This window comes from Paenibacillus donghaensis (genome assembly GCF_002192415.1).
In the GTDB taxonomy this organism is placed as follows: domain Bacteria; phylum Bacillota; class Bacilli; order Paenibacillales; family Paenibacillaceae; genus Paenibacillus_AQ; species Paenibacillus_AQ donghaensis.
Genome location: NZ_CP021780.1, coordinates 2,306,859 through 2,420,243, shown reverse-complemented (window position 1 = coordinate 2,420,243; position 113,385 = coordinate 2,306,859). Strand labels below are relative to the sequence as shown.

The window sequence follows — 113,385 nt, the reverse complement described above, 5'->3', positions numbered from 1 at the left end:
TACCTCAAAGGGTTCAGCCAGCTGCATGATGGGATGAATCGCGTTCATGGCCGGAATAATTAGCGAATCGGACAGGATATTGGGGATGAAACCAAATACCAACGAGAGCACTGCCAGCAGCAATGGAGGCAGCAGCAGGCCAAAGGGTGCTTCATGCGGCTTTTTGTCCAGCTTCTCGGGCTGATATTTGCCGAAGAAGGTATTGAATACCAGAATCATGCTATAAGCAAAGGTGAATATGCTGGCAATCCAGGCGATTAGCGGGAAGAGCGTAAATAACGCAGGAATACTGAAGATATCCAGCTGTCTGATATTCAGCACAGCCGTGAAGAACATCTCCTTGCTGAGGAAGCCGGCAAAAGGCGGCAAGCCTGCCATCGAGAAGCTGCCGATCATCGCCAGCGTAAAGGTAACCGGCATCAGGGAGATCAGACCGCCCAGCTTGCGCAGGTCACGTGTGTTCGTCTCATGGTCGACAATCCCGACCACCATAAATAGCGAACCTTTAAAGATTGCATGGTTAATAAGGTGGAACAGCGCCGCCGTTGTTGCAGCGGTATAGAATACAGACTCTTCTCCCGTATAAAATGCGGCGGCCGAGCCCATTCCAAGCAATCCCATAATCAATCCCAGTTGACTGATCGTAGAATAGGCTAACAGAGCCTTCAGGTCCGTCTGCTTCATCGCCTGGATCGAACCATAGATCAAGGTGATCAAACCGACGCCTGACACAATCCAGAACCACTCATGTTGCCCTGCAAAAATCGGGCTGAAACGTGCGACCAAATACAAACCTGCTTTGACCATGGTTGCGGAGTGCAGATACGCACTGACCGGAGTCGGTGCCTCCATGGCGTCCGGCAACCAAATATGGAACGGAAACTGGGCTGATTTGGTGAAAGCTCCCAGCAGAATCAGCAGCATGGCCGGAATAAACAGCATATGTCCGCTAATATCGCCGACCTCACTCCAAATCTCGCGGATGCTGAAGGTGCCGGTCATCACATACAGCATCAGGAAACCGGCAAACATCGCCAGACCGCCGAAGACGGTAATCAGCATGGACTTCTGCGCACCATATCGCGACTTCTGTCTCCGATGCCAGAACGCAATCAACAGAAAGGACGATACGCTCGTCAATTCCCAGAAGCCGTACAGCACCATCAGATTATCGGAGAGCACCACTCCTAGCATCGCTCCCATAAACAACAGGAGGTAGATATAGAACGGCGTCAATTCTTCTTTGCGCCTGTCTAAGTAATAAATCGAATAAATGACGACAAGCGTTCCCATTCCGGTAATTAACAGGGTAAACAGCAAGCTCAACCCATCCAGATGGAAGACCAAGTCAATTCCCAATGAAGGAATCCATGAGATCGTGTCATACCCGGCATCCCCACCTCTAACAACGGGAATACGGGTCAAGAAATAGATGAATAATGCGAGTGGACCAGGGATAACTAGCCATCCCCTATGAAGCGTGGGTGCCCTTCTGGTCATAAGTGCGATCAATAGAGCCAGTAGAAACGGAACGAGTACGGTTACATGAAGCAAAGGCAAACCTCCTTTTCCACTTGAATATATCAAGTTGTGAACATTGGTACTTACTTTTTCACCAAAAGCACAAGATCATACATTAAATTGAGAGGGCCCGAAGTAGCAGCCCTCTTCTGGATATGCCGCAGGTTAAGCTATAATGGATCTGTTAATCTTCCTTCGCAAATATGCAAGTACCTAGCCTTGCCGTCCTGCTCAATTCTGAACAAGCCATTCTCAAATTCGGTATGCAGCTCGTGAAAAAACTTGCCCTTCAGCGGAGTGTCGCCATTAGGTTCGTCGCTAAGATAATAATCGTTGCCTTCCTTAACCAGGTAGGAGATCACGCCTTCTTCATGCGTTTCTTCCAGCCCGGCACGCATGCGCTGTACGGCTACGACATGCAGATCAATCATATTCATTTTGCCAATAAGTTCATTAATGAAATTGCGTTTCGTAAGCTCTTGCCACCGCGTCTGTGCGGATTGTCCGACTATAATCTGAGTAACTTCCTTCTCCATAGCTGCTTCAACAATCACATCCGTGGTTTTGCGTCCCTGGCGCTTCCGGATCATAAATTCAGCACCAGCTTCCTCGGCTAGACGCTTCCAGACCGTCATAAACATTTCTTTGCTCTGATTATATTCATCGCAGTCCGAACTATCCACGTTCAATACGAACAATGGCGCTCCAATCATCTCAGACAGCTGGACCCCGCGACGGATCAAACGTTCCCCGTGTGGACCATAATGAACACACACCATAATTTTTTCCCTGTGAATGACCTTCACCCTCCTGTAACATAGTTCATGAAATACAAAAAGAGCCTAATGGCGTTAGGCCCTTCTGTATGACTATAAACCCAATAAGTTATATCTAATTATATCTATTCCGATACTGTTTGTAAAGTTTGCAGCTGGCTATAGTGCATAAAATATAAGCTTTAACAAAAACATACGTTCCCATAATTATCCAAAGGGTGATATAATTAAACCTCTAACATTTTACCCGGGAGGTGCTTTATGTCCGTACAAATTTACCGCAATATCGCTAAGCTGAACAACGTTGAACTTTTTTATCTGGATACCCAAACGGAAGGTCCAGTCATCCTCTGTCTGCATGGCAGATGGGGACGAGCGGAAACCTGGGTCGATTTCATGAAGCATTATGGTGATCACTACAGAGTCATAGCGCCTGATCAACGGGGCATGGCTTAAGCAGCAAACCTGTCTCCAAATATACGGCAGAAGAAATGGCGCAGGATATGGTCGAGCTTCTGGACTTTCTGCATATCGATTCGGTTATACTCGCCGGCCATTCCATGGGCGCGCAAGTAGCCGGTTATGTGGCGGCGCAGTTTCCACAGTACATACGGGGCTTGGCTCTGCTTGATAAATCTGCGTCCGGTCCGGTCACACGAAGTGAAATGCCGCTGCAACAGATCCCGGCGCTTGATCCGGTGACTCAGGATTGGCCGTTGCCTTTTGCGAGCTTAAGCGATGCCCAGAGATATATCCGGGAAGCACTGGATTCCGAGTTAAGCTCCCAGTATTTCCTGAGCAGCCTGACCGAAACGTCCGCGGGGTATCAGATGATGTTCAGCTCCCAGGCCATGGCGGCCAATATGGCTTACAATGTGGACTGGTACTCCTTATTGCCGGAGATCGTTTGTCCGGTATTGCTGGTCAGAGCCAAACATAATGAAGCCGTTCCGGATAAGGATTATTACAGAATGCAGGAGCTGATCCCAAACTGTATAGCCTTTGAAATGTCGCACCCGCACCATAACGTGTATCTGGGGAATCCGGAAGAATTCTATAGCTGTTTCGACCAGCTGTTGCAACAAGTGAGGGGATAAATCCGGTTATCTGAACTGTTCAGCTCTGAGCCTCCTGTGACTACATCACCGGCCAGAATTGCTGCGGCTGCTCCACTTGCCTGGTTGTCATAGAGGCAGCAGGAGCGTTAACTGCATTTCGTGCAGCTATATTAGCGATTTGAGGGCTTGGAGGCGGTTTAGCTGTATTCCGTGCAGTTGCAACGGCCCCTTTTGAGAAAAAAGCGAGTTTTGGCCAGGAATAGCTGCAGCGAATACAGTTAAAATGAAGTTTTGGCCGATTTCCGCCTTGAATAGCTGCACTAAATGCAGTTGCGAGGAATTTCACTCGAAGCTCACAGCAAAAAAGCCCACTCCAATTTAGCGAGATGGGCTTGCGCGCACTTGAGGTGGGCTTACAGCAGGCCAACCATTCGCAGCCCATGCCAGATTCCGTCTTCATGAACCGGCTTCGTGATATATTTGGCGGCCGCTTTGGCTTCGGGCATCCCGTTGCCCATAGCCACGCTGTTGACGATAGTGCTAAGCATCTCGACATCGTTTAACGCATCGCCAAAAGCATATTGATGCTCCGGCGCGATGCCCAGCAGTTCTGTGATTTTGGCAATGCCCTTGGCCTTGGAGCCACCGGTAGGCACAACATCCACGGCATTAGCATGCCAGCGGACGAAGTGGAGCGAGGGGAAGACCTCTTCATAATAGGACTCTTCTAATTCCTGACAGAGAAGCAGGGACTGATAAATCTCTCTGTCCTTATAATAGTTCGCATCATGGGCAGGCAGCAGATTGGTCTTGAACGTGCCAAAACTGCTGGCAATAAATTCATTGTTTGGAACATTGGCTTTCATATCCATGTGATCCATATACACAATTGCATGATTATGTAATAACGCCACATCGGTCAAGACCTGCAGCGACAGCGGGTCCAGAGGGTGCTTATGGATCACCTCTCCCCGCAGCACGGCATATTGGCCGTTGTAGCAGACAAATGTATCAATGTCCAGTTCCTGGCGAAGCTCCTCAAACATAAAAGGGGCCCGCCCGGTAGCGATGGCCACATCATGGCCACAAGCCTTCAGCTCAAGGATCGCTTGTTTGGTTGTGGGTGGAAGTTTCTTCTCCTCATCCAGCAGCGTACCGTCAATATCAAAAAAAATAATACTTTTGTCCGTCATTCTGTTCACCTGGCTTCCGATAATTGTGGGCAGACCCAGCCTGTCCACTTGATTGCGTCTATTGCTACTATTTATATTCTAACTGTTATAGTGTGTTTTAGGCCAGCTTAGAATATCTTTAGGTCCAGCGGATTGTCAATCACCCTTCCTTCACCAGCAACGCAAGCTGTTTCCTGAGCGGGCCTTCTGCCTTCTTCAGCAGGTCAGCGAGCTTCTTCTCCCCGCCAAACAGCCGATAAATCACCTGTTCCCGCTCATAATCCTCCTTGGCTTCCGCCTCCACCAGCCAAGTGAACTCCTCCATCGCAAGCTCAGCATAGTCCGCAGATATAGTCTATCGCTTCACGATACGCCGTTTCCTCTTCAGAGACGATCCTTTACCTGAGTCCAGCAGACGGTTATTTATTCACATGACATCCGATCTTCTTGTTGGAAGCCTCTTCCGGGTTGACTTGATAATGACTGCCTTCCCAGCCTTTCTCGAGGGCAACCGTATAGTAGTGCTCCGCGCGGGATGGTCTTCACACAAGCTTGCCACCGCTTCCTCAATATAAGGCTGGATGGCTTCAACGACGGCGGGAGTGTAGGATTCAGAAATGCCCTGCTCTGTGGACACAGCGGTCAGCTGCCCGACTTCGCCAAGGCTGCCGAATTCAAGCAGCCCCTCTCTTCTGCCGCTTGCCCCACTGGCCTGCGGGCACGATCATTTGTATAATAAAACCGAGTATGGACAAGACAAACCACAGGAAATGTAGGGATAAAGATGATCTATATTGCTTTATTACGGGGCATTAACGTAGGCGGGAACAATCCGGTCAACATGAAGGTGCTGAAGACAACCTTTGAACAAGCAGGCATGAACCATGTGAAGACCTATATCAATTCGGGCAATATTGTTTTTTCGAATCAGGAGATGTCCGCTCTGGAGCTGCCGCTGAAGCTGGAGGAGGCGATCGCTGCCGAGTTCGGGCTGCAGATCCGCGTGATTGTCCGTACAATCGAAGAAATCCGCACAGTCATTGAAGCACTGCCGGATTCCTGGACCAATGATGATCAGATGAAAAGCGATGTGATGTTCCTGTGGAAGGAAGTCGATGAGGTCTCCATCCTGGAGTTGCTTCCTTTGAAGCCGGGTGTAGGCACCGTGCTGTATATTCCCGGAGCCGTGCTTTATTCCGTCAGCAGGGAGGATGTAACCCGCAGCGGGATGAACAAGCTTATCGGCACCAAGCTGTACATGCAAATGACAATCCGAAATGTCAATACAACACGGCAGATCTATAAGCTCATGCAGGCTGTCGAGGAATAACAGCGGCGGTGCCGGTAAAACAGCTTCAGAGCTCCTTCCGCCAGCCAGCCGAGAAAGCCGGAATAGGCCAGTTCGGCAGACTCCCATTCCAGCGTATCCGGCGCATAATACCACGATTCAATAGTGGTTTAAATCTTCCTGCCGTTCGGTTAGGTATTAGTCTCGTTTGCCCCGGAACAACAGAAACATAAAAAACGGAGCCCCTACTCCTGCCGTGAATACCCCTGCCGGAATGTCAAGCGGCTGAAACAGCATACGTCCGGCCAGATCCGCCAGCAGCAGAATAATCGCCCCCAGACAGGCGGACACCGGTATAAGCAGCGTGTAGGAATGTCCGGCAATCCTCCTGCCGATATGCGGGGCCAGCAGGCCGATGAAAGACAGCGTACCAGCTACTCCCACGGCCGCACCTGCCAGTGCAACGCTGAAGAACAGCACGACCGCCCTGCTGATCTGCAGCCTGCTGCCAAGTCCGATAGCGGTCCCTTCACCCAAAGCCTGAATGTTCAACTCTCTGGCGTAGAACATCGATAAAGGAATGATCCCGACCATCCATGGCCAGAGCGCCTGAATATAAGTCCAGTTGGTTCCATATACACTGCCCGTCATCCAGTTCAGCACCTGGGCAGCCAGATAAGCCGGTCCGCTGATCAACAAGAACATGGTCAATGCGCCGGTAGCGGTGGATATTCCCAGCCCAATCAGCACCAGGCGATAAGGAGAGACTCCATGTTTCCAAGCCAGTGTGTAATTAATCAATGCGGTTATACAAGCTCCGCCAATCGCAATGACCGGAACCCAGTGGACACTGGAGCCGGTCACCAACATCATAAAAGCAACCACCGCCACCGAAGCGCCGCCGGAGACGCCGAGCAGGTCCGGTGAAGCGAGCGGGTTGCGGATAACGCCCTGCAGTAAGGTGCCTGCAACGGCCAGAGCCGCGCCGACCAGCAGGGCAGCCAGCACCCGCGGCAGCCGCAGCTGCATTACAATCAACTCACTGCTCTGCGGATGGAGTCCGAGTAAAGCAGATATAACTTCCTTCACGGGTACGCTCACCGACCCAACGGACAAACATACTAGGCTTAAACCTATCGTTAGCGCTGCGAGTGTCAGCAGCAGTATTACAGGTCGCCCTCTTCGCTGCTTATTCATATCTGCCCCTCCTTGCGATATAGATCAGGAAGGGCACACCGATTAAGGCTGTTGCCACACCAACCGGAATTTCCTTCGGCATGAGAACAAACCGGGAAGCCAAGTCGGCGCTGACCAGCAGCAATGCGCCGGTCAGCGCGCAATAAGGCAGCAGCCAGCGGTGATTATTGCCGACGAGCGACCTGCACAGATGGGGAATGACCAGCCCGACAAAAGCAATTGGTCCTGCCGCAGCTACAGCACTCCCGGCCAGCAGGACCACTGCCAGAGCAGTCCATGCCCGCAGCAGCAGCATTCGCTGCCCCAATCCACGCGCACTTTCTTCACCCAGCGCCATTACGTTCAGCGCGCCGGAGAGCAGCAGCGACAACAGCAGTCCGGCTGCCATGTAGGGAGCCACAATCAGCAGGTGCTCCAGCTTCCTGCCCGAGACAGAGCCAATCATCCAGAAGAGTGCAGATTCCAGGGACTGCTTGTTGATCAGAATCAGGCCTGAGGTAACAGAGGAGGCAAATGCGGCGACAGCTGCCCCGGCCAAGGTGAGTCTTACCGGTTCAAATCCCCTCCGCCCACCTGCGCCTAGCGCATATACGAGCATAGAGGTCATTGCCGCTCCGGCAAAGGCAATCCAGATCATGCTGCCAAGCGTAAGCGATGGGCCAAAAGCAACAATGCCGATCACAATAAACAGGGAAGCGCCGGAGTTCACGCCAAACAGGGAGGGCGATGCCAGCGGATTCCGGGTTAACGCCTGCATCAGCGTTCCCGCCACGGCCAGCGAAGCTCCGACAGCGGCGGCAATCAAAGTCCTCGGCACTCGGGTAGTCGTCAGAATCAGATGTTCGTTCGAGCCGTCAAAGGCAGCATAGGCCTGCCACAACTCTTGTATTCCAAACTGCTGGAGGCCAAACAGGATGCTTGACAGCATCATTACAGCCAGCAGTATCATGCCAGCAGCCAAACCCGCAAGCTTGCGGCTGCGGCTGCGAATCATTACGTTCATCGGCCTTAATCCCTTCCATAGCAAGGAGCAAGCTGAAGCCGCCGGGTAGCGGTGCTCAGCTTGCTCCTTGTCCTCATAAGTTACTCCACTTCGAAATAGGCTACCAGCTCATCCAGCAGCAGATTGGCCGCTTCATAACCACCGGCTGTGTTCCAGATGGCCTCGTTCACTTGAATGACCTTGTCATTCTTGGAGACATTCAGATTCTTGAACAGCGGATCATTCTTCCACTCCTCAACTACCGCTGCCGCTTCTGTGCTGCCTGCCGCTTCCGTAACGAAATAGAAGAGCACATCGCCATCCATACTTGGAATCGTTTCTTTGGACATGACCTCCATGAAGCTGTCCTTATCCTGAGAGGCCGGACGGGCTATCCCCAGTTGCTCCAGCAGCACGCCGGAGAACGATTGCTTCTGATAAATCCGTACCTGCGCTGCCGAGAAACGTACAATGGATACCTTCGTTTCCGCTTTGCTGCCCAGCTTGGCGCTGACATCGGCAACGCGCTTGTCGAAGGCGGCCATAGCCTGCTCACCTTCGGCCTGCTTGTTCACAGCTTCGGAATACAGCTTGAAGTTAATCTTCCAATCACCGGCCAAATCGTCCGAGAAAATGGTAGGCGCAATCTGCTTCAGCTGCTCGTAGATTTTCTCCTGTCTGACCTTGTTGCCAATGATCAGATCCGGCTTCAGGCTGGCAATCAGCTCAATATTGGGCTGTAGCTCATCCCCCACCACCGTTACATCCTGCATTTCATCCTTGATATGGTCATACCACGGATCGCCCACCCAGGATTGCACCGCGCCAATGGGCTTGATGCCGAGAGTCAGCAGCGCTTCGGTTCCTTCGTTCGTCAGAATAACAACCCGTGCCGGGGTGCCTGTCAGTTCCTCTTCTCCCATCGCATGCTTCACCATCCGAGGTGTTTCGCCGTCGCTTGCTGCAGCAGGTGTTGCTGATGCTGCCACTGCCGCCGAATTGCTGCCTGCTGCCGGATTCCCGTTCGAGGCTGTTTTATTGTTAGCCGTTCCGGCTGTACAAGCGCTCATCAACAAGATTAAAACGATCATTACGGTAACTGTCATAGGTGTGCGTTGCTTTTTGAACACTCGTAAATCTCCCCTTTTATATTGATAATGATTATCATATTCACTATCAATATACCGTTGCAGCTTTTGATCAACAATAGAGGATATCGACACATCGAATGGATTATCCCGACGGCCGGGTGCGCTATGAACAGTATCCTTGAATCGGGAGGGAGACAAGCCTACCACCTTTTTGAACAATCTGCTGAAATAATAGCTGTCTGCGTACCCTACCCGCTGGGCAATTTCCTGGAGTGTAGCGTCGGTGCCGAGCAGCAGTTCCTGAGCTTTGTTCATGCGGAATCGGATCAGATAATCAATGGGGCTGGTATTCTCCCTACTCTTAAACATCCTCAGTAGCTGTCTAGAACTGCAGTCAAGGATCTCTGTCAAATTAGCAAGCGTAATCTGTTCATCGTAATGCTCATGTATGTAACGGATGGCCTGCGCGGCCAGATCCGGCTTCTGTGGATGTATGCGCTCCTCTGACAGCTGGCCCATCACCTCTACCACAAACTGATAGAACATAATTTTGACATGCAGTTTCTCCAGGGAATTAGACCGGTGCCAGACCTTGTTCATCATGGTTATGGTATCGAATAGAACCAGCGGGTGCTGGGGATGGAATGCATATTGCATCTGAAAAGGATTGCTGGCCTCCAGCATTCGAAGCAGTTCCCGGCGGCCCGGAAGCGGTAAATGGGCTCTATAGAGGATCAGAACATATTCGAAAAGACTTTCGGCGACAATATCAAGAACCCCACCCTTGCCTCCATGCAGCACATGAAAGCCGCTGACGGCATGCTCCGACCCATCCAGCTTCAGGCGGGCATTGCCCTTGATCGTATAGAGGAACACGCTAGTAGGCAAACGGTAGGAGAATTGCTCTCCAATCTCCATCATCGCATGACGCACATCCTTAACCAAGATAGAGGCATGATTCCATAACATTAAATGGTCTGTTAATTGTACCGTTTCCCTCACCTTCTTCTATATCAGACATGACTTTTATTATAGGTGATAATAATTCTCAGTGGCAACAAATATTTAAAAAGTGTATATTTATAACACATTATGTTAGATTCATAGATTTTTTTGATGGCCGTGCCAAAAAGAATTGATTGGTAAATTGATGTCAGGTTTTATAAAATTCTTTTAAATTAAACAAATCCGCTATTCAGACAGGAGTGTTACCCCAGATGTCTATTTTCACTTCACCCTCTTCAACCACTTCAACAACTACAGCAACCCCAGATTCGGCAGCCGGCTACGTCCAGCGCATATATTCCGAGGTTCAGCAACGCGATCCGCAGGAGCACGAGTTCCATCAAGCAGTTAAGGAAATCCTGGATTGTCTTGTTCCGGTTCTGGAGCGGCATTCCAAATACATGCAGCAGGGTATTCTGGAACGGCTGGTTGAACCGGAGCGTACAATCAGCTTCCGTGTTCCCTGGGTAGACGATTCCGGCACAACCCGCGTGAACCGTGGCTTCCGCGTCCAGTTCAACAGTGCCATCGGCCCTTATAAAGGCGGTCTGCGCTTCCATCCCTCGGTCTATCTGGGTATTATTAAATTTCTTGGCTTCGAGCAGATTTTCAAAAACTCGCTCACCGGCCTGCCCCTGGGCGGCGGCAAAGGCGGCAGCGACTTCGATCCCAAGGATAAATCCGATCAGGAAATCATGCGTTTTACCCAGAGCTTCATGACTGAGCTGTACCGCCACATTGGAACAGATACCGATGTGCCGGCCGGCGATATCGGGGTTGGCGCCCGTGAAATCGGTTATATGTTCGGCCAATACAAACGGATTCACGGTGGCCATGCGGCAGGTATTCTTACCGGAAAGGGCCTGCTCTACGGCGGCAGCCTGGCCCGCAAGGAAGCTACCGGCTACGGTTGTGTATATTTCGTGCAGGAGATGCTGGGGGCACAAGGAATGAGCTTCAAGGACAGCCGGGTCGTTGTCTCCGGCTCCGGCAATGTGTCCATCTATGCCATAGAGAAGGCTCAACAGTTAGGCGCCTTGGTGGTGGCCTGCAGTGATTCGGGCGGATACATTCATGATCCTCAGGGCATTAATCTGGACACAGTCAAAAGGCTGAAGGAAGTCGAGCGGCTGCGGATCAGCGAATACGTCAAGGAGCATCCTCATGCAGAATATATCGAAGGGTGCGACGGAATCTGGAGCCTGCCTTGCGATATTGCCCTGCCTTGTGCTACCCAGAATGAACTGGATCTGGCTTCCGCGCAGACCTTGATCCTGAACGGAGTCAAAGCGATTGGCGAAGGGGCCAACATGCCTTCCACGCTGGAAGCGATTGGGCTGTTTCTGGAGAATGATGTACTGTTCGCACCGGCCAAAGCGGCCAATGCCGGCGGGGTTGCCGTCTCGGGTCTGGAAATGACCCAGAACAGCATGCGTCTGGCTTGGAGCTTTGATGAGGTCGACCAGAAGCTGCATCAGATTATGAGTTCTATCTACCGCAGTGCCGTAGATGCCGCGGACGAATATGGTGTGCCCGGCAACCTGGTTGCCGGTGCCAATATTGCCGGCTTCCTGAAGGTTGCCGATGCGATGCTGGCCCAGGGAATCGTTTAGGCGTTAGCGCCCCTCTAGATACAGCAAGACCCGCTAGGAGATCTGCCTGATTATTGGCAAGGTCTTCAGCGGGTCTTTTGGGTGTCTTCCATGCCATTCATAAATAGTAAACTCATTTTTAAGACTGCCAGCCCGCATTAAAAATGTTACTCTGGAACGTTCGGAGCAAATAGCTGCAAATGTGGTTACTACTTAGGGCCCTGCGAGGATGTAGAAGGTTACTCGAGAAGGTTAGGGTATCGCGGTACCTTAACCCATCCCCCCCACCCGAACTTCAGGTAACCCACGTCCTAGCGGACCGTATAGCTCCAATTTCCTCATTTCTGCGCTGGTTTGGAATCTAACGGACCGCATAGCCGCTATGTCGGAAAAACAGGCCTTAACTAGTGGGGTTCGGCTTGAATAGGGGCGCCTGAGTCCGTTAGTAGTATGAAAGTTAAGCGGGGTTACTGGCGACGGCCTTCATTTGTTATTCTTAGCCTCCTTGTCGCGCAGTGTTGTATGACAGGCTCGGACGAGGAACACATGGAACACAAGGGGGCTCTAAGTAGTAACAATGCAGTTACTATTTAGTCCCAGTCAACTTTAAAAAAGTTGCTCTGGAACGTTCGGCGTAAATAACTGCAAAAGTGCATCTATTTCCAGCCGATCACGGGCCAGATGGCGAATAAGTGCAAATCTGCAACTAATTCTGAGTAAATCAAGCCTTTTACGCTCATTTACTCAAATTAGATGCCTTTTCACACTTATTTCCTCCAAAACGGAAGAAATCCACAATTTAGTTGCGCTTACGCAACTAAATCACTAGTTTGCGGTTTGTACTTAGGAAACCACCATAGTGCTGTCATCGATAGCCTCCTCATTCCAAGGCCGAAGTAGTAAAAGCTTGTGCAGCAAAATCACAGAAGCAGGCGATGTCCTAAGCTGGACACCGATTGCAAGCAGAAGCGGGTGCCTTCCCCCAGAGGATGGCACCCGCTTCTGCTTGCTATTTCAGCTTGTCCTTACAGCAATTCCCGGCGCAGTTCCTCGGCAGACCGGGGAGACAGGTAGCCGAGCGGAATATCAAACACCGTCTTGGCACCTGCGGCCCCTTCACGGCTAAAGCGCACAGCGGCTCTGGCGTAGGCTGCCAGCACGCTGGCTGTAAATTCTGGATTGCTGTCCAGCTTCAGCCCAAACTCGGCAATCTGCTTGCTTCCAGTCCCTGTGACACCGCTGCGGATAACGAATCCGCCATGCGGCATGCCTGCATGCTCCTTCGCCAGCTGCTCCTCAGTTATGAAACTGACGGTTGTATCATAATCTGCGAAGTAATTCGGCATGTTCACGATGGTGTTGGTGATCTCTCCGCGATCTGCACCCTCTTCCGCTACCACGTAACATTCCCGGCGGTGTTTCTCGCGGGTAGTCAGCTGTGGGGTTTCACCGGCACGGATGCCATCGATTACCGCTTGTACCGGAACGGTATATTGGACCCCTGCCCTCACGCCAGGCACACGGCGGATCGCATCGGAATGTCCCTGGCTCACACCAGTGCCCCAGAAGGTATATTCTTCACCCTCCGGCAGGATCGACTGCAGCAGCAGCCGGTTCATCGAGAACAACCCTGGGTCCCAGCCTGTAGAAATAACACTGACATTTCCTCCGTTGAGGGCAGCCTGATTCACCTCGCTGAAGAACTCGGGAATTCTGGCATGCGTATCGAAGCTGTCCACTGTGTTGAACATCGCGGCAAGTTGCGGCGTCTGCTCCGGCAAATCCGTAGCCGAACCGCCGCACAGAATCATCACATCGATTTGGCCTATGTATCGTTCGGCTGCAGAAATATGCTCCGTAACTACGCCGGTCAACTCAGCAAGCTGCTGCGGATCTCTGCGCGTAAAAATCGCCACCAACTCCATATCCGGATTCTGCGCAATAGCCTGCTGTACACCTTTGCCCAAATTACCGTAACCTACAATCCCTACTTTAATGAATGAACTCATCTTATCCCCCTCTGCCGGTTTCCCGGATATGAAACTCTTTAAATTATAAGTATATATATATTACACGAAATGTAAACAAATTAGGCCAAGAAGATATGGCTTCGCCGTACTTTGAAAGAGGCGGCATCCGTTTCTGCAGAAATAGGATGAAATTAAGGGGACTGACTTACAAACCTAGCTAATCCGTCCAGATCTTCAACCGTAAATAGGATTTCGGCCGTTTGATTGCCAATGGGAAGATAAAACTCCAGATTCATTCGGCCCTCCAGATTGACAATCAATACCTTACCGGAATTGACATTTTTGCTCTTTAGAAATTCAACAATTTTATTAGAATTATCAACGTTCTCAACGTCTTTGCTTATTTCGTAAACTAATAAGTTACCATTGTTATACTCCGATATATTATCGTTAAGGATAGATAACTCTTCATTTACCTGCTTGCGCGCATATTGAGCTTTCAAGCCGTAACTCGACATAATTTCAGACTCATCCGGTTCTCCATCCATAATTGAATAGAAATAGTAACGATCATGAACAGCCTCCTTCTTCGAATTAAGTGCCTTTTTGGTTACTACTTAGGTCCCCTAGCCCTCTTCGCTCGTAACCCTCGCTTCGATTTCAGATGGTTGCGGACTCAGGAGCCTCTATTTGCTGTACATAGGCCGTTTTGCAGGATTAACGGACCCAGGAGCCTCTATATCACAGAAAACCCTCGCTTTAGAGCCTGTTTTGACGACTTAGGGGCTATACGGTCCGTAAGACGTCAAAAGATCGCAGATAGGAGGAAATAGGGGCTATACGGTCCGCTAGAATGCAGGTTACCTAGTTCAAGGGCTTGGAGTCTCGCGGGGGCCTAAGTAGTAACCCTTTTTGCAACTATTTGCTCCAAAACGTGAAAAATCAGGTGATTAGATGCAGTTTTGGTTACTACTTAGGTCCAGTGAGGAATGATAGGGAAATTCTACCGCTAGTTGGACGAAGGTTGGGCGTTCTGGTGACTTATAGGGAATTTTTACCACTAATGAGGTCCTAAACGCTCCGAAAAACCCTAAATGGACGATGTAGTGGTAACTTTTCCCTACAAGCCACGACAATCGAGCATGAGCCAGGTATTAACGGTAGTTTTTCCCCATAGCCACTTCTGTTGTACTACTCCGAAGGCGCAAACCTACTTGGGGATGGCTGGGGTCCTAAGTAGTAACCAGTTTTGCAACTAATTTATGGGTCTGGACTTAGGAAACCACTGCGAAGTTAAATCTTCTAAATTCAAATCAAATGGAGGCATAAGTAGTAACGAAATGGGCGTTTTAGCCATATATTCAAACTACAAACAGCAACCGGAATCGGCTGCTGTTTGTAATAAATGTAATAAAATAACATTTAGATATACTTCTTCACCCTTCAGCTCTCTTTCATATATCGCGCCTTGCGGATCGCCACCAAGGCCCGTGTGGCTGCAGGTGCAGCATTGGGTATGCCGCTCAAGGACAGCTCCTGCAAGGGAGCTTCCGCTTCCTGCAGTCCGTATAAGCCCATCAGCTCAGCAGTCCACTCCTGCACAAACATATCCTCATCGTTCAGATACTTGAGCAGCTCAGCAGCATTCGCACGGGGCATCACAGCGAGAATACTATTAATCCATTGACACCGCACATCATCATCCGGCTGCTTAACCTCCAGCTGATGTTCCAATTCCCGGACCGCCGCCAAATCGGCTTCTTCCACTGCTGTTTCTGCCGGTGTCAACGCCGGATAATCCTTAGAGAGTTCCTCCCATTCGGCTTCCGGATGCTGCTCCAGCTCCGCTATCAAGGACTCTACGTTCCGGTAAGCAGGCGCAACATCCGTTTCCTCGTGTGAGATGTGGCAGACACGGCAGGCCAACGGTCCACGCCCATATATCCCAATGTAATTGGATTGATCATCCGTCCAGAATGGCACAATATCCTGATAGACCTCCATGGCCGCAAACAGCCCCAGCATCTCCGCCACCTCGCCGTCAGTCATGCAGCGAAAACACTCATTCACTTCATTTGTATCATCATCCACTTGATCTAATCCCTGCCGGCTTGCTCTATGCAGCTCCAGCATATGTATAAGTTCCTGTGATAGCGACATGGAATGATCGATTAGTAACTGCTGTAAAGACATCTGCTTCTTGCCTCCTCCTGCTATATTGAGTTTGTGAGAATCATTACACCTATTGGGAGAAACTGAATCTACTTCAATGGTGGTTTCGAAGTTTGATCCTACCGCTGCTTTCTGAAGCCTGGGTCTAGGCCAGCCTATAACTCAAACCTGAAGGGCCGCCGGCCACTTCTCATTCTCCTGCTGCAGCACAAAACCGCGCTCCGCCTGCTGCATGGTCTGGTAACCTCCTGCACCCTGCAGCGCTTCTGCCAGCTGCCCGATCAGCTGGGGGATCTCGGCTGTCTCCGTAACGATAACTCCATATTCCCAGCCCATGGGCTAACCTCCTTGTAACTTACCCTTGACCACTCAGACGTCCAAGCTGCGGACGCAGCAGATAATCAGTAAATCCAACCACATTGCCCCAAGGGTCTGCGGCCTCTACTACCCATCCTGTTCCAATCTGAAAAGGTGGACCGTTCAGCGTAATACCACGCTGCTCCAGTTCATTGGCAGCTTCAGCTGCATCGGAGACCTCCACCCAGAAACTCGCAGCGGCGGTGCTTCCCGCATTACCTGCGGCTGGATTCACTCTTATGATCAATCCCGGTGTCTCCTCACCGATCTTCAGAATGGCCATCCCCTTGTCTTCCATCTTCCATTTTAGTTCAAATCCTAAACCATCGACGTAATGAGCCAGCGCAAGCGCAAGATCTCCCACCTGCAGAAAAATATTATCCACACCCAGCATATTCATGCTAATCCTCTCCCTCATAAGGTTACTTGTCTACTCGCATTTCTTGCACATCTGGCCTGCTCACTTGCTCCACGGCTCTAACCCAAACAACTCCACCAGCTCATTCAGCGCATGCTCCAAGCGCTCGTATTTCTCGGCATCCTCCGGCGCATAACGGATACGGACCGGACCCGCCAGCGGAGCGGCGGCGATTAACTCCTTCCCCGAAGCGGTAACGGCTACTACTCTGCCTCTGGCATCCTGCGGATCAGCATAACGCTCCAGCAGCTCTTTCTTCACAAGACTGTCCACAGCCTGTCCAAGTGTTGCCGGATGAAGCGACAGCTGTGACCGCAGTTCCCGGAGGCGCAAGGGCGCATGCTCGGCAACCATTCGCAGAATGGCAAGCTGCAGGCCGGAGATTTGAAACTGCCTGCGCAGCAGCTGGTTATAGGCATTCATCGCTTCATCATAACGGACCCATGCCCGAATCAGTGATATTGAATTTTTTCCCATAAAAATATTATGGAGCCATAACATTTGTCTGTCAAGACAGAATCATCTCCCCCTGCGTCAAATGAAGCCCCTGATCTGAGGTTACTGTCATTACAGGATTAACCGGAGCATATCCATCTAACAGACGCCCGCGGCAGCGCCGCCGCTCTGGAGGTGGAAAGTATGAGGAACAGCGCGAAATACATGAAACTTACAGCCCTGGTCGCCGTGACGGTGATCGTCAATATTGTTGTGCTTTCCCCTGGCCTCATAGGCCTACAGCTTGGAGGTTCAAGCGCTCTCGAAACCGCTTCAGGCTTGACTGTACTGTTCATCAGCCTGCTGGTTATGCTCTATGGGAGTTACTCTCTGCTGCTGAGGCCTGTCCCCCTAATTCCTGTTCAGAACCCGGCCACCCCTGAGGAATATACTGCCGCACTCACCCGCTTCCGCAGAATTAAACTACTGAAATCGGATGTATCGCTTGCTATAAGCCAGCTGGAACGGATGCAAAAGAAAGTACATCTCCTCACAGAGCTGCTGCGCGGGCGGTTTGAGCCGATGGAGCTAAGCTACAAAAAGTTTATGGCCGTGATTGGCGAGGTCGAGAAGCTGTTCTATGCGAATATCCGTGGGATTGTAAATAAGCTAAGCGTGGTTGAAGCGTCACAGTTCTCAGATTTCACCAATCAAGAGACACAGCCGCAGCTGCCGGCCACGCTTATTCAAGCGAGAACACAGCTCTACAACGAGTATATTGGTCACATTTCAGGTTATCTGCGGATCAATGAAGAGATCCTGCTGAAGCTGGATCAATTGCTGCTGGAGCTTTCGCTGCTGGGCAGTGCGGAGGTGCAAGCGGCGGCGGATATGCCCGGTATGAAGGAAATCGAAGCTTTGATAAGGCAGACCAAAGCCTACAAGTCCTGAGAGGAAGATGAATATGCTTAGGAAAGGAAAAGCCTTGGCCCTGCTGGGGGTGATTGCGCTCGCTGTTTTTGCGCTGATCTACTTCGGCATCCGCTTCACCTCCAATTGGGGCAAAAGCAGCACACAGATCACAGCAGAGGATGCCGCGAAACAGCTGGATAAGCTCTACCGCAATATTAACGTTACTGTAGCAGACCCCGTCAAGGGTCAGATTGACCTTGATCCGGTAGATGTGGCCGAATCCTTGCCGGATATCTCCAAGTTTGCGGTTTCCGTACCCAATGCATCGGAGCATTTCGTAGAAATCTTCTCCTCTACCGAGAAATCCGGGACCGGCAATGACGGCTGGCTGAATGAGGTCGCGGCAGCCTTCAACTCGGGCAGCCCGCAGGTGAACGGGAACACCGTGTCCGTCCGTATCCGCAATATCGCCTCAGGCACAGCCGCCGATTATATCCGCTCCGGCAAATACGTGCCTGACGCCTTCACCCCTTCCAATGAGCTGTGGGGTGAAATGGTCGCAGCAGCGGGCATAAACGTCCAGCAGATCTCCAAACGACTGGCGGGAAATGTAGCCGGAGTGGTCACCAATGAGGCCAAATACAACAAGTTGGTTGAGAAATACGGCTCGCTTAACGTCAAAACAATCACGGAGGCGATTGCCGACAATGAGCTGGCGATGGGCTACACCGACCCTTTTGCCAGTTCAACAGGCTTAAATTTCCTGGTGTCTGCGCTGGGCACGTTCGACAGCAGCAATCTGCTGAGTGCGCAGGCTGTGGCAGGCTTCGAGAAATTCCAGGCCAATGTGCCTTTTATTGCCTCAACGACGCTCCAGATGAGGGATGCAGCCACAACCGGGATGCTGGATGCTTTTGTGCTGGAATACCAGACCTATGCCAATACGCCAGACCTGAAGAGCGGTTATGTCTTCACTCCGTTTGGGGTGCGTCATGACAGTCCGTTGTATGCCTTGGGTGAGCTGCCGCAGGAGAAGCTGGATATCCTCACTACCTTCGCCGCATTTGCAGAGCAGGAGAAGTATCAGAAGCTGGCGGCAGACAAAGGATTCAACGGACTGGACGATTATGTCTCCGAGCTGGCGCCGGTGGACGGCGCGACTCTGACGGCTGCCCAGAAGGTATGGAAGGAGAAGAAAAATGCGCAGCAGCCCATTGCCGCCGTGTTCGTAGCTGATGTATCCGGGAGTATGAGCGGGGAGCCGCTGCAGCGATTGAAAGAATCGCTATTGAAAGGCCAGAAGTTTCTCGGCCGGGACAACAGCATCGGCTTCGTATCCTATTCGGACAACGTTTCAATCCAGCTGCCTATCGGCGTATATGATACCAATCAACAGTCGATGTTTGTGGGCGCGATCAACAGTCTGCAGGCGAACGGGGGAACGGCTACTTTTGACGGCATTGCGGTGGCCATCCATATGCTGCAAGCAGAGCTGGCGCAGCATCCGGGGCTGAAGCCTGTGATCTTTGTGCTGAGCGACGGAGAAACCAATCAGGGACATTCGCTCAATGAGATCCGGGAGTTGATCGAGACTTACCGCATCCCGATCTATACGATTGGTTACAATGCCAATATTCAGGCGCTGGAAAGCATCTCAAGCATCAATGAAGCGAATAGCATCAATGCGGATACGGATGATGTAGTCTACAAAATCGGCAATCTGCTTAATGTGCAAATGTAATTCACAGGGATACAAGGAGGATTAGTCATGTCTTTTACGATGGAAGTCATCAGTACGGAGCAGCTTAAATCGGCGATCGAAGTGGAGGTTACACCCGAGCCGGAGGAAATATCTGAGCTGAAGCAGTTGGCTGCAAGCAATGTTGCCACGATCCTGGAGCTGGATATCGAGTCTCTGGAGAAACGTAAAAATGTGCTGCAAGCCATCGACAGCTTCGGGATGAACACCATGCGATCCTCCTCGGATAAAAACGCGCTGTTGCAGGTGTCCGTAGGTCATCTATCCAAAACAGGCGATGAAGGCGGCCAGGTCGCCAAAGGGTTGACGGAACTTCAGCTGCAGTTGAAGGATCTGGACCCGAGCGTTGTTGATTTTGCCAAAAGTGGTTTCCTGGGCAAATTCTTCAATCCCCTGCGCGCCTACTTCGCCAAATACCAGAAAGCTGATGCTGTGATCTCGGACATCATCACTTCGCTGGATAAAGGCAAGGCCGTCCTGAGAAATGACAACACCACCCTGGAATTCGAGCAGCAGTCCCTGCGGGAGCTGACCAAACGGCTGAAGAAGGAAATACAGCTGGGCATGCTGATGGATGAACAGATCGAGACACAGATTGAGGCGGCTAAAGCTCGCAGTGAATCGGAGGATAAGGTCCGCTTTATTACGGAGGAGGTGCTGTTTCCGCTGCGCCAGCGGGTGATGGATCTGCAGCAGATGCTGGTCGTGAACCAGCAGGGCATTATGGCGATTGAGGTGGTCATCCGCAACAATAAAGAACTGATCCGCGGTGTGGACCGGGCGCGCAATGTTACGGTTTCCGCGCTCAAAATATCGGTCACCGTAGCCAGCGCCCTATATAACCAGAAGATTGTACTGCGCAAGATCGAGCTGCTCAATCAAACCACGGACCAGCTGATCAGCGGCACCTCCAAAATGTTAAAGGATCAGGGTGCCGCCATTCACAACCAATCGCTGGAAAGCAGTATTTCCGTTGACACATTAAAACAAGCCTTCACCGACGTCCTCTCTGCGCTCGATTCCATTAGCAGCTACAAGCAGGAGGCGCTCCCTGCCATGCGTGAGACCATTGAACAGTTCAGAGCGCTGGCCGATCAAGGGGAGCAGCATATTGTCCGGCTGGAGAAAGGCCAGCGACTGGGTTTATAACCACAGCTCTATGTACGGACGTTCCTCATATAAACGTATCCAGTATGGTTCGAACGCTCTCCTTGCCTACCCCAGCAGCATCGGTGTAGGCAAGGAGTTCTTGCTGCAGCTGAGGATTCTCCTGGATCTCCTCCTCTGCTTGCTCTGCATCCGTGCTCCACCACGGGAGTCCTCCTGCTCTGGCCTTGAGGACAATGTCTTCCCTTGCTGCGATAGTGAATAACCTGATGTCTGGGAGGACCTTGGGTGCGAGGGAAATGATACGTTCATTCCACAACCTCCAATTCTCCTAAAATAAGTAAACTCTCTTATGTTATCGGATCATTGTACCCGAAATTTAGCCCTTCTCAGCTCCTCCTGCACCCAGCCACAATCTTCTGTCAATCGGTTGAGCTCTGCAGAGAGCTGGACTGCCTGTTCCAGCAGCACCTTCGGCCCATCGGTCCCCTCCAGGAAGCGGCTGACAAAATGCAGAAACACATCGACCTTGCGCAGCTTCATCAACAGAGGCAGGGCATTGATCTCATCAGCGCTTAAAGAGATATGACGGGTGAATCCCCGGCAGAAGTCCCTTACCGCTGCAGGCTGCTCCAGCAGTGCCGACAGAATGACTGCCGGCTCCATGGCGCGCACATCGAAGGTGCAGAACTCGAAATCGAGCAGCGCAGCCACCTGGCTAACATCGTTCTGCTGGAGAAGCAGATTGGAGGCATTCAAGTCTCCGTGCACCAGCTGATGGGGCAGCTGCTCCAGCCCCTGGAGCGAATCTGCGATTTCCAGATAGGCCTCATACAGAATCTGCAGCTCGGCCTGCACCTCTTTCAGAGGTTCTGGGGGAGTTAAGCACAGCTGCTCAATGACTTCTCGGGTACACAGCGGGTAAGCCTGTGCAAGTGCGTAGTAAGGGCGGTAAACAGGAGTCCTGCCGATCTGAACCTCAGCTAGTGCTGACGACAGGATCCCCGCCGCATCTCCAAAGGAATACATATAGTCCACAGCCTGCGCCGCAGGTGAATCACCCTCCATGTAGACGAATAGGCAGGCATATTTACCGCTACCATCCTGCAGCTGCGCTACGGTATCCCCCGCAACCGTACGGATAACCACAGGCACGTTGAACGGCAGCTGCAGCGGGGCCAGCGCTTGAAGCACCGCGTGCTCGAATTCGATTTTGGTTCGATCCTTATGCGTATCATAGATGCGCAGTACAGCCCTCCGCCCGCCTTGCTCCACGAAATAAGTCGTATTATTCCAGCCGCCCTCCCGTTTGAGCACCTGTCCTTCCCAGTCCGGCCAATGCCGGTGAAGTATAGCTTGCATCTTTCATTGCTCCCTTCTAGTGGTCCCCGGTCTGCTCGCATTCCGGTTGCTGCCTAAACTCAGCGTAGCTGTATTGCTTCTTACGGTCCTTGTAGCTGTTGTCCGGGCGTAAGCATCTGCTTATCCCGTCACCTTCTTTGGTCTCTATATAAATGCTGTCTATGCGCACAGGCAGACTCTTTTGCCGCTCATAGAGAGTTTCGAGGGTCTGTTCTACGGCAATCTTACTGCCGCCCTCCTTCTTCATTACCCTCTTTCTCGTCAAACGGCAGATGCAATTTCAGAAGGGTGTCCAGCATATCATCTCGCTGCAGTTTATCGCTGACATCTAAACTCAGGTACCTCATGAAATCCGTTGACCGATAGAATGCCAGCTGACAAAAGGATATCAGTTGATAGGCAATGATTCTGCATTCCGTTTCGCTGCGGGATTCTCTATAATGCTCCCGGATAAAGGGCAGAATGTAATGGGGAAGATCGATGTCACCCTGCAGCAAGACATAGGGAATCGATGCCTTGGTCAGCTTGGTATATTTGAGCGTTAGATCTGATAACTGCGTAAGGAAATTCTTCAGTTTATCCCGAGCCGAAGCATCCGGCGGATCGGCCTGCTTCAACTCCTGTGCGCGTTCATTAATAATTGTATCGACAGCCGAATGTATCAAGGCATCCTTGGAGCCAAAGTAGTAGTTAATCATAGCCAGATTCACATGGGCCTCTGCCGCAATCTTGCGGGCTGTGATATTACTTGTGTTCCCTTCTTGATTTAAAAGATGGATTGTAGCGCCTAGTATTTGTTCCTTGGCATGTTCAGCTGGCATTGTGCATCCTCCAGATTCTATATTTCTTTCAAAGCGCAAACTTATAGCAGCCGCCGAACCATTTCTTGCTGCTCAAACAAAACACAACCTCCCGTATGGTGCTGCAGCAGTTCCCCGCTGCTCAGCTTGGCAAACAGCGGGGAATGCAGGGCGTCCCTTAATGTTCCCTCGCGTAGCGAAGTATCCGAATAAGGCGAGAATGGGCACGGCTCAACTCCGCCATGCGCGTTAATGTGGAAGAATCCGCGGCCTGCGGCAAGGCAGCCTCCTGAGGCCAACTCATCCCCAGGGAAGGATATCATAACCATCCCCGCGTCTCCGCTGCGCAGCGCCGTAAGCCGCTGTGCAAGATATGCGCGTTCCGCATGGGTAGGCGCGAGATCCTGGGTTCCTGGATCTACGGGCACATACTCTACATAAATCACAACCCTGCAGCCGCTCTGCTGTAATTGGGTTAGAAACTGATCTCCGGTGACATAGGCAAGATTTTCTACTGTGACCGTAACAGAGACCCCGTACAGAATGCTTTTACTCTGCAATGCCTCCATCACTTCTGTCAGCCTTTGATAGACGCCGCTGCCTCTGCGTGCATCAGTCATACTGCGATCGCCTTCAATACTTAGAACGGGTACCAGATTGCGGGCCGAATCAAATAAGGAAAGGTATGTGCCGTCAAGCATCGTGGCGTTTGTAAATACAGGAAACAGGATATCCCGGTGAGCCGAGGCCTGCTCCAGTACATCCCTTCGTATCAGCGGCTCTCCGCCTGCAAGCAGGATGAAGCTGACCCCAAGCTCGGAAGCCTCCGTAAAAATACGCTCCCATTCAGTTTCATGAAGCTCGCCGCGCGCAGGAGCATCGGCACAGGCATGCTCATGGTGGGCATAGCAGCCCGCACACCACAGATTGCAGCGGCTAGTAATGCTGGCAATCAGAAATGGCGGAATATGCTCGTTTTGCGCTGCCAGCTCTGCTCTCCGTTTTTTTGCCTTCGCTGCTGCTACGGCATATCGAACCAGAAAAACGCTTTCTCTTGGCGCTTTTAGCGTTGCTTTCAATGCGTCTCTAATAATTCTTTCCACGCCGTTGTTGAGGTACTGCGCTAAGTCCAATTTCGGAGTCATCTTAATCATCCTTTCTTGGTCTTTATAAATCCGATTATCAGTTTAAATTTAAACGCGTTTAATACACGTTTTATTGTATCGCGGTAAGTTATTATTGTCAAAACTGCTAATTGCCGTTATCCCCTACTCGCGACAAAAAAAGACGTGAAGCCCGTCAGGGACTCCACGTCGATATAAAGCAGGCTATTTAAGCAAACTGGAATTAATGAATGATGGCCTTGCTGTTGCCCCATTTCACCTTGTGCAGTTCAGGAAGCACTACCCCCAGCAGTACCAGCCCTACGCCGACCCACTGCAGCATGCTCACCTGCTCATGCAGCACGAAGGAAGACAGGAGTACGGCAACCGGCAGCTCGGCCGCGCCCAGAATTCCGGCCATCCCCCCGCCGATATGCGGTACGCCAATGGCGAACAGCACAGGCGGAATGAAGGCACCAAACAATCCCAGCAGGAAGCCGTAGAAAAGCAGCTGGCTCCACAGCAATCCGCTGAAAATAAAGGTTGGCGGGAACAAAATGCATAGCAGAAGGAAGCCGCCTGTAATCATCCAGGCACTGCGGTATGCCGGATGCACAGAAGGCACCGCTTTGCCGCTGAAGATGATGAACATGGAATAACTTACTGCCGAGAGCAAGCCCAGAGTAATTCCGAGCGGATTGAAATGTGCTGCGCCCTGATCGAAGATTCCGGCAGCAAGCAAGGTTCCTCCGAACAGTACCAGCAAGGTCAGCAAGGTCACCTTATTGGGACGCTGACGTCTGCTGACGGACTGAATCAGCACGCTGATCCAGGTAAACTGGAATAATAGGATAATGGCCAGCGAAGCCGGAATATAACGCAAGGACTGATAGTAGACAAGGCCTGTCACCACTGTCGGCGCACCGGCCAGCATCAGCAAAATTCTTTGCTTCCAGGTTATAGGAGTTGAAGCTTTGGCGTAAGCGGCAGAACCTGCGCCCCCCTTAGCGTGTTTGCGGTTTTCTTTAAGCTTGGTATAGAGCGCCAGCAGCCAGGCGAGGATAAATCCGGTCAGCAGCTGTGTGCCGACAACTTCCCCCAGCGAATATCCTTTTCCATAAGCAAGTACTACAATCGTTGATAGAATGCCGTAACTCATCGCTCCGACCAGCACGGATATTAGGTATTTCATATCTTTCATGGTTTAATCCTCCCGAATCAATTCATTCGGCCGCAACACACAAATAAACCTAACTCCGGGATAAGGTGTAGTGAGGCTGACCTTATCATCGTAGTTAGGAAGAGTAGGCTTCCTGTAGAAACCCTCGCCCTTGTCGGGACCAGCCCGCTGCGAGGTTATACGAGAAAATTATGCAAATGTTGTGTTGACGACTGTTCATATGTTACACGGGAAGTAAGCTGCTGTCAACCATATTCCTTAAATTTAAATTGTATGGACCTCTGCTCACCCTGTAACATCCTCCGCCTCTCCTATCGCAACACATCTGGTGAAATAAAATAACTCTTAGGGACTAAACGAATTAATAGAGGCTATTCACTAGCCGCCCTGTGTTAAACTATGCAAATTCAGGTATGGCTTTGGAACTCACGGAATAAATGGATGCAATAGTGGTTTCATAAGTCCGAGCCAATGAATTAGTTGCAAAAGCGGTTACTACTTAGGCCCCTGCGAGGATATAGAAGGTTTACTTGCGAAGGTTAGGGGATCGCACTACCGTAATCCAAACCCTCCCCCTTCAGGTAACCCACGTCCTAGCGGACCTTATAGCTCCTATTTCCGCATTCCTGCGATGGTTTGGAGTCTAGCGGACCGCATAACCTCTATATTGGAAAAACAGGCCCTAACTAGTGGGTTTTTGCCTGAATAGAGGCTCCTGAGTCCGTTAGACCTGCAAAACAGCCTTTTTACAGCAAATAGAGGCTCCTGAGTCCGTTAGTAGTCTGAAAGTTAAGCGCTGGTTACTGGCGACAGCCTTCCTTTGTTATGCTTAGCCTCCTTGTCGTGCGGTGTGGTATGACAGGCTCGGACGAGTAACACAAGGAACACAAGGGGGCTCTAAGTAGTAACCAATATCGCACTTAATCGCCTTCTGAGAGAGGTTTCAGCTGAAATTAGATGCACAATGCAATTCAATAAAACACCTATTTTAAACTGCCTCGCCAACCCGTGAGCATCCAGCTGCGAGGGTTCAATTTCATATAAAAGTGAGAAATTAGCAGAGCTTGCAGCGTCTTATACATAAATAGAAAGGCTTGGAGGGTGTACATGGAGGATCAGTCAAATGAGAAATGGATCATACAGCAAGTATTGAATGGAGATCCTGAAGCCTTCGCAGGGCTGGTGGACAAATACAAGTCCGCCTTATACGGCCTGCTGCTGGGAATGGGTGCGTCGCATCAGGACGCGCAGGATCTGGCCCAGGAGACGTTCATCAAGGCCTACCGGAAGCTGCGGGATCACAGGGAGCAATCCAGCTTCGCCTCCTGGCTGTATACGATTGCGATCAATCTGTTCCGGTCCCAGAAGCGGCGCCGCACGTTCGGATTCGTCGAGCAATCACTGCTGCAGAAGAAAGAAGATGCCTTAAATCCGGAAGAGCAGTATATGCGTAAGGAAGCACAGCTTGACATGCAGCAGAAGCTGGCGAAGCTGCCGGAACGTTACCGGATTGTACTGCTGCTGCGCTATACCAATGAGCTGTCTTATGAGGAAATTGCTGCGGTAACGGGTCTGACGATTCATCAGGTCAAGAATCGCCTTCACCGCGCCAGGTTGAAGCTGAGAAAACAATGGTCACATTCCAAGGAGGATTCCCATGAAACCATCGGATTACGGCAAACCCCTTAATACCACAGAAGACAATTGGAACGCCGCTCTGCAATTCAGCGGAGAGCAACCCCTGCCGGATGATTTCACTGCCCGAGTCATGGAGCAGGTGCGGGGCGCAGAGATACTCCCTGCTCATCGTATCCAAGTACCATGGTTAAGACATAAACAGATAAGCCAATCGGCCAGACGAGCCTGGACTTGGGGTATGGCTGTGACGCTCGGCACTGTTATTGCCGCTTCGGCTATCCTGTACAGCCCTTCTCTTCTGAGTCCCGCCAACACCACTCCTTCCCCCGGCTCAAGGGTTATCCTGCCTAAGGAATGGACTGATCTTCACCTAATGAAGGCCAAGGAGCTTGGAATCATTCAGCAGCCTGATATTCAGGTCTACGATCAAGGATATACCCTTTCCTTGCAGGAGGTGGTGGCCGATCCAAACCGTATGGTGATCAACCTGCGAATTACCGACCGTTCAGGTCAACCCGCTAACAATGCCATGTCGATGTTCAGCTCAAGCTGGCTTAAGCTTCGCAATGAAGCAGGACAGATTATCGGGAAAGGAACTATGACTGTTCCTATGGAAAGCAGGTCAGAGAACGGAACATTCAAGCAGGAGTATCTGCTAATGTCTTATATTTTCCCTAATGAGGAGCCTGGAGAGACCGTGGTTATTGAGGCTGAGGTGAATGAACTGACTGTCGATTCCAAGCGGGGAAAAGTTGTTACAGGCGATTGGGGCTTCAGCTACAAGGTCGATATGACCAAGGCGAACGCTCTAACCCAAACCACGAAGCTGGATAACACCTATACCACTCCAGAAGGGTTATCTCTAGAGATGGAGAATATTGTGCGGTCACCTGCCGGAGTTAAACTGGAGTTCACCACGTTGCTTACGGATCAAGCCCAAGCACGGACACCGGCGGAGCTCAGGGACGATTTGGAACTCATGTTTCATTTTGAGAATGCCAAGAATGAGGTGTTGAGTCCAATAGTTAGCAGTCATGGCGCAGTTTACACCAAGCATCAGAGCAATACACCTGACAAATTACGCTGGAGCTATTATGTAAACGACCTGCCTTATGACAGTGACAGCGGTCCTGTTCGTTTCATTCTCGACGGTTACGCCATACCCGTTACATCAGAGGATTCCTTCACGGTTCGGCCACAGATGCTGAAGCAGCAGCCGGCTATTTTCAATGCTCAGGGCGACCTCCTTAAAGTACATGACATCAAGATTACGGAAACCGCTGATGAACCCGGACCTTCGGCCTGGATGGCGATAAGTGGACAGTACTTCAACCGATTAGCTGGAGACCAATGGATAGCTCGCGATGAACTCGGTCAAAAGTATGAGGTGGTACGGCGCGGATCCTACAGTATCGGAGAAGATGTAACCTTTGGCCAAACCGATGATCATACCAATCTCATTTATTTGATCGCCAAGAATGTAAAGACATTGCCCAAGGAGCTCACCTTAACCCGCACCCTTACCGACAAAAAATATACAAATGTTGCCTGGAGCTTCGAGCTGCCGGAGGGTGCTGCCAAGGATTGATATCTGCTCTTCATTTATTCCACATTATGGTCGATAGATATATAAAAGTCTAAACCGAACATTGATGGAGGAACAGATGACCACTAACCGCAGAACCGAGCCCTTTCGTTATGATCTTGTTGAACCGGCTTCCTTTGAGCTTTATATTCTCAGCATTAACGGGAACAATGTTCCCTCCAAGCCTGTCAGCGCCTTGCTGCATGATATCAGCCGCTCCGGCTGCCGCCTGTCGCTTCTGCTGAATATGCAGGCGGAGCAGAACCAGATCCGTGTTGGCATGGAGATGGTGCTGCATGAAGAGCCTATCTATCTGGAGGGAACACTGAAATGGAACTTCGAGAAGGACTCCAGGTTTCATTACGGAGTACAGTTGGATATCCCCGAGCATGACCGTGACCGGCTTCCGCGCGAGCTGCGGCTGCTTGCCGGTGAACGCAAAATCATCGTCCGCTAACGCAGGCTCATCGCCCGACTTAGGAAGAAATGGCTTTGCCGCTACTATAAGAGCGGTATCCGACTCTGCCAAGCAAACAAAAGGCCCGCAGTAATTCGCGGGCCTTTCTTCTATAGAGCAAAGCTTGTGTACAATTACAATCTCCACAGTGTAGCACAGCTGGTAATACCGGCTCCCACGGACCACATGAAGAACAGATCACCGCGAACAAGGGTTCCGGCTTGGATCGCATGGTGCAGCGTGAGGAAGGGGCTGCTAGTGCCGGTATACCCGTAGATATCGCCTACATAAGGGAATTTATCCAGCTCTTCTCCCAGCTTGCCGGCAATATCCTTGATCACACTCAAGTTCAGCTGGCTGAGCATATAGTGCGTGATATCGCTTTTTTCCAGCCCATGCTCCCGCAGCAGCAGCTCGATATTGCTTACCGCTGTCGGGAAAGCCACATTGACATTATACTCGGGGTGAAGATAAATCTTCTTCTCTTCGAGCGTCAGCTGCTCGCTGAACATCTGTGTCATGCCTCCGTACGGAAACAGCATATCCTCGGCTTTTTGAGAATTGGTATAGTAGGCGGAATCAATCAAGCCCTGATCCCCTTCCTCTATACGTTCCAGCAGAACCGCACATGCCGCATCGCCGCAGAGCCCCTTGGAGGCCAGATCTCCCTCTTTATAGAAGCGGGCAATCTGCTCGGAACCTACGATCAGCGCATATTTCATTTTGTTATTGGTGGTCATTGCGCGGGCTGCCTGATCGGCGGCCACAACCATGCCTACACAGTTGGCGTTGCTGTCATAAACAATACAAGTGTCTTTACCTTCGAGAGCCTGATGCACCAGAGCCGCATCGGTAGGCGCGCTGAAATCATGTGTTCCGGAAGAGAACACAATCATATCCAGATCACTGCCGCTTAAGCCATGCGCCTTCAGTACGGCTTTGGCTGCTTCAATGCCCATCATGAGCGTGCTTTCCTCATCATTCGTAGCATAATAACGGTCCTTGCGTCCGAAATATTCCCAGATGCCAATCAGCTTTGCTGCCGATTCGCCGGCGGTCTGAGCCAGCTCCTCATTGCTGATTTTAGTGGCCGGATGGTACACTTCGGTGCCTATTATTTTCACGTTCACCAAGTTTGACCACCCTTTGCAAGTTGATGTATGTTTATGCTTTGATGATAGCCCAAGCTTCTTCAACCGTATCTACGAAATGACCCTTGAAATTGGCATTGGGTGCTACTCTCTGCAGTTGAGATTTGGCAACCACTTTCTTGGGGTTCACAAGCACCGTGTGCTTGAATTCGTTGTACATTACATAGCAACGCTCCAGTACCGGCAGAATGTCCGGTTTGAATGGGGACATATCATGGCAGTCAATGATCAATGACATCTCCTTCAGCGGCAGCGATGGCATTGAAGCTTCAAACTTGTCTACTTCAGCGATGGTTTCCTGCAGTTCGGCGAAACCATGCAAGCTGATAAAAATGGTGTTAAACTCTGGGTACATCTTTGTTTCTGCAATCATTTTCGGGTACATCTCCTGTCCTTTTTTTTGTGTCTCTCTATGCTGCATCTCTGGGAAAATTTGCTTTCCCATGATTTACCTCTTAACTACTATCGACAAATTCTTTGACTCTTTTGAGGTTTTCTTGCACTTTACATCATTTTTCTAGTTTTTTCGCGATAATCACGCTATAAAATGACAAATTACTCGTTTATTGTAATCCACTCTAAACTTCTCAGAAGGAAACATGACCACTGCTCCCGAATACCTAAACATTACATTTCCGGAGGGTTAGACAATGGCAAGCATCCTGGTAGTTGAAGACGAAAAATCAATCAGCGATTTAATTACGATGAACCTGAAGCTGGTGGGCCATCAATTCTATAAAGCCTACAATGGTGTAGAGGCTCTGAACATCCTGGAGAAGGAACAGGTCGATCTGGTTCTGCTGGATGTGATGCTGCCTGAAATGAACGGGTTTGAGCTGATGAAGGAGATTCAGCCTAGGAATATGGCCGTCATCTTTATTACTGCCAAAGATTCATTAGCCGACCGGATTACCGGTTTTGAGCTGGGAGCAGATGACTATATCATCAAGCCGTTTGAGATCCTGGAGCTGCTGGCGAGAATTAATGTGGCACTCCGCCACCAAGACCAGCCAAGCTCCGTCTTCGCGCTGGATCAGGTTGAGGTCCGGCTGCAGGAACGTAAGGTATGGAAGGACGGGCACCCGGTGGAGCTGACGGCAAGGGAATTCGAGCTGCTGGAGGTGCTGATTCAGAACCGGAATATCGCCTTGTCCAGAGAGAAGTTGCTGGAGCTGGCCTGGGGGTTTGATTACGAAGGCGAGACCCGGACGGTGGATGTTCACATCCGCCAGCTGCGCAGGAAGCTGGGCTGGGAGGAACGGATCAAGACGATCTTTAAGCTGGGCTACCGTCTCGAAGTGGAGGGCTGAAGTTATGAAATTCTGGCACAAAACCCTTCTGCTCGTGCTGGTTCTGTTCATTACCGCGCTGGATGTGAGTGTCCTGATTATGATGAACCGCAGTCTGCAGCTGAGCCTGCAGCGGGAAACAGAGCGAGCGGCCAGCGATCAGACGCTGATTGCCAACAATATCTATGAGAACCTGAATTCGATTGAATCCCGTGGAACCCGGGTTACCGAGCAGATGCTGCTGGAGGTTGCCTCCTCCTATGCCGATTATTACAAGCAGCAAGATATTGGCATTCAGCTGTGGGATGGAGACCGGCTGCTGTACCCGGCGGAAACAGAGGTGCAGCGGAAACCCCAACTGCTCTATGAACAGCTGGAGATCGACGGGGTGCGTTATATCCGCAGCTCGAACCTCCTCCCCGCTCCCTACAATAATCTTCTGCTTGTATACCAGCGGAATATCGAGGAGCTATATGACCAGCAGAATGAGCTGAACCGCCTGTTTGTAATTATTAATTTCACAGTGGGTCCCCTACTCGTTCTTGCTCTGTTCCTAATGATCAGACAACTGACCCGGCCGCTGCGCCAGCTGACGGCCACCACCAGGGATATCGCAGGCGGGAATTATGCCGAAAGAGTCCACATCCGCAGCAATGACGAGTTCGGTGAGCTGGCCCGCAGCTTCAACCAGATGACAGAAGCGGTAGAGCAGCATGTGACAGAGCTGTCGGAGATGGCAGTAGAGAAGCAGCGGATCGTCGACAATCTGGCCCATGAGCTGCGGACCCCCTTAACAGGCATGCTGGGTTTCGCCGAATACCTGAATGCGGCAAATATCGGGGAAGAAGACCGCAGAACGGCCAGCCAGTATATTCTGAGTGAGACAGTTAGGCTTAAGAATCTGGCCTTTAAGCTGCTTGAGCTGTCGGCGGTCCGCCATCAGGTGCTGAAGCCAGGCAGCGTTAACATCCAGGCTTTGTTCCAGGCTGTCCGGCAGACCGAAAGCGCACAGCTGAAGAACGCCGATCTTACGCTTGTCCAGGAGCTGTCCATTGAGCGCATATGGGGAGATCCCGACCTGCTGGCCTCCTGGCTGATCAACTGCATAGACAATGCGGTTCATGCTTCTCCGGCTGGAGCAGAAATCCGGCTGCTGGCCTATGAGGAGGATGACGCCGCGGTACTGGAAGTACGGGACTGTGGAACAGGCATGACGCCAGAGCAGGTGGAACGGGCGTTCGAACCCTTCTACCGCGCCGATCAGGCCCGTTCCCGGGAGCATGGCGGAGCCGGACTCGGGTTGTCGTTATGCCGCCAGATCGCCGATGCGCATGGAGCAAGACTTGTGCTCGAATCCGTGAAGCATCAGGGAACGCGCATCCGTATCTTTTTACAACTCCATAACAACTAAGCTCTAACTCTATAACATCTTTAGCTTACATTAGGTGCAGGCCAAGCCTAATCAAGAAGATGGAGGTAACATCAAACTATGAAATCTAAGAGAATCACCGCAGCCATTACCGTATTTGCCATTTCAGGGGGATTGCTGACCCTCAGTGCATTAAGCGTGCCGGGACTGGTGAAACAGCAAGCTGTCGCAGCCGAGCGCATCCCCGCAGTGCAGGAGCAATCCATAACGAAGGTGAAGCTGGACAGCGGCAACATCCCTGTGCTCAAGGTAGAAGCCGCAACTCCGGTCTCTACCGTGGAAGAATACTTGAAAGAGCAGATGACGCCGGCAGAGATCAAGAAAATAACGGATTACTTCAACATTAGAAACAGCGGTCTGGATATGAGCCGTGATATGTCAGAAGCCGAAGTGAAACGCCGCGACATTCTGGATGAGAACTATCAATATGACGGGCTTCGTCCTGCCAGTTCTATACCGTTGCAGAAGGGCAACAACGAGTTCTATATCGATATGCAGCAAGGCTCCTTTATGTTGCCTGCCAGAGCGCTGACAGACGAAGAATTACTGCAATTTGTCGATTGGAACTGGCGGGAAAATTTTGCTCTGTCACAGCAGTGGAAGCCGCAGCAGCCCGACACAAAGGACATCAGCAAGACCGCTGCCCTCTCCGCAGCCAAGGCAAGTGTAGCCAGAATTTTTGATGCAGATGTGTCCAAGCTAGAGACCAAAGCAAGCTTCAACCGCTTTGGACCCGCGCAGAAAGGCAACTGGTGGATTTCTTACCGGCCCTACAAAATGAAGACCTTGCTTGCCAACGGTGTCTCTTTTCTAAGTTATAATGTCATTGTTGATTCACTAACAGGCACTGTGGTGGACACAACGGTTGTTAACTACGATGCTGTGAGAACACCAATATCGGCAGCCGCCAGCAAGAAGATCTCTAAGGACAAGAGCTGGATTGAAGCCGCACGCAGGATTGTAACGGAGAAGCAGGGGGAGACCCGCAAGATTAGCAGTGCCTCCCTGGTCAAGAGTGCGGAGGATGAGAAACGGGGAATGGTGAATGTGAAGATCACGCTGGAGGACGGCAGCACGTATACTGCTGAGATGAGGTATCCGGACCAAACCCTGCGCTGTCTGATCTACAAGGAAGCTGCTCCTGCTAAATAAGCTGCGGGCAATCTTACCCCCGGGCCCTAAACGGCCCGGTTTTTTAGTATACTTATACACAAACACATGTTTCGCATTTTTAGGACAGGAAGGTTGAGCCCATGGTTTTCGAACAGATCCCATTCTACATCTATGGAATAATCTTCGCTATTCTGTTGCTGGTTGTTCTGCTTCGCATGCGCATAAGCCGCCGGCGCAGACGGCTTAGTGATGCCAACCCGCGCAAGATCAGTATCCGTGATATCGACCAGATGACGGACGGCAGCGAATTCGAGCAATATTTGTTCCGCTTCGTTTCAGGCCTGGGGTACAAGGAAGTACATAAAACAACCAGCAGCCGGGATTTCGGTGCAGATCTGGTCTTCACCGACAGCCAGGGCAAACGCACCGTAGTGCAGGCTAAACGCTACAGTCAGAGCCATCCGGTCGGACTTAGCGCAGTTCAGGAGGTCTATAGCTCCATGAGGTATTATGAGGCTGAACGGGCAGTTGTCCTCACCTCGGGACGTTACACGGAAGCCTGCCGGATTCTCGCCGGGGTGAACGGCGTGCTGCTGCTTGACCGCAATGATCTAATCGAACTGATCGAATGCTACAAAAGCAAGCAATGGGAAGACGCAGCCGCCATACTGGAGGATGAACCCGAAGCGCGCACAGAACGCTGGAGCGGTAAACACCGCTGATAATTATAGAGGCCGTTTGCCGCATTTGCATGCCGACATTAGAGGTTTCCTTACCACTCTGATGCCGGCTGTTTCCGCGCTGTCACTCTTAGAGGCAAATACAGATGTTCCAGATAGCAGATCTTGCTGCTCAAGGGATATTGACTGATTTGTCCCAAGCAGTTATTATGTATCTAAAAGATATATTATATATATCTTTTAGATACATAATAAGGAGGTGTACTTCCTATGGCAAAAACCAGCAATACCCTATTTGCCGTCCTTGGTGTTCTGACCAAAGGCCCCTGCTCAGGATACGATATCCGCAAGCATTTCTCCGAATCGCTGCGGCATTTCTGGAGCGAAAGCTACGGTCAGATCTATCCGGCACTTAAGGAAATCGTAGCCCAGGGATATGCGGCTGAGGTCAGTTACCCCAACCATTCACGGAAACAGAAGAAATATGAGATCACGAACGCAGGCCTGGAGCATTTCAGCACTTGGCTGGCCAGCCCTGTGAACCCGCTGAATTACCGGGATGAGCTGCTGCTGCGCGTGTTCTTCGCCCGCCCCAAGGATGCCCCTGCGCTGGCAGCCTTGTTCGAACGGGAACAGACGGACCTTACACAGAGCATCGCCGCTTACAAACAACAGGAAGCAGAACTGCTGCTGCATAAACACCAGGAGCAATATCCGTTCTGGAGCCTGACGCTGCGTTATGGATTACTCTCTTCAGAAACAAGACTTCAGTGGTGCCGGGAAGCGCTCCTGCTGTTAGCCAGGATACCGGATGAGGACAGAAAGGGTGAAACGAAATGAACCAACCACAGCTGCACAATATTAACGGAATCAACTTCAACCTTGATATGCAAGGTGAAGGCGAACCGCTGCTGCTGCTTCATGGAGGCTATTCGAACTTGGAGGTATGGAACAGACATGCTGCGCCATTAGCCGAGGACTTCCGAATGATCCGTTATGACCAGCGGGGATACGGGCGCACCGAACCGCCCGCTGCTCCCTTCTCTTATTATGAAGATATTCGCGCGGTGCTGGATCATCTGGGCATCGCCCGGACGCATATTGCCGCCTCCTCCTTCGGGGGCAGCGCGGCCATTGATTTTGCACTCGCCTACCCTGAACGGGTGAACAAGCTGATCCTTGTAGCTCCTTCTCTCAATGGACGCAAATATCCGCTGCGCCTCAGCTGGGAAGGAGTCAAGGACTTCCTCCGGGTGCAGCGAAGCGGTATAGAGAAGGCGGCGGACCATTTCATGAACAACCGCTTCTGGCGTTATCTTGTTCCACAGGAAGCACAGACCAGGGCGGAATTCAAGCAGCTCTATCTGGGAAATCCGGGCTTCTATCAGAGCAAACCTTCGCTGCAGCGTCCGCTGATGCCCCTGGCCAGCGGACGGCTTGGCGAGCTCCGTATGCCGGTGTTGATCCTGGAGGCCGGACGCGATCTCCCCTTCAATAGACAGACCTGCCGTCTGCTGGAGCAGCAGCTTCCGGCTGCCAGGCTGATTACACTGGAGGATTGCGGGCATTACCCCCACCTGGAGCAGCCGCAGCAATTTATCGCAGAGGTCAAGAGGTTCCTGCAGGTTAAGTAGTAAGCGCCTAGCCGATCACTCTTCTTATGCAGCAGCTGCGGACCCTATAGCCTCTATTTGCAGATTTCGGGTCTTTTCGGGTAAGTTACGGACTGTATGGCCGCTATCGCACTGAATGAGGCTAGAAAACGAAGAGTTTGAAGTATATAAGGGCATCTGAGTCCGCAAGCAGTGCAAATCAGCCATAAATCGGAAAATAAGGTCTTTACGGTCCGCAACTGTTAACCCAATCCGCAATCTGACATAAATAAAGCAGCGACTCTCACTCCATTAACCAGAGAATCGCTGCTTTGTTTTTATACCTTGAATCTCTCAATCAACCCGCTAAAGGCGCCCCGAGCTTTCCTGCGTGCGGTATGGCCTACATTTCCATCCAAGTAAGGGTTAATTCAATTACCTTGTGCTCAGAGGATGCCATTACACCACCAATCAGGGACCAGCTCTGTTTGTTCTGCTCATCCACTCCCTGGATAATCAGGTTCTTGTCATCGATCGTCTGGCCTGCATCACTTAAGTTTTTTGCTTTGAAGTAATCCTTGTACAGCTTGGTGACTGCAGCCATGTCTTGTTCGGTTGTATAAATCAACATGGCGTATTTCTTGTCCTCGGACAATCCTGAGTTCGATGTCTCAATCTTGCTGTCTTCAGGCAGCGGGAAGTCCTCCGGCAAATATTCGGGGCGTTCGGCGGTGCCGCTTGATCCCGGTTCAGCCGAGTTCTCGGCTGCAGTTGACGCTTCCGGTGCTGCCGTAACCTGCGGCGCTGCGGTAGCACCGCCTTCCACCACCGGAGAAGTGGTAGCTTCCGGCGAAGCAGCAGGGGCAGCTGTAACAGCCCCGGCAGCAGGCGGCTCGGTAGCAGCTGTATTGGTTGATGCATTGTTATTATTGCTGCAGGCGCTAAGCGCAAACGTCAAGACTACGGCTGAGATCACCAGGTAACATTTGTTGTGTTTCATCATGTCCACTCCCATTCGTTAATAACTTATGTTGGATTTCAGCAAACCTAACATGAGTTACCCGATTCCAGGGAATTCCAAACAGAATTATTTCTGGTTCAAGTCCACCCGGATCTGTTGCTTCGGCTCTGATCTGATCAGCTCCAGCAGCAGCGCATCCACTGTATCCAATGAATTCCCTTCGAACATGTTTTCGTAGCCTTCATCCGTTCCATTACCTCGATAGGGAACCAGCTCAGTCTTTACGCCGCCCCTAATGTAGGACAGGTTGAAGAGTAAGTCAGATATGATGTTTTGCTTACGTTCCCAATCCGCGTTTACTTCATCAGAGAATTTGAATCTGGTTAAAGTCTGTACTGGTGAGCGCTCAATTTCAGTCAAGGTAACTTTTTCCCCATCTATTACAAATGATTGATTGACAGGCACAATTTCAGTTGGTGTTGCCCAGAATTTTGGGTCGATGGCGAAACTGAGCTTCATCTTCTGTGTGTAGTGCATGTCTTTCATAATCGTACCGGTCTTCGGACCAGCCAGCTTGCCTGGGTCTACGTAGGCGATTTGAAATTCCGCTTCCACTTGATCTAGCGCAGGCTCTGCACGGTTTAGCGGTAAAGTGGTCCGTCCGATGTACAGTTGCTTGTTTTCTTTGACATGCAAACTGCTCGTACTTCTATTTCCATCACCGATATCCCCCCGGTAGACAAGTCCTTTAGCAGGGAGCTGGATACATTATAGATTTCATAGTCAGTAGTCGTGGAAGCCGTATATAACATCGTAAGCACATTCTCGTCGGCGAACACGGCGTTTACATTAATTGTGAACCCTTTGCTTTCGGCTGATTGATCGATTGACTGAATGTAATCATGCTTAAGCACATACGGTAGAACGGCAGAATCATAGAAAAGATTATCTTTAAAAAGCTCCAGCGTGCCCCATTCTACCTTCTCCTCTACGGCAGCAACGGGCGGCTGAAACCATTCAGCCGGGTTAAACAGCAGCAGACCTGCCGCAAGCACAGCCGCGGCAATCAGTCCGCCCGCGCTGCCGGCGAGCAGCCGCCTTCTGCTTTTCTTTTGACCCCGTACAATTCCTGCTCTGATTGCTCTGCTCTGTGCTGCGGCATCGGCAGGCTGCATCTCTAGCGGCCACTGCGCGGCTTCCTCCCACATCTTCACTTCTTCGCGGCTACTCATGATTCCACTCCTCCCGATTCTTCATAATTCCCCTTAACTGATTAAGCCCTTTGTGCTGCCAGGTCTTCACGGTACCCTCAGGTTTCTTCAGTACAGCGGCAATATCGGACAACGTCAGATCATGATAATATTTCAGCAGCAGAACATGACGGTATTTCGGCTTTACCTGGTCAAGCGCCCAGAGCATCTCCATTCTGGAGGAGTCAGGCTTCATGACCAGCCCCTCCAGGTTCTCTGATACGAGCGGAAGCACCCGTTTCCTTCGTCTCTGTTCATCAATGCACACATAGATCAGGATGCGGATCAGCCACGATTTAAAAGCTTTGGGCTCTTTCAATGTTCTCCTCTTGGTCCAAGCTCTGCAAGTCATTTCCTGCATTGCTTCCAGTGCGTCATTGCGGCTGCGCAGATAGCTGTAAGCAATACTATAGAGCTGCTCTCGGTAGAGCATGATCGAATCATAGAATTCTGTCTCGTCGCGGGTATTCACCAGGATCACCCTTTTCATCTGAGTCTCGGACAATGCCATAACCCCTCTCCTCTCCACATTCTATAGATTAAGACGGACAGCCGCCAGAAACAGTTTTTTTCACAAAATATCAGAAAGTATAAGCTTAACCTGATGGTATATCCTTCTATATCTCGCAGAAACGGATACCTGAAAGCGATACGTAGTATCGCTGCTTCGGAGGTATATGATATGGTCCGGTATTCTCTGGACGGCAGGGTATCCGAGCATTTCACAACCATTGCCGGACTCAGCGAATCCTGCAATTCCAAAGGACAAAGCTGCACACTTCATAGGTAATAGATGGATTTGATATAGCGTGCTCCTAAATATTCTAATATTTGAAAAAGCAGCTTGCACCTGAGCTGCATGCCAAAAACCGGCAAGCCTATTTATGGCTTGCCGGTTTCTGGTTCTGCGGCGTTCTGATAGATGCTACAGCAGGGCTTCCGATATCTGGTCCACGATCAGACTCATCGCAACCGGCCCGTAATATGCAATCCACAGTGTTGTGTTTACAGTATGCACCTGCTCTGACTTCACAGCCTCTAGGTTCTGCCAGATGGAGGTTTCCTGAAACTCCCCGGTCAGCTTCATTGTTTTGTCATCAGTAAGCACAAACAGATGGTCAACATTTAACTCCGGCAATATTTCAAGTGACAAAGTCTGGCTTGTTTCGGTGTCGTCCACCGCCATCGGCGGCGGATTCAGACCCAGATCCTGATAGAGGATAGCCGCTGTACGGTGGGCTGTTGTATGCAGCCGGACCTGGCCGTCACGGGGACGGATCATAGCTACCGTGCTGTTGCCCAGCTTCTCTTTCAAAGCCAGGCTTAGGGTGTTCACCTTATCGGTATATTCATCCAGAACCTGCTTCGCTTCCTGCTGCTTGCCCATAATTTGTCCGAAGCTCTGCAGCGTAATCCGCCAATCCTCATTACGTTCAAACATCAGAGTAGGGGCGATTTTCTGCAGTTCTTCATAGATTTCTTCCGAGAATTCAGTGCAGATAATGAGATCGGGACTAAGGCCAACAATGGCTTCAAGGTTAGGCTCTTCCTTGGTGCCCAGCACCGTTACGCCCTGCAATTGATCAGCCAGGAAATCCGGGAACTCCGCAGTATCGCTGGTGACAATCACACTGCCGGTCGGCTGCCCGCCCAGCGTCACCATCTGATCAATAAACTGCGTATCCAGCACTACAATCTTGGCCGGGGTCTGCTTCAGCAGCAGTTCGCTTTTCATATGCTTGATCGTTTGCGGGCTGCTCTTAGCAGCTTCAGCTGTATTGGCCGGCGAAGCCGTTTGTACCACGACGGTATTCCTATTCTCCGAACTGCCATTGCCGGAAGGCCCGCTGCCCGCCGGTGTGCCGGAGCATGCGGCCAGAATAAGAGTAAGACTGAGCAACAGGCTGACAGCCCAGCCTGCTCTTGAATTTCTGAACATAGATGTGGTCCCTCCATTATATCTTTGTAGATGATAATCATTCTCATCATCACTTACACCAATATAACGGGCCCCTCCCTTCGCAGCAATGGCATATGACGACAGCCCGGCTGGATTCTGACGACCGTGTACAATATCCGCCCCTGCAGCTTGCAGCCTGTAGGTGGTGGGCGGAATGCCCACTATTCTTTTGAACATCCGGCTGAAATGATAGCTGTCTGTGTATCCTACAGCCTCCGAAACCGCTTTGATCGGGGCAGCTGTATGAAGCAGCAGTTCCCTCGCTTTATCCATTCTAAGCTGGAGCAGGTAGTCAATGGGGCCGGACCTCAGCTTGGATTTGAACTGTCTTTGCAGCTGTCTGGGGCTGCACAGGAGCCTGTCCGCTATGGCTTCCAGCGTAATCGGTTCCGCATAATGCTCCTCCATATACCGTATTGCTTGAACGGATAGATCAGGAAGTCCAGTGGCCACCTGCTGGGCAGCAAGCTGCTCCAGCAGTTCGCACAGAAATTGATAGAACATGGTTTTGGTACGCAGCTTGTCTATCGCGCCGGGCTTGCTCCATTCCCGCTGCATCTGATCAAGCTTGGGGTAGAGCAAGGCAGGATGCTGAGGCGTAAATCCGTATTGAACTTGGAATGGCTTGCTGCGTTCCAGCATCACCAGCAGCTCTTGACGGCAAGGCTTTGTCAGCACCGCCCGGTAGAAGATCAGATAATATTCAAAGGATTCTGTAATTTCAGAGATTTCCAGATAGGCTCCTTTGCCCGCATGGCAGAGATAACCTTGTACGGCGGAATACTCCACGCCATCCAATCGGATTCTGGCCTTGCCCCGCAGTCCGTACAAGAAAACACTGGATGGGAGCTGGTAGGCAAGCAGACCCTGCCCCGGCGGAATAATCCTATGGCGGATATCAAGCACCTTCAGTGTTGCCTGGTTCCACAATTGGATGTGCTCCTGCAAGTTCATCGCCATACTTCACTCCTACTATAATCTTTGGCTGTTTGTCTACCCAGCACATTACTCTTATTCTATTGATAATCGTTATCAATTGCAACCGATAGTCAATCTAGCCGTTCTTGTTTATTCGAACAGAGTCAGCTTATCTTCAGCAGGCGTCCGCGGTCTGGAAGCGGGAATAACTTCCGGGAAGCCGATGTGCAGCACTCCAACAACCTTCTCCCCCGGACCCACGCCCGCTATATCACGGAAAGATGGAGCATTCTGATAAGCATTGGTCTTCCAGACCACACCAAGTCCCTGCTCCCAGGCAGCCAGCTGGAAGCATTGAATCCAGCTGCAGACTGCCCCGAAGTCCTCCATCCACTGCTTGGGACGCGGATCTTCCTTCATGACTACCAGCAGATGTACGGGGATGGTCATGTAGTCTTTCATACGTTGTTCTTTATATTTCAGTCTGTCCTCTGCTGATAATGCCCCAAGCACCGCCTCCGTAAAAACTTGTCGTGCATCACCCGAGAATTGAATATAACGCCAAGGTTCCCGCAGACCGTGATTCGGTGCCCAATTAGCTGTATTCAGCAAGGACAGCAGCAGCTCCTGCGGTACCGCATCGTCCTTAAATTGTCTGACCGTCCTCCGTTCCCGGATCAGCTGTGCCATCGGCTGAAGCTCCATATTCATCAGTAACCGCCTCCTGTAATGTTATTGGAATACCTGTACAATAGTATATCGGGGAGAGTGAATATTACAATCCTCTGAAGCCAGCACACTCGTAATCTTCCGGCCTGCTATGGTATACTGTCCCCTATTACAGCGCCGAAAGGAACCGGACCTTCATGATATTATTCATTCACCGCAAAGATCTGCGGACCCGTATGCGCGGATACTGAAATCACGCACCACGTAGTTTAGATTGCGAATATGTACCTAATTCAGCCGGGTAGCCAACCAGCATAGGAGTAGACGCGATTGTGGTTGCTACTTACCTTCCCGCGAAGAATTAGAATGCTACTCTGGATCACTCGGAGCAAATAGATGCGAAAGTGGTTACTGCTTAGGTCCCAGCGAGGATACATGGTGCCATGGAGCTTTCAGAAGAATTATTCGGAAGTGGTTACTACTTAGGCCCAACGAAGAATGATAGGGAAAATCTACCGCTAATTACGTGCTATCCGCTTCATAATGCCCTCGAAAGACAATTTAGTGGTAACTTTTCCCTATATGTCATGAAAACCAAACACTATATAAGATGAACTTAAGAATGGAGTAGTGGAGTTGCCAGAAAGCCTGATGCATAGCACTTCCTGGAAACTCCGTATGTCACATTCTTAAGTTCACGTTCTATAGCTGGGAGTTAACGGTAGATTTTCCCCATAGCCACCTACGTGTTTGGACTTAGAACGCTCAAATCTATATGGGTAAAACCAAGGTCCTAAGTGGTAACCGAAAGTGCAACTAATTTCAGCCAAATCACCCGTCAGCGGGCCATTAAGTGCGTTTCTGCAACTAAATCTCGAGTAAATCTGACCTCTAACGCTCAGAACGCCAAATTAGATGCCTTTTTGGTTACTACTTAGAGCCCCCTTGTGTTCCATGTGTTACTCGTCCGAGCCTGTCATACCACACCGCGCGACAAGGAGGCTAAGCATAAAAGGCTGTCGCCGGTAACCAGCGATTAACTTTCAGACTATTAACGGACTCAGGAGCCCCTATTTGCTGTAAAAAGGCTGTTTTGCAGCTCTAACGGACTCAGGAGCCCCTATTCAAGCCGAAACCCACTAGGTAAGGCCTGTTTTTCCGATATAGAGGCTATGCGGTCCGTTACATTCCAAACCAGCGCAGAAATGAGGAAATAGAGGCTATACGGTCCGTTAGGACGTAGGTTACCTGTAGTTCGGGTAGGAGAGGGTTTGGATTACGGTAGTGCGATCCCCTAACCTTCGCAAGTAAACCTTCTATATCTTCGCAGGGTCCTAAGTAGTAACCAAAAGTGCATCTATTTGCTCCAAAACGTAAAAAATCCGCGAATTAGATGCACTTTCGCAATTAAATTCAGCCATTCCTTGTGCCACGTCGAATTCATCGGAGATAGACTCACTCCTACCACACCAAAAAGCGTAATTCCTCCAAGGAATTACGCTTTTTGGTGAAACAAGCAAACTTTACAGCACCCAGTTGCCCTGCCGGAAGACCGGCTCGATCGTTCCGTCCGCCAGCTCACCATCAATATCCAGCTCACCGGAGCCGATCATGAAATCGACATGCGTCAGGCTGACATTCGCGCCTTTCGCCAGCAGCTCTTCGCTGCTCATCTGTGTACCGCCTTCAATATTCACCGGATAGGCGCTGCCCAGAGCGAAGTGGCAAGACGCATTCTCGTCGATTCCTGTGTTATAGAACACACGGCCTAGACGGGAGATTGGTGAATCATGCGGCACGAGCGCCATTTCGCCCAGATAAGAAGCCCCCTCATCCGTTTCCAGCAGGGAGGTCAGATGCTCACGCCCGGAGACGGCATCATAATCGGTTACCTTGCCGTCCTTGAACGTAATTGTAATGCCGTCCACCAGCCTGCCGTTCAAGTTCAGCGGCAGCGTGCTGCGCACGGTACCGTTGACGCCCAAGCGGTGCGGCATAGTGTAGATTTCCTCAGTAGGCATATTGGCTACAAAATACACCCCGCTGGCATTCTCGCCACCGCCGCCGCGCCACAGATGGCCTTCCGGCATCTCCACACGCAGATCCGTACCGGGCGCGCGGTAATGCAGACTCTTGTAGCGCTTGGCATTCATACGGTCCTGGCTCAGCTTCAGCTGGCCGATATGCTCGCGCCAGGCTGCAACCGGATCATCGCTACCGACGCGGTTCATCTGGAATACCGCCTCCCACATCGCATCCACACGCTCCTCCTCTGGAAGGTCGGCGAATACTTTATTGGCCCAGGCACGAGTTGGCGCCTTGACGAGCGACCAGCTGATTTGGTTATTACGGGTGTAATGCTGGTATTTCTTGCGGGCAACGGCAGCGGCTTTCACTGCAGTGGACACCTTGTTACCGTCAATGCCCTGAAACAGCTCAGGATCCGGTACCTTAATATGTAGAACGGCCCCATTGACCGCTGCGAATTGCTCCAGCATATCGGCATGCCACTGCGGATAGAATCCAAACGAATCTTCCGGCGCTTTCTCATAACGGATTCGGGTCACGGCTTCATCATCCCAGTCAACCATTACGTATTTGGCTCCAGCTTCATAGGCTTTGCCCACAATCAGGCGGGTCAGCTCCGCAGTCTCCAAGGGGGCATGTACCATCAGCACCTGTCCTGGCTGTACATTGACGCCAACCTTCACCACCAGATCCGCATATTTCTCCAGCATTAGTTCGAAATCGTTCATCAGTAGTTTTCCTCCGTCTCTATCTTTGCTTCTATAACATCACCTCTTATTTTAACGCAAAAATCAAAATGCTGCACCGATGTTCGGCAAACCGCTCATTTCGCCTCCACCAGCCTGCCTTGGTAAACGCCCATCTGATCCATACTGATCTCGATGTACGCAGAGCCTACGGCTTGACCATCGTCATTAGCGGTGAGGGTTAGTCTAGCGGTTTCCCCGTAGCTGCCGTCCTGTCCGCTTAGAGGCGACCAATAGATCGGCTCCCCCGGCTTAATGGTCAACTCCTGCCCTTGATTGTATACCTTGTAATCCGGCGGATTCCACAGCAGCAGGCCCCCTGTTGAAGCCTGAATCTTAATCTCTTCTGCTCCTTCAGCTGAAATGATGAGCGCATGTCCCGGGGCTCGGCTGTTCGTCACCCGATAATCCCCGAAGGGAAATTCCACATTGGGCTCCACCTGAGGGTGCTGTCCATCCGCTGCAAATACCTTCACACTAAACCTTTCACTCCATAACATCCGGGTTCCGGTTTGTTCAGGTTCTGTGGTATGGTTAAATATAGTAAGGAGACTCGCCGCAAACAGAACAAGGGTCAGTCCGACCACCGTTAGCGCGGTTCTGAAGAGTCTACGTCGCTGGCTTTCTGAGCGCCGTGACTTGCGGTTGCCTTGAAGCACATCTGCAATGATCCTCTGCTCCAGCTCTGCAGAAGCTTTGATTTCGCTCATGCCTTGTACATATCTATGCATTACCGGTCCCTCCCATCGCGGTTCTGAGCAGCTCTCTGGCTCTTCTCAGCTGTGTGCGGACTGTGGCTTCTTTCAGCTGAAGCAGCGCCGCAACCTCAGCTGTGCTGTAATGCTCGAAATAATAGAGATGGATCACCAGCCTGTATTTAGCCGGCAGCTCCAGTACATAAGCAACCACCTCCCGGCCTTGGCTGTCCCGGATAGGCAGATCGACCTCCCGGGTGAGTATATTCTTCCGCTTCCAGGGACTGCGCAACATATCCTTGCAGCGGTTGATTGTCACGCGGATGATCCAGGACCACTCATGCTCATGATCCGTAAACGTCCGGGGCTGCTTGAACAAGCGGATAAAAACATCCTGGCATACATCCTGTGCATCGGCCCTGTTGCGGAGATAGGCGAATGCCAGCCGCAGCACCATATCAGAGTAGTCTCGGACCCGCTGCGTGATATATTGTTCCGAATAAGACATCTGCTCCTTCAAGTGTCTTCGACTCCCTTCAACTGAAACACGCTACAGCCGGGCTAAATGTTTCACAGTGCTAGGATAAATTATGGTGTTAAGCCTATACATTCTTATATTTACAAAAAAACGGCCTCCCCTAAAGGATACCGTTTTCAGCTGACTGCCACTATGCTATTTTTTGTCCACCTGCAGCAGAGTTACCGTCTTCAGTGAATAGGTGTGCCTGATCTGTTCTTCAGAGATTACGTTCAGCTTGGTGAGACTGGCCACCTTGGAAGGGTCGGTTCTGGACAGCAGCCGCCAGACTTCCGGGTCTGTGAGCGTGTCATACAGCTTGCTGTCATCATATTCCTTGCGGTTCTGGGCGATCAGCTTGACTTTATAACTGCCGATCACGGTTTCCGTCTGTCCTTGTTCACTGCAGTAGGCCATAATCTCCCGGCGAAGCTCGGCCACTTCCTGCTCCAGCTCTTTTTGCTTCTGCTTCAGGCGGTAATAGTGCTGCACTTTTTTCTCCATTCTTGTCACGCTCCTTTATGGACTATATGTATGCCGGGAGCGGGCAATAAATAAGTTGAGTTCTACGGGTCAAAAAACTATAATAAGCCGGGAACACCTGTGTCACCGATTCAGGTCTTCCTATCAAAATTAACGATTATGGCAGGTGTCCCATGTTCGAAACGTATCTTTTTCCCATTTCCTATGCCTTCTTAACCTTTCCGGTAGCAGCACTGCTGTTCACCCTGCCGTTTCTGGTGGTCCAGTACCGCCGTCATGGCTACATCAACAAGATCAGAGCACTGATCCTGTATCTGCTGCTGCTGTACCTGATGAACGCATTCTATCTGGTGCTGCTTCCGCTGCCCCCAACGCGGCATAATGCCGCCCCTACCGGTCCGATTATGCAGTATATTCCGCTGCAGTTCATTCAGGATATTTTCAAGGGGGTAGATCTTGACAATGCCCGCCTGGGCAGTTATTTATCGCTGCTGCGTCAGCCTTCACTATTGCTGGCACTCTTTAATGTCGCGTTAACCGTACCGTTCGGGATGTTCCTGCGTTATTACTTCCGGACCCGGTGGGTCATTTGTGTTCTATTGTCGTTCTTATTGTCGTTGTCCTTCGAGATTACTCAGGTGACCGGCATCTTTGGCTTCTATGATCATCCTTACCGGCTGTTTGATGTCGACGATCTGATTACCAATACACTCGGCGGACTGCTCGGATACCGGATAGCCATCTGGATCTCCGGACTGCTGCCGCGCATTGAGAAGCTGGATACGAATGAGGATCTGGCTGCCAAAAGAGTCACCTATACCCGCCGTTTACTGGCTTTTATGATCGACGGTCCCTTATGGTCTTTCTCAACAGGCATCTTATATGTGCTGAACGTTCCGGGTGCCTTCTGGCTCACAACGGGGATCTACTTCATGCTGATTCCTCTGCTGACCAAGGGCCGGACTCTGGGCAAATGGATTGTGCGCATTCATGTCCAGGGCAGCAGTGAGCGTTACCCACTATGGGGGCTAATCATCCGCTATGGATTGCTCTATTGGGTGCTGCTTGGCCTGCATGTGCTGCTGCTGGAGCCTTTTTTCCGCCCGATGCTTGGGACCGGTTGGGGAATGCTGCTGCAGATTGTGCTGATGGTCATGGATATGGCCTTCCTGATCCATCTGGTAGCCGCAGTATTCAAGAAAGAGCTGCTGTTCTACGAGCGGCTGAGCCGGACCGCACACAACATCTCCTGGCCGGATAAGCTTGCTGCGCATGAAGCTGAACCGCTTCCGGCCCCGCCTGCTCAAGACGAAGCCATTACACCGCAATAACACGTAAATACGCACGAACAGGCTGTGCAATCCTCTGGGGACTGCACAGCCTTTTCTTAAAATATAAGAATGTATAACACCATCAATTATCCTTCTATTTCTCGCAGGAACAGCCTATAGATCCGCCAGTTCCAGCACTACCGGGCAATGGTCGCTGCCCATCACATCACATTCAATATAAGCGCCCTTCAGTTGATCCGCAAGTCTGGCCGAGGCCAGAAAATAATCGATCCGCCAGCCAACATTCCGTTCCCGCACCTTGGGCATATAGGACCACCAGGAGTAGGCGCCGGTCTTATCCGGGTAGAAATGACGGAACGTATCGATGAAGCCGGCCGCCAGCAGCGAGCTCATCTTGGCTCTTTCCTCAAGGGTGAAGCCGGAATTGCCGATATTGGGCTTGGCATTCTTCAGATCAATCTCCTCATGCGCCACATTCAGATCCCCGCAGATCAGGACCGGTTTCTGTGCATCCAGCTTCTGAACATAGCTGCGGAAACGGTCCTCCCATTCCATCCGGTAATCCAGCCGGGACAAATCGCGTTTCGCATTGGGCGTGTATACGTTCACCAGATAGAAGTTTTCAAATTCCAGCGTGATCATCCGGCCTTCCGCCTCCGAATCTTCCTCTAACCCGTACCAGACCGAAAGCGGCGGAATCCGGGTGAACACAGCCGTGCCGGAATACCCCTTTTTCACTGCATAGTTCCAATACTGGCGGTACTCCTCCCCATGCTCAAGCGTGATCTGTCCTTCTTGCAGTTTCGTTTCCTGCACACAGAAGATATCCGCATCGCTTGCGGCAAAATATTCATTAAACCCTTTATTCACACAGGCCCGCAGGCCGTTTACATTCCATGATATCAGCTTCATTTATGATCAGGTTCTCCTTGCTGTTGAATTTATACCAGTGTAACATAGTTTGCCGCTCAAAAAATGTAATATATATTTGACATTAGGTATAGTATATATTACATTGGTCATGAGGTGATTTATGAGTAAGAACCTGAAACTGAAAGCCGCCCGAGCGGCCAAAGACCTGTCGCAGAAGCAGCTAGCCGAAGCGGTGGGTGTGACCCGGCAGACGATTATCGCTATCGAGAATGGGGATTACAATCCCACCATAAGGCTCTGCATCGACATTTGTCTGACACTCGGATTGACGCTGGACCAACTTTTTTGGGAGGGTGAGAAGAATGAACAAGTCCCATCTGGATGAACGGCAGCTGCAAAAAAGAAACAAGGTAGGGAATCAAACCTTGCTGCTGGTAGCTTGTCTGTTGCTCGCTGATCTGGGCCTGCAAGATTCGGGAATACAGTGGCTCGACTACCCGCTGAACAATTACTTTATCTTCATGGTAAGCATCGGCTCCTATGTGGTTCGGATCATCTGGATCGGCTCTTTCACCGGTCCCGGCAATAGCAGGAATGCCCTGTTCGGCAAAAAAACACTGGGAGCGGCGGTTGCAATCCTCGTCGCCATCAGCACAGTTGCGTTGTTCCTGGGCAACTCTTCCGGCACCACCGCAGAGAGAATGACAGACATGTGGACGCTGGCCGGAATCTCCGTCCTTGTGGCGGTGGTTATACTGACGGTTGTTGTAATCACGCGCATTCGAAACAACCGGGATTAATCTCGCTGACAGCATAAACAAGGGCGTTACCCTATGGCTTGCCCGGTTTTCTATGAGAATGTGCTAACCTCCACGGGTCATTCGCTAGTGCTGTAATAGAGTTGCCGCATAGTATATCCTATCAAACGAAAAGGAGGTTCTAACTATGGCAATCCTGTTACCGGAACAATTCTTTAATCTGGCTCCGTCAGTTGGCAAATCCTATTATGAGAATCTGGCAGGTGGCATCAACGCCGCAGTGACTGTTAATAACAATTCGGCATTCCCAGTAAATCTGGTACTTTACCGTGTCAACGCTCCAGTGGTCACTTATACGATTCCCGCATTAAACAGCTTGACTATTGCCGTTAATCTGCTGCTAGTAGCTGCTCTGCTCAGTACTGCTGCCGGCGCAGTATTCGGCACGATTGAAGTCGCTACTTCCGATTTCTAATTTCTAAGTACCTACTTTCTAAGTTACAACCGTATCCGCCTCTGATTCCCCCATGATTCTCCCTCCTCACCCTCTCAGGCTGCGTTGTCGGCTTGGGAGGGTTTTGACATTTTCAGAAAAAAACCGGCCCATCGCCACAAATCACGATGAACCGGCTTCATTATCTGCACCATCTTAACGGTCTTTTCTGTCCTATGCGTACACTTTGTCAAAAACGTCTTCAACCTGCGGCAGGATGGTATCCCAGCTGGCATCAGCAGTTTTGCTGATGGTTACGAAATCACGAATGCCGAAGATATTGTCAACGCCTTCAATAGCCAACAGGGCAATGGCCAATGGATGCTCGGTAGCGTCGCCTTGCTTCAGCGATGTGCTCGAAGGGCCTTCGAACAAGGTCTGGTTGGTGTTGATTTTGATCGAATTCGGGTTCGGCGTAGTTTGGACATCAATTTGAATGGACATATTATCACTCCTTTACGAGCTATTGTACCACGCTTGTCTTGTTAAAGTCACAGCTTGGCAGGTCCACAAGTAGAAACGGCTTCGCCGTCTTCTGAAAAGCGTATGCTTCCTTAGCAGCGATACTAAATATCGCTTTCAGGCATCCGTTTCTGCGAGAAATAGAAGGATAAAGAATCAGATGAAACTTGTACTTTCTTCTATTTCAACAAAACGCCAGGCTGCAAGACAGCCTGGCGCTTCTGTAATTATCGTGTCCGGATGAACACAAATTAATACTCGTTATTCTCCACCAATACAGGCTCCGGATAAGCGTTCGGCAGCACGCGGCGTCTCTTCTTAACTACATCCGGCGGCTCTACTGCAGGTGCCATAGGGTGCATCAGCCAGGATTTCACCAGATGTGTATCCGATACCTTGTAGGTAGGAGGTTCTTTTTCCATATCGATCTGCATCGCATAGGTGCTGCGGAGCGCAAAAGCATCGCCCTTAGGCGGCTTGATCAGATCGGGAGGTGTACCCGGAATGGCCGTAAGCTGGGAGCCTTTGCTCTCCAGACTTGGCATCGAAGCCAGCAGTCCCCAGGTGTACGGATGTCTTGGATCATAGAAAATTTCGGCAGCTGTGCCCATTTCCACAATCTGTCCGGCATACATTACAGCTACACGGTCAGCCATGCGGGCTACAACGCCAAGATCATGGGTAATGAAAATAATTGCGGTGTCAATTTTCTTCTGCAGATCCTTCATCAGATCAAGAATCTGAGCCTGGATCGTTACGTCAAGCGCAGTGGTAGGCTCGTCCGCAATCAGCAGCTTCGGGTTGGCCGCAAGCGCCATGGCGATAACCACACGTTGACGCATCCCGCCGCTGAACTCATGCGGATACTGCTGGAAACGGCGTTCAGGGGAAGGAATTCCCACCAGATTGAGCAGCTCAATCCCGCGTTTGTAGGCATCCGCCTTGGAAATATCCTCATGCTTGAACAATACTTCGGTAATCTGTTTGCCGACCTTCATCATCGGATTCAGCGAGGTCATCGGGTCCTGGAAGATCATACCGATCTCCTTGCCGCGAATCTTCTGCATTTGCTTTTCGGTTTTGGCGATCAGCTCCTGCCCGTCAAACATAATCTTGCCGCGTTTGTAATGGCCCATCGGTTGGGGAACCAGCTTCATTACCGCCTGCGAAGTTACACTTTTGCCGGAACCGGATTCTCCTACGATCGCAAGGGTCTCACCCTTGTCCACATGAAAGCTTACACCACGGATCGCTTGTACTTCACCACCACGTGTTCTGAACGAAATTGCCAAATCTTTGACCTCTAAAAGGCGCTCCATCCTGTCACCCTCTCCATTTCTGGATAATTATGATAATAATTCTCATTTAATGATGATTAGCAATAAGTAATATTGTATCTAGTTTTGTAGGTTTAAGTCAAGATTTTTCTGAAATATGAGAAAATGCTTACATTGGCTGTTATCAGTTCTTCGCTTGCTTCCAGAGTCAAGCTGCGATTCCCTGTTTAAGCTTCATTTATGAACCGTTCCCAGCTGTCCTGCAGATTATCCTGAGTCCAGTTCCGGTGGTCCTGATCCTCATACTGGCGGGAATAGCATTCGATGCAGAGGATGAGATCCAGGTAGAAATCGTATAAGCGAATCCGTCGCTGTTCGTTCGGGCTAGTAAATTCGCTGCCATACCCCTTGTGGAATGCTGCTGAGTTCTCAAAATGACGGAAATAATATTCCAGCAGCACATCACCCCACAGCGCCCGTTCCCAGTCAATAATGGACGATATCGCACCCTCCTTGACGAACAAGTTGCCGTTCCATAAATCCCAGTGCACCAGGCGAGGAACCGTCACCTCATCGAGTGCAGGCAAATATTTGTCAATCTCAAGCTTGATCTCCTCAACCGGAGCAGGCAGCCAGGCGTTCAGTCGCTGACCATCTTCCAGAATATCAAGGATCATTCCCTTAAATGTAGTTCTCCAGTCTTGCTCATTCCGCTTACCGGTATTGTCAAAATAGCCAAACCGATCCCCGCGCAGCTCATTAATCTCGCGGTTGTAGATTCCCAGCTGGGTCTCGATACTGGCACGCGTTTCCGCAGACAGCTCTTCTTTGACTTCATTATATGGCTGCCCATCAATCTTCTCCATGAAGAAAAAAGGCGACGGGTACAGCTGCAGGCTGTCATCATAAGCGTAAACCTCCGGCACGGGTACCTTGCCGGCTGCATGCACCAGACGCAGGGCTGCGACCTCAGCCTGCATAATATTGTGTTCATAGGTCAACAATTCAACCCCCGAAGGCGGGGCTATCTTCAGAATAACGGCTCGACCGTCACTTAGCTCCAATTCATAAGCTGCATTGAACATGCCTCCGGTCAGCTCCCGGCTGTTGATGATCCCGATCTCCGGCCCCAATGCAGCGGCAGTCAGGATGACCAGCTGTTGTTCTGTCAATTTGGATTTCGTGAAGCTCTCCACAACAAATTCCTCCCAGTAATGTAGGTACGCCACAGCCACGACATACATTTGCAAGCCTTATGTCAGCACAAGGAAGCCGCCGTCAAGCTTAAGGGCGACTTCCGCAAATGATTGTGCAGCTCATTGTAATCTTTAGTCATTAAAGAGTAACGCTTAGACCCACCACATATCGGCGAGCGGCTCTTGAATAAGGACCTGGTGCAGATTGTCCACAGCTTTGGAGAAACCTTCTTCTACAGACATCAAACCATCCTCATGTTCTATGCTGACTACATAATCATAGCCGACCAGGCGCAGTGCACTCATAATATCCGCCCATGTCTTCATATCATGTCCGTAACCTACGGAACGGAACTGCCAGGCACGGTCCAGCATTTTCTCATAAGACTGCATATCTGTCAGACCATGCATGTTGACATTCACCGGATCAATCACAGTGTCCTTGGCATGGAAGTGGTGAATTGCACCTTGACGGCCCAGGATATGAATCGCCTGCACCGGATCAATTCCCTGCCACCACATATGGCTTGGGTCCAGATTCGCACCGATCACTTCACCTGCCGCTTCTCTAAGCCGCAGCAGCGTAGCTGGAGTATGTACAGAGAATCCGCCATGCAGCTCCAGTCCAACCTTCACCCCATGCTCAGCTGCGAAGGCACCCCATTCGCGCCAGTAAGGAATGACTTTGTTCTCCCATTGCCAGGCCAGAATCTCCTGATAATCATTGGGCCAGGGAGCGACCGGCCAGTTCGGATATTTCGCATTCTCATGATCTCCCGGACACCCGGAGAACGTGTTCACTACTTCTACGCCCAGCTTCTGCGCCAGTTTGACCGTATGAACGAAATCGTCATGGTCCTTGCGTGCCAGCTCCTTTTGCGGATGCAACGGGTTGCCGTGACAGCTCAAGGCACTGATCATCAGCCCTCTGGATTCTACTGCATGCTTGAATTCCTTCAGCGCCGTCTCATTCTCCAGCAGCAGCTTAGGATCGCAGTGGCTGTTGCCAGGGTTGCCGCCTGTACCGATCTCTACCGCCTTCAGCCCCTTGGATGCTACATAATCCAGGGCATCTTCCAGCTTGCGTCCGCCGAACAGTACCATAAATACTCCGAGTTTCATTATTGAACGCCTCTCATCCGTAGAAATGTATTTGGGGGATTACTTACTCGTGTACAGGTCGAAATTCTTGATCACTTCATTCTTCTCAGCCGCTGCAAAAATAGCTTCAATCAGATGCTGCACCCGCAGCACTTCGGCGTTCTTGACGATCGGCTCAGCCGTACCCTCAATCACATCGGCGAAGTTATCGAAGAAGGAAGAGGGCAGTTCGGCCGCAGCAGGTAACGCCTCAGTAATTGTCGCGCCTTCCGATGGCGGCGCCATCGTCTTGGTCAAGCCTACGCCGGCACGGATCGGCTTCGGCTCCACCCGCACACCTTCATTGTTGCGGGTTACGTATCTGCCGGTAAGGGACCAATCTTCGATCACTGCCGTTCCTTCGCTACCCTTCACATACCATCTCGGCAGGGAAATGAAGTTGGTGGTGCCGACTTCAACCATCGCTTTCACTCCGTTCTCGAACTGAATCACGGCTTCGAAACCGTCATCGACTTCATTGCCCAGGATGAAGCTAAGGCTGCTGCTGACACTGGTGATTCGACTGTCAATCATAAACAGCAGCTGGTCCAGCAGGTGGACGCCCCAATCCAGCAGCATGCCTCCTCCCTGCTCCTTGACGTGACGCCAGTCGCCGGGAATCCCATTGGCTCCATGAACCCGCGACTCCAGCTGGAACAGTGAGCCAATCGTTTCCTTGTCATACATCTGCTTGATTACCCGGAAATCTTCATCCCAGCGTCTGTTCTGATGCACCATCAGCGTGCGTCCGGCTTCACCGGCTGCGGCCAACATCTCTTTGAACTCATCGGAAGACATAGCCACCGGCTTCTCGCAGATCACATGTTTGCCAGCCTGCAGCGCCTGAATGGCAATCTCCTTGTGCACATCATTAGGTGTGGCAATCAATACGATCTCCACAGCTGAATCATCAAGCACTTCCTCGAAGCTTGCGTAGCTTCTATACCCCGCTTCCACCGAAGCGGCGCGCCGTTCTTCCAGCAGATCGTAGGTGCCTGTTACTTCCAGCCGGTCATTCTCGCGGATTAATCCGGCGTGATAGCTTCCCATTCCTCCATAACCAACAATAACTACAGTATGTTTGCTTGTATTCATGGTCTCCACTCCTGCTTCTCTGGTAGCTTGATGATATATAGATTATTCTATTAAAGATCGGATGTTCCGTCAAAATATACTGCACGTCCGGTTCGCGCCGATTCATACACCGCTTCGAGGATCTGGGTCACGACAAAAGCCTGCTCCGGCTTCACAACCGGCTCCTTGTCTTCCCTTACCGCTTCCAGCCACAGCCGGGCTTCACGGTCAGCGGCATCCTCTTCACCGCCGTTGTAGAAGGCTACCCCGCCCGCAGACAAGTCTACCTTCGTCTCATACAGGCGTCCGCCACGATCGCCGTTAATGCGCAGGCCGTCAGCCATATCGGCTCCGCCTTCCGTACCGGCCAGCATCGTTCTCGCTTCCCCGTACTCCGAAACGTTCAGTGCCCAGCTGGATTCAAGTACAATCGTTGCGCCGTTCTCCATCGTAATGAACGCGAAGGCAGAATCTTCCACCTTGAACTGCTCCGGGTCCCATGGGCCAAAAGCATTGCCCGAATTCCCGTTCTTGGCCAGCTTGTGATAGGTGTTGCCCATTACGGAACGCGGCTTGTAGTTGTCCATCATCCACAGGGTAAGATCAAGCGCATGGGTGCCGATATCGATCAGCGGTCCGCCGCCCTGCTTGTCTTCATCAAGAAACACACCCCAGGTTGGAACCGCGCGGCGGCGGAGCGCAATCGCTTTGGCATAATAAATATCGCCAAGGTCGCCATTCTCACACAACGCTTTCATATATTCACTGTCCGAACGGAAACGGTTCTGGTAAGCGATGGAGAGCTTCTTGCCGGTGCGGCGTGCGGCGTCCAGCATGTCCTGGGCTTGCGCCGTGGTCTTGGCCATAGGCTTCTCACACAACACATGATTCCCTGCTTCAAGCGCAGCTACCGTAATCTCGGAGTGGCTGTCATTCGGTGTGCACACATGCACAATATCAAACCCACCGTCTGCCAACAGCTTGCGGAAATCGGTATACACCACCGCTCCTTCGGAGCCATATGTTTTGGCCGCTTCCTGAGCGCGTTCCTCTACAATATCGCAGAAGGCCACCATTTCAGCATCCGCCTGACGGGACAAGCTTGGCATATGTTTCCCGTTTGCGATTCCCCCGCAACCGATAATAGCAATTTTTAATTTGTTAGACATGAACTTTTCCTCCTTGATTCGCATAGGTTCTCAGCCATTCCATACTATCTGCAATACTATCCAGCGCCGGACGGCGGCAATAATCCTGTTCCACTACGGCCCACTCTGTGCCCGCTTCTGCTGCGGCCTCCACAATACCGGCCAGATCTACTTCACCTTCGCCCAGCACAACGGTTTCAGCAGAACCGTCTGCCTGCTTCTTCATATCCTTCAGGTGGATAACCGGCAGACGTCCGGCGTATTTGTTGACATAAGCAATGGCATCATAACCCGCGTGATGCACCCAGCATGTATCCATCTCCACCTGCAGCAGTTCAGCCGGTACCTCGGCAAATAAGCCGTCAAAGGCTGTAAGCTCGCCGAAGCGTTCAATCAGCTCAAAATCATGGTTATGGTAGAGCAGGACTACCCCGTGCGCCTTGCACTTCTGTCCAATGAGCTTCAGGTTCTCGGCAACCTCAGGATAATTGCGCTGCTCTTCAGTAAGATAAGGTATGACTAGACGTTTATTGCCAATCTCCAGGTTGTAGGCGATTTCTTGTTCAGTTTCATTCAGCAGTGCGTCATACGGGCGATGCGCGCCCAGCGCAACCAGTCCGGTCTCGTCCAGCAGCTGCTTTATGTCAGCGCTACTACGGCCGAAGAAATGATAGAACTCCACACCGCTGTAGCCAAGAGCAGCCACCTTGCGCAAGGTTCCCTCGAAATCCTGTTCCAGCTCTTCTCTCAGCGTATACAATTGCAAGCCAATCTTCAGCATTTTTATCGCTCCCTTTATCGATCATTAGTTATTCCTAGTCTTTCCATCTCTGTACCTATTCGAACGGGCAAGTAAAGCATCACCTGAACAAAAAGGCTGCTCCTGGATAAGTAATCATCCAACCCTCATTGATGTCCAAATCTTACTTCCGGCATTGACCAGGCTTGATTTCCTCAGTTCTCCCTCCGCTTAGTCCATAATAATATCTTTTAAGCTTAGGTTCATGGTAATATGAAAGCGTATATATTAAAATGAATAATATGGTTTAAACATGAACAATCTGCTCATCTTTTAACTGGTAAAATTTATGCACCAGGAGGACCCATGAACACTACCCCAACCTGCTATGTTTATTCAGCTGGCTTTTCTTTTCACCGCAAGCCGTTTCATATGTCAGAGCAGCAAGGAAATCAGAACTATCTGATCCGGCTGCAGACCGAGGGCAGAAGCCGAGCCTTAATCAACGGGGTAATTTCGCCAGTGGAGAGCGGGGATATGATGCTGTTTGCCCCCCATGACCCGTATTACCTCAGTATTGACAAGGAGAGCTATGCCGCAGGCAATCCACGGGTGGAGAGCGGTGATTATCATATTTTCTGCGGAGGAGCCTGGATTGAAGAATGGTGGGTGCGCAGCAAGCCGCCCTCCCGGATTACAATCCCGCAAATTGACAGCTTCGTAGGCCTGTTCCGCCAGCTGGTGCTGGAGCAACGCCGTTTATCTGACTTCTCGCCGGAGATTTCCGCATGCTACCTGCAGATATTATGTATGGAAATAGACCGGCTTATGCTGGATCAGCCCGCTGTATCGCCGAGGGGATATTTGGCCTTCCGTATGAAGCAGTATGTGGAAGAGCATGCCGCGTTTCCTTTTCAGCTGGAGGATGTGGCTGGACATGTTGACATATCTGTCTCCAGGGCAGTCCACCTTTTCAAGGAAGCTTTTGGGACCACGATCATTAAATATGTAAATGAGGTCAGGCTGGAGATGGCCAGAGAGCGGATCACCTTCAGCCCGATGCCTCTGGAGCACGTAGCCGAAACCTGCGGTTTCGCGAACTACACGTATTTCCACCGTATCTTCCGCAGCAGGTTTGGCATGTCGCCTAAGCAATTTCGGATACATAGCCGGGAACAGACTGTGTATAACAGTGCTGCACCTACACCTGAATATTGATCGAGCGCCGCGAAGAGAAATTCTTATATATCGGCGTTTGCAGTTGCATGCTTAAATATGGACATGAAAAAGGAGCGTCATCAACATAGATCCGCTCCTTGTACTTCAGTTTATTCAATTGCTGCGACTTGCTCGGGGTGACCCGGACATGCTGCGAGATTGCGCTGTAGTGCTCATTCAGTCTGCGGTTATCGGCCGGGCTTCTGCTGCCGCTGCGTGCGGCCTTGCGCAGGTCTTTCTGGGTTTGGGTTCGTGCCATTTTGGCACCACTCTCCTAATCACGGTGTATTGCCAGCTTCTGTATTGGCCAGCTTCAACTATTGTAGCATACTCCCGCTCACTTGATGATAAGTAGAAACGGCTTCGCCGTCCTCTGCAAAGCGTATGCTTCCGAAGCAGCGATACTACGTATCGCTTTCAGGCATCCGTTTCTGCGAGAAATAGAAGGATAATTTATGGCGTGAAGCATTTAAATTCTTATATTTTAAAAAGGTCGCTGCCCGCAGCAATTCTGCGGATGAAGATCAGCTCTCGCAGCATCACATGCGGATCATCGCCCGCCTGCTGCTCTGTATACGTAAATGCTATTTTTTCACCTTCGTCAAGGCTGCTGATCAGTGGTTCAAGTTCCTCATCGAATTGCAGCGCAATCGCCTCGCCGTACACGGACATTTCAACGGTATGGCTGTCTGCCTGGCCTTCATAGATGCCAAAAGCTGTTTTCTTGACGACTTTATGGTCTTTCTGTGCAGAACTCTGTTTCTGAGACGTGGACACGGCCGCCTGATCCACCGGCTTGGCAGCTGCATCCTGGGCATTTGACAATAGCAGCAAAGCGGACAGGACCATCAGCAGTAAAGAATAACATCCTGTTCTGTAATTCAGGTCAGTACATTTGGGTTGACTGTTCATGGCTGCACCTCTTATAATGTGACGTCTTGTATCCTTTTTATAACCTATATTTGCCTTTCTTAAACGAAGCATGGATACTGGAAGAGAACCCTCTATTATTTACAATAGGAATCGGAGGATTATGACTATGAAATATGAAGTATTATATGAAGGCGCATTTGCTATGTTGAAGGTTTATCTGAATTCCGGGGAAAGTGTCAAGGCAGAAATGGGCGCAATGGTGGCGATGTCGCCGAATGTGGAGCTGCGCGGTACGGTGGACGGCGGCATTATGCGCGGGCTGGGAAGAATGCTGAGCGGTGAGAAGTTCTTCTTCCAGGAGCTTACAGCCACACGCGGTCAAAGCGAGGTTCTGCTGTCTCCCGGATCGTTGGGCGATGTGCAGGCCGTAGAGCTGGACGGATCGTACAAGCTGTTTGTGCAGAAGGACGGTTTCCTGGCGGGCAGCTCAGGCATACAGGTCAACACCAAGATGCAGAATCTGAGCCGGGGCCTCTTCTCGGGGGAGGGGTTCTTTATTATAGAGATCAGCGGCAGCGGAACCGTATTTCTCTCCTCCTTCGGAGCGATTCACGCCATCAACCTTGAGGCTGGCGAAGAGATGATTATCGATAACGGGCATCTTGTGGCCTGGCCGGATTATATGGATTACAAGGTGGAAAAAGCGGCGTCCGGCTGGTTGAACAGCTTCACGAGCGGCGAAGCGCTGGTCTGCCGCTTCCGCGGGGAGGGTGTTGTGCTGGTACAGAGCCGTAACCCTGGCAGCTTCGGCACATGGATGAGGTCGTTCATTCCCAGCCGTCCATAGGAACCCGCTTCATTATCGAGCTGTCCTGCAAGCAGAAATGGCTGCGCAGGGCAGTTTTTTTATTTAGTTGAATTGTGAATGTTTCTGTGTTACTATGAATTCGGTTATTTAATACGTTTGTATTATTTAAAAGGGGCTGAATGATTAGGAATGGGATATTTCATTGTAGGCTGTGAGATTGCCTTCTGGGTGTTTGTGTTGGGGGGACTGACCTCCCGTTATATCTTCAAGCAAAAAAAGCTGGGCGCACTTCTGCTGCTCTGCACACCGCTGATTGATCTGGCTCTGATTGTTGCTACTATTTATGATCTGAAGGATGGCGCCACGGCTACCTTCGTTCACAGCCTATCGGCGATATATATCGGGGTTTCGATCGCTTTCGGACACAAGATGATCCGCTGGGCAGATGAACGTTTCGCCTATCGCTTCGCGGGCGGCCCGCCGCCGACAGCGAAACCCAAGTATGGACCGGAGCATGCGAAGCATGAACGCACAGGCTGTCTGCTGCACCTGTTGGCTTATGCCATCTGTTATGGCGTGATCACAGGCATCAACTACATTGTCGGCGATGCCGCCCGGACCGAGAACTTATCCAGCACGGTTCAGATATGGGGAGTGATCGTGGCCATCGATATGATCATCAGCCTCAGCTATACATTCTGGCCCAAGCAGGCCAAAGGCAGTGCGAACAAGCAGATCTGACTTTCTTATATTTCAAGAAGAAACGGCTTTGTCGTCCTCTGAAAGAGTCGGCATTCGTACCTCAACATTCTTATATTTGCAGCAAAGGCTGCCTATTCGCAAGATAACCTTGCGAACGGGCAGCCTTTGTCCTGTTTCCCTGCTTACGAAACGGCCTTGTTGGCCTTTTCGCGCTTGCAGGACGTTTTCTGGCAGGTGTTATACGTCCCCTTGAAATCCAGCCGATGGTCTGAGACCTGGAACCCATACTCCCGCTCCAGCCGCTTCTCCAGATCCAGCAGCCAATCCTCCTTGATCTCCTCCAACCTGCCGCATACGCTGCAGATTAGGTGATGATGCATATGCTCGTGATCACCGCCACGCAGATCATAACGTGATACGCCGTCTCCGAAGTTCATTTTCTCCACAATATGCAGCTCACAGAGCAGCTCCAGGGTGCGGTACACTGTGGCGAGACCCAGATGGGGATAGCTGTTCTTCACCATCATGTAGACTTCCTCCACACTCAGATGATCCTTCTCGTTATCTAGCAGCACCTTCACAATCGCCTGGCGCTGGGGGGTTAATTTATACTTTTGTGCCGCAAATTGCTGGCTAATGTTGGCAATAGGGTCCATTTGGGTTTCCAGCCTTTCCGCAAACAGTAATTCTTACGATATAAGCATAACAAAATTATCCGCCAAAGAAAAGTGCCTTAGTTCCCAAGCGATGGAAACTATATTTCGCGGCACCCGGCACCCGGCAGCCGCCCATACCCGCACCAGCCCGCCTGCCATACCTTATATAGAACGTGAACTTAAGAATGAAGTTCATCTTATAGAAACGAATATGAGGAGGATGCGCATATGAACCATGGCACGAAACAGCAATCCCGGCTTCGGGTGACCGCACAAGTGCTGCAGACGGTTGCCAGAGCCATGCTGCCATTCTACCGGAAGATTGCCGGAAATCAGCCCTTCGCCAGTAAGTGGACAACCGCCGTCGTTACTGCAGACCTGGATCTTATGGGTCGGATGCTGTCCACGCTGCCAACCCTGGCCCGGCAGGATGACTATGGAACCAACGCAATTGGATATTTCATAGCCTTTCCATTCCCGCTACCCGTTGCTTACTATACTAGCGGCACCACCATCCCAACCGGCCTGGTGCAGTTCACCTTCAATACCCGGGCACACCGCTATGTTGCCCGCTCGGCGCTGCCGCTGTACCGCAAGCTGGCCGGCAGCTACACCTTCGCCAGGTCTTTCGCTGCAGCTCTGCGGCGCAAGGATACAGGCGCGGTCGAGGCGATGGTAAGGCGCTTAATCCCCACCTCTGCGCTCAGAACGGTCACCGTAGCAGACTATGGGGTGTTCATGAGCTTCAAGACACGTTTCAGCAAATACCCGTACCGCAACCAGCTTTTTCGTGAAATGATGTGAAAGGTTAGAGCACAAGAATAAAATATGTAGAGGTCCGCAACCTTTCGGTTCAACTCCCCGTCAAAGATGGTAATAAAGGCCAACCGGCCAAACCCAACTATGAGGTGGAATGAACATGAATATGAGAAAAAGAACCTTAGCGGCTATTACAACAGTAACCTTGCTCTCCTTCTCTCTGGGAAGCCAGATGTTTGCTGCTGGAGACAGCTTCAAGGATATTGGCAGCACCAGCGGCAAAGACAAGATCATCTCGCTTAAAGAACAAGGCTTGATCAAAGGCATCTCGGACACCCAGTTCCTGCCCGGCTCCAAGGTTACGACAGCACAGGGGATTCAGTTTATCTCCGGCGGTCTCCAGCTTAGTCTGGCTGCCATTGACTACAACAAGGCTCCGATTGCCAGCGCCTTGTTCACCAAAGTGAAAGACAAAGCCTGGTACGCGGAAGCGTTCATCAATGCCCACTACAACGGAATCCAGATTCCTGAGAACATTGATCCTGCCAAGCTAATCACCAAAGAAGTGTTCACTTCCTTCCTTGTGCAAGGGATTGAGCAAATTGGCGGCCTGCCAATGATCAACATCGTACCTGCCAAGATCGCAGATGAAGATCAATTGACCCCTGACTATCAGGGCAGCGTCCAGCGTTCCCTTAAGTACAACATCAACAGCCTGGATGCCAAGGGCAAATTTAATCCAAAAAGCGAAATCACACGCGCTGAAGCAGCAGTAATGCTGTATAACGCACTTGATTACCTGAGCTCCCAGCAGGCTGCGGCTCTGGAAGCGGAATAATCCTTCCATGAACCAGAAGGATTCAATACTAACAAAAATTGACATCCAAACTATTAAAAGTTTGGATGTCAATTTTTCGGTTCAAAACCAAAATCAGCGGTAGGTTACTTGTGAATGAAGCCTCGATTCGGGTTCGAAGGGTTCTTCCAATCGCTGTTAAAGGCGAACACTACCGTTTCTCCAGAATAAGTCTGAACCCCGCCAGTAACCAACTCATTATTCCCCGTGGCCGTTGAGGGACAACGGACCGAGGAGCCCTTATCTGTTGCAAAACAGCATATTTCACTGCGCTAACAGACTCAGTTGCCCCTATTTGGCCTAATTCCCTCTGCTGGGAGCCTAAAGTGTACGAATAAGGTCTATAGGGTCCGTAACGCAGCAAAATAACGCAGAAATGACGAAATAGGGGCTAAACGGTCCGTCGTGAGGTTGGTTGGCTCGCGGGTTCGTATGTTTGTGGTTCGTTGGCTCGTTCGTTCGTTTGTTCGTTCGTTGTTCATTGGTTCGTTGGTTCGTTGGTTCGTTGGTTCGTTGGTTCCTTGTCCAACCTGCTGTTATCTTATGTATACCTATAATGACCTATAAATACTGTGAGAATTCCTCGCACAGATCTGCCAGCCCTATCATCTCCACGTCATCCGGCAAACGGTTCAGCGGCGAGCAGAGTGATAAGCGATATGCGGGATCAATCGGATATTGGCGGAAGTAACAAGGCTTCCATTCATGCTCCGTCTCCAGGGTGATCTGCTCACTGCGCAAATCAATCGAGAACGAGGACAAAGGCAGCGACAACCCTTGTCCGGCTGCCTTGATATAACTCTCCTTCAGCGTCCACAGATCATAGAAGAAACGTTGCCTCTCCCCCCCTTCCACCTGCAGCAGCTGCCTGTACTCCTGCGGCGCAAAAAAACGTTCAGCCACCCCTAGATCGGCCTTGCTTATCCGTTCCACATCAATTCCCACACTCTCGGTCGATACGGCCACAGCTGCCCAGGACCCGGAATGGGAACGGTTGAAATGAAGCCTATTCTGTCCCATAAGATGGGGTTTCCCATACGCATTCTGACCGAATTCAATCTCCCTGTTCCTGATGCCCAGTGTCCGGCAGATGCACAGCCTGGAGAGGATGTCCGCCATCAACACATTCAGCGCGTCCTCCCGCCTCATCAACCGCCTGATCTTCTGCTGCTTCGCGGCAGACAGCGCTGACATCAACTGCAGCACGGTCGGCTCCGCCACATCAGCCGGTATTTCAACACAACAGACTCCAGTGTCCTCCCCGTTCCACATCTTCACACCCACACAACCTCTCCCGCCATTGTACTAATACTTGTCTTGCAACCTAACCAGGATACTTGGCTAAACAACGTTCAGCAGAATCCAAGGAGCAGTCAGCAGTTGATAGCCAGCTGTTAGCGTCCACCATCCACCTTCGCTACCCTCATCACCGCTCAGTCTGCCTGAGAAACTGCAGCGCACGCGGGTTCTTCGTCTCTATCAGCACCTCCTGAGGGGTACCCTGCACCAGAATCACACCTTCATCCATCAGAATTACCCAGTCTGCCACGTCGGCGGCGAATTTCATCTCATGGGTCACAATAATCATCGTCATGCCTTCCGCAGCCAGCTGGCGGATCACCTTAAGCACTTCACCCACCAGCTCGGGGTCGAGCGCCGAGGTTGGTTCATCGAACAGCAGCACCTCCGGCTCCACCGCCATAGCCCGGGCAATGGCCACCCGCTGCTGCTGTCCGCCGGATAGCTGGTGCGGATATGAATCCGCTTTGTCAGCCAGGCCCACCTTGGCCAGCAATTGAAGTCCACGCTTACGCGCTTCATCTCTAGACCGCTTCTGAACGGTAACCTGTCCTTCCATTATATTACCAATCGCCGTCATATGCGGGAATAAATTATAGGATTGAAACACCATTCCCGTATGCTGGCGAACAGCCTGAAGTGCTTTACGGGGAATGGTAACCAGCCCGTTGAAATGAATCACGGTATCTCCGAGGGCCAGAGTGCCCTGGTCAGGAATCTCCAGCAGGTTGAAGCAGCGCAGCAGTGTGGTTTTGCCGGAACCGGAGGGGCCGATAATGACCAGCACCTTGCCGTCTTCAAGCTTAAGGTCAATCCCCTTCAATACCTGCAGCGTGCCGAAGGATTTATGCAAATCAGCGATTTCAATCAAATGTATCTCTCCTTTAACCTGCAGAATAACGGCCCAGACGTTTCTCCAGATAGATCTGCAGCACGGACAGTACCGAACAGAACATCAGATAGAACACCCCGGCCTCACAGTACACCAGCAGCGGTTCGTAGGTGGTGGCGGAAATCTGCTGCGCGGTTTTGAACATTTCCACATAGGTAATCGTTGCCGCCAGTGAGGTATCCTTTACCAGACTAATGAACGAGTTGGACAGCGGGGGTACCGAGACACGTGCGGCCTGCGGCAGAATAATCCGGCGCAGCGCCTGCGACCGGGTCATGCCGACTGAGAAAGCGGCCTCCCACTGGCCTTTGGGGATCGACAGAATGGCGGCACGCACAATTTCCGATGAATAAGCGCCCACACTAAGTGTAAATCCAATGGTTGCGGCAAGAAATGGATCAAGCACAATGCCCAATGTCGGCAAGCCGTAAAAAATAATAAACAGCTGCACCAAAAGCGGCGTTCCACGGATGATCCACACATAGAAGCGGGCAATCAGCTTGGGAAACGTCCAAGGGGCCAGCCGCACAAGCGCCGTCCATACCGCCAGCAGCAGGCCCAGCACAAAAGATACCAGCGTCAGGGGAAGGGTAAAAGCCACCCCGGCTTTCAGCAGTGGCAGCAGCGAGTCTATTACAATCTGCAGTTTGCGCTCATCCATCGTTATGACATCCTTCGCAGGCCTCTAGTCCGCAGCGGAAACCTGGCCCTAAATTATTTGGAAACATCGGCTCCGAAATATTTCTCGGAAATAGTAAGGTAGGTGCCGTCATTTTTCATATCGGAAATCGCAGCACTGACAGCCTGAACCAGCTCATCTTGTCCCTTCAGGAAGGCTGCCGCACTTTGTGAACCTCCTTCTATTTCATCCACCACCTTGATCTTCACATCCGGCTTCTGCTTCTTCAAATCCAGGTAAGACAAACCGTCATTCACCGTTGCATCGATCCGTCCCGAAATCAGCAGGTCAATAGCCTGGTTGAAACCATCCACTGCCACGATTTCCGCACCATTTTCACTTGCTATTTTGGATAAGTTGCTGGTTAAAGATTGCCCGGACTTCTTCCCCTTAAGATCAGCGAAGCTCGTAATCTCCTCATTATTCTCACCGACAATCAGCACTGCCTTGGAAACGATATAGGGCTCGGAGAAGTCATATTTAACCTTGCGCTCATCCGTAACCGATACTTCATTAAAAATCACATCAAAACGCTTAGCATCCATCCCGGCAAATAATCCGTCCCATTGGGTTTCAAAATATTCCGGCTCCACCCCCAGGCGTTTCGCTACTTCTGTGGCAATCTCAACGTCAAAGCCGGTCAGCTTACCGTCCGTATCGTGATAGGTGAATGGCGCGTAGGTGCCCTCGGTGCCGATCCGCAGCTTGCCCCTGGATTTGACGGCTTGCAGACTGTCGTCTGCTGCAGCTGGAGGTGCCGCGGTTGCAGCAGAACCTGGTTTGGGTGCTGCCGTAGGTTCAGCCGCCGAATTATCGGCTGTATTATTCCCGCAGCCCGACACGGCCAAAGCCAGCAGGAAGAGCAGACTCAACTTACGCATTACAGGTATTTTCATTCCAAATTCCCCTTTCTTAATGACTGAGCTATAGCTTGCCCGGAAAATGCAATAATTTCTCCTCACCCCAGTCGCGCTGTCATCGCAAAAAAACTCCCTGCACATACGCTGCTGCTGCACATGTGCAGGGAGTTCTCTTTCCCCTATCCTGCTATATTCGTGAACGGTCTGCGCCGCCCTCATTGATATTCATTGCCACAGCTTTCCAGGTTGTGCTATATTAATAACCGATTGTAATTTCATAGTGTCCTGTTTATTCACTAGGGGAGTCGCCTGACTGAGATGGAGCTTGATGCTCCGGACCCTTGGAACCTGATCTGGATTATACCAGCGGAGGGAAGTGGAGCAGAATGTTCATAGATTTGCATGGCAATGGCAGATGCAGCGTGGATGATTTGGCCCATTTATTCCTCCGGGAACTAGATGGGTCTTTCTTGTTTTTATGGAAAGGAATGAAATTCAAGCTACTAAGGAGGGGCTGCGTATTACGGAGTTATTATCAATTCAGCATCTGGCCTACAGCTTTCCCGGACCTGTCCGCACTCCGGTATTCTCCAATCTCTCCATGAAGGTGCGGCGCGGAGAATTCATCTCCGTGGTCGGTGCGAGCGGCTGCGGCAAAAGCACTTTGTTCCGCATGATTGCCGGACTGCTGGAGCCAGGCAGCGGCGAGATCAGACTCGCTCTGGATGGCGGAACGCCGGGGCCGCAGCGGCTGGGCAAGGTCGCCTATATGCCGCAGCAGGATCTGCTGCTGCCCTGGCGCACGGCGCTGGACAATTGCCTGCTGCCACTCACCTTAAGCCGCCGGAACAACAAACAGGAAGACGCCGCCCGGGTAAGCGAAATGCTGCGCCAATTCGGACTAGCCGGCTATGAAGCCGCCTACCCGCGCGAGCTGTCCGGCGGCATGCGCCAGCGCGTGGCCTTCATCCGCACCCTTGTAACCGGCAGTGAACTCATGCTGCTGGATGAACCCTTCGGTGCGTTGGACGCCTTGACCAAAAGAGAGCTGCACCGCTGGCTGCTGGACCTGTGGGGGAGCCTGAACAAGACGGTTCTATTCATCACCCACGACCTGGAGGAGGCGCTGCTGCTCAGCGACCGGATTTATCTGATGGCTGCTGGTCCAGAGAAGGACCTGGAAGAGCTGACTGTGGAGCTGCCAAGACCGAGAACACACACGATGAACTATGAGCCACGATTCATTGAATTGCGTGCGCAGCTGGAGCGGAGGTTGTATGAGAGCAAAATCATATAAAGGGCTGCTGCAGAAATACGGGCCGTTCACACTGCTGGCCACGGTGGTGCTGGCGGTTTGGGAGCTAGTGGTCCGGCTGGGCGCTGTCCCGGAGTTCATCCTGCCTGCCCCTTCCTCCATTGGAGCGGCCCTGCTGGAACACCGGAAGCTGCTGATTGGCGTGCATCTGCTCGCCACCTTGCAGGAGGTGCTTACCGGGTTCCTGCTGTCAATCCTATGCGGTACCCTGCTGGGCACGGGAATGTTTATGTTCCGGCCGCTGGAGAAAGCCCTCTATCCTTTTCTAATCATCAGCCAGACGATTCCATTGATTGCCTTGTCGCCGATCTTCATTATGTGGTTCGGCTATACGCTGTGGAGCAAGGTGGCGGTGGTCTTCCTGACCGCGTTCTTCCCGGTGGTGGTCAGCACCTACGACGGCCTCCGCTCAAGCGGCAAAGGCTACAGTGACCTGCTGCTGACGATGGGCGCGAGCCGCTGGCAGGTGCTGGCGAAGACCCAGGCCCCTCTGGCACTGCCTGCCTTCTTCTCCGGCCTTAAGTTGTCGGTTGTATATTGTGTCATTGGGGCGACAATTGGCGAATGGCTGGGCGGCCGTGAGGGTCTGGGCTACTTCAGCCGCCGGATGGCGGGCAATTTACAGAGCGCCGAGATGTTTGCGGCGGTGATTCTGCTGTCGGTCATGGGCATCCTGCTGTTTCTCGCTGTCGCTTGGATTGAAGTAGTTATTTTAAGAAGAAACGGCTCTGCCGTCCTCTGAGGGAGATGGCATCCGTTTCTGCGAAAACAGGAGGATTCCAAACATGAGTCATACCCGTACTAAAAGCAATCTTAGTAAAACTATATTGTTATTCCTGAGCCTGATGCTGATCCTTAGCAGTTGCGGAAGCAACAGCGGAAGCGATAACGCAGCAGCCACAGGTACTCCTGCAGCAGCCAATACACCTGCAGCGGAGAGCGAACCCCACAAGCTGTCGATCATGCTGGACTGGTATCCGAATGCCGTACATTCCTTCTTGTATGCCGCCGAGCAGCAGGGTTATTTCGCCGATGCTGGTCTGGACGTAGAAATCCAGATGCCTGCGGACAGCAATGATGCGCTGAAGCTGGTAGCGGCAGGTAAGGTGGATCTGGCGCTCAGCTACCAGCCCCAGGTGCTGATGGCGCGCGGCGAGCAGATCCCGGTCAAATCGATTGCGGCCCTTGTCAGACATCCGCTGAACCATCTGATGGTGCCACAGGATGGCGCTGTCAAGACACCGAAGGATCTGGCAGGCGGAACGGTCGGCTATTCCTCCATCCCGCTCTATGAAGCGATGATCCGTACGATGGTGGCAAATGATGGCGGAGACCCGGCATCCCTGCAGCTCACCGATATAGGCTTCGATCTGATCCCGGCGATTGCTACCGGCAGAACGGACGCCATTATGGGCGGATTCATTAACCACGAGCAGCTGATTCTGGAAAAAGAAGGCCATCCGGTCCTCTCTCTCGATCCGACTGATTATGGCGTTCCTGACTACTATGAGCTGGTGCTGGTCAGCAGCGAGCAAGGGCTGCAGGATTCGCAGGGCTATTTCAGCCAGTTTATCCAGGCGGCCACCAAAGGCCAGCAGTTTGTGCAGGAGCATCCCAAGGAGGCAATAGCATGGCTGCTGGAGCAAGAGGATGCTACTTCTCCGCTTGATCCGGAGATCGAGCAGAAGAGCCTGCAGATTCTGCTGCCCCTGATGGACGCGGGCAATGAAGCCTTCGGCTATCAGGACCCGGCCGTCTGGGAGCAGGTGCATGAGTGGCTTGCTGACAATAAGCTGCTGAATGCCGAGATTAATGCCAAGGATGCTTTTGTTAATCTGCAATAGATTTCCGTTCATATCAGAATCCGAATCGTCCAGGGGGAATAGTTATGAGTTATCTGTCCAAAGTCCGTGAGAGCAATCCGCTTATTCACAACATTACCAATATTGTAGTGGCCGGCTTCACCGCGAATGGCCTGCTCGCACTTGGCGCCTCGCCGTTTATGGCCGATGCCAGCGAAGAGGTGGCCGATATTGCGGCGATGTCAGCGGCAGTTGTACTGAATATCGGCACGCTTAATGATGCGGCGATCCGTTCCATGCTGCTGGCCGGACAATCAGCCAACCAGCATGGTGTGCCGCTGGTGCTCGATCCCGTCGGTGCCGGGGCTACGGCATTCCGCACGGAAGTCACGCACCGGCTGGTAAGCGAGCTTAAGATTACGGCGCTGCGCGGCAATGTAGCCGAGGTCGCTCATGTGATTGGCGAGAGCTGGTCGATCAAGGGGGTAGATGCCGGAGCGGGCGAAGGCGATGTCCCTCTACTTGCCGTAAGAGCGGCACGCAAGCTGGGCTGCGCCGTCATCATCACCGGCAAGGAAGACATCATTACTGACGGCAGCACTACCTATGTCGCCGGCAACGGCCACTCCATCCTGACTCAGGTGACCGGTACAGGCTGTCTGCTCAGCGCAGTGCTGGGCGCCTTCCTGGCAGTCAGCGGTGGAGCATGGCTGGAAGCGGCTACGGAAGCCCTCTCCTTCTATGGCGTTGCCGCCGAGATCGCCGCAGAACGGACTGCAGGCCAGGGTCCGGGCAGCTTCCAGATCGAATTCCTGAATCAGCTTGCTCTGGTCACTCCAGAACAATACCAAGCCAGATCCAGAGTTAGCCAGCTTCATTAATCCACACCTGACGTTACAAGGAGGACAACATGGATGAGCATCAACAAAGTATTAACCATCGCCGGCTCCGACAGCGGCGGCGGAGCCGGTATTCAGGCTGATCTGAAGACCTTTCAGGAGCTCGGCGTCTATGGCATGTCCGCACTCACCGCTATCACTGCGCAGAATACGCTGGGGGTACAGGGGGTATATCCGCTGTCCCTGGAAGCCATCGCCCAGCAGCTGGATTCCATCGGCGAGGATCTGCAGCCGGATGCCATCAAGACCGGCATGCTGTTCAGCGCCGAGATTATCCGCTGTGTCGCACAGAAGGTGCGGCAGTACGGCTGGCGCAAGCTGGTGATTGACCCGGTGATGGTTGCCAAAGGCGGGGCCGCACTGCTGCTGAGCGAAGCTGTAGAGTCGCTGATCAGCGAGCTGATTCCGCTGGCTTGGGTTACCACCCCCAATATACCCGAAGCCGAACTTCTCACCGGCTTTACGATTGTAAGTCTGTCAGACCGCGAGAACGCAGCCCGGGTCATTCATCAGATGGGTTCGCGTTATGTGGTGCTCAAGGGCGGGCATGATACCGGAACTACAGAAGCTGTGGACCTGCTCTATGATGGCGAACAGTTCAGCTATCTTACGAGCAGACGAATCGATACGCTGCATACTCACGGTACTGGCTGCACCTATTCGGCGGCGCTGGCCGCGGAGTTGTCCAAAGGTCGTACAGTCCAGGAGGCCGCAGCTACGGCCAAGGCGTTCATCCAGGCCGCGATTGAAGATGGGCTTGAACTAGGCGGAGGCCATGGACCGACGAATCATTTTGCCTATCAGAACCGGATGCGGGGTGAGCGTAATGGAGCGTATTAGCAGCAGTGTGATCCGGCAGCAGCTGAAGCTGTATTTCATTATGGGCAGCGGCAACTGCAGCCAAACCCCGGCCGAGGTGCTCCGCGCAGCGATTGCCGGCGGCATTACGATGTTCCAGTTCCGCGAGAAAGGACCCGCCGCCCTAACCGGTGCCGCCTGTATGGAGCTGGCCCGAAGCCTGCAGCAGATCTGCCGGAGCCATGGCATCCCGTTCATCGTCAACGACGATATCGGCCTAGCCGTAACGCTGGATGCCGATGGCATCCATGTCGGGCAGGAGGATGTCCCCGCGCGTACCCTGCGCGAGCAGCTTGGCCCGCGCAAGATCATCGGCGTCTCCGCGCATACGCTGGAGGAAGCAGGCCAGGCGATTGCCGACGGAGCGGATTATCTGGGCGTTGGCCCGGTTTATCCGACGTCGTCGAAGGACGACGCCCGCGCGGTGCAAGGCACGAACACAATCTCAGTGCTCCGCCGCAGCGGCCTGAGTATCCCGCTGGTCGGCATTGGCGGCATTACTGCCGCTAACTGCAGACCGGTTATGGCTGCCGGAGCAGACGGCATCTCCGTGATCTCGGCGATTGCCGGGGCGGCCGACGTCCAGGCTGCGGCGGAAGCGTTCGTGCAGGCCATCGGCTAATGATGGTCAGCCATAATAAATAGAGCAGAGCTTTCCACGGTTATACGGGAAAGCCCTGCTCTTTTTTAATTCGTCGGTTGACACGCAAGTCTACTCCTTCACCACTCACCACAATGCGCATTTGATTACCTCAACCTTACGAACGCCCCTGACAAAGGCACAAACCTACTTGGGAATGGCTGGGGTCCTAAGTAGTAACCAAATCTGCAACTAATCTCGAGTATATCGGGACTATAACGCTCAACAGCCCAAATTAGATGCCTGAGGGGGCTATGGGGAAAAACTACCGTTAATACCTGGCTCATGCTCGATTGTCGTGGCTTATAGGGAAAAGTTACCACTACATCGTCCATTGAGGGCTTTTCGGAGCGGTTAGGACCTCATTAGTGGTAAAAATCCCTATAAGCTCGCCAGAACGCCCAACCTTCGTCCAACTAGCGGTAGAATTTCCCTATCATTCCTCACTGGACCTAAGTAGTAACCAGATTTGCACTTATTATCCTGATAATGGGCGTTTCAGCTGAAATTAGTTGCAATTTCGGTTACTACCTAGGTCCCTGCGTGGGCGAGTAACACAAGGAACACAAGGAACACAAGGGGGCTCTAAGTAGTAACCAATTTCGCATCTTATGACTCCGAATGTTTCAGAGCAACCCTCTAATACTCGCTGGGATCTAAATAATAACAACTATTTCAGCAAAAAGAACAGCTGCTGCAGCTCCGCTTCGTCCATTTCTCTCCACTCTCCCCGCTCCAGCCCGTCAAGCGTAAGGTTCATGATGCGGATCCGCTCCAGTGACAGCACTCTGTAGCCCAAGGCTTTACACATTCGGCGAATCTGCAGGTTCAGCCCCTGAGTCAGGATAACGCCGAATTCACGCTCAGCCACTCTATACAGCCTGCATGGTTCGGTTGTGACGCCCAGGATCTCCACTCCGCCTGCCATTTCCTGTAGAAACGCCTCCGTCACCGCATGATCCACTACTACCCGGTATTCCTTCTCATGCCCGTTCTCGGAGCGCATCATCGAGTTGACAATCGCGCCGTCATTGGTCAGCAGGATCAGTCCCTCGGAGAATTTATCCAATCTGCCCACCGCAAAAATACGTGAAGGATAATTGACATAATCGATAATATTGCCTTCCACCTGCCGGGCCGAGGTACAGGTAATGCCAAGCGGTTTGTTGAGCATCAGATAGACCGGCTTGGCGGTACTTAAGGACAGGAGTTTGCCGTCAAACCGGACTTCATCCCCCTCAATGACCTCTCCACCTTCCGCGCAGACGTTGCCGTTAATCGTTATCCGTCCTGCCGCTATCATGCGGTCGGCCTCTCTGCGTGAGCAAACACCGGTTAAACTCATATATTTGTTGATTCTCATAACAACCTGCCTTCAGGATAGACTTGATTTCATAATGAAAAACATCTGATTTCAGCGAACAAAATCAGATGTTGATGATGGGGAATATGAAAGGTTGCCCGCTCCGGACAATTACTTACTGCTTCCGCCTTTGACTGTGCGGGTTCCTTTGGCTGTCTTGGTTCCCTTGCTCCCGGTAGGTTTGCCGGCTGCTCCGGGAGGACCGCCTACGCTTTTGGCCGGCTTCACCGGCTTAGCTGTTTTGTTCCAGCGTGTCCAGCCCTTGCTGCCTGTTCCCCGGCCTGTACCGCCGCCTTTGCTTTTTGCCATGTTATCACTCCGTCAATAATCAGTATTCGTCGTAGATGCATACGCCTAGTCTATCTTACCATACTTTTACGAATTCTATTTGCTAAGCGGCTGCGCCTGTTTCATCCAGTTTAGAGGAATTTCATATTGCTTCTTGTTGAGGTAGTTGTAGTATTTGTCCACCAGAGCCTTGCCGCCAGCAGTTGTTCCAGCCCACTCACGGTAAAGATCAAAACACTTCAGCCCTTCACTCCGGCGGTCCAGCAGCAGATAGGCCGAAACAACGGCATCAAGAGAAGCTTCAGAAGGTTTGGCCCGAAAGGCTTGTTCCCTTCTTTTCAGTTCGCTCTCCCAAAATTTACGGGTCTCTGCAACGTTTGGCACATAGTGACCGTTCTTCCACTCATATACAGACACAGGCGCAGGTCCCAGCGGCATTTGGCCTAAATACGGCGCACTCAGCAGCTCCTTGCGTCCATCATTGTTAACATCCCGGAACTCCAGATTAACCGCATCATGAACCGTAGTCTGCATGCGCCCGTTCAAAGCTTCAACAAGCAGGTTAGCGGACTCCGGCCGGTTGTCTGCCAGCTCAAACCGGAATGCGGTTTGGCCCCTCAGAGAAACGGTTTCGGCCCATTGATTCTTCACAGGGTTTACCTTTAACCCGCCTTCTATTCGGATCCCGGTCTTCTTGCTGTCAAAGATCACACCCTGATTTCGCATGATCAGAAACTGGGTATAATCGAAGTCGCCTGTATTCCAATAATAAATTTCATAGGTGTCTTTGGCTGTCTGAATCTTCTCTTTATGCACAAAATTCGGATATTTCGCTTCAAGCTGTGCCTGCTGTTGCGCCGGCACGGCTGCAATCGTCTCCGCATGGGCAGCAGGGTACTCTGGACGGCTGAATGAATCTGGCACAGACACACCATTCGCACTAAGCATTACTGCAATCATTGCACTTATAAGTTTCATTATTAACTAACCTCCAAGAATTCTTGTAAGTAGAAACGGCTTCGCCGTCCTTTTAGGGACGGCAACCGTTTCTGCGAGAAATAGAAAGGATAAAGGATCAGGTGAAACTTATACTTACTACTATTTTAAAAAAGACAAAAGACACAGAGTGTCCTTTGTCTTCATTTTCAACCAAAGCTTGTGTAATATGAGGCTGGCGGGTTATTTGGGCTGAATATAACCTTCAGCCTTCAGCAGCTCGGCAATCAGTACCGCGCCGCCTGCAGCACCGCGCAGGGTATTGTGCGAGAGGCTGACAAATTTATAGTCGTACAGGCTGTCTTCACGCAGTCGGCCTGCGGAGATGCCCATGCCCTTCTCAATATCCCGGTCCAGCCGGGTCTGAGGGCGGTTCTCTTCTTCGAAGTAGGTGATGAACTGCTTAGGTGCGCTTGGCAGCTCCAGCTCCTGCGGACGGCCCTGGAAGTTTCTCCACAGGTCGAGAATTTGTTCCTTGGACGGCTTCTGCTCGAAGGAAACAAACACTGCCGCCATATGCCCGTCAGCAACCGGCACACGGATACATTGCGAAGTAATGACCGGCTGCTGGGCGGGAACAATCTGTCCGTTCTCGATGCTGCCCCAGATACGCAGCGGCTCCTGCTCGCTTTTCTCTTCTTCTCCGCCGATATAGGGAATAACATTATCCAGCATTTCCGGCCAGTCGGTAAAGGTCTTGCCTGCTCCCGAAATCGCTTGATACGTCGTAACCACTACCTTGGACGGCTTATAATCCTTAAGCGCATTCAGCGCTGGCATGAAACTTTGGATGGAACAGTTAGGCTTAACCGCGATGAAGCCGGTTGAGGTGCCGAGACGTTCTCTTTGCTGTTCAATGACCTTCAGATGTCCCGGATTAATCTCAGGAATTACCATTGGCACATCAGGTGTCCAGCGGTGTGCCGAATTGTTGGAAATTACCGGAGTTCCGGTCTTGGCGTAAGCTTCCTCCAATGCCTTGATCTCATCCTTCTTCATATCTACGGCACAAAAAATCAAATCAACATCCGCGGCGACTTCGTCCACACGGGAAGCATCCTGAACCATAATCTGCTTGACGCGCTCTGGCATGGCGGATTCTAGCTTCCATCTGCCTGAAACGGATTCTTCGTACGTTCTGCCAGCCGACTTGGCACTGGCAGCAATCGCCGTTACCTCAAACCAGGGATGATTCTCAAGCAAAGCGATAAACCGCTGGCCCACCATTCCCGTACCGCCGACTATTCCTGCTCTAAGCTTTCTTGACATGAGAAACCACACTTCCTTTTAAGTAACTGTCCTATCCGAAGAATAGGCCGATAATTAATGATATACGCCCCGTAGAGAATTTGCGAGTCTTAAGTGTAAAATAAACACGGCAAATTGTCCACCGCCTCTTCCTTCCATCGCAAAACAGGAAATTTATCCCGGCATAGTGCCCAGCCGTTTCGCCAGCTCAGCCAGATCCTGGCCCTTCAACGCGCCTTCCACCAGCGGTGGCAGCAGCGCAGGCGTACAGGCGAAGCTGGGGGTCCCAACATGGGACAGTTGATTCGCGAGATGCTGGTCATAGAACGGCTTGCCGCTGTCCGAGAGGGCCAGCAGGCACATCGTACGCACCCCGGATTCACGCATCTCTTTCATCCGGCGCACCAGGCCGGACTGGTTGCCGCCCTCGTAGAGGTCCGAGATCAGAATAAACAGTGTTTTCTTCGGCTCCTCAATAAACTGTTCGCAATATCTGACCGATTTATGAATATCCGTTCCCCCGCCAAGCTGGATGCCGAACAACATATCAACCGGATCATTGGCGCATTTCTCGGTTAGGTCGACCACCTCCGTGTCAAACACCACCACTCTGCTGCTCAACGCCGGGATGCTGGCGAAGATCGAGCCTACCACAGAAGCCCAGATAATCGAGTCGGCCATCGAACCGCTCTGGTCGATGTCGATGATTACTGTCCACTCTTTGCTGCGCTGAGCGCGGTCGAAGTAATAGAACTTCTCCGGGATGATCTGCCGGCGCTCCGTGTCATAATGCTTCAGGTTGCGCTGAATGGTCCGCTTCCAGTCCAGGCCGCTTAGTGAAGGCAAGGGCGAATGCTGCCGCTTGTTAAGCGCACCGGTCACGGCGCGGCGGATATTCGTCTCCAGCAGCTTCACCAGGTCGTCCACCACGCCCTGCACCAAGAGGCGCGCAGTATCCTTGGTTTTCTCCGGGATCTTGCCCTTCAGCGACATCAGCGTGCCTACCAGCTGGATATCCGGCTTCACCGAAGCGAGCAGTTCCGGCTCGAACAGCAGCTGCTTCCAGCCTTTACGCTCCATCGCATCATTCTGGATGATGGAGACGACATCCTCCGGGAACAGCGACCGCACATCGCCCAGCCATTTGGACAGGTTCACTGCGCCGCGTCCGCGTCCAGCGCCTCTGGCCGAACCAGGGCCGCTGGACGCGCCCGCTGCGCCGTTCTGATCTTCATAGATCGCCGCCAGGGCCGCATCCATAATCTCTTCATCTTGGGTCAGGCCGATGCTGAAGTCCTCACAGTAGCCGGAGAGCTGACCTTCGGCTTCCCGGCCCAGAATCAGCCGCCAACGGGAGACAGAGTTCTCTTCTCTTGGTTCACTCATATCCTAAAAGTCCTCAAAGTCAAAATCATTCAGCTCATCCAGCATGGTTGTCTCTTCCTCCTTGAGTTCACCCGTAAGCACCTCTGCCGCCTGCTGGGCATGCACGCCCCAAATCTCGCCCAGCAGCTCGGCAATCATCGTCTTCTCCTTGGGGGAGAAGGTGCTGAACGCTCTGCGCAGAAACACAAGCGCACGCTTGAATTCCTCATCCTCCAGGGCGTTGATGTAATCATTCAGCTGCTCCCAGAGGCTCATCCGCGACAGCAAGCCGTAGCGGTTGCGCATCGAGAGCCCTTCGAACCAGCCGGCGCCGAGGTCCGCCGGGATGCCCGGAGACAGGCGCCGGGACACTTCGGCGGCGCACTGCTCAGCGGTTATCGCCCCGCGCTCCATCAGGATCGCGCAGGCGAACCCGGACAGCCGCGGATGACGGTCATCCCGCGCCGACAACTGCTGCAGCTCGCTTAGCCAGAGCTGCTCATCCACAGTCTCGCTATGATCCTGGGCGATCCGGTTCAGCTGGTTCATAGCAGCGATCATCCGCTCGGAAGCCTCGTCACTGCAGCCAGCGGCATCCTGCAGATACAAGGAGCCGCGGTAGAACAATTGCTCCAGCAGCGGCACAAGCGGCTGAACGTCAACCTTGCGGATATCGCCGTAGCCGATAATAACGGACAGCTCGTGGGCGGCGGCGGCAATCTCCGCCACATCGCGGCTGTCTGCGGCCAGCCGCTGCAGCACGCTGCGCCCTTCGTCCATCTGCCGGGTCATGCTGCACCGGCAGGCAGCGGCAATCAGCGCTGAAGCTTCTCTTATCGAGCTGCAATGCTGGAATTTCTCCCGCAGCACATAAGCGCAGGCCACCTCAACCGTCTCCCCCAGCAAGGTCGATTCCACGACCTCAATCTCCACCTCGGGAGACCACTGGAGCAGCCAGTTCTCAGCCCAGGTGGCCCCTTCCTGCGTGCTGGCCTGTTTCTTGGCCAGGGAGATACCCAACAGCTGCAGCCGGTGAAACAGTATGGAGCGGTTCAAATCCAGATACGCGGCCTCTGCAGAGCTGACCCGCCGGTTCTCGCGCAGATCGAGCGACAGTGCGGTGGCTACCGCTGTCTTATATTTCTCCAGCTTCAGCCGCTTCAGATGGCGGTTCAGATCGTCCTGAATCGGGGTCTGGCTGACCCCTTCAGCCAAACTGCCAATCTCGGTGCCCACATCTGCTCTCGCCAAGGCCTCGGCCACGGTGGAGAGATCCCCGTGCCCCAGCAGTGTCTGCGCCGCATCGCGCAGATCACGCAGCACAGGCGCGCTCCCGCCGTGAAGTGCGGCCAGTGACTCCGCCATGCGGACCGCTTCAATCACCTCGGCGGTCGAGCGGTGGGTCCCGCTGCTGCGGAGCTGCCGCGCTACCGTTGAGAGGTACAGGGCAGGCAGCTTCTCCGGCACGCCCGCCTCCATCGTTTCCCACATCAGCTGGAAATAATGGGGAGCTGCGTTGCCTGCCCCATATCCGGACATGCTGGACAGCTTGTAGTAGGAATACGGCATCAGGGTCAGCTTGGTACTACGGGAAGGCAGCGCCGCCAGCTCCTGGTCGCTCATCGATTCGGTGAGGTCGGCAAGGGCTGCGGCGTGATAAGCGCCGCAGACCACTACAATCCGCTGCGGGTCATGCCCGGCGGCAATCGTCTGCTTGATCTTGCGCCTCATATGCGATTCGCGCAAATAATTATAGGCATGCTCGGCCGGACGCTCCAGCTGCTCCTTCTGCTCGCCCAGGCTTCTCATCTCGGCGGAGAAGGCCAGAATCGAGTCGCGGTAGGCTCCCGGACTGGCATTATGCTCATAATTGCGTTCCCAATACATCTCATAATCGGCCTCTCCGGCCATTTCGGCAATCCGGCTGTACACGGAACGTTCCGGTTCAGCCGCTGCTTCCGGTTCGGCAGCTGATACTGCCGATGGCTCCTCCGACTCCTTCCATCGGGGGTGGAGGACATCCTGCAGCGCCAGCGAGACGGAGGACGGCAGATCGATAAAAATGGCTTCCGCTCCCTGCCGCTGCGCCCATCTCATGGCCTGCAGCTCCGGTGAATAGACGGCAAAGGGCCATAACACCGTCCGCACCGGCACAGCATCCGTGAAGGCCAGGATGGCAGCAGGCGGCTTCGTGGAAGGATGGGTCAGATGCCGGATCTCATCTGTGGCATCGGCCGGTCCTTCAATCAGCACAGCCGTGGGCTGAATCTCATCCAGATAATCAAGCAGATGTTTCGCGCCGCCCGGGGAGAGGTGGCGTACCCCAAAGATAAATACAGAGCCATCCGCTATGGAGTTCACTCGTTCATCTCCTTGCAGGCCTGATAGAGCCCCCGCCACTCGCTTCCCCTTTTCTTCATTACATTATCCAGATATTCCTTCCAGACCTGCTTATCCTTGTCGTCATCCTTGACAATGGCTCCCTGCAGCCCGGCTGCAAGATCACGGTCAGTCAGCTCCCCGTTGCCGAAGCTCGCCGCCAGCGCCATGCTGTTGGTCAGCAGTGAAATCGCCTCTGCGGTTGAGATCACGCCTGCGGGCGATTTCAGCTTCTCCTTGCGGTCCACCGTCATGCCGCTGCGCAGCTCCCGGAAGATCGTGACCACTTTCAGCAGCGCTTCATCCTTCGGAAGCGAAGCCCGCAGTTCATAGGAAGCGGCAATTTCGCCGACCCGCTTCTTGACAATCGATAGCTCGGTCGCAAGATCCGACGGCGCAGGCAGCACAATGATATTGAACCGCCGCTTCAGCGCGGCCGACATTTCGTTCACACCGCGGTCCCGGGTATTCGCGGTGGCGATAATCGAGAAGCCCTTGCGCGCGCTGGTCTCCTTGCCCAGCTCCGGCACCGAGATCGTCTTCTCGGAGAGAATCGAGATCAGTGCATCCTGCACCTCGGAAGCGCAACGGGAGATTTCCTCGAACCGGGCAATCCCGCCATCCTCCATGGCCCGCATGATTGGGCTTCTTACCATCGCTTCCGGGGAAGGCCCGTTCGCCAGCAGCATGGCATAGTTCCAGGAATAGCGCACATGCTCTTCACTTGTGCCGGCAGTGCCTTGGACCACTAATCCGGAATTACCGTATATGGCTGCCGCCAGATTCTCGGACAGCCAGGATTTGGCCGTTCCCGGCTCACCGATCAGCAGCAGAGCACGGTCGGTGACCAGGGTGGCAATCGCCATCTCGATCAATCTTGTGTTGCCGATATATTTGGGTGTAATCACCGTCTTGCCCGCCTTGCCTCCGGCAATAAAGGTCAACACGGAACGGGGCGACATCTTCCAGCCGGCTGGAATACTCCCCTTCTCTTCCTTGATCAACGCCTCCAGCTCATGGCTGTATAACAGCTCTGCCGGCAGGCGCATCATATCCTGAAGCTGATCTTGCTCTGTTGTCATCAGTTCATCTCCTTTAGAATAGGCTTCACGGACTCGCGCAAGATATGCACAACCTCTTTGATCTGTCTAACGATGTAGAAAGACGAGTATTGCGGAATCACGGCTTCCAGACGATCTGCATATTCCGGCGGAAACTGCAGCATCTGATTGTACAGGACGGCGTTGATGTTGTAGCCCAAGTTCGTCTTCTTGTCTTCCAGCACCTCCAGCAGGAGGGCATCACGCAGCTGCTTATCGGCCTTCGCGCGTTCCAGACCGGCGAATACAGCTCTAATGATTATGTAACCGGTGGAATTCTTGATCTGCTTGCGATCCTTCATCGTCTTCACAAGATATTTCTCTACTCTGGGATGTCCGGGACGGGCAAACTCACTGACGAGTCCGATTTCATCACGGTCAATCAGCCAATCCAGCCAGCGGGGATCCCAGCCTGCCGCCAGATGCTCCACCGGAGTTACCTCAAACTCGTAATGTGCCCCTCCGTTGGCCAATGACCACTGCTGAAGATATTCTTGTCGTTTCTGTTTTAGGATTGAATCGATTGAATCGACAATCTTTTCTTCACGGGCTTTGGCTTTTTTGGATACTACGGATTTCAGGCGGTTTACAGTAGAACCTACATGCCGCATATACAGCTCATCCGGCGGCAGGATCGCATAGCCCAGACGGAATGTATAAGACAGATACACCGGATACTGCTTATCCAGTTCCTCCAGCAACTCCAACCCTTTCGGCGAACCGGAACGTTCCAAATAAACAGCTGTTAATATTAGAACATGCTGCAAGCCCAGGGCAGCGAACGTTTCGGCTCTCCCCACAATATGTCCAAAAATATCCATCAACAGCGGGTGCTGGGCATAGCTGAACGCGGTCAGGTAAGGTTCAAGCCGCTTCTCTGCTTTGTCCGCCTCCTTCTTCTCTGCAGGAGCGGCCGGGAGCTGTTCCAGCTCAGCTGTAAAGAGCGGAGCAAGCCGCTCTGTCATCTGCGGAGAAGGGTGCTTCTGGATCGCAGCGGCCACCAGCAGCTTGTCTTTGCCCGTGAACGCCTCCAGCAATGTTTCCCTCCCTTCGGCAGTGCCCCCTTCCGCCAATGCATGGTAAGCCGCTTCGCGGATGGGCTTCTTCTTGTCCTTCGTATAAGCAATTAGCGCTTCGGTGTAATCTTCATGACCGGCAAGCGCCTCAATCGCTGCCGCTCTTACCTCATCCGCCGCTTCTTCGGCAGTCTGAAACAGCAAGTCAAGCACCTGGCCGCCGCCCACCTTACGGATCACATTCAGCTTGCGGACTTCACTTTTGCCGCCGCCGGGATTGAAGTCCTGTACCAGATAAGGCACGATGGGGGCTCCGTAGGCGGGAAGAATGGTATTCATCGCGAAATCGGCCAGCTCTGAATAAGGATCATCGAGCGCCTTCAAGGCAAAGGGAAGCAGACGCAGATCCTGAAACAACCCGGCCGCGAAGGCAGCCGTCACAATCTCGTAACGCCCGCTGCCGGTGGTAGTCAAAGCCCGCTGCACTTCGGCCAGCCTGCGGTAGCCGAACTGCGAGGACAGCATTACCCCTTGACCTTCAATATCCTGTACCTCTCCGTCAACAGTGGTTGTCCCCTGGGTATATAATACCGAACCCAGCAGCAGAGCAAGATTCTGCAGCCCTAGTGCTGTCCCCGTTCCTTCTGAAGGTTCGAGAATCGCCGTGATGCCTTCGCCCAGCTTCTTGAACACCGGCGCCCGCTCACCCAGCTGCTGGAACTGAGGCAACAGACGTTTCAGCCGGAAGTCTCCGGCAGCCAGGTCGCTCCCGGCAATATATAGTCTTCTCACTTCTTGATGAAGCTCTTGCAGCAATGCAGTACTCATCAGTTATCCCCCTTTGGATTCGCATATGTTCTAATACAGAAGACGGGTAACGTCGTCATCCTTGACGATGCTTAGGGGCTGGGCAACAAGACGGCCTTGGTCCAGCCGATGCTCAAACATCACCAGCACCGCACAGTCGCGCAGCTGTGGGGCTGCCAGATAGGGCAGCAGCGTCACTGACCCCTGCGGCAGCGCAGAAATGTCTTCCAGAACCAGCTGGACGCCGGATTGATCTGTCAGTACAAATTGGCCGCTGGCCGTTCTCCCGACCGTGGCGGCGTGCAGCAAGAGCACCGGCGATTTGTCGCTGAGCGGATTCTTCAGCTGATTCTTCACTTGTTTGAAGGCTTCGGTGAAAGAGCGGTGCGCCTGGGCACTGACATGGGCCAGATCGGCAGCCGTCACCGCACGGGGGATCATCTCCTCGAACCGCACGCGGGCGTTCAGATCACCCGGATACTTGTACAGGCTGGTTGTCTGGACAACTTCAAAGAAGCTGTCCTCCTCACGCATATGTTTGGCCGCTTTGCGGGGTCGATATTGCACAGTACGGTGAATATCGCCGCTGGACAGCTCCATCCAGTAGCCATGATCGACGAATTCCAAGCGGGCCGCATCGTCATAGCTGAAAAAGGACAGTTGCAGCAGCTCAACGTCTTGCGTGACCCGTCCGGCTGCCTTCAGCTCGGTCAGCTGCCAGGCATGCCCAAGCCATTCCTCAATTGTCGATTCATGATCCAGTGCCAGCTCCGGGTCCTCCAGCTTCGACTGCAGATAAGTCCTGCCCTTGCGGATAAAAGCATGCAGCAGTGTCAGTTGCTCCGCTGCATAGGTATAGTTCTCTTCCACCTCACGCTCCTCGGCCAGCAGCAGCGCGAACCGCCGCAGCTCAATCTGCGCACCGGACAAATAATAATTGCCCATCTGTTTCACATGCTCATGGATGTTCTTCAGCATCTTGCCGTCTATCGTACCCAGGCCGCTGCGGATCAGGGACAGCACCAGCTTCTCCAGGACATCAAGTCCCTCCAGCTGGGCATTGATCTTCTTCTTCAGCGCCGATTTGTTAACTTTCTTCGGCTTGGGCGAAGTTTCACTATTTTCCTGCTTGCTTTTGTTCTCTTCGCGTTTCCCGGCCTTCTCGCGTTTGGAAGCAATATCCTCAGGCACCGGAGCTATCTCGAAGGCTGCCCCTTCAACGAACGCATACATTAATCCAAGCGCGTGCTTGCAGGGAAACTGGCGGCTTGGACAGGTGCAGCGGGCTAGCGGTTTGTCCGGTACGATGAAATCGACAGAACATTCATAGTTGGACTTCCCGCTCCCGGAGCATTGCCCAAACAGCAGATCTCCTTCCGCTGACTGCTGCAGCTGCACGAAGCTTTTTTTCTTGACCAATCCCTGGCCATTCTTGATCGCGGCGGCATTCGGCGCAAGCGAATCAATATAGGAGCTAGTAAGTTCAGGCAAAGTTTATTTCCTCCCTGGTATGTAAATTTTAACAGTCCTGCTTCTTTATTACCCAGATTTGACCCATACGATCACCTGTTTGCACATAAGTTCAAGGATCTGACCTATACCTTAATTATCCAGTCATTATAAGTTATGATAGACCTACTAGTAAACTATGGAAAGTGGTGCTGTGGAATGTTAAAAGAAACTAAAGCCAGAACCGCAAAGGTTCTACTGTGGCTGGGGATCGCTCTCATTGCTGCGGCAGCATTCTATTTTCTTTTTTGGGGCTCACCTTGGGAAGCCAAACACAAGCAAACTCAATTTAAGTCCTACCTGAAGGAACGTTACCAACAGGATTTTGAGATTAAGAAGCTGGATTTTGACTTCATGCACCGTACGTATCATGCTTACGCCTATCCTCTTCTGGAGCCTAACCTCCGTTTTCATGTCGGGCAGGAGATCGACTCGCAGGCACTCAGCGATGCTTATCCGCGTGAATTATGGAAGTATCAGGCGACTCAAGCCTTGAAACCTCTGATTATGCAGCAGTTTCCGGAGGCGACCTCCATTTTCATAGAAATTCAGAATGTAAATGAACTCACAGAAGATCAGCTGACACAGCTGCCATCCTTCAAACACGCGGCTTCGGTAAGGATTGGCGTTACTTTAGAAGATATTTCCATCACCGAGAGCAATGAGCCAGATCAGTTGGAACGGGTCTTGCAGCTGTTGGATACCCTCCAAGCGGAAGGCTCCAATCTTGATAACATCGGGTTTACTTATACGAATGAAGTCCTGCATCTCAATAAGCAGCAAATTGCAGAATCCTTGGAGGATCATGATGTGGATAGCTCTTTACTGAAGGAGAGAGAACAGTAACATAAGAGCAAGAATGATCAAAAAACAGCCCGGCACCTTGTATTATAGTAAAGCCAGAGCCAAGGAGGTGAACACACTGTATTACAAGGTGATCCACAAAAGCATTGAATTTATTGAGCAGCATTTGGATGAGGAGCTGAATCTGGACCGGATCGCCAAAGAAGCCGGATTCTCCAAATTTCATTTCCACCGGATTTTCCAGAAGTATGTCGGCAAAAGTGTGGCTGAATTTATCCGCTCCAGAAGGTTAAGCTCTGCCGCCCAACTGCTGCTCTATAGCGAGGAACGTATTCTCGATATTGCCTTGCACTACGGCTTTGAGAGCCAGGAAGCTTTCACAAGAGCATTTAAAGCGTTATATGCCTTGCCTCCGGCCCAGTACAGGTCGCAGATCAAACTATTGATTCAGGAAAGAGAGGAATTAACTATGTCCGAAATTAAAGGTTGGATGATCACCGGGACGTCGCCCGGCAAATACAAGGCAACACTCGACAGTCAGATTTATCATCAGGGGAGAAGCTCGGTTTCATTGAAATGCATTACGGACGAAACGCTGGAGGGGCAGGAATTCGGCACCTTGATGCAGCAGTTTGACGCCGTGAATTATCTGGGGAAACGGATGCGCTTTGCCGGCTTCGTGCGGACGGAGGAGGTCAGTGACTGGTGCGGTTTGTGGATGCGCGTGGATGACAAGCTGCAGAATATGCTGGGCTTCGACAACATGCAGCATAGAAGCATTAAAGGAACGGCAGACTGGAATTATTATGCTTGCGTGCTGGATATCCCGGCCGAAGCCGATTGCCTTAATATAGGAATTCTGTTGTCGGGTACGGGAGCCGTATGGCTGGATGATTGCACTTTTGAAGAAGTGGGGCTGGACGTACCGGTTACCGATTCGCGGGAGCGACGGGAAGATTTCCCCAAGGAGCCACAGAATCTGCAGTTTGAAGCCTGAGTAAGGGAGGAGCGATATGAGCAGCACCAATTTATGGTTTAATCTTGCCCTGCATATCTTGAAGACGGTCTTTCAGTCGCTGAGTGATTTATTCACCGGGAGGCTGCCGGTGTACTTCTATACCTGGATGGCTGTCTTTATGGTGTTCGTGCTCATCTATTCCCGGAAATCAGCTCATTTCTTGTATGCTCGGTAGCGGCGTATGTATTATTCCTGCTGTGCGACAGTTCCATTCTGCAGGGAGTGGCTGTATCGAAGTCTTATGTCATTACATTATCCATCCTCAGCGGCGTGTTTGCGTTCCTGGACAAGCTTCTGCAGAGAGAAGGACTCTTCGAGCCGGATGCCAAAGGTTAGCGTCAGACTTGAAATGGCTGGAAATCCCGGTTGCCCGGGTTTCCAGCCATTTCGTCATGCTCAGGCCAAGCTGCTATCCAGTCACTTAAACCAGCCCTTTTCCTTGAACCGGGTAATGGCTTCGATCCGGTTACCTACATCCAGCTTGTCGAGAATCACGGAGATATAGTTGCGGACCGTGCCGGTGGTGATATACAACTCGCTGGCGATCTCCTTCGTGTTCTTTCCGTCGGCGATCAGGCCGAGCACTTCCTTCTCCCGCTGGGTCAGCGGGTTCGTCTCACCGCTGTACGCTTCATCCATCAGCTCAGGGGCATACATCCGCCGTCCGGCCATCACACTGCGGATGGACAGCGCCAGCTCCTCGCTTGGGCTGTCCTTGAGCAAATAAGCATGCACGCCCGCTTTCACCGCCCGTTCGAAATAACCGGCCCGGGCAAACGTGGTCAGAATCATCGTTTTGCAGCCTGACTGCTTCAGTGCTTCCGCCGCCTCCAGCCCGCTCATGGCCGGCATCTCGATATCCATAATACAGATATCGGGATGAAGCTGCTCCACCAGCTTGACCGCCTCTTCCCCGTTGCTGGCCCGGCCGACTACCTTCATATCTTCCTCCAGGTCCAAGAGAGATGCCAGTGCACCGAGCAGCATCCGCTGATCCTCAGCAATAACTATGGTTATCATTATATAACTACCTCCGGTTCCGGCTGCTGGAAGACGTTGGGCACTTTAATTACGAGTGTCGTGCCTTGATCACGTTGAATATCCATGCTGCCATTTACAAATTCAAGACGTTCTCTCATTCCTTGCAGGCCATGGCCTTTAGCATATATATTGTTGCCGGGAATCCCGGCGCCGTTGTCCTTGATCCGGATCGTCAGCTCGGTACGCGACGGCTCGATCAGGATGCGGCAGGTTTCCGCCCCGCTGTGTCTCACCACATTGGTGACTGCCTCCTTAATGCACATGCTGACAACATTTTCGGTAATCAGAGACGTGTTGGTCAGCTTCGGATTGCCTTCCAGCTCGAACTCAATCTCTGCCGCCGCCAGCAGCTGCTTTACGCGGATGATCTCATCCTCCAGCCGGATGCCGCGCATCTGCGTGACCATCTCCCGCACCTCCTTAAGCGCACTGCGAGCCGTTTGGCGTACATCATTCATTTCCGTGACGGCCTGGGCAGGGTTTTTGTGGACCAGCTTGCTGGCGAGATCACTTTTGAGTCCGATCAGCGAGAGCTTCTGCCCCAGGGTGTCATGCAGATCACGGGCGATCCGCTGCCGCTCCTCAATCTTCACCAGCTCGGAGATCCGTTTGTTGGCATCCTCCAGCTTCACCTGCAGCTTGTCATGGTTGTTCTTGTTATAGGTGCTGATCGGCAACAGAATCACAGCAATCATGCTGACCAGCACAAACGGCAGCTGATTGATAAACACCGGATTGCGCGTGATCAGCTCATAATTGATTGCAATGATCGTGGTCGTCAGATGGATAGAATACAGGGTGAAGAAGCCCGCCCGATTCTGAATATTGCCGATAAAAAAAGCCAGGAACAGCGAGAAATAAACATAGCCAAACAGCAGGGTCATCGCAATCGATACCACAATCTGCACACTTGTCCAGAAGTAAACCAGCCAGCCTTTGGAGACAAAGGACAGGACATAACAGACGAAAAATACAACAATCATTACAATGCCTGATGCTACCTGATAAGGTGAGGAGGAGCGGAAGATGAAATAGAAAGGCAGGATGTAAAACACGACCCACACATAAGGGCTGAGGCCCGTATTCTTATGAAAAATATGATGCCACTTCTGCATGTCAGCCATCCTTTTGCCAGAATTAGATTATCTCTATTTTAGCACAAATCGCCCGATTTCCGGCAAAACACAACAAATGGGGAAGCACACAGCCTGTGTTCCCAAACCGGCTCCGGTCTCCCCCTTGTTTATTGCTCTGTGCTCAGCTCATATCCGGCATATGTTATTCCCCTTGCAGTCTCCGGGTACGAACCTTCAGCAGCTCTTCTGCTGCCGACTTCAGTTCGCGCATTCTGGCCTTGTTCTGCTTAAAGCTGATGAACTGCTTGCTCTCCTCATCCCATAAGCGGAAACGGATCGCCTTCAGGCTGGTACCGATCGTAATCGTGGTTGCCTGCTGCAACGGCGGTGTAGCATTATGTGCCTTCTCCAGGTTATAGTTAGGCACCTTCGGGCTTAAGTGATGGACATGATGGAAGCCGATATTCCCGGTGAACCACTGCAGCAGCTTAGGCAGCTTGTAGTATGAGCTTCCTTCCACGGCAGCCTTCACATAACTCCATTCGTCTTCCTTCTCGAAGAAGGTATCCTCAAACTGATGCTGCACATAGAACAGCCAGATGCCGAGGAAACCGGAGATGAACACAATCGGGAGATGTACCAGCAGGAAGGCCTGCCAGCCGATCAGCCAGATCATTCCGCCGTAAAGTGCAGCGATGGACAGGTTGGTTATATAGGTGTTCATGCGTTCCTTGCGTCTTGCACCTTTGGCATTGAAGCGGTACTGGATCACGAACACAGCAATCGGTCCGATCCCGAAGATAACCAGCGGATTACGGTAAATGCGGTAATACAGACGTTTCCAGGCACTCGCAGCCTCATATTCCTCCACGGTCATAATCCAGATATCGCCGATCCCTCTTTTGTCGAGGTTGCTGCTGCCCGCATGGTGAATGGAGTGGCTGTGCTTCCACTGACGGTAGGGGACCAGTGATACGATGCCCGTAATGGTGCCCACGATATCATTGGCCTTACGGCTCTTGAAGAAGGAGCCATGACAGCAGTCGTGGCAAATAATAAAGGTACGGATTACGAATCCGGCCGTGATAACGGCGAAGACAAGGGTAAGCCAATAGGATACGGAAAGGCTGAAATAAGCGGCGCTCCAGGAGAGCACAAGCGGCCCCAGGCTGTTGATGAGCTGCCTTATGCTCGCATTGCGATTATTTTTTTCGTAAGGGGCAACGCTTTTTTTGAGACTGGAGAGCTGGGATGTCTGTTTGGTAGTCATCTGTATAGTATCCTCCTTGTGATGTCCGGGTTCAGGTGTATTCTTATATGCTAAGTATAGGTAAAAAAGTGTCACCCTATAAGTCATAAACATCAACTAGGGACTATGACATATGTCATAGTCCCTGAAGTGGCGATCGACCGGAAAACCTCTGGGCAGGATAGCTTATTATAGCCGCTTGGTCAGTAAGTATATTGTCCGTACCGTCTCTAATCTGGGTGCTTGCTCATATAATTGGACAGTATAATGGCCGGCAACAGAAGCCGTAAGGTCCGACAGCACGACAGGCTGATCGCCAAGGTCGATCACTTCCTTGCTGATGCGGTCTGTGTACACCCCATCGCCAGTTGTGATGAACAACGAGGTAAGCTCTCCGCCCTGCAGAACCGCCCAGCCATTGCCTGATTCATGGGTGAACCGGAACAGGTAACACGATCCTTCCAGCTTCTCGGCGCTCCAGATGGAATATATCTCCGTCCCCAGTGTGATCAGCAGCTTGCGGTTGATTTGTCCGCCTGGCTGTACAGTGACGTATTCCAACTGCAGGTCCGTAACGGCTATCAACTCAGTGCCCTGTTCAAAAGAAGCGGATAAGACCAGAAACAGATCACATTCCAGCTCAATCACACGTTGCCGCAGGAGCTGGCCGTCCGGCTGCAGCTGGCGTTGCAGCAGCCCTCCATTCTCACGAGAGAACGCCTGCAGGTTTTGATCGGCGTCTATGGTGAGACTTTCGCACTGCGGAAGAGGCAGCTTGACCACCGTCCGCTTCTTCAATTGCCCTTGGACAATTTCCAGCAGATCAAGCTTGTCTGCTTTCTTGGAATTAAACAGATCCTGCTGATGAAAGACAGACTGCTGCCCGATATTCCCTATATAGTCGCCAGTGATGCTGCGGATCGCTTTGACCTTATCCAACTGCGCCCGCCCGTACAGCGGCAGCACATAATCCATATTATTCTTCATCGGGTCCTGAACACATACCCAGGCCGTCTGCTGCGGACTCTTAGAGTCTTCCACTGTTTTTTAGATTAAGCCCTGGTTACTACTCAGGACCTGCTAGGATATAGAAGGTTACTCAAGAATGTTAGGGGATCGCGCTACTTTAATCCAAACCCTCCCCCCACCCGAACTTCAGGTAACCCACGTCCTAGCGGACCCTATAGCTCCTAATTCCTCCTTCTGCAATGGTTTGGAGTCTAGCGGACCGCATAAGCCGCTGTATCGGCAAAACAGGCCATACTAGTGGGTTTAACCGGCAAAGCTGCAAAAGTGCAGGTATTTCAGAGAATTCGCGCCTATAGACGAATATTCCTGCAAAAATACAGGTAATTGAGTGCTTATCGGTTTAAAAGTCGAACTGTACGAGAAAAAGATGTATTTTCGCAGGTATTCCGTCAGATCGAACTGTCCTTCCCTAAAAAGATGTATAAACGCAGGAATTTGATTTCATCCAGACATCCCCCGTATTTTAAAAACCGCCTCGTCCCCAGCCAAATGATTCTGCTAGGGACAAGGCGGTCTAGTGTGCTTAATTCGCCTGTTTCGTATGCTCTTCCCGGTATTCCGAAGGAGTCTGGCCAGTTGCCTTCTTGAACACCTGGGTGAAATAACGCGGGTCCTGATAGCCTACCAGCGGTGCAACCTGATATACCTTGACATTGCTGTTCTGCAGTATATATTTGGCCTTCTCCATCCGGCAATGGGTTACATACTCCAGAAAGGTATACCCCGAGACCTGCTTGAACAAGGTGCAGAAGTGGCTAATGCTGAGATCAGCCAGCTCCGAGACCTCCTCCATGCTGAGATCCTTGTGGTAGTTGCTCTCGATATAACGCTTCGACTTCTCCACCACGCTGCGCCCGTCCTCGCGGCTGACCGGTTTGTTGCCCTGCTTCATCCACTCTTCGAATTCCTCCTTCAGCGCCGCAATCATGTCGCTTAAGGTTCCAAGCGTGTGCAGCTTGCCCAGCAGCCGCTCCAGCGACCACTGCGTCTGGTTGTTCATATGCTCGAATTGCCGGTACAGCACCACGGCCATCTCCACAATCAGCCGTTCGGCCATTTCCTTGGGCGCAGCCTGTTCGCCGATAAACAAGGCCATCTCATCAAACAACGCCAGCATGCGCACTCTGTCCAGTGTGCGCATGCTCTCAATCAGTGCAGCCTCCAGCTCCTTCGGATATTTGATCTCCCGACTCTCGGAGACAGCGGTTTCTTCATCAATGAACACACCCTCATGCCCAGAATAAAAGCGCTGATACAGCGCTTTCGCAGCTTGCGGATAGATCGTACTCAGCTGATCGATGCCCTGGGTGGTGCGGCTGATGCCAACAGAACAGGACAGCTTCGAGTACCGTTTGATTCCGGTGACCAGCTGCTCGCCCAGCTCCCGCTTGCTGCTGTTCAGACTGCCCGGGAATAACAGAATCCACTCTCCGTTATGAAAAGGAAAGACCGTCAGCACGCCGTGCTCAAGCGACCACTCCTCCACGATGTTGCGGATCGCGAACAGCCATAACCGTTTCTCCTCTGCGCTCCATCCGGCGGTCAGGGCGGCATAGTCGTCCAGCTGAACGACAGCCATGAAATATTCGCCCTCCAGCTCGCTGTTCTCCAGCCATTGCAGATGCTGCAGCGGCCGCGGGTTGCCAAGGGTGAACTCGGCGAACATCCGCTCTCTGGCCAGCATGGAGAGCATCTGCACCGAATGCATCAGCTGCTCATTCTCCTTCTGGCGGTCCAGCTTCGTCCGCGCCCGCTCCAGCATCTGGGCCAGCTCGTCATGGTCAATCGGCTTCAGCAAATAGTCGAACGCCCCCTGCCGCAGCGCTTCTCTGGCATATTCAAACTCCCCGTAGCCGCTGATGAAGATGAAGATCAGCTTCGAGTTCTGCGACAGCACTTCCTTCATTAGAGCAATGCCGTCAATGACCGGCATGCGGATATCACTGATTACAATATGCGGCTTCATCTCGCCAATCAAATTCAGCGCCACTTCCCCGTTTCTCGCTTCGCCTACGATTTCCAGCTGTAGCTCCTCCCATGGGATCGCTACCTTCAGGCTGCGCAGAATAATCGGTTCGTCATCGACCAGCAGAACTTTATATTTCTCTTGCAGTGCGCCCATCCATGGCACCCCAGAATTATTGAACTGTTGAGCTTCGGATCAGATTCCAATATTGCATGGATACAGCCTGCAGCTCATTCAGGGCCTGCTCTGCCTGCATCCCGCCACCGATCATTTCTTCGATTACACTCAGAAACCGCTTCTTCACCTCAGGCGAGAGCAAATTATCATACGGAACAAAGCTCTGTGTATTCTCTTCCATCATCTGCATCACCTGGGCGAAGACCGGACCGGTGGTATCCGGATCAACATTGATTCGCATCGAGGGAATCCGCAGCCCCTCATACACAATCCGCATCTGCACTTCCTTCGTGTATAAGACCTTCATCAGCTCCAGCGCCGCATCGAGCTTGGCTCCGCTCAGCGTGGAGGATAATCCGATTCCAATCGTATAGCCCCCGGCAATCGAAGGCTCCTCCCGCGAGGTCATCGCCGGAAACGGAATCACGCCTACCTGATTCTGGAAGTCGGCCGGAGCGGTCTCGCCCGTGAACAGATTGATGTCCCAGTTCCCGTTCAGATACATCGCCGCCTTCCCGCTCGTGAACAGGCTTACGGCTTGTTCAGTGGACAGCTCATTGGAGCCTGGGCTGAAGGCCTCCTCCTTGATCCAGTTCTCCAGATGCTGAAAGGCCTTCAGATAATACATGTTCTGGAAGGTGGCCTGATCCTGCCCGCCGACCAGCTTCTGAATCAGCACCGGACCGGCATAACGGTCCATCAGATAATGGGCAAAAATCCCGGCCGGCCAGCGGTCCTCATTCCCCAGCGCGAACGGAATATACCCGCCCGCCTTCAGCTGCAGTATGGCATCATCGAGTTCCGCAAGCGTTGCCGGCGGCTCAATGCCCAACTCGCTGAAGATTCTTTTATTGAAATAGAGCGGCTCCGCATTGCCTTCGATCGGCAGACCGTATAAATGGTTGTTGAAGGTCCACAGATGCAGATCCTTGAACTGGTTGCGCAGTCCGTTCTCCGCAGCGAAATCGGTCAAGTCCAGCAGCCGACTGGAACGCACATAAGGCTCGATCTCCGCTCCACCGAACAGCACAAACATATCCGGCGGCGTACCGGTCACCATCTCACTCTTCAGCTTCTGCTCACGATGGATCGTCTGGTCCAGCCCTTCAAAGTTCACCTTCACGTTGGGGTGAGCCTCCTGGTACCCGTCGACAACCTCCTCAAAGATACTGAGCAGCGGCCGATCGTGCTCCTTAATCCAGAAATGGCGGAACGTCAGGGTGATTTTCTCGGGAGAGTTATCTTCGATCGGTTCCCGGTCCCCGTAGGTTATAAAGATCACCGCACCCGCCATCAGCACGATGTAGAACAGAATCCAGCCCCATTTGGTCAACCATCTCACGTTAAGCCCTCCTCCTCTTCCCTGTGAATTCATCTACGGCAGAATCTTCGGTATCCGAATACAAATCGTGGACCCGAAGCCGGGGGAAGAACAGACCAGCAGACCATAAGGATTGCCGAAACGGATGTTGAGGCGTTCATGCACATTTTTGAGGCCGACTCCGCTGTCGTTATATTTCTTCTGATTGCTGCGCTCCTTGTTCCAGAGGCTCATCAGGGTAGCCAGATCGAAGCCCGGACCGTTGTCCTTCACTATGATAATCATATCCGTTCCGCATTCCTGCGCTTCGATGCTGATAAAGCCGGGGTCCTCCATCTGCTCAATCGCATGGTACAGCGCATTCTCCACAATTGGCTGCACAATCAGCTTCTGTGTCATATACGTGCGCAGGGTCCCGGGGATATCAATAGCGTAAGAGAACTTATCCTCGAAGCGGAATTTCTGAATATCCAGATAGTGGCGGACATGCTCGAACTCCATATGCAGCGGGATCAGCTCCTGATTCTGGCTGATGCTGATCCGCAGCAGCTTGCCGAGCGAAATCACCATTTTGCTGATATCCTTGTTGCCCTGCAATACCGCCATCGAATTAATCGATTCCAGTGAATTATAGATAAAATGCGGATTAATCTGCGCCATCAGCGCCTGCATTTCCGCTTCCTTCTTGCGCGCCTGCTCCGTCTGCACCTGCTCGATCAGTTCGTTGATCTGAGTGCTCATCCGGTTGAAGCCGTCAATCAGCAGATCGCTCTCATCGTCTGCCCGGTGGCTGGCCGGGATGGGTATGAATATCCCCTGCTTGACCCGCTTCATGCCGTTGACTGCGCTGTTGATGCTGCGCACCAGCCTGCGGATGAAATAACGGTCGAACATGAAGGCGGACAGCAGCGACACTGTGCCGAGAATCACCGCAATATTGCGGATCGATACCGACTCTGACGAGATCAGATTCATCGGTGTAATCGCTGCCAAAACCCAGTCTGCATTGTGTGATGGAAGGAAGGTGATGAGTGATTTCTCCTCTTGATAGTTGTCGATGTAATAATTCTGTTCCTTGGTGTAAACGCTCTCTAGAAAAGGAAACTCCGTGCGTTGTCCAATATGCTCGCCGGACTTATTGAAGACGATATTCCCCTGCTTGTTCACCAGCAGAATATCCCCCTTCTTCAAGGTGGCCGCCTCCCAGAATATCTGGTCCAGTAAATCAGGCTTCACATAAACGACGAGATATCCGATATCCTCCAGCGAATAATAATCCTTCACCACTCGCGCCTGTACCAGCACGGGGTGGCCGGACACCTCTGAGCCATTCTCGCCGGGACCGGACCATACCGGCCGGCCTTCGGCGCGCTCCATGGCGCCGTACCAAGTCTGCTTCTTCATATCAGCGAAGGACATCGGCGCATTGTACTGATAGAGCATGCGGTCCTTGCCGTAAAGACTGAATGAGGTAATCATCGGATGATTGATCAGCAGGTTGTTGATTTCCTGCTTCAGATCATAGGTCAGCACAAAATCCGGCTGCTTCAGCGATTGTTGAATCGCCGGTTGCGTAATAGCCGAATTGGTGATGGAAGATATTTCGCTGAGTGCGAACTTCAGCTTACGGTCCGTCTCCAGCAGCGAGATCCAATAGAAGTTACTTGACTTCTTCTCCATGGCATTAGAGAAATGCACATAACTCACGGTGCCCATGACGATCACCGGTATAAATACCAGAAGAATAATAGCGAACAAAATTTTACGGCGAAGCTTCAAGCGTCACTCACTTCCTCCTGCTGTCTCTGTACACTATTATTCTTCACGGCGAGGCTTGTTTCCTGTTTACCTTTAGCTTTTGATCGCACCTGAAGTCAGACCAGCAATAACCCAGCGGCTGAACAACAGGAAGACAACCAGTAGCGGCAGCGTAGCTGTAAAGGTGGCAGACATGATCATTCCGTAGTCTAGTCCGTCACGGGTAGTGAACAGCTGCTGTAAGGCAATCTGAATGGTGTAATTCTCCTTGCTCTTCAGCACAACGAGCGGCCAGAAGAAGTCATTCCAGACCGTCATGAAGTTCAGTATTCCGAGCGTCGCCATCGCCGGTGTGATGACCGGAATCGCAATGTTCCAGAAGATGCGGAAATGTCCGCCGCCGTCGATGCGGCCCGCTTCAATCAGCTCCGTATGTACTGCGGTGGAGATATACTGCCGCATCCAGAAGATCCCGAATGCATTCACCATCGCAGGCACAATCAGCGCCTTGAAGGAGTCGATCCAGTGGAGCTTGGCCATAATGACGTAGGTTGGCAGTACACCCAGCTGCTGCGGAACAAACAGAGTGGCAATGACGAAGTAGAACAGGACGTTCTTCAGCGGAAATTCATATTTGGCAAAGGCATAACCGGCCAAGGTACAGAAGAATACGACCGATACCGTAACCATGGAAGCCACAAACAGCGAGTTCCCCAGCGCCTCGAAGAAATCCGATTTCTCCAGCACCCGCTTGAAGTTCTCGACAAATTGGTCACCCAGGGTCAGCAGCGGAGGCACATGGAATACGGCGCCTTTATCGTTGGTGGCTACCACAAACATCCAGTAGAACGGGAAGATGGATACCAGCGCGCCAACAATCAGTAAGATGTAATAGAGAATCTTGCCGACAAAGCCGAGGTCGTCGGGTTTCTTTTTGAATACTCGCAGTGTGCTCACGCTTTTCCTCCTCCTGTGTCTCCGCCCAAGCGGTTAGATACCAGCATGTTGAGGACAGAGAAAATAATCGTGACCAGAAACAGCAGAACTGCAGTTGCCGCCGCTGTACCAAAGAATCCGTTGCGGAATGCTTCGCTATACAGATAGGTAACCATGGTAATGCCTTCCTGACGTGTCGATCCGGTACCCGATTGGCCCAGGAAGACGTACGGCTCAGTGAAGAGCTGCAAGGCTCCAATGGTCGAGAGCAAGGTAACGAAGATAATAAAAGGCTTCAGGAGAGGCAGCGTGATGAAGGTAAGCTGCTGTCTCCTGTTCGCTCCATCAATACGCGCGGCTTCATAGAGATCCGTCGGAATACTCTGCAAGCCGGACAAGAAGATGATCGCGTTATAGCCCATCCACCGCCACATGACCATGGTCGAGATGGCAATCTTGACGCCCCACCAGCCGGAGTTAAAGGCCATACTGTCCAGTCCCAGACTATTCAGCAGCCAGTTAATCATCCCGTTGTTGCCGAACAAGGTACTGAATACCAGCGTAACGGCTACAATGGAGGTGATATTGGGCATGAAATAAAGGATACGAAACGTCTTTTTGAACTTGGTCATCCCGGAATTCAGCAGCACAGCTACCAGCAGCGCGAGCAGAATCTGCGGTACGGTGCCCATCAGACCCATAATCAGCGTGTTGGTGAAGGAGATCCAGAACGTTGGGTCACTTGTGACCAGATCATAATTTTTGAGGCCGACATATTTCATGGGGCCGAGTGCATCCCATTTAAAGAATGACAAGTAAATTGTAAAAAAGATTGGGTACAGTCCGAATATCGAGAACAGAATAAAGAAGGGAGATATGAAAGTATAGGCTGTAATGCGGCTCCGTCTTTGTTCAGTTAAAAAAGGGCGTTTGCTCTCGGCATGCGGACTCGTAATAGCGGGTTGCGCCATGTCACACCTCCAGGTAATATAACGTATAAATCCGGATTCATGGCGCGCAGCTGCACACTCCATGAATCCGGACGCTTTACAGGTTCTGCTCCGCGCCAGACTAGAGTAGCCTAGCCGCGTTCTGCCAATGTTTTTGCTTGTTTAACTGCTTCATCCCACTCTTTGTTCGGATCTGCTTTTTTCTCCAGCACGTTCTTGAGCGCATTCTTGAAGAACGTATCCGTTTGGTCATGCAGCGGACCGTAGTACACAGGTTTTACGCGGTTTGCCGCTTTGCCGTATTCAACGGCAGTCTGCTGGCCGGCAAAGAATTCATCCTTGAAGTCCACGAAGGCAGGATCTTCATACAGGGCAGGAATGGAAGGCATCAGACCTTTGGTCTTGAAGGAAGCCAGCTGGCTGTCCTTGCTGTCCAGCCATGCTATGAATTCATAAGCTTCTTTGGAATGTTTGCCTTCTTTAGGCAGGGTGAAGAATGAACCACCCCAGTTGCCGGCACCTTCAGGAAGCTGAGCAATCTGCCATTTGCCGGAAGAATCCGGTGCGTTGCTCTTGATATTGCCCGCCATCCATGCCGGTCCAAGAACAACCGCGAAGCCGCCTTCTGTCATGCCTTGGCCCCACTCCGGTGACCACAGCATCAGGTTGCTGATCCAGCCTTCCTGAATGCCTTTGACTGTGAAGTCATAAGCTTTGCGGACCTGCGGATTGGTATCGCCGATGAAGCTGCCATCTGCTTTGCTGAAGTAGATTTCGTCAGCGGATTGGTCACGCAGTGCGTTGTAGACCAGATCGGTCAGGTCGGCAAACGGTTTGCCGGTTTTTTCCTTGAATGCTTTCGCTACGCTCGCGAATTTATCCCAGGTATCAATTGCAGCGCCGAAGCCTTCAGGATCGCTTGGCAGACCGGCTGCCTCAGCCAGATCCGTGCGGTAGTACACAACAGTAGGCCCGATGTCAGTTGGAAGTCCCAGCTGGAAGCTGCCGTCCAGCGAGGACGCCTGCTTCCATTTCCAATCCAGGTAATTGGCCTGAATATCTTTCGCACCCAGATCATTCAGGTTGTAGAATTTATCCTGTGCGCTAAGGAAACGCTCCATGAAACCGATTTCAAGATGGAAAATATCAGGTGCTCCCGAGCCTGCGGAAAGCGCAGTCGTCAAATTGTTGTGGTGAGCCGTCTGGTCACCGGTGTTCTGAACCTTAAACGTAATGTTCGGATGCAATTTCGTATATTCTTTGGCCAGATCTTCATAGTTGACGTTGCCCAATGTCCAGAAAGAAAGCTCAACCTTCTCAGCCGGTTCTGTTGCCTCATCAGTGGCTGCCGGCTTGTCTGTCGCTGCTGCCGGGGTGTTCCCCGCGGCCTCATTCTTGCCCCCATTATTAGTGTTGTTGCCCCCGCAGCCTGCGAGCGCTCCTACCAGCATGATCGCTGAAAGCGTCAGCGCCAGGTGTTTTCCTTTTTTCATTCCTTTGTACCCCTTTCAAAGGTTTCTCTTACAAGATTTAGTGTACCGTAGGCGATTGTTTTTTTTGAGGAGGCAAATCCCCGATTTTAGGTGGAAATTATTACGGTCTAAATAAGATGCATAGCGGTTCCCTGTCAACTCCTTATGTAACATTCTTAAGTTCACGTTCTATGCGATTGGATTTCTGTATGCCGGGCAGGTATACTGGTTTTATTTCCACCTTATGAATCCCATACAGTTAAGTAGAAACGGCTTCGCCGTCCTCCGCAAAGCGTATGCTTCCGAAGCAGCGATACTACGTATCGCTTTCAGGCATCCGTTTCTGCGAAATAGAAGGATAAATTATAGCGTGGAACATATAAATTCTTATATTTTAAAGGAGACAATCTGCGATGCCGATTAACAGACCGCTACTGACAGACAGCGATTTCCAGGATGCTGCTGACCGCAAGCTGACCGTCCGCGTCTTCGAGAAGGCGCATCTGGTCAATTCCGGCGCCAAGGTGGTCCGCTTCACCGATTCCGATGTGGTCATTCAATCACGTGTCAGTGATTTGACTTACTATTCACGCCGCACCTGCGAATTCTTCGAAGTCAGATCTTAAGTCATGGATGAGCGGTACACTGGATACCTGCGGGCTATGCAAGGTCCGCAAGTCCGCACATGTGAGAAGCAAGCGTTAATCCACCCTACTACTCATAGAGGAGCGATCATAATGTCTACAGTGAAACCTATGTCTTTTATCACAACTCTGGAAATTCCGGTGTCCGACCTCAAACGTTCGTTGTTGTGGTATGAGAAGTATCTTGGCACCGAGATTGTGGACGAGGCCCCTGACGCCGCCTTGATCCGCCTGCCGGGCACCACGGCGAATTCACCGTTGATTTATTTAGTAAGAACAGAATCGGCTGACAAGCTTACCTTCGTTAACAGCTTCACCGGAGTCACTCACAGTGTCATCGATTTCTATGTACCTGACCTGGAAGGCTTCCACATCTACCTGGCGGATAATGAGATTCCTGTGACCACACTGAATCTGATCCCGGGCAGAGATGGACTTGGCGGATTCGGCTTCAGCGATCCAGACGGGAATTCCTTCGGGGCGACCAACATCATCCATGCGCAGTAAAAGCTGATGGCCTTTTTGTTATTCTGAAGTCCACAAAAAACAGCCGGAACGCTTAACCCTCACAGGGTGGCGTATCCGGCTGTTTTTGTGTGTTTATAACGGGGAGTGTGCTTTATTTGGAATATCCGCTATTGGTCTTCATTTTCTCGTTCAGGACTTCCTGAAAGCTCTTGCTGTTGTCATTGCTGCGTTCCGACTTGGGATTGACCACGGGCTGAGGTCTAAAAAACTGATGATTGTAAGCCATTAAATTATGTACCGTTACGCTCATATAGATTCAACCTCCTTCCGTAATCTTCTCCTGTTGTTGCGTGAATGCGCATTTTCTTATCTCTTATTTAACCTGCCCTTTCCAGTCCTAAACAGTTTTAATGCAATTTCGCAAAAAAAATTCCCCGCACCCAAAGCGGTACGGAGAAAAAGGTAAGGAAACAGTGAATGTATACAGCTCAATTTTTTACTTTATGGCCATTCTGATCAATGATCCGGTGCAGCAGATTGTATTTCACCTGGTTCGATACCAGGGTAAGCCCGTACTGCTGAAGCTGCTTGTGGGCTTCAACCATCTGCTTGGCGAGTAATTGCTGACACCGACATAGCTGATACAGATCTATGGTCCGCCCGCCCAGGCAGCGAATCCGCTCATCGATCGTCGCAGAGATTCACGGAAAATGATGATAAACACAGTCAGCTAAAGCTTATTCCTCCTGCGGAATCCCGTCAACCACATTGACGGAGCTATCATTCTTTAATAGTATAGAAGAATTGAGAATTGAATTGGGGGAACCATCGTTGTCCATGAATAGTGAAAATACACAGCATACTCCTGAGAGCGTCAGTCCCAAGCTGCAGGCTGACTGTGGACAATGCTTTGGCCTCTGCTGTGCTGCGCTTCCGTTCGCCGCATCTGCCGATTTCGCCATCGATAAAGCCGCCGGCGAGCCTTGCCCTAACCTTCAGGAGGATTACAGCTGCGGCGTGCACCTGAACCTCCGAAGCATGGGCTTCAAGGGCTGTACGGTGTATGACTGCTTCGGCGCCGGACAGAAGGTGTCGCACTTGACCTTCAGCGGTCTCAGCTGGCTGCAGCATCCCGCAGGCGCACAACAGATGTTCGACGTGTTCGTGATGATGAGGCATCTGCATGAGCTGCTCTGGTATCTGACTGAAGCGCTGCCGCTGCAGCCCGAAGGCAGCCCGCTGCAGACTAAGCTGCAGGCCGCGCTGAACGAAACACAGCAGCTCAGCGAGCATGCCCCGGAGCAGCTGCTGCAGTTGGACATCACTGCCCAGCGTGAGAAGGTCAACACGCTGCTCCTGGAGTGCAGCGAGCTAGTGCGCGCCGAAGCGCTGCGCCAGGCGGGCGGCTCCTCCGCCCAGGCCAAGAAGTACGGCCGGGGCGCCAATCTGTTTGGCGCGAAGCTGCGGAAGGCTAATCTCAGAGGCGCGAACCTGAGAAGCGCGTTCCTGATTGCCGCCGACTTGCAAGGAGCCGATCTGCGTGGGGCCGATCTGATCGGCGCCGACCTCCGCGACACCAATCTCAGTGGTGCCGACCTGACGGGCAGCCTCTTCCTGACGCAGGCCCAGGTGAACTCGGCCACCGGGGATCAGGCGACCAAGCTGCCGCCGGGTCTTCTCCGTCCGGGTCACTGGACGGATTGAGAATTTTATTCGGCATAGCCGGGATTTGGCATACCCTGTGCATCAAGCACATACCCTTACGTAAACTATGTATGGATATGTGCTTCTTTACAATTCTTTCAAGCTTCTATTATAGTATTGTAGATGAGCACCATCTACATAATGGAGGGAAATTATGTTAAAGCTACTTGGAATATTCGCCTTATTCCGCCTGGTGGGCAATCCGCTGATCGCGCTGCTGATCCTGCTGGTGATTTTTTATGTGCTGGACCGCAGCTTCATCGGAGTCTTCCCCAGCATTACCAAGCCGTTCCGCAGAATGCGTCAAATCTCCAAGCTTCGCACGGTGATCTCGCTCAATCCTAACGACGTATCCTCTAAGTTTGAACTAGCCCGGCTGCTGGCAGACCGCAAGCGCTACAGTGAAGCCCAGCCGCTGCTGCAGAGCATTGAGGACCGTTACGCACAGTCAGCCGAATATTGGGTAGAGCTGGGACACGTCCATCTGATGTTGGGCAGCACCGAGCTGGGGGAAGCGCAAATGCTGAAGGGACTTGAGATCAACCGCCGGGCGCAATACGGCCAGCCCTATCTGCGTCTTGCCGAAGCCTTCCGCAGAACCGATCAGGATAAGGCGCTGCATTATGTCAGCCAGTTTCAGGAGATTCAATCCTCTTCCAGCGAAGCCTATTACCTGGCCGGCTCTATGTACAAGGCGCTGGGCCGAACTGAAGAGGCCAAGCAGGCATTCGCAGAATCAACAGCCGTCTACCGCACCTTGCCGGGCTACAAGAAACGCCAGGAACGCCGCTGGGCACTGCGAAGCTTCTTCGCGAAGCTTCGCTAGTTCTGCCCGCTGACCAGCAAGTACATTCTGCAACGGGCGCTCGAACCATTGATTAGTTGCAATTGTGCATCTAATTAGCGGATTTTTTCCGTTTTAGAGGAAATAGATGCGAATAAGCATCTAATTGGGGCTGCTCAGCGTAAAACGCCCGATTTACTCGAAATTAGTTGCACTTTCGCACTTAATCGCCCGCTGGCACATGATTCGACTGAAATTAGTTGCACTTTCGGTTACTACTCAGGACCCTGCGAGGATATAGAAGGTTGCTTGCGAAGGTTAGGGGATCGCTCTACCGTAATCCAAACCCTCCCCCACCCGAACTTCAGGTAACCTACGTCCTAACGGACCGTATAGCTCCTGTTTCCTCATTTCTGCGCTGGTTTGGAATGTAACGGACCGCATAGCCTCTATATCGGATAAACAGGCCTTACCTAGTGGGTTTTGGCTTGAATAGGGGCTCCTGAGTCCGTTAGAGCTGCAAAACAGCCTTTTTACAGCAAATAGGGGCTCCTGAGTCCGTTAATAGTCTGAAAGTTAATCGCTGGTTACCGGCGACAGCCTTCCTTTGGTTATGCTTAGCCTCCTTGTCGCGCCGTGTGGTAGGACAGGCTCGGACGAGGAACACAAGGAACACAAGGGGGGCTCTAAGTAGTAACCACTTTCGCATCTATTTGCTCCCTTCTGTTCCACAGCAACATACGCGCGTAAAGAAGCCAGCCCCCATAACGGAGACTGGCTTCTTTGTTTGGCATTCAAGCTGCCTACGAAAGATAAAGTTATAGACTTGCAGCAGCATTAAGTTAACGGGCAGGATAGTTCAACGTATTCCAGAAAAGGAAATAGAGGTAGCCTCTCCTTTATTTTATAATGCTGACATGGGCATACGGTTTGAAATAGGAAACCCTAATCCCTCTGTTACTGATGAGGAGTACAATAAACAAGTTCATTACCGTTCAACCAAATTGTTCAAAGAAACACAATATAGCGATGATGATATTTTTATAGAACAGCGGCAGCCAAGGACTATTCACTCGTCCATGGCTGCCGCTGTTTCGATTTCAAGATCAATCATCAGTTACATATCCAGGCTGTCCCGCTTGCTGTCACTGGCACTGCCGGAGAACGGCCACCAGTTGGCCCGGCCGAACATCCGTACCATAACCGGTACAAAAAACGGCAGGAACACCAGCGCATACAGCGCCAATCCCACAAGCACAACGGTGGCAATCTGCATCATCGACAGTACGCCGGACGGGAACATGGAAGCAAACGTCCCGCCCAGTATAACAACGGCCGACAGAATAACTGTACCCATATTGCGCATCGCATGCAGGATTGCTTCACGCACATCCCAGGACTTGTTCTCGTTAAAGCGTGCCATCAGGAAGATGCTGTAATCGACGCCCAGCGCCACCAGCATTACAAAGCTGAAGAACGGCGTCGTCCAGGTGATGCCTGAATAATTAAGCAGATGCACAAAGATCGCTTCGGTCACACCCAAAGACGTAAAGTAAGTGATCAGCAGCGAGGCGATCAAATACAGCGGCATCACGATCGAACGCAGCAGCACCACAAGAATAATGAAGATACCGCTCAGCATCAGCACCACGGTTCTGGAGTAATCCCTATTTGAGATCTGCTGCAGATCGCTGAAGGTGCTGGTCACACCGCTGATCGCCGTCTCGGCATTCTCCAGCGGGGTCCCATTGACTGCACGGTCCAGCGCTGCCTGGATTTCGTCCATACTGTCAATGGCTTCCGCACTGTAAGGATTCTCGGCGAATACTACATCGAGTGTCATTACCTTGCGGTCAGCCGACAGGTAATTGTCGAACACCTGCTGGATGCCTTCTGTTTCCAGCGCTTCTGCCGGTACCAGGAAGCCGCTCAGCTCCTCATCCTTGGCGTCCTGGATCTGAGTCAGAAACTGCTGCGCAGAGTCCAGTCCGCCGGTAATCTGTTTCAGGCCGTCCGCGCTGCTCTGCAGCCCGCTCGTCAGCTCTCCGATCTGTCCGGTCAGCTGGCCGAAGCCGTCGGCCAGCTGCTGCTGTCCGCCCTGCAGCTCACTAAGACCGGTGGTGATCTTCGGAATCTGACCGACGATCTGCCCTTGCCCTTCAGCCGCCTGGTTCAGGCCGGCCTGCAGCTTGCCGATGCCGGCCACCAGCTGATCCAGCCCGCCCGCCAGGGCCGTTTGCCCCGCCGAAGCCTTGGCATAGCCGGCATTGGCTTCGTTCAAGCCCGCAGCCGCGCCTTTCAGCTGCTCGGTAATCTGACCCAGCCCGGCCGCCAGCTTCGCGGCGCCTTCACCGCTCTGGGTCACGGTGCCCTTGATGGTCTGGTAGTTCACATCCTGCTGAAGCTCAGGATAGCTGCTCTCCAGACCGCTGAACGACGCCCGCAGGCCGGTCAGCGCACCGGCCACGCCCGACAGCTGCTTCTGCAGCTGTCCAAGCCCGCCATCCAGCTGGCTCAGGCCGCCGCCGATCTTCTTATAGCCCGCGAGCAGCTGTTTGTTGGCATCTGCCAGCTGGTGCGCACTTGCCACCGCCTGGCTGAGACCTGCCTTGATATCGCCCGCTCCGGCAGAACCGCTTCTGATGCCGTCCTCAATCCGCGACAAGCCATCACCAAGGGCGACAATGCCTTCCTTCAGCATAGCTGTGCCTTGGGTCAGCTCTGCGCTGCCTGCTACGGCTTCTGTCAGCTTCGGAGCATTGTCGCTCAGCTGCTGGCTGGCTTCAGACAAGCCATTCTGGATTTGGGTCAGTCCGTCTCCGGTCTTGACCAGGCCTTCCGACAAGGTTCCCACCTGAGTCGGAATGAGGAAATCGTTAATCAACTCACCCGTTGGCCGGGACAAGCCGCGCACCGATTTGACCCCTTCCACCTTAGCCAGCTCACGGCTGATTTTCTCAGCCAGACCCATGTATTCGGCATTATCCATCCGGTCGTCATTCTTGATTACAATCTTGCCCGGCATCGATTCACCGGGTCCGAAGCTCTCGGAGATGATGTTGAAGCCTCTAACCGAAGCGTAATCCGGACCGATTTCGTCCATGTTGTTAAAAGACAGCTTGCCGCTGTAAGTGAACAGGAACGGAATAACGATAACGGCCACGATCAGCAGCGCCGCCCAGGGTCTCTTTAGGGAGAATGAGCCTGCAGCGCCCCAGATCCGGCTTTCGCTGTGCTCAAGCTTGCCGCGTGAAGGCCAGAAGAGTTTTTTGCCCAAGACCGCCATAAAAAACGGCACGACTGTCACCAGCGCCAGCAGCATCACCGCAATCCCAACGGCCACCGCGACCGCTGAACGATACAGTCCGAAGTTGGAGAAGCCGATGGCCACGAACCCGACAAAAACAGCCAGCCCGGAATAGAACACTGTGCCTCCAGCCTTGCGGTAGGTTGCGACAATCGCACTTTGAGTATCGTCAGAGGTTGACAGCTCCTCCTTGAAGCGGCTGATCAGCAGGATGCAATAATCCGTCCCGATCCCGAACAGCACGGCGACCATGAAGATCTGCGTGAAGGTAGACAACGGGAAATCAAACCGGTCCACCAGAAAAGCAACTACCGATTGCGAGACGATATAACTCAAGCCGACAGTCAGCAGCGGCACAAACGGTGCCACCAGCGAGCGGAACACAATAAAAAGAATTAGCAGAATAAAGACCACGGTAATATATTCCGATTTCTTCAGCCCCGCTTCGGAGCTTGAGATCGTGTCTTCGGTAATCAGGACTTCACTGGTCAAATAATGATCCACGCCCACATCCTGCAGGAGCGCATCCACTTTGGCCGGCAGCTCGGTGACAGCCTGCTCGTCGCCCTTGATGGACAAGGCGGTCATAATGGTCTTGCCATCTTTGGCGATCAGCGTATCCGCAAGCTCAGGCAGAGAGAAGGGTTCGGTAATCGAATCCATATGAAGCGACTCCTTATTGGCAGCCAGCTGCTCAATGCCCTTCTGGATGTTTGCCTTGTCATCGTCTCCCAGCCCATCCGGCTTATTGAAGACCAGTGCCACCTGATGCAGTGTTTCCCCGCCTTTGGTATCCGAAACCTCCTGCATAATTTCTGCGGCTCTGGAGGAAGAGTACCCGTCCGGCACCGAGATCTGCCCTTTCTCACGCACCAGATCAGACATGGACGGAGCTGTCAGAAACAGCACCACAGCCGCCGCCAGCCAGAGGACGATCACGCCCCATTTTGCTTTGATAATCGTATTCAACTGTTTTTCCCTCCCGTTTCCTGCATTAATTGGCCAAGCTGCTCAAACATCATGATGAACTTCTCAATATCCTTCTCATCAAAATAAAGCAAATACGGGGAGACAACCTCCTGAACCTGCTTCTCTGCCGCATCAAAGGCCGTTCTGCCATAGTCCGTCATCGACAGGTACACTTGCCTGCGATCCTGCTCGTCACGGTTGCGCTCAATCATGCCAGCTTCCACCAGACGGTTGATGATGGCTGTAATCGAGCTTTTGCCAACGGCGGAAGATTCAGCCAGATAGGTTGAAGTACATAACTCCTGCCCGTTGATCAGCCGCAGGATCAGATACTGGTCATTGGTCAGCTCAGAAGCAATGCTGTCCCTGATCTGCGCGTTAATCCGTTTCGTTACCAGCAGATAGGCATCCAAATAACGGTTGATGTAGTGTTCAACATCTTTACTCAAAACTCCGACCTCCAAATAATAGTTCATGTGTGAAATAGTTTCACTGTAAAACTATATTGGATTTTTATGTAAAAGTCAACAGCAAAACAGGCCAAGAAAACTACTCCTGGCCTGCTTATATATTGCAGGATATAGCTATTATATGAACAGCCGGCATGTCTGATTCGGCTCAGTCTTCATCCTCGGCTTCTTCCACCTCATATACACAGCGAAACATTTCAATCCCGGCGGCATTCTCGCCCAGACTGTAGACCATGAATCCAAGCGCACGGTAGAAATCAGCCGCGATCTCGTCCTCGGTCTCAGCCAGCACATAGCGGGGCTGGCGGGAAGCCAGCAGCTCCAGAAGCATTCCGCGGGCGTACCCCTTGCCCCGGTTCTCCGGCAGGACGGCAATATGGCGAATATCCAGCGATCCGTCCTCCGTCTCCTCAAAGCCCACCAGGCCTACCAGCAGGTCTTCTTCTTCCCAGCCGCCCAACTGCAAAGCCGGTGTACTGCCATACTCCAATTGTGCGTCTGCCATGGCCTCCGGCTCAGCCAGAACGGCATAAGCCAGCAGTTCTTTCACTTCAGCCGTATCCAGCAGCGGCTTCAAATCGATCAGCATCTATGAATTCTCCCCTCATTCTTCCAGATTAATATACCGCAGACTGACTTTCTGCATCCTAAGCCTTATTTCAGTTTATACAGGCAGTATCCTATGCCTACGCCTAGCACATTCAGCAATAAATCGTCAATATCCAGGCTACCGACATGCAGCACCATCTGCATACATTCCAGTACAGCTATACATAATGCACTGCTAAACAGCATTCCTGTAAACGAACGATAAGATGGCTTCACGAAGGGCAGCAGATATCCAAAAGGAATAAATACCGCCACATTTCCGAGCAGGTTAATCATCCGTATCATAACCGGCACCCCGTTATCCGGGTTCAGATAGAGCTGAATCGTTCGCAGCGGGACAAGATTGTACTGAAGCGGACCCCCCGCACGCGCCTCCCGGCCAAAACCGATAAACATCCAGTAAACCACCAGTGCGGTGTACACGACCAGCATAAGGCTCGCCCAAGGATGCGAGGTCCGGCGCGCTGCCGGTTTCCTTCCTCTGGCCGCTTGCTTCTTGCCGGGAGAGGCCGGCTTCCTGCCGCGGGCAGGCGGTTTCCTTGGGCTGCTGCGCTTATTAGCGATGACTCTCACCTTCAAGGATGTCAATCGTGCCGTCATTTCTGCCAATAATCGCCAGGGAAGCAATTCCGATGAACAGACCATGCTCCACGACCCCAGGGATCGCCTGCAGGGCAAGTGCCAGCTCCGGCGCGGAGGTTATGACTTCGAAATGGCAGTCCGCTATGTAATTGCCATTGTCAGTAAGGTACAGTTCTTCACCACTGCGTCGAAGCTGCGGCACACCGCCCAGCTTGGCCAGCTCGGCAACTGTCCATTCCCAGGCGAAGGGAACAATCTCTACCGGCAAAGGGAATTTGCCCAGTGTGTGTACAGCCTTGCTCTCATCGGCAACTACAATCATCCGCGTGCTGTTGGCGGCCACAATCTTCTCGCGCAGCAATGCCCCGCCCCCGCCCTTAATCAGCTGCAGCTTGCCGTCCAGCTCATCCGCACCGTCAATCGTCAGATCAAGACTGCCAATCTCTCCGAAGCCGACCAGCGGAATGCCCAGCCCGCGGGCTTGCTCTTCGGAAGCACGCGAGGTGGCTACACAAGTGACCTGCAGCCCTTCACGCACGCGTTCGCCCAGCTTCGCAATAGCCCAGTACGCAGTTGAGCCTGTGCCAAGGCCTACCTTCATCCCGTCCATCACGTACTCTACCGCTTTTTCTGCAGCCAGCTGCTTCACATTAACACCCATTGTCCATACCCCCATGTTATCCGTTATAATTAATACTATCATTGCCTATACTACACATTCAGGAGGATTCCCATAATGAGAACCGAGAATCAGATTCAATCCAAAATCAACGAGTTGACGCTGCAGCGCAGATCCCTGGAAGCCAGAAGGGCCGAAACCAACGCCAATCTTCCGCAGCGTGATCATCTGCAAGCCCAATTGCAGCGGGTGGAAGACATGCTCATGATGCTGGAATGGGTGCTGAACGCACCTGCAGGCAAATATCACGTGTAAGGCAGCTTGTACAGATTAGGCCAGCTGCTTACCGTAGCAGAGGCTATCCGGGTCCCCGATATAAGGCCCATACAACTCAATTGGACGGTAGCCATGCTTCATATACAGTCCGATCGCTTCGGGCTGCTTGATTCCGGTCTCCAGCCGCAGTTCCCTGTATCCGGCGGCGGAGGCCTGCTGCTCCAGGAAGACCAGCATTCGGGTGGCGATCCTCAGCTTGCGGCATCGGCCGTCTACATAGAAGCGCTTAAGCTCCATAGCCCCCTCATAGCCAATGGAGTCCAGCGGCCGCAGTCCCCCGCAGCCTACCGCTTGCCCGTCCAGATAAGCCACGATAAAAGTCATCTCCCTGACCTTCGGATCAGTGAAGTCCACCTTATATATCGTTTCGTGCGGATAACGGGCATGCAGCTCGTCATCCAGACGGTTTATCAATGCTCTCAGCTCCGCATGCTCCGGCTCTACAACTATAAATTCCACTTCGTTCACAGATTGCACTCTCCGTTCTCTTGTCAGCTTGAAATTGCAACGTCCCGGAGATTAAGATCAGCTCCAGCATCCGCGCCGCTGACAGCAGCGGCAACGTTAATATATTATCATGACGGGCATACTGGCGGAAACGGAAGTTTTTTTGCAGACCCTGTAAGCGCTCATCATTCTATAAAGTTATTTTGAAATATTCATATTAACAGTTGAAACTTCATCAGCCATGTCTCATAATGTAATTAGATATGCCGCTTGTCAATCCATATGGAAATCAAGGGAGGATACACTGTAATGAAATTTTTCTTGGATACCGGTAACATTGAGGAAATCAAACGTATAACCCGACTGGGACTCGTGGATGGCGTTACTACAAATCCTTCGCTGATTGCTAAAGAAGGCCGATTGTTCAAGGATGTAATCAAGGAAATCGTAGCGATTGTACCCGGACCTGTCAGCGCGGAAGTTATTGGCCTGAAAGCCGAGGACATGCTTAAGGAAGCTTATGAAATTGCCGAGTGGGCTCCGAACGTCGTAATCAAGCTGCCTATGACTGAAGACGGTCTTGAAGCTTGCTACGAACTGACCAAAAAAGGCATCAAAACCAACGTAACGCTCGTCTTCTCCGCGGCACAGGGCCTGATGGCCGCCAAAGCCGGAGCAACTTATATCAGCCCATTCATCGGTCGTCTCGATGATATCGGCGTAGACGGCATGAAGCTGATCAAGGATCTGAAGACGATCCTGACCAACTACGGCCTGAAATCGGAAATTATCGCTGCCAGCATTCGCAATATCGCTCATGTAGAGCAGGCTGCCATTGCCGGTGCGCATATTGCCACCATCCCGGGCTCATTGCTGCCATCGCTCTGGAAGCACCCGCTGACAGACAGCGGCATTGAACGTTTCCTGAAAGACTGGGAATCTGTTCCCCAAGCCTAATATCGATATTACCCAAGCCGTCAGCTGAGATTGTTTCAGCTGGCGGCTTTTTTGTGCGCTTATGGGAGGTTACAAGTGGTTAGTTTCTTAAGTCCAATCCGCCGATTTAGTTGAAATTCGGTTAGTTAGGCCTCAGCGAGGATTTAGAATGTTACTCTGGAACGTTCAACGCAAATAGATGCGAAAGTGCAACTAATTCCAGCTGAAGCCTCTGTCAGGAGGCGATTAAGTGCAATATTACAACTAATTTCGAGTAAAACCAGTCTTCAACGCTCAAACGCCGGAATTAAGTGCTTATTTGCAACTATTTGCTCCAAAACGAAAAAAAACGGAAAATTAGATGCACTTTTGCAACTAATTCAAGGGCTTGGACTTAGCAAACCACTACGAAGTTCAATCTTCGATATTCTCATCATACGGCGGCCTAAGCAGTAACCACTTTCATATCTAATTGCGCTGACCTCGCTTCAGACCTAACCTGTAGCTGGCGGGTTGACGAAATTAGTTGTTATAATTATAATTGTCATAACAAGTATATAGGAAAGGGATGTCTGATATGTCCTTGTCTTCCCCCAGCAATTTCTCGGCTTCATGCTTGGCTCTGCCTACCGCAGAATAAGCACTCTATTTGCCCGTGCCCTGAAGCCTTACGGTATTACCCCGGAGCAGTGGTCTGTGCTGTTCCTGGTAGCCGGACGCGAAGGCATCAACCAGAAGGAGGTGGCTGCAGCAGCAGCCAAGGATCAGCCAACCACGGCGCGGATTGTTGACTTGCTGCTGAAGAAAGGCTTCCTGGAGAAGTCAGTCAGCCCTTCCGACCGGCGTGCTTTTCTGCTGAATGCAACGGCTGCCGGCAAGCAACTCCTGGTGGAGACGCTGCCGCTGGAGCAACAGAACTTCAATGCCGCCGTTGCCGGCCTCTCGGCTTCACGGCTGGAGGAGCTGCGCGCCATGCTGGAGCTTATCCACGACAATACCGGAAATATGGATCACGAACAGGAGAACTGAGTTTACATGAATACTGCAACCGAACGATTATGGACCAAATCCTTTCTTATGCTAACCCTATGCAATCTGCTGCTGTTTATCGGACTGCAGATGACCTTATCCACTCTGCCCGCCTATGCCAAGCAGTCGCTGCAGGCCACCTCCTTCCAGATCAGCCTGGTCACCGGCTTGTTCGCCTTAAGTGCAATCGCCGCACGGCTATTCTCGGCCAAAGCCATGGAGAAGGGCGGCCGGAACCTGCTGCTCTACCTTGGCCTGGCCCTCAGCCTGACAGCTGTCGGCGGCTACTACTGGGCAGGCAGCATGCTGTCTCTGCTGCTGCTGCGGATGCTGTTCGGCATTGGCTTCGGTATGGCCAGCACCGCCTTTCCCACGATGGCTTCGGATGTGATTCCGGTCCGCCGGATGGGCGAGGGCATGGGCTATTTCGGCTTATCCACCAGCCTGGCGATGTCTGCCGGACCGCTGATTGGCCTCAGCCTGCTCCAGGGTCCCGGCTTCGGCTCTTTGCTGCTATGCACGCTGGCCGTGATCGCCCTGATCGTGCCGCTGACCTACAGACTAACCTCCAAGCTGCCTGCGCGGCATGTAGAGCCGGCTGCCATAGTAGAGGATGGGCCATCCGGCACCGGGCACCTGCGCAAGCTCGCCCTGCCTTGCCTGCTGAACTTCCTGCTGTCCGTTTCGTACGGCGGACTGCTTGGATTCCTCGCGTTATACGGGCTGGAAGCAGGCCTGACGCATGTGGCCTATTTCTTCCTGTTCAACGCTGTTGCCGTAGTATTTATCCGCCCCATCTCAGGCCGGATCTATGACCGTTTCGGGCCGGCCGCCCTGCTGATCCCGGGCAGTCTGTTTATTATCGCTGGCCTGTTCCTGCTCTCCTACGCCTCATCCACCACTGCCTTGTTCCCGGCAGCGCTCTGTTACGGCATTGGCTTCGGCTCCATGCAGCCTTCGCTGCAGACCTGGATGATCCAGGCCGTTCCGCCACGCCAGCGGGGGCTGGCCAACGGAATGTACCTCAACTCGCTGGATCTCGGCGTGGCCGCCGGCTCCATGCTGCTGGGCTCCATTGCCTTGTTCACCAGCTACGCGGCCATGTACAGGTACTCCGCGCTGGCTCCCGCCCTGCTGCTCGTTCTGTATGCGGCGGCGTTACTCTGGCAGCGCCGCCGCTCCGGCGGCACCGGTCATCTGCTGCCGCCGGGCCAGCCCGCAGCAGAGTAAGCCCGCCAAGGTCAGCGGGCGCGCTGCGGGCGAAACTGCTTGTCGGACTTGCCGGCTTCGGCAGGGTCCGGCTGCTCCTTCTCTCCTTTGCCCGGCGTCACCGCGAACAAAGTCAGCAGCCCGCCGACCGCCCCTGCGGCGGCCATCGTGCCGAACAGCAACCCATGCCCTCGCGGCAGCAGCAGCGATACTGCAGGAGGTCCCAGCGACACCCCTATGAAGCGCATGCTGCTGTACAGCGAGGTGATGGTGCCGCTGTTTTCTTTTTCTATCCCCTCTGTAATCAAAGCATCCATGCAAGGCAGAGCTACTCCAATGCCGATACCACCTGCCGCCATGCAAGCAACCCCATAAAAGATTCCCTCATGAAATCCTGCCGCCAGCATCGCTCCGGTCA

The 113,385-nt window shown here is 52.1% G+C and carries 118 protein-coding genes, 2 pseudogenes and 1 riboswitch (2 of these 121 running past the window's edge); of the genes and pseudogenes, 46 read left to right on the top strand and 74 right to left on the bottom strand.

The window, feature by feature from the left end; translation table 11 throughout:
* Together B9T62_RS10485 and B9T62_RS10480 are read right to left on the bottom strand one after the other, a co-directional pair.
* Window positions 1–1,560 carry the 5' portion of a Na+/H+ antiporter subunit A gene (locus B9T62_RS10485; protein WP_087915209.1) on the bottom strand. It extends 1,305 nt beyond the left edge of the window, so 1,560 of the gene's 2,865 nt are visible here — the first part of the coding sequence; it begins with the start codon at window positions 1,558–1,560; its stop codon lies beyond the left edge, outside the window.
* Between the two features lie 131 nt (window positions 1,561–1,691).
* Window positions 1,692–2,327 carry an adenine nucleotide alpha hydrolase family protein gene (locus tag B9T62_RS10480; protein WP_245864415.1) on the bottom strand — a complete coding sequence of 212 codons (636 nt, stop codon included), beginning with the start codon at window positions 2,325–2,327 and terminating at the stop codon, window positions 1,692–1,694.
* A 231-nt stretch (window positions 2,328–2,558) separates the two neighbouring features.
* Here B9T62_RS10480 and B9T62_RS40200 point away from each other — a divergent pair, with 231 nt between their 5' ends.
* The gene (locus B9T62_RS40200) at window positions 2,559–2,753 is read left to right on the top strand and encodes an alpha/beta fold hydrolase (RefSeq protein ID WP_211296438.1); all 195 of its coding nucleotides are present in this window, start codon (window positions 2,559–2,561) and stop codon (window positions 2,751–2,753) included.
* 35 nt (window positions 2,754–2,788) lie between these two features.
* Window positions 2,789–3,394 carry an alpha/beta fold hydrolase gene (locus B9T62_RS10475; protein ID WP_245864414.1) on the top strand — a complete coding sequence of 202 codons (606 nt, stop codon included), beginning with the start codon at window positions 2,789–2,791 and terminating at the stop codon, window positions 3,392–3,394.
* 374 nt (window positions 3,395–3,768) lie between these two features.
* On the opposite strand, the gene B9T62_RS10470 is transcribed toward B9T62_RS10475, so the two are convergent.
* Window positions 3,769–4,548, bottom strand: a complete 780-nt coding sequence (locus B9T62_RS10470; protein WP_087915207.1) for a Cof-type HAD-IIB family hydrolase — start codon at window positions 4,546–4,548, stop codon at window positions 3,769–3,771.
* 139 nt (window positions 4,549–4,687) lie between these two features.
* Window positions 4,688–4,852 carry a DUF6138 family protein gene (locus B9T62_RS38925; protein WP_157685556.1) on the bottom strand — a complete coding sequence of 55 codons (165 nt, stop codon included), beginning with the start codon at window positions 4,850–4,852 and terminating at the stop codon, window positions 4,688–4,690.
* 210 nt (window positions 4,853–5,062) lie between these two features.
* On the opposite strand from B9T62_RS38925, the gene B9T62_RS38920 reads away from it, so the two are divergent.
* Entirely contained in the window at window positions 5,063–5,263 is a 201-nt protein-coding gene (locus B9T62_RS38920; protein WP_157685555.1) for a hypothetical protein, read from the top strand.
* 48 nt (window positions 5,264–5,311) lie between these two features.
* Window positions 5,312–5,857 carry a DUF1697 domain-containing protein gene (locus tag B9T62_RS10465; protein ID WP_087915206.1) on the top strand — a complete coding sequence of 182 codons (546 nt, stop codon included), beginning with the start codon at window positions 5,312–5,314 and terminating at the stop codon, window positions 5,855–5,857.
* 11 nt (window positions 5,858–5,868) lie between these two features.
* Here B9T62_RS10465 and B9T62_RS10460 read toward each other — a convergent pair.
* The 4 genes and pseudogenes from B9T62_RS10460 to B9T62_RS10445 all read right to left on the bottom strand — a co-directional run.
* Window positions 5,869–5,970 (bottom strand): annotated as a pseudogene (locus tag B9T62_RS10460) (DUF2625 family protein); the annotation flags it as partial.
* A gap of 43 nt (window positions 5,971–6,013) precedes the next feature.
* Window positions 6,014–7,012 (bottom strand): FecCD family ABC transporter permease, encoded by a 999-nt coding sequence (locus tag B9T62_RS10455; protein ID WP_087915205.1) that lies wholly within the window; start codon window positions 7,010–7,012, stop codon window positions 6,014–6,016.
* Window positions 7,005–8,015, bottom strand: coding sequence for a FecCD family ABC transporter permease (locus tag B9T62_RS10450; protein ID WP_087915204.1), 1,011 nt, complete (start codon window positions 8,013–8,015; stop codon window positions 7,005–7,007). Before B9T62_RS10450 ends, B9T62_RS10455 begins: the two co-directional genes overlap by 8 nt.
* Window positions 8,016–8,095: 80 nt before the next feature.
* Window positions 8,096–10,006: an AraC family transcriptional regulator gene (locus tag B9T62_RS10445; RefSeq protein WP_245864413.1), complete on the bottom strand. Its 1,911-nt coding sequence runs from the start codon at window positions 10,004–10,006 to the stop codon at window positions 8,096–8,098.
* A gap of 296 nt (window positions 10,007–10,302) precedes the next feature.
* On the opposite strand from B9T62_RS10445, the gene gdhA reads away from it, so the two are divergent.
* Window positions 10,303–11,703, top strand: a complete 1,401-nt coding sequence (gene gdhA, locus B9T62_RS10440) for an NADP-specific glutamate dehydrogenase (RefSeq protein ID WP_087915203.1) — start codon at window positions 10,303–10,305, stop codon at window positions 11,701–11,703.
* Window positions 11,704–12,707: 1,004 nt separating this feature from the next.
* On the opposite strand, the gene B9T62_RS10435 is transcribed toward gdhA, so the two are convergent.
* From B9T62_RS10435 to B9T62_RS10415, 6 genes are all read right to left on the bottom strand, one after another.
* Window positions 12,708–13,691, bottom strand: coding sequence for a diaminopimelate dehydrogenase (locus B9T62_RS10435; protein WP_087915202.1), 984 nt, complete (start codon window positions 13,689–13,691; stop codon window positions 12,708–12,710).
* A gap of 152 nt (window positions 13,692–13,843) precedes the next feature.
* The gene (locus B9T62_RS10430) at window positions 13,844–14,170 is read right to left on the bottom strand and encodes a hypothetical protein (RefSeq protein ID WP_169834363.1); all 327 of its coding nucleotides are present in this window, start codon (window positions 14,168–14,170) and stop codon (window positions 13,844–13,846) included.
* Window positions 14,171–15,095: 925 nt separating this feature from the next.
* On the bottom strand, window positions 15,096–15,845 hold the full coding sequence (locus B9T62_RS10425; protein ID WP_087915200.1) for an SMI1/KNR4 family protein: 750 nt from the start codon (window positions 15,843–15,845) through the stop codon (window positions 15,096–15,098).
* A 141-nt stretch (window positions 15,846–15,986) separates the two neighbouring features.
* Complete coding sequence (locus B9T62_RS38915; protein WP_157685554.1) at window positions 15,987–16,160, bottom strand: hypothetical protein; 174 nt, start codon at window positions 16,158–16,160, stop codon at window positions 15,987–15,989.
* 19 nt (window positions 16,161–16,179) lie between these two features.
* A complete protein-coding gene (locus tag B9T62_RS10420) occupies window positions 16,180–16,581 on the bottom strand; it encodes a VOC family protein (protein ID WP_157685553.1) in 402 nt (133 codons plus the stop codon).
* Between the two features lie 60 nt (window positions 16,582–16,641).
* The gene (locus B9T62_RS10415; RefSeq protein ID WP_157685552.1) at window positions 16,642–17,076 is read right to left on the bottom strand and encodes a MarR family winged helix-turn-helix transcriptional regulator; all 435 of its coding nucleotides are present in this window, start codon (window positions 17,074–17,076) and stop codon (window positions 16,642–16,644) included.
* 162 nt (window positions 17,077–17,238) lie between these two features.
* Here B9T62_RS10415 and B9T62_RS10410 point away from each other — a divergent pair, with 162 nt between their 5' ends.
* From B9T62_RS10410 to B9T62_RS10400, 3 genes are read left to right on the top strand one after another with little or no spacing between them, the layout of a single operon-like run.
* On the top strand, window positions 17,239–17,985 hold the full coding sequence (locus B9T62_RS10410) for a hypothetical protein (protein WP_087915197.1): 747 nt from the start codon (window positions 17,239–17,241) through the stop codon (window positions 17,983–17,985).
* A gap of 13 nt (window positions 17,986–17,998) precedes the next feature.
* Window positions 17,999–19,687 (top strand): vWA domain-containing protein, encoded by a 1,689-nt coding sequence (locus tag B9T62_RS10405; protein WP_087915196.1) that lies wholly within the window; start codon window positions 17,999–18,001, stop codon window positions 19,685–19,687.
* Between the two features lie 27 nt (window positions 19,688–19,714).
* Window positions 19,715–20,854, top strand: a complete 1,140-nt coding sequence (locus tag B9T62_RS10400; RefSeq protein ID WP_087915195.1) for a toxic anion resistance protein — start codon at window positions 19,715–19,717, stop codon at window positions 20,852–20,854.
* Window positions 20,855–20,879: 25 nt separating this feature from the next.
* On the opposite strand, the gene B9T62_RS10395 is transcribed toward B9T62_RS10400, so the two are convergent.
* The 6 genes from B9T62_RS10395 to B9T62_RS10370 form a co-directional block, all read right to left on the bottom strand.
* Window positions 20,880–21,131 (bottom strand): hypothetical protein, encoded by a 252-nt coding sequence (locus B9T62_RS10395; protein ID WP_087915194.1) that lies wholly within the window; start codon window positions 21,129–21,131, stop codon window positions 20,880–20,882.
* Between the two features lie 44 nt (window positions 21,132–21,175).
* Window positions 21,176–22,174 (bottom strand): phosphotransferase, encoded by a 999-nt coding sequence (locus tag B9T62_RS10390; protein WP_087915193.1) that lies wholly within the window; start codon window positions 22,172–22,174, stop codon window positions 21,176–21,178.
* 16 nt (window positions 22,175–22,190) lie between these two features.
* The gene (locus B9T62_RS10385) at window positions 22,191–22,421 is read right to left on the bottom strand and encodes a hypothetical protein (RefSeq protein ID WP_087915192.1); all 231 of its coding nucleotides are present in this window, start codon (window positions 22,419–22,421) and stop codon (window positions 22,191–22,193) included.
* Window positions 22,399–22,995 (bottom strand): TetR/AcrR family transcriptional regulator, encoded by a 597-nt coding sequence (locus tag B9T62_RS10380; RefSeq protein WP_087915191.1) that lies wholly within the window; start codon window positions 22,993–22,995, stop codon window positions 22,399–22,401. The genes B9T62_RS10385 and B9T62_RS10380 overlap by 23 nt, the downstream gene beginning before the upstream one ends.
* A 41-nt stretch (window positions 22,996–23,036) precedes the next feature.
* Window positions 23,037–24,119 (bottom strand): radical SAM/SPASM domain-containing protein, encoded by a 1,083-nt coding sequence (locus tag B9T62_RS10375; protein WP_087915190.1) that lies wholly within the window; start codon window positions 24,117–24,119, stop codon window positions 23,037–23,039.
* A gap of 202 nt (window positions 24,120–24,321) precedes the next feature.
* The gene (locus B9T62_RS10370) at window positions 24,322–25,269 is read right to left on the bottom strand and encodes an EamA family transporter (RefSeq protein ID WP_087920216.1); all 948 of its coding nucleotides are present in this window, start codon (window positions 25,267–25,269) and stop codon (window positions 24,322–24,324) included.
* A 1,095-nt stretch (window positions 25,270–26,364) separates the two neighbouring features.
* Here B9T62_RS10370 and B9T62_RS10365 point away from each other — a divergent pair.
* From B9T62_RS10365 to B9T62_RS10355, 3 genes are all read left to right on the top strand, one after another.
* Window positions 26,365–26,946: an RNA polymerase sigma factor gene (locus tag B9T62_RS10365; RefSeq protein ID WP_087915189.1), complete on the top strand. Its 582-nt coding sequence runs from the start codon at window positions 26,365–26,367 to the stop codon at window positions 26,944–26,946.
* The gene (locus B9T62_RS10360) at window positions 26,915–28,483 is read left to right on the top strand and encodes a DUF4179 domain-containing protein (protein WP_087915188.1); all 1,569 of its coding nucleotides are present in this window, start codon (window positions 26,915–26,917) and stop codon (window positions 28,481–28,483) included. Before B9T62_RS10365 ends, B9T62_RS10360 begins: the two co-directional genes overlap by 32 nt.
* 76 nt (window positions 28,484–28,559) lie before the next feature.
* Window positions 28,560–28,937 carry a PilZ domain-containing protein gene (locus B9T62_RS10355; RefSeq protein ID WP_087915187.1) on the top strand — a complete coding sequence of 126 codons (378 nt, stop codon included), beginning with the start codon at window positions 28,560–28,562 and terminating at the stop codon, window positions 28,935–28,937.
* 134 nt (window positions 28,938–29,071) lie between these two features.
* Here B9T62_RS10355 and B9T62_RS10350 read toward each other — a convergent pair whose 3' ends face one another.
* Window positions 29,072–30,067, bottom strand: coding sequence for a 3-oxoacyl-[acyl-carrier-protein] synthase III C-terminal domain-containing protein (locus B9T62_RS10350; protein WP_157685551.1), 996 nt, complete (start codon window positions 30,065–30,067; stop codon window positions 29,072–29,074).
* 34 nt (window positions 30,068–30,101) lie between these two features.
* Window positions 30,102–30,533: a hypothetical protein gene (locus B9T62_RS10345; RefSeq protein ID WP_087915185.1), complete on the bottom strand. Its 432-nt coding sequence runs from the start codon at window positions 30,531–30,533 to the stop codon at window positions 30,102–30,104.
* A gap of 205 nt (window positions 30,534–30,738) precedes the next feature.
* Here B9T62_RS10345 and B9T62_RS10340 point away from each other — a divergent pair, with 205 nt between their 5' ends.
* The 6 genes from B9T62_RS10340 (at window position 30,739) to B9T62_RS10315 (ending at window position 36,233) form a co-directional block, all read left to right on the top strand.
* Window positions 30,739–31,398 carry a response regulator transcription factor gene (locus B9T62_RS10340; RefSeq protein ID WP_087915184.1) on the top strand — a complete coding sequence of 220 codons (660 nt, stop codon included), beginning with the start codon at window positions 30,739–30,741 and terminating at the stop codon, window positions 31,396–31,398.
* 4 nt (window positions 31,399–31,402) lie between these two features.
* Window positions 31,403–32,788: a sensor histidine kinase gene (locus tag B9T62_RS10335; RefSeq protein WP_087915183.1), complete on the top strand. Its 1,386-nt coding sequence runs from the start codon at window positions 31,403–31,405 to the stop codon at window positions 32,786–32,788.
* Window positions 32,789–32,866: 78 nt separating this feature from the next.
* Complete coding sequence (locus B9T62_RS10330; protein WP_087915182.1) at window positions 32,867–33,958, top strand: hypothetical protein; 1,092 nt, start codon at window positions 32,867–32,869, stop codon at window positions 33,956–33,958.
* 101 nt (window positions 33,959–34,059) lie between these two features.
* Window positions 34,060–34,641: a restriction endonuclease gene (locus tag B9T62_RS10325; protein ID WP_087915181.1), complete on the top strand. Its 582-nt coding sequence runs from the start codon at window positions 34,060–34,062 to the stop codon at window positions 34,639–34,641.
* 228 nt (window positions 34,642–34,869) lie between these two features.
* Complete coding sequence (locus tag B9T62_RS10320; RefSeq protein ID WP_087915180.1) at window positions 34,870–35,439, top strand: PadR family transcriptional regulator; 570 nt, start codon at window positions 34,870–34,872, stop codon at window positions 35,437–35,439.
* The gene (locus B9T62_RS10315; protein WP_087915179.1) at window positions 35,436–36,233 is read left to right on the top strand and encodes an alpha/beta fold hydrolase; all 798 of its coding nucleotides are present in this window, start codon (window positions 35,436–35,438) and stop codon (window positions 36,231–36,233) included. The genes B9T62_RS10320 and B9T62_RS10315 overlap by 4 nt, the downstream gene beginning before the upstream one ends.
* Window positions 36,234–36,594: 361 nt before the next feature.
* On the opposite strand, the gene B9T62_RS10310 is transcribed toward B9T62_RS10315, so the two are convergent.
* From B9T62_RS10310 to B9T62_RS10265, 10 genes are all read right to left on the bottom strand, one after another.
* Complete coding sequence (locus B9T62_RS10310) at window positions 36,595–37,194, bottom strand: hypothetical protein (protein WP_157685550.1); 600 nt, start codon at window positions 37,192–37,194, stop codon at window positions 36,595–36,597.
* A gap of 84 nt (window positions 37,195–37,278) precedes the next feature.
* Window positions 37,279–37,848 carry a hypothetical protein gene (locus tag B9T62_RS10305; protein ID WP_157685549.1) on the bottom strand — a complete coding sequence of 190 codons (570 nt, stop codon included), beginning with the start codon at window positions 37,846–37,848 and terminating at the stop codon, window positions 37,279–37,281.
* Entirely contained in the window at window positions 37,794–38,384 is a 591-nt protein-coding gene (locus tag B9T62_RS10300) for a DUF4179 domain-containing protein (protein ID WP_087915176.1), read from the bottom strand. The genes B9T62_RS10305 and B9T62_RS10300 overlap by 55 nt, the downstream gene beginning before the upstream one ends.
* A complete protein-coding gene (locus B9T62_RS10295; RefSeq protein WP_087915175.1) occupies window positions 38,377–38,913 on the bottom strand; it encodes a sigma-70 family RNA polymerase sigma factor in 537 nt (178 codons plus the stop codon). Before B9T62_RS10295 ends, B9T62_RS10300 begins: the two co-directional genes overlap by 8 nt.
* 414 nt (window positions 38,914–39,327) lie before the next feature.
* The gene (locus B9T62_RS10290; protein WP_245864412.1) at window positions 39,328–41,322 is read right to left on the bottom strand and encodes an AraC family transcriptional regulator; all 1,995 of its coding nucleotides are present in this window, start codon (window positions 41,320–41,322) and stop codon (window positions 39,328–39,330) included.
* Between the two features lie 108 nt (window positions 41,323–41,430).
* A complete protein-coding gene (locus tag B9T62_RS10285; RefSeq protein ID WP_245864411.1) occupies window positions 41,431–41,991 on the bottom strand; it encodes a nitroreductase family protein in 561 nt (186 codons plus the stop codon).
* A 1,481-nt stretch (window positions 41,992–43,472) separates the two neighbouring features.
* Window positions 43,473–44,705 (bottom strand): aminopeptidase, encoded by a 1,233-nt coding sequence (locus B9T62_RS10280; protein ID WP_087915174.1) that lies wholly within the window; start codon window positions 44,703–44,705, stop codon window positions 43,473–43,475.
* Between the two features lie 95 nt (window positions 44,706–44,800).
* The gene (locus B9T62_RS10275) at window positions 44,801–45,454 is read right to left on the bottom strand and encodes a hypothetical protein (RefSeq protein WP_087915173.1); all 654 of its coding nucleotides are present in this window, start codon (window positions 45,452–45,454) and stop codon (window positions 44,801–44,803) included.
* A complete protein-coding gene (locus B9T62_RS10270; protein ID WP_211296437.1) occupies window positions 45,447–45,938 on the bottom strand; it encodes a sigma-70 family RNA polymerase sigma factor in 492 nt (163 codons plus the stop codon). Before B9T62_RS10270 ends, B9T62_RS10275 begins: the two co-directional genes overlap by 8 nt.
* A 153-nt stretch (window positions 45,939–46,091) precedes the next feature.
* Entirely contained in the window at window positions 46,092–46,439 is a 348-nt protein-coding gene (locus B9T62_RS10265) for a hypothetical protein (RefSeq protein WP_087915172.1), read from the bottom strand.
* Between the two features lie 152 nt (window positions 46,440–46,591).
* Between B9T62_RS10265 and B9T62_RS10260 the strand changes: the two genes are divergently transcribed.
* Complete coding sequence (locus tag B9T62_RS10260) at window positions 46,592–47,749, top strand: VanZ family protein (protein WP_087915171.1); 1,158 nt, start codon at window positions 46,592–46,594, stop codon at window positions 47,747–47,749.
* Window positions 47,750–47,863: 114 nt separating this feature from the next.
* On the opposite strand, the gene B9T62_RS10255 is transcribed toward B9T62_RS10260, so the two are convergent.
* Window positions 47,864–48,622 (bottom strand): exodeoxyribonuclease III, encoded by a 759-nt coding sequence (locus tag B9T62_RS10255; protein ID WP_087915170.1) that lies wholly within the window; start codon window positions 48,620–48,622, stop codon window positions 47,864–47,866.
* Window positions 48,623–48,743: 121 nt separating this feature from the next.
* On the opposite strand from B9T62_RS10255, the gene B9T62_RS10250 reads away from it, so the two are divergent.
* The 3 genes from B9T62_RS10250 to B9T62_RS10240 all read left to right on the top strand — a co-directional run bounded on the left by B9T62_RS10250 (window position 48,744) and on the right by B9T62_RS10240 (window position 49,816).
* Entirely contained in the window at window positions 48,744–48,968 is a 225-nt protein-coding gene (locus B9T62_RS10250) for a helix-turn-helix transcriptional regulator (RefSeq protein ID WP_087915169.1), read from the top strand.
* Window positions 48,946–49,383: a DUF6773 family protein gene (locus B9T62_RS10245; protein ID WP_087915168.1), complete on the top strand. Its 438-nt coding sequence runs from the start codon at window positions 48,946–48,948 to the stop codon at window positions 49,381–49,383. The genes B9T62_RS10250 and B9T62_RS10245 overlap by 23 nt, the downstream gene beginning before the upstream one ends.
* 145 nt (window positions 49,384–49,528) lie before the next feature.
* Window positions 49,529–49,816 carry a hypothetical protein gene (locus tag B9T62_RS10240; RefSeq protein WP_087915167.1) on the top strand — a complete coding sequence of 96 codons (288 nt, stop codon included), beginning with the start codon at window positions 49,529–49,531 and terminating at the stop codon, window positions 49,814–49,816.
* Window positions 49,817–50,008: 192 nt separating this feature from the next.
* Here the strand turns inward: B9T62_RS10240 and B9T62_RS10235 are convergent, their stop codons facing one another.
* From B9T62_RS10235 to B9T62_RS10205, 7 genes are all read right to left on the bottom strand, one after another.
* Complete coding sequence (locus tag B9T62_RS10235; RefSeq protein WP_087915166.1) at window positions 50,009–50,278, bottom strand: NifU N-terminal domain-containing protein; 270 nt, start codon at window positions 50,276–50,278, stop codon at window positions 50,009–50,011.
* A 269-nt stretch (window positions 50,279–50,547) separates the two neighbouring features.
* Window positions 50,548–51,615, bottom strand: coding sequence for an ABC transporter ATP-binding protein (locus B9T62_RS10230; protein WP_087915165.1), 1,068 nt, complete (start codon window positions 51,613–51,615; stop codon window positions 50,548–50,550).
* A gap of 185 nt (window positions 51,616–51,800) precedes the next feature.
* Window positions 51,801–52,769 (bottom strand): phosphotransferase family protein, encoded by a 969-nt coding sequence (locus tag B9T62_RS10225; RefSeq protein ID WP_087915164.1) that lies wholly within the window; start codon window positions 52,767–52,769, stop codon window positions 51,801–51,803.
* 153 nt (window positions 52,770–52,922) lie between these two features.
* Entirely contained in the window at window positions 52,923–53,891 is a 969-nt protein-coding gene (locus B9T62_RS10220; RefSeq protein ID WP_087915163.1) for a sugar phosphate isomerase/epimerase family protein, read from the bottom strand.
* 39 nt (window positions 53,892–53,930) lie between these two features.
* Window positions 53,931–55,004 (bottom strand): Gfo/Idh/MocA family oxidoreductase, encoded by a 1,074-nt coding sequence (locus B9T62_RS10215; protein ID WP_087915162.1) that lies wholly within the window; start codon window positions 55,002–55,004, stop codon window positions 53,931–53,933.
* A 50-nt stretch (window positions 55,005–55,054) separates the two neighbouring features.
* Window positions 55,055–56,152 (bottom strand): Gfo/Idh/MocA family protein, encoded by a 1,098-nt coding sequence (locus B9T62_RS10210; protein ID WP_087915161.1) that lies wholly within the window; start codon window positions 56,150–56,152, stop codon window positions 55,055–55,057.
* A complete protein-coding gene (locus B9T62_RS10205) occupies window positions 56,145–56,912 on the bottom strand; it encodes a sugar phosphate isomerase/epimerase family protein (protein ID WP_087915160.1) in 768 nt (255 codons plus the stop codon). Before B9T62_RS10205 ends, B9T62_RS10210 begins: the two co-directional genes overlap by 8 nt.
* A gap of 324 nt (window positions 56,913–57,236) precedes the next feature.
* Between B9T62_RS10205 and B9T62_RS10200 the strand changes: the two genes are divergently transcribed.
* Window positions 57,237–58,088 carry an AraC family transcriptional regulator gene (locus B9T62_RS10200; protein WP_087915159.1) on the top strand — a complete coding sequence of 284 codons (852 nt, stop codon included), beginning with the start codon at window positions 57,237–57,239 and terminating at the stop codon, window positions 58,086–58,088.
* Here B9T62_RS10200 and B9T62_RS10195 read toward each other — a convergent pair.
* Both B9T62_RS10195 and B9T62_RS10190 read right to left on the bottom strand, forming a co-directional pair.
* Entirely contained in the window at window positions 58,072–58,347 is a 276-nt protein-coding gene (locus B9T62_RS10195) for a hypothetical protein (RefSeq protein WP_087915158.1), read from the bottom strand. The two genes, B9T62_RS10200 and B9T62_RS10195, sit on opposite strands and share 17 nt — an antisense overlap.
* Before the next feature lie 218 nt (window positions 58,348–58,565).
* Entirely contained in the window at window positions 58,566–59,000 is a 435-nt protein-coding gene (locus B9T62_RS10190) for a hypothetical protein (protein WP_087915157.1), read from the bottom strand.
* A gap of 127 nt (window positions 59,001–59,127) precedes the next feature.
* Here B9T62_RS10190 and B9T62_RS10185 point away from each other — a divergent pair, with 127 nt between their 5' ends.
* Entirely contained in the window at window positions 59,128–59,808 is a 681-nt protein-coding gene (locus B9T62_RS10185) for a TIGR00266 family protein (RefSeq protein ID WP_087915156.1), read from the top strand.
* A gap of 150 nt (window positions 59,809–59,958) precedes the next feature.
* Window positions 59,959–60,510 (top strand): hypothetical protein, encoded by a 552-nt coding sequence (locus tag B9T62_RS10180; RefSeq protein WP_087915155.1) that lies wholly within the window; start codon window positions 59,959–59,961, stop codon window positions 60,508–60,510.
* A 143-nt stretch (window positions 60,511–60,653) separates the two neighbouring features.
* On the opposite strand, the gene fur is transcribed toward B9T62_RS10180, so the two are convergent.
* Window positions 60,654–61,127 (bottom strand): ferric iron uptake transcriptional regulator, encoded by a 474-nt coding sequence (gene fur / locus B9T62_RS10175; RefSeq protein WP_087915154.1) that lies wholly within the window; start codon window positions 61,125–61,127, stop codon window positions 60,654–60,656.
* Between the two features lie 228 nt (window positions 61,128–61,355).
* Here fur and B9T62_RS10170 point away from each other — a divergent pair, with 228 nt between their 5' ends.
* Window positions 61,356–61,931 (top strand): hypothetical protein, encoded by a 576-nt coding sequence (locus B9T62_RS10170; RefSeq protein WP_087915153.1) that lies wholly within the window; start codon window positions 61,356–61,358, stop codon window positions 61,929–61,931.
* Window positions 61,932–62,046: 115 nt separating this feature from the next.
* Window positions 62,047–62,724: an S-layer homology domain-containing protein gene (locus tag B9T62_RS10165; RefSeq protein WP_087915152.1), complete on the top strand. Its 678-nt coding sequence runs from the start codon at window positions 62,047–62,049 to the stop codon at window positions 62,722–62,724.
* A 579-nt stretch (window positions 62,725–63,303) separates the two neighbouring features.
* Here B9T62_RS10165 and B9T62_RS10160 read toward each other — a convergent pair.
* The 4 genes from B9T62_RS10160 to B9T62_RS10145 form a co-directional block, all read right to left on the bottom strand.
* Entirely contained in the window at window positions 63,304–64,026 is a 723-nt protein-coding gene (locus B9T62_RS10160; protein ID WP_087915151.1) for a 4'-phosphopantetheinyl transferase family protein, read from the bottom strand.
* A gap of 142 nt (window positions 64,027–64,168) precedes the next feature.
* Window positions 64,169–64,912: an amino acid ABC transporter ATP-binding protein gene (locus tag B9T62_RS10155; protein ID WP_087915150.1), complete on the bottom strand. Its 744-nt coding sequence runs from the start codon at window positions 64,910–64,912 to the stop codon at window positions 64,169–64,171.
* Window positions 64,913–64,925: 13 nt separating this feature from the next.
* The gene (locus B9T62_RS10150) at window positions 64,926–65,594 is read right to left on the bottom strand and encodes an amino acid ABC transporter permease (RefSeq protein ID WP_087915149.1); all 669 of its coding nucleotides are present in this window, start codon (window positions 65,592–65,594) and stop codon (window positions 64,926–64,928) included.
* Between the two features lie 53 nt (window positions 65,595–65,647).
* The gene (locus B9T62_RS10145) at window positions 65,648–66,493 is read right to left on the bottom strand and encodes an amino acid ABC transporter substrate-binding protein (RefSeq protein WP_087920212.1); all 846 of its coding nucleotides are present in this window, start codon (window positions 66,491–66,493) and stop codon (window positions 65,648–65,650) included.
* A gap of 267 nt (window positions 66,494–66,760) precedes the next feature.
* A riboswitch (TPP riboswitch) is annotated at window positions 66,761–66,864 on the top strand.
* Between the two features lie 86 nt (window positions 66,865–66,950).
* On the opposite strand from B9T62_RS10145, the gene B9T62_RS10140 reads away from it, so the two are divergent.
* The 6 genes from B9T62_RS10140 to thiE are packed head-to-tail and all read left to right on the top strand — an operon-like array spanning window position 66,951 to window position 71,968.
* Window positions 66,951–67,769 (top strand): ABC transporter ATP-binding protein, encoded by an 819-nt coding sequence (locus B9T62_RS10140; protein WP_087915148.1) that lies wholly within the window; start codon window positions 66,951–66,953, stop codon window positions 67,767–67,769.
* Entirely contained in the window at window positions 67,750–68,529 is a 780-nt protein-coding gene (locus B9T62_RS10135) for an ABC transporter permease (RefSeq protein ID WP_087915147.1), read from the top strand. Before B9T62_RS10140 ends, B9T62_RS10135 begins: the two co-directional genes overlap by 20 nt.
* 43 nt (window positions 68,530–68,572) lie before the next feature.
* Complete coding sequence (locus tag B9T62_RS10130) at window positions 68,573–69,631, top strand: ABC transporter substrate-binding protein (protein ID WP_169834362.1); 1,059 nt, start codon at window positions 68,573–68,575, stop codon at window positions 69,629–69,631.
* Between the two features lie 44 nt (window positions 69,632–69,675).
* A complete protein-coding gene (gene thiM, locus B9T62_RS10125) occupies window positions 69,676–70,470 on the top strand; it encodes a hydroxyethylthiazole kinase (protein WP_087915146.1) in 795 nt (264 codons plus the stop codon).
* A 33-nt stretch (window positions 70,471–70,503) separates the two neighbouring features.
* A complete protein-coding gene (gene thiD, locus B9T62_RS10120) occupies window positions 70,504–71,328 on the top strand; it encodes a bifunctional hydroxymethylpyrimidine kinase/phosphomethylpyrimidine kinase (protein ID WP_087915145.1) in 825 nt (274 codons plus the stop codon).
* Window positions 71,315–71,968, top strand: a complete 654-nt coding sequence (gene thiE / locus B9T62_RS10115; protein ID WP_087915144.1) for a thiamine phosphate synthase — start codon at window positions 71,315–71,317, stop codon at window positions 71,966–71,968. The genes thiD and thiE overlap by 14 nt, the downstream gene beginning before the upstream one ends.
* Before the next feature lie 688 nt (window positions 71,969–72,656).
* On the opposite strand, the gene B9T62_RS10110 is transcribed toward thiE, so the two are convergent.
* From B9T62_RS10110 to B9T62_RS10070, 9 genes are all read right to left on the bottom strand, one after another.
* Complete coding sequence (locus tag B9T62_RS10110; RefSeq protein WP_087915143.1) at window positions 72,657–73,349, bottom strand: pseudouridine synthase; 693 nt, start codon at window positions 73,347–73,349, stop codon at window positions 72,657–72,659.
* A 111-nt stretch (window positions 73,350–73,460) separates the two neighbouring features.
* Window positions 73,461–73,658: a DUF3934 family protein gene (locus tag B9T62_RS10105; RefSeq protein WP_087915142.1), complete on the bottom strand. Its 198-nt coding sequence runs from the start codon at window positions 73,656–73,658 to the stop codon at window positions 73,461–73,463.
* Between the two features lie 75 nt (window positions 73,659–73,733).
* Entirely contained in the window at window positions 73,734–74,615 is an 882-nt protein-coding gene (locus tag B9T62_RS10100; RefSeq protein WP_087915141.1) for a hypothetical protein, read from the bottom strand.
* A gap of 201 nt (window positions 74,616–74,816) precedes the next feature.
* The gene (asd, locus tag B9T62_RS10095; RefSeq protein ID WP_087915140.1) at window positions 74,817–75,902 is read right to left on the bottom strand and encodes an aspartate-semialdehyde dehydrogenase; all 1,086 of its coding nucleotides are present in this window, start codon (window positions 75,900–75,902) and stop codon (window positions 74,817–74,819) included.
* A gap of 153 nt (window positions 75,903–76,055) precedes the next feature.
* A complete protein-coding gene (locus B9T62_RS10090) occupies window positions 76,056–77,267 on the bottom strand; it encodes a VWA domain-containing protein (RefSeq protein ID WP_087915139.1) in 1,212 nt (403 codons plus the stop codon).
* 3 nt (window positions 77,268–77,270) lie between these two features.
* Window positions 77,271–79,607: a DUF5682 family protein gene (locus tag B9T62_RS10085; protein ID WP_087915138.1), complete on the bottom strand. Its 2,337-nt coding sequence runs from the start codon at window positions 79,605–79,607 to the stop codon at window positions 77,271–77,273.
* Complete coding sequence (locus tag B9T62_RS10080; RefSeq protein WP_087915137.1) at window positions 79,604–80,707, bottom strand: AAA family ATPase; 1,104 nt, start codon at window positions 80,705–80,707, stop codon at window positions 79,604–79,606. The genes B9T62_RS10085 and B9T62_RS10080 overlap by 4 nt, the downstream gene beginning before the upstream one ends.
* Window positions 80,707–82,569: a HEAT repeat domain-containing protein gene (locus tag B9T62_RS10075; RefSeq protein ID WP_087915136.1), complete on the bottom strand. Its 1,863-nt coding sequence runs from the start codon at window positions 82,567–82,569 to the stop codon at window positions 80,707–80,709. Before B9T62_RS10075 ends, B9T62_RS10080 begins: the two co-directional genes overlap by 1 nt.
* Window positions 82,570–82,599: 30 nt before the next feature.
* On the bottom strand, window positions 82,600–84,039 hold the full coding sequence (locus B9T62_RS10070) for an SWIM zinc finger family protein (protein WP_087915135.1): 1,440 nt from the start codon (window positions 84,037–84,039) through the stop codon (window positions 82,600–82,602).
* Between the two features lie 177 nt (window positions 84,040–84,216).
* Here B9T62_RS10070 and B9T62_RS10065 point away from each other — a divergent pair, with 177 nt between their 5' ends.
* The 4 genes from B9T62_RS10065 to B9T62_RS41455 are packed head-to-tail and all read left to right on the top strand — an operon-like array spanning window position 84,217 to window position 86,215.
* Window positions 84,217–84,903 carry a hypothetical protein gene (locus B9T62_RS10065; RefSeq protein WP_087915134.1) on the top strand — a complete coding sequence of 229 codons (687 nt, stop codon included), beginning with the start codon at window positions 84,217–84,219 and terminating at the stop codon, window positions 84,901–84,903.
* Window positions 84,904–84,916: 13 nt separating this feature from the next.
* Complete coding sequence (locus B9T62_RS10060; RefSeq protein WP_169834361.1) at window positions 84,917–85,858, top strand: helix-turn-helix domain-containing protein; 942 nt, start codon at window positions 84,917–84,919, stop codon at window positions 85,856–85,858.
* A gap of 16 nt (window positions 85,859–85,874) precedes the next feature.
* Window positions 85,875–86,054: a DUF5823 family protein gene (locus B9T62_RS10055; protein ID WP_087915133.1), complete on the top strand. Its 180-nt coding sequence runs from the start codon at window positions 85,875–85,877 to the stop codon at window positions 86,052–86,054.
* A complete protein-coding gene (locus B9T62_RS41455; protein WP_342746189.1) occupies window positions 85,982–86,215 on the top strand; it encodes a DUF5823 family protein in 234 nt (77 codons plus the stop codon). The genes B9T62_RS10055 and B9T62_RS41455 overlap by 73 nt, the downstream gene beginning before the upstream one ends.
* A gap of 81 nt (window positions 86,216–86,296) precedes the next feature.
* Here B9T62_RS41455 and B9T62_RS10050 read toward each other — a convergent pair whose 3' ends face one another.
* From B9T62_RS10050 to B9T62_RS10005, 10 genes are all read right to left on the bottom strand, one after another.
* Window positions 86,297–86,899, bottom strand: a complete 603-nt coding sequence (locus B9T62_RS10050; protein ID WP_087915132.1) for a response regulator transcription factor — start codon at window positions 86,897–86,899, stop codon at window positions 86,297–86,299.
* A complete protein-coding gene (locus B9T62_RS10045) occupies window positions 86,899–88,035 on the bottom strand; it encodes a sensor histidine kinase (RefSeq protein WP_087915131.1) in 1,137 nt (378 codons plus the stop codon). The genes B9T62_RS10050 and B9T62_RS10045 overlap by 1 nt, the downstream gene beginning before the upstream one ends.
* Before the next feature lie 163 nt (window positions 88,036–88,198).
* Window positions 88,199–89,266, bottom strand: a complete 1,068-nt coding sequence (desA, locus tag B9T62_RS10040) for a Delta(5) desaturase DesA (protein ID WP_087915130.1) — start codon at window positions 89,264–89,266, stop codon at window positions 88,199–88,201.
* 168 nt (window positions 89,267–89,434) lie between these two features.
* Window positions 89,435–90,286 (bottom strand): hypothetical protein, encoded by an 852-nt coding sequence (locus B9T62_RS10035; RefSeq protein WP_157685548.1) that lies wholly within the window; start codon window positions 90,284–90,286, stop codon window positions 89,435–89,437.
* Window positions 90,287–90,797: 511 nt separating this feature from the next.
* Entirely contained in the window at window positions 90,798–92,396 is a 1,599-nt protein-coding gene (locus tag B9T62_RS10030; protein WP_087915128.1) for a response regulator, read from the bottom strand.
* Window positions 92,397–92,412: 16 nt separating this feature from the next.
* Window positions 92,413–93,759: an ABC transporter substrate-binding protein gene (locus B9T62_RS10025; protein WP_087915127.1), complete on the bottom strand. Its 1,347-nt coding sequence runs from the start codon at window positions 93,757–93,759 to the stop codon at window positions 92,413–92,415.
* Between the two features lie 33 nt (window positions 93,760–93,792).
* Complete coding sequence (locus B9T62_RS10020; protein ID WP_087915126.1) at window positions 93,793–95,517, bottom strand: cache domain-containing sensor histidine kinase; 1,725 nt, start codon at window positions 95,515–95,517, stop codon at window positions 93,793–93,795.
* A gap of 72 nt (window positions 95,518–95,589) precedes the next feature.
* Window positions 95,590–96,453, bottom strand: a complete 864-nt coding sequence (locus B9T62_RS10015) for a carbohydrate ABC transporter permease (RefSeq protein WP_087915125.1) — start codon at window positions 96,451–96,453, stop codon at window positions 95,590–95,592.
* Window positions 96,450–97,403, bottom strand: coding sequence for a carbohydrate ABC transporter permease (locus B9T62_RS10010; RefSeq protein ID WP_087915124.1), 954 nt, complete (start codon window positions 97,401–97,403; stop codon window positions 96,450–96,452). Before B9T62_RS10010 ends, B9T62_RS10015 begins: the two co-directional genes overlap by 4 nt.
* A 110-nt stretch (window positions 97,404–97,513) precedes the next feature.
* Window positions 97,514–98,875 carry an extracellular solute-binding protein gene (locus B9T62_RS10005; protein WP_087915123.1) on the bottom strand — a complete coding sequence of 454 codons (1,362 nt, stop codon included), beginning with the start codon at window positions 98,873–98,875 and terminating at the stop codon, window positions 97,514–97,516.
* 392 nt (window positions 98,876–99,267) lie between these two features.
* Here B9T62_RS10005 and B9T62_RS10000 point away from each other — a divergent pair, with 392 nt between their 5' ends.
* Together B9T62_RS10000 and B9T62_RS09995 are read left to right on the top strand one after the other, a co-directional pair.
* Window positions 99,268–99,480, top strand: coding sequence for a hypothetical protein (locus B9T62_RS10000; RefSeq protein ID WP_087915122.1), 213 nt, complete (start codon window positions 99,268–99,270; stop codon window positions 99,478–99,480).
* A 111-nt stretch (window positions 99,481–99,591) separates the two neighbouring features.
* Complete coding sequence (locus B9T62_RS09995) at window positions 99,592–100,005, top strand: VOC family protein (protein ID WP_157685547.1); 414 nt, start codon at window positions 99,592–99,594, stop codon at window positions 100,003–100,005.
* 112 nt (window positions 100,006–100,117) lie between these two features.
* On the opposite strand, the gene B9T62_RS39935 is transcribed toward B9T62_RS09995, so the two are convergent.
* Complete coding sequence (locus B9T62_RS39935) at window positions 100,118–100,276, bottom strand: hypothetical protein (RefSeq protein WP_169834360.1); 159 nt, start codon at window positions 100,274–100,276, stop codon at window positions 100,118–100,120.
* Window positions 100,277–100,439: 163 nt separating this feature from the next.
* Here B9T62_RS39935 and B9T62_RS39930 point away from each other — a divergent pair, with 163 nt between their 5' ends.
* The 4 genes and pseudogenes from B9T62_RS39930 to B9T62_RS41740 form a co-directional block, all read left to right on the top strand.
* A complete protein-coding gene (locus B9T62_RS39930) occupies window positions 100,440–100,586 on the top strand; it encodes a hypothetical protein (RefSeq protein ID WP_169834359.1) in 147 nt (48 codons plus the stop codon).
* Between the two features lie 211 nt (window positions 100,587–100,797).
* Entirely contained in the window at window positions 100,798–101,670 is an 873-nt protein-coding gene (locus tag B9T62_RS09985; RefSeq protein WP_425436645.1) for a pentapeptide repeat-containing protein, read from the top strand.
* A 154-nt stretch (window positions 101,671–101,824) separates the two neighbouring features.
* The gene (locus B9T62_RS09980; RefSeq protein ID WP_087915120.1) at window positions 101,825–102,496 is read left to right on the top strand and encodes a tetratricopeptide repeat protein; all 672 of its coding nucleotides are present in this window, start codon (window positions 101,825–101,827) and stop codon (window positions 102,494–102,496) included.
* 794 nt (window positions 102,497–103,290) lie between these two features.
* Window positions 103,291–103,488 (top strand): annotated as a pseudogene (locus B9T62_RS41740) (DUF3885 domain-containing protein); the annotation flags it as partial.
* 83 nt (window positions 103,489–103,571) lie between these two features.
* Here the strand turns inward: B9T62_RS41740 and B9T62_RS09970 are convergent.
* From B9T62_RS09970 to rpiA, 5 genes are all read right to left on the bottom strand, one after another.
* Entirely contained in the window at window positions 103,572–106,730 is a 3,159-nt protein-coding gene (locus tag B9T62_RS09970) for an MMPL family transporter (protein WP_087915118.1), read from the bottom strand.
* A complete protein-coding gene (locus B9T62_RS09965) occupies window positions 106,727–107,179 on the bottom strand; it encodes a MarR family winged helix-turn-helix transcriptional regulator (protein ID WP_245864410.1) in 453 nt (150 codons plus the stop codon). The genes B9T62_RS09970 and B9T62_RS09965 overlap by 4 nt, the downstream gene beginning before the upstream one ends.
* Before the next feature lie 169 nt (window positions 107,180–107,348).
* Window positions 107,349–107,789, bottom strand: a complete 441-nt coding sequence (locus tag B9T62_RS09960; protein WP_087915116.1) for a GNAT family N-acetyltransferase — start codon at window positions 107,787–107,789, stop codon at window positions 107,349–107,351.
* A 65-nt stretch (window positions 107,790–107,854) separates the two neighbouring features.
* Window positions 107,855–108,409, bottom strand: coding sequence for a VanZ family protein (locus B9T62_RS09955; RefSeq protein ID WP_169834358.1), 555 nt, complete (start codon window positions 108,407–108,409; stop codon window positions 107,855–107,857).
* On the bottom strand, window positions 108,366–109,052 hold the full coding sequence (rpiA, locus tag B9T62_RS09950; RefSeq protein ID WP_087915114.1) for a ribose-5-phosphate isomerase RpiA: 687 nt from the start codon (window positions 109,050–109,052) through the stop codon (window positions 108,366–108,368). Before rpiA ends, B9T62_RS09955 begins: the two co-directional genes overlap by 44 nt.
* 75 nt (window positions 109,053–109,127) lie before the next feature.
* Here rpiA and B9T62_RS09945 point away from each other — a divergent pair, with 75 nt between their 5' ends.
* Window positions 109,128–109,325, top strand: a complete 198-nt coding sequence (locus B9T62_RS09945; RefSeq protein ID WP_087915113.1) for a hypothetical protein — start codon at window positions 109,128–109,130, stop codon at window positions 109,323–109,325.
* 15 nt (window positions 109,326–109,340) lie between these two features.
* On the opposite strand, the gene B9T62_RS09940 is transcribed toward B9T62_RS09945, so the two are convergent.
* Window positions 109,341–109,814, bottom strand: coding sequence for a GNAT family N-acetyltransferase (locus B9T62_RS09940; protein WP_087920208.1), 474 nt, complete (start codon window positions 109,812–109,814; stop codon window positions 109,341–109,343).
* A gap of 288 nt (window positions 109,815–110,102) precedes the next feature.
* On the opposite strand from B9T62_RS09940, the gene fsa reads away from it, so the two are divergent.
* From fsa to B9T62_RS09925, 3 genes are all read left to right on the top strand, one after another.
* Window positions 110,103–110,750, top strand: a complete 648-nt coding sequence (gene fsa, locus B9T62_RS09935; protein WP_087915112.1) for a fructose-6-phosphate aldolase — start codon at window positions 110,103–110,105, stop codon at window positions 110,748–110,750.
* A gap of 591 nt (window positions 110,751–111,341) precedes the next feature.
* Window positions 111,342–111,758: a MarR family winged helix-turn-helix transcriptional regulator gene (locus B9T62_RS09930; protein ID WP_087915111.1), complete on the top strand. Its 417-nt coding sequence runs from the start codon at window positions 111,342–111,344 to the stop codon at window positions 111,756–111,758.
* A 6-nt stretch (window positions 111,759–111,764) separates the two neighbouring features.
* Window positions 111,765–112,988 carry an MFS transporter gene (locus B9T62_RS09925; protein ID WP_087915110.1) on the top strand — a complete coding sequence of 408 codons (1,224 nt, stop codon included), beginning with the start codon at window positions 111,765–111,767 and terminating at the stop codon, window positions 112,986–112,988.
* An 11-nt stretch (window positions 112,989–112,999) separates the two neighbouring features.
* On the opposite strand, the gene bcbE is transcribed toward B9T62_RS09925, so the two are convergent.
* A protein-coding gene (gene bcbE, locus B9T62_RS09920) for a bacillibactin exporter BcbE (RefSeq protein ID WP_087915109.1) crosses the window boundary here: on the bottom strand, window positions 113,000–113,385 show its 3' end. Its footprint extends 886 nt past the window's final position; only the last 386 of its 1,272 coding nucleotides appear in the window; its start codon lies off the right edge, out of view; its stop codon occupies window positions 113,000–113,002.

Bases quoted from the DNA above. Each gene is read 5' to 3' on its own strand.
- B9T62_RS40200 (WP_211296438.1), top strand. From the start codon at position 2,559: ATGTCCGTACAAATTTACCGCAATATCGCTAAGCTGAACAACGTTGAA.
- B9T62_RS10475 (WP_245864414.1), top strand. From the start codon at position 2,789: ATGGCGCAGGATATGGTCGAGCTTCTGGACTTTCTGCATATCGATTCG.
- B9T62_RS10470 (WP_087915207.1), bottom strand. From the start codon at position 4,548: ATGACGGACAAAAGTATTATTTTTTTTGATATTGACGGTACGCTGCTG.
- B9T62_RS38925 (WP_157685556.1), bottom strand. From the start codon at position 4,852: ATGGAGGAGTTCACTTGGCTGGTGGAGGCGGAAGCCAAGGAGGATTAT.
- B9T62_RS38920 (WP_157685555.1), top strand. From the start codon at position 5,063: ATGGTCTTCACACAAGCTTGCCACCGCTTCCTCAATATAAGGCTGGAT.
- B9T62_RS10465 (WP_087915206.1), top strand. From the start codon at position 5,312: ATGATCTATATTGCTTTATTACGGGGCATTAACGTAGGCGGGAACAAT.
- B9T62_RS10455 (WP_087915205.1), bottom strand. From the start codon at position 7,012: ATGAATAAGCAGCGAAGAGGGCGACCTGTAATACTGCTGCTGACACTC.
- B9T62_RS10450 (WP_087915204.1), bottom strand. From the start codon at position 8,015: ATGAACGTAATGATTCGCAGCCGCAGCCGCAAGCTTGCGGGTTTGGCT.
- B9T62_RS10445 (WP_245864413.1), bottom strand. From the start codon at position 10,006: ATGATGGAGATTGGAGAGCAATTCTCCTACCGTTTGCCTACTAGCGTG.
- gdhA (WP_087915203.1), top strand. From the start codon at position 10,303: ATGTCTATTTTCACTTCACCCTCTTCAACCACTTCAACAACTACAGCA.
- B9T62_RS10435 (WP_087915202.1), bottom strand. From the start codon at position 13,691: ATGAGTTCATTCATTAAAGTAGGGATTGTAGGTTACGGTAATTTGGGC.
- B9T62_RS10430 (WP_169834363.1), bottom strand. From the start codon at position 14,170: ATGTCGAGTTACGGCTTGAAAGCTCAATATGCGCGCAAGCAGGTAAAT.
- B9T62_RS10425 (WP_087915200.1), bottom strand. From the start codon at position 15,845: ATGTCTTTACAGCAGTTACTAATCGATCATTCCATGTCGCTATCACAG.
- B9T62_RS38915 (WP_157685554.1), bottom strand. From the start codon at position 16,160: ATGGGCTGGGAATATGGAGTTATCGTTACGGAGACAGCCGAGATCCCC.
- B9T62_RS10420 (WP_157685553.1), bottom strand. From the start codon at position 16,581: ATGAATATGCTGGGTGTGGATAATATTTTTCTGCAGGTGGGAGATCTT.
- B9T62_RS10415 (WP_157685552.1), bottom strand. From the start codon at position 17,076: ATGGGAAAAAATTCAATATCACTGATTCGGGCATGGGTCCGTTATGAT.
- B9T62_RS10410 (WP_087915197.1), top strand. From the start codon at position 17,239: ATGAGGAACAGCGCGAAATACATGAAACTTACAGCCCTGGTCGCCGTG.
- B9T62_RS10405 (WP_087915196.1), top strand. From the start codon at position 17,999: ATGCTTAGGAAAGGAAAAGCCTTGGCCCTGCTGGGGGTGATTGCGCTC.
- B9T62_RS10400 (WP_087915195.1), top strand. From the start codon at position 19,715: ATGTCTTTTACGATGGAAGTCATCAGTACGGAGCAGCTTAAATCGGCG.
- B9T62_RS10390 (WP_087915193.1), bottom strand. From the start codon at position 22,174: ATGCAAGCTATACTTCACCGGCATTGGCCGGACTGGGAAGGACAGGTG.
- B9T62_RS10385 (WP_087915192.1), bottom strand. From the start codon at position 22,421: ATGAAGAAGGAGGGCGGCAGTAAGATTGCCGTAGAACAGACCCTCGAA.
- B9T62_RS10380 (WP_087915191.1), bottom strand. From the start codon at position 22,995: ATGCCAGCTGAACATGCCAAGGAACAAATACTAGGCGCTACAATCCAT.
- B9T62_RS10375 (WP_087915190.1), bottom strand. From the start codon at position 24,119: ATGACTCCGAAATTGGACTTAGCGCAGTACCTCAACAACGGCGTGGAA.
- B9T62_RS10370 (WP_087920216.1), bottom strand. From the start codon at position 25,269: ATGAAATACCTAATATCCGTGCTGGTCGGAGCGATGAGTTACGGCATT.
- B9T62_RS10365 (WP_087915189.1), top strand. From the start codon at position 26,365: ATGGAGGATCAGTCAAATGAGAAATGGATCATACAGCAAGTATTGAAT.
- B9T62_RS10360 (WP_087915188.1), top strand. From the start codon at position 26,915: ATGAAACCATCGGATTACGGCAAACCCCTTAATACCACAGAAGACAAT.
- B9T62_RS10355 (WP_087915187.1), top strand. From the start codon at position 28,560: ATGACCACTAACCGCAGAACCGAGCCCTTTCGTTATGATCTTGTTGAA.
- B9T62_RS10345 (WP_087915185.1), bottom strand. From the start codon at position 30,533: ATGGGAAAGCAAATTTTCCCAGAGATGCAGCATAGAGAGACACAAAAA.
- B9T62_RS10340 (WP_087915184.1), top strand. From the start codon at position 30,739: ATGGCAAGCATCCTGGTAGTTGAAGACGAAAAATCAATCAGCGATTTA.
- B9T62_RS10335 (WP_087915183.1), top strand. From the start codon at position 31,403: ATGAAATTCTGGCACAAAACCCTTCTGCTCGTGCTGGTTCTGTTCATT.
- B9T62_RS10330 (WP_087915182.1), top strand. From the start codon at position 32,867: ATGAAATCTAAGAGAATCACCGCAGCCATTACCGTATTTGCCATTTCA.
- B9T62_RS10325 (WP_087915181.1), top strand. From the start codon at position 34,060: ATGGTTTTCGAACAGATCCCATTCTACATCTATGGAATAATCTTCGCT.
- B9T62_RS10320 (WP_087915180.1), top strand. From the start codon at position 34,870: ATGGCAAAAACCAGCAATACCCTATTTGCCGTCCTTGGTGTTCTGACC.
- B9T62_RS10315 (WP_087915179.1), top strand. From the start codon at position 35,436: ATGAACCAACCACAGCTGCACAATATTAACGGAATCAACTTCAACCTT.
- B9T62_RS10310 (WP_157685550.1), bottom strand. From the start codon at position 37,194: ATGATGAAACACAACAAATGTTACCTGGTGATCTCAGCCGTAGTCTTG.
- B9T62_RS10300 (WP_087915176.1), bottom strand. From the start codon at position 38,384: ATGAGTAGCCGCGAAGAAGTGAAGATGTGGGAGGAAGCCGCGCAGTGG.
- B9T62_RS10295 (WP_087915175.1), bottom strand. From the start codon at position 38,913: ATGGCATTGTCCGAGACTCAGATGAAAAGGGTGATCCTGGTGAATACC.
- B9T62_RS10290 (WP_245864412.1), bottom strand. From the start codon at position 41,322: ATGGCGATGAACTTGCAGGAGCACATCCAATTGTGGAACCAGGCAACA.
- B9T62_RS10285 (WP_245864411.1), bottom strand. From the start codon at position 41,991: ATGAATATGGAGCTTCAGCCGATGGCACAGCTGATCCGGGAACGGAGG.
- B9T62_RS10280 (WP_087915174.1), bottom strand. From the start codon at position 44,705: ATGAACGATTTCGAACTAATGCTGGAGAAATATGCGGATCTGGTGGTG.
- B9T62_RS10275 (WP_087915173.1), bottom strand. From the start codon at position 45,454: ATGCATAGATATGTACAAGGCATGAGCGAAATCAAAGCTTCTGCAGAG.
- B9T62_RS10265 (WP_087915172.1), bottom strand. From the start codon at position 46,439: ATGGAGAAAAAAGTGCAGCACTATTACCGCCTGAAGCAGAAGCAAAAA.
- B9T62_RS10260 (WP_087915171.1), top strand. From the start codon at position 46,592: ATGTTCGAAACGTATCTTTTTCCCATTTCCTATGCCTTCTTAACCTTT.
- B9T62_RS10255 (WP_087915170.1), bottom strand. From the start codon at position 48,622: ATGAAGCTGATATCATGGAATGTAAACGGCCTGCGGGCCTGTGTGAAT.
- B9T62_RS10250 (WP_087915169.1), top strand. From the start codon at position 48,744: ATGAGTAAGAACCTGAAACTGAAAGCCGCCCGAGCGGCCAAAGACCTG.
- B9T62_RS10245 (WP_087915168.1), top strand. From the start codon at position 48,946: ATGAACAAGTCCCATCTGGATGAACGGCAGCTGCAAAAAAGAAACAAG.
- B9T62_RS10240 (WP_087915167.1), top strand. From the start codon at position 49,529: ATGGCAATCCTGTTACCGGAACAATTCTTTAATCTGGCTCCGTCAGTT.
- B9T62_RS10235 (WP_087915166.1), bottom strand. From the start codon at position 50,278: ATGTCCATTCAAATTGATGTCCAAACTACGCCGAACCCGAATTCGATC.
- B9T62_RS10230 (WP_087915165.1), bottom strand. From the start codon at position 51,615: ATGGAGCGCCTTTTAGAGGTCAAAGATTTGGCAATTTCGTTCAGAACA.
- B9T62_RS10220 (WP_087915163.1), bottom strand. From the start codon at position 53,891: ATGAAACTCGGAGTATTTATGGTACTGTTCGGCGGACGCAAGCTGGAA.
- B9T62_RS10215 (WP_087915162.1), bottom strand. From the start codon at position 55,004: ATGAATACAAGCAAACATACTGTAGTTATTGTTGGTTATGGAGGAATG.
- B9T62_RS10210 (WP_087915161.1), bottom strand. From the start codon at position 56,152: ATGTCTAACAAATTAAAAATTGCTATTATCGGTTGCGGGGGAATCGCA.
- B9T62_RS10205 (WP_087915160.1), bottom strand. From the start codon at position 56,912: ATGCTGAAGATTGGCTTGCAATTGTATACGCTGAGAGAAGAGCTGGAA.
- B9T62_RS10200 (WP_087915159.1), top strand. From the start codon at position 57,237: ATGAACACTACCCCAACCTGCTATGTTTATTCAGCTGGCTTTTCTTTT.
- B9T62_RS10195 (WP_087915158.1), bottom strand. From the start codon at position 58,347: ATGGCACGAACCCAAACCCAGAAAGACCTGCGCAAGGCCGCACGCAGC.
- B9T62_RS10190 (WP_087915157.1), bottom strand. From the start codon at position 59,000: ATGAACAGTCAACCCAAATGTACTGACCTGAATTACAGAACAGGATGT.
- B9T62_RS10185 (WP_087915156.1), top strand. From the start codon at position 59,128: ATGAAATATGAAGTATTATATGAAGGCGCATTTGCTATGTTGAAGGTT.
- B9T62_RS10180 (WP_087915155.1), top strand. From the start codon at position 59,959: ATGGGATATTTCATTGTAGGCTGTGAGATTGCCTTCTGGGTGTTTGTG.
- fur (WP_087915154.1), bottom strand. From the start codon at position 61,127: ATGGACCCTATTGCCAACATTAGCCAGCAATTTGCGGCACAAAAGTAT.
- B9T62_RS10170 (WP_087915153.1), top strand. From the start codon at position 61,356: ATGAACCATGGCACGAAACAGCAATCCCGGCTTCGGGTGACCGCACAA.
- B9T62_RS10165 (WP_087915152.1), top strand. From the start codon at position 62,047: ATGAATATGAGAAAAAGAACCTTAGCGGCTATTACAACAGTAACCTTG.
- B9T62_RS10150 (WP_087915149.1), bottom strand. From the start codon at position 65,594: ATGGATGAGCGCAAACTGCAGATTGTAATAGACTCGCTGCTGCCACTG.
- B9T62_RS10145 (WP_087920212.1), bottom strand. From the start codon at position 66,493: ATGCGTAAGTTGAGTCTGCTCTTCCTGCTGGCTTTGGCCGTGTCGGGC.
- B9T62_RS10140 (WP_087915148.1), top strand. From the start codon at position 66,951: ATGGAAAGGAATGAAATTCAAGCTACTAAGGAGGGGCTGCGTATTACG.
- B9T62_RS10135 (WP_087915147.1), top strand. From the start codon at position 67,750: ATGAGAGCAAAATCATATAAAGGGCTGCTGCAGAAATACGGGCCGTTC.
- B9T62_RS10130 (WP_169834362.1), top strand. From the start codon at position 68,573: ATGAGTCATACCCGTACTAAAAGCAATCTTAGTAAAACTATATTGTTA.
- thiM (WP_087915146.1), top strand. From the start codon at position 69,676: ATGAGTTATCTGTCCAAAGTCCGTGAGAGCAATCCGCTTATTCACAAC.
- thiD (WP_087915145.1), top strand. From the start codon at position 70,504: ATGAGCATCAACAAAGTATTAACCATCGCCGGCTCCGACAGCGGCGGC.
- thiE (WP_087915144.1), top strand. From the start codon at position 71,315: ATGGAGCGTATTAGCAGCAGTGTGATCCGGCAGCAGCTGAAGCTGTAT.
- B9T62_RS10110 (WP_087915143.1), bottom strand. From the start codon at position 73,349: ATGAGAATCAACAAATATATGAGTTTAACCGGTGTTTGCTCACGCAGA.
- B9T62_RS10105 (WP_087915142.1), bottom strand. From the start codon at position 73,658: ATGGCAAAAAGCAAAGGCGGCGGTACAGGCCGGGGAACAGGCAGCAAG.
- B9T62_RS10100 (WP_087915141.1), bottom strand. From the start codon at position 74,615: ATGAAACTTATAAGTGCAATGATTGCAGTAATGCTTAGTGCGAATGGT.
- asd (WP_087915140.1), bottom strand. From the start codon at position 75,902: ATGTCAAGAAAGCTTAGAGCAGGAATAGTCGGCGGTACGGGAATGGTG.
- B9T62_RS10090 (WP_087915139.1), bottom strand. From the start codon at position 77,267: ATGAGTGAACCAAGAGAAGAGAACTCTGTCTCCCGTTGGCGGCTGATT.
- B9T62_RS10080 (WP_087915137.1), bottom strand. From the start codon at position 80,707: ATGACAACAGAGCAAGATCAGCTTCAGGATATGATGCGCCTGCCGGCA.
- B9T62_RS10075 (WP_087915136.1), bottom strand. From the start codon at position 82,569: ATGAGTACTGCATTGCTGCAAGAGCTTCATCAAGAAGTGAGAAGACTA.
- B9T62_RS10065 (WP_087915134.1), top strand. From the start codon at position 84,217: ATGTTAAAAGAAACTAAAGCCAGAACCGCAAAGGTTCTACTGTGGCTG.
- B9T62_RS10060 (WP_169834361.1), top strand. From the start codon at position 84,917: ATGATCAAAAAACAGCCCGGCACCTTGTATTATAGTAAAGCCAGAGCC.
- B9T62_RS10055 (WP_087915133.1), top strand. From the start codon at position 85,875: ATGAGCAGCACCAATTTATGGTTTAATCTTGCCCTGCATATCTTGAAG.
- B9T62_RS10050 (WP_087915132.1), bottom strand. From the start codon at position 86,899: ATGATAACCATAGTTATTGCTGAGGATCAGCGGATGCTGCTCGGTGCA.
- B9T62_RS10045 (WP_087915131.1), bottom strand. From the start codon at position 88,035: ATGCAGAAGTGGCATCATATTTTTCATAAGAATACGGGCCTCAGCCCT.
- desA (WP_087915130.1), bottom strand. From the start codon at position 89,266: ATGACTACCAAACAGACATCCCAGCTCTCCAGTCTCAAAAAAAGCGTT.
- B9T62_RS10030 (WP_087915128.1), bottom strand. From the start codon at position 92,396: ATGGGCGCACTGCAAGAGAAATATAAAGTTCTGCTGGTCGATGACGAA.
- B9T62_RS10010 (WP_087915124.1), bottom strand. From the start codon at position 97,403: ATGGCGCAACCCGCTATTACGAGTCCGCATGCCGAGAGCAAACGCCCT.
- B9T62_RS10005 (WP_087915123.1), bottom strand. From the start codon at position 98,875: ATGAAAAAAGGAAAACACCTGGCGCTGACGCTTTCAGCGATCATGCTG.
- B9T62_RS10000 (WP_087915122.1), top strand. From the start codon at position 99,268: ATGCCGATTAACAGACCGCTACTGACAGACAGCGATTTCCAGGATGCT.
- B9T62_RS09995 (WP_157685547.1), top strand. From the start codon at position 99,592: ATGTCTACAGTGAAACCTATGTCTTTTATCACAACTCTGGAAATTCCG.
- B9T62_RS39935 (WP_169834360.1), bottom strand. From the start codon at position 100,276: ATGAGCGTAACGGTACATAATTTAATGGCTTACAATCATCAGTTTTTT.
- B9T62_RS09980 (WP_087915120.1), top strand. From the start codon at position 101,825: ATGTTAAAGCTACTTGGAATATTCGCCTTATTCCGCCTGGTGGGCAAT.
- B9T62_RS09960 (WP_087915116.1), bottom strand. From the start codon at position 107,789: ATGCTGATCGATTTGAAGCCGCTGCTGGATACGGCTGAAGTGAAAGAA.
- B9T62_RS09955 (WP_169834358.1), bottom strand. From the start codon at position 108,409: ATGACGGCACGATTGACATCCTTGAAGGTGAGAGTCATCGCTAATAAG.
- rpiA (WP_087915114.1), bottom strand. From the start codon at position 109,052: ATGGGTGTTAATGTGAAGCAGCTGGCTGCAGAAAAAGCGGTAGAGTAC.
- B9T62_RS09945 (WP_087915113.1), top strand. From the start codon at position 109,128: ATGAGAACCGAGAATCAGATTCAATCCAAAATCAACGAGTTGACGCTG.
- fsa (WP_087915112.1), top strand. From the start codon at position 110,103: ATGAAATTTTTCTTGGATACCGGTAACATTGAGGAAATCAAACGTATA.
- B9T62_RS09930 (WP_087915111.1), top strand. From the start codon at position 111,342: ATGCTTGGCTCTGCCTACCGCAGAATAAGCACTCTATTTGCCCGTGCC.
- B9T62_RS09925 (WP_087915110.1), top strand. From the start codon at position 111,765: ATGAATACTGCAACCGAACGATTATGGACCAAATCCTTTCTTATGCTA.